This is a genomic window from uncultured Planococcus sp. (genome assembly GCF_947501725.1).
GTDB classification, from domain to species: domain Bacteria; phylum Bacillota; class Bacilli; order Bacillales_A; family Planococcaceae; genus Planococcus; species Planococcus donghaensis_C.
This window is the reverse complement of sequence record NZ_CANMXD010000006.1, coordinates 113,695-223,865: the sequence shown is the minus strand read 5'-3', so window position 1 is coordinate 223,865 and position 110,171 is coordinate 113,695. Positions and strand designations below refer to the sequence as shown.

General features: G+C 45.8%; 126 protein-coding genes, 3 tRNA genes, 1 riboswitch and 1 other annotated feature (1 of these 131 running past the window's edge). Of the genes, 104 read left to right on the top strand and 25 right to left on the bottom strand.

Annotated elements, in window-relative coordinates:
- The first annotated feature begins 87 nt into the window (after positions 1-87).
- From Q0785_RS11355 to Q0785_RS11345, 3 genes are all read left to right on the top strand, one after another.
- A tRNA-Gln gene (locus Q0785_RS11355) sits at positions 88-162 on the top strand.
- A gap of 12 nt (positions 163-174) precedes the next feature.
- Positions 175-247, top strand: a tRNA-Lys gene (locus Q0785_RS11350).
- Positions 248-276: 29 nt separating this feature from the next.
- A tRNA-Ala gene (locus tag Q0785_RS11345) sits at positions 277-349 on the top strand.
- Positions 350-419: 70 nt separating this feature from the next.
- Here the strand turns inward: Q0785_RS11345 and Q0785_RS11340 are convergent.
- Complete coding sequence (locus Q0785_RS11340; RefSeq protein ID WP_298829799.1) at positions 420-1,499, bottom strand: citrate synthase/methylcitrate synthase; 1,080 nt, start codon at positions 1,497-1,499, stop codon at positions 420-422.
- A 105-nt stretch (positions 1,500-1,604) separates the two neighbouring features.
- Between Q0785_RS11340 and Q0785_RS11335 the strand changes: the two genes are divergently transcribed.
- The 19 genes from Q0785_RS11335 (at position 1,605) to Q0785_RS11245 (ending at position 20,859) form a co-directional block, all read left to right on the top strand.
- Positions 1,605-2,486, top strand: coding sequence for a LysR family transcriptional regulator (locus Q0785_RS11335; RefSeq protein WP_298829797.1), 882 nt, complete (start codon positions 1,605-1,607; stop codon positions 2,484-2,486).
- A gap of 14 nt (positions 2,487-2,500) precedes the next feature.
- A complete protein-coding gene (locus tag Q0785_RS11330; RefSeq protein WP_298829795.1) occupies positions 2,501-3,064 on the top strand; it encodes a GNAT family protein in 564 nt (187 codons plus the stop codon).
- A 70-nt stretch (positions 3,065-3,134) separates the two neighbouring features.
- Positions 3,135-4,043, top strand: coding sequence for an arginase (gene rocF, locus Q0785_RS11325; RefSeq protein WP_298829794.1), 909 nt, complete (start codon positions 3,135-3,137; stop codon positions 4,041-4,043).
- Between the two features lie 229 nt (positions 4,044-4,272).
- On the top strand, positions 4,273-4,836 hold the full coding sequence (sigW, locus tag Q0785_RS11320) for an RNA polymerase sigma factor SigW (RefSeq protein ID WP_215101094.1): 564 nt from the start codon (positions 4,273-4,275) through the stop codon (positions 4,834-4,836).
- A 12-nt stretch (positions 4,837-4,848) separates the two neighbouring features.
- Positions 4,849-5,484, top strand: a complete 636-nt coding sequence (locus tag Q0785_RS11315; RefSeq protein ID WP_298829790.1) for an anti-sigma factor — start codon at positions 4,849-4,851, stop codon at positions 5,482-5,484.
- 102 nt (positions 5,485-5,586) lie between these two features.
- Positions 5,587-6,423, top strand: a complete 837-nt coding sequence (gene cdaA, locus Q0785_RS11310; RefSeq protein WP_298829788.1) for a diadenylate cyclase CdaA — start codon at positions 5,587-5,589, stop codon at positions 6,421-6,423.
- Positions 6,416-7,411, top strand: coding sequence for a CdaR family protein (locus tag Q0785_RS11305; RefSeq protein WP_298829786.1), 996 nt, complete (start codon positions 6,416-6,418; stop codon positions 7,409-7,411). The genes cdaA and Q0785_RS11305 overlap by 8 nt, the downstream gene beginning before the upstream one ends.
- A 76-nt stretch (positions 7,412-7,487) precedes the next feature.
- On the top strand, positions 7,488-8,837 hold the full coding sequence (glmM, locus tag Q0785_RS11300) for a phosphoglucosamine mutase (RefSeq protein WP_298829784.1): 1,350 nt from the start codon (positions 7,488-7,490) through the stop codon (positions 8,835-8,837).
- A 534-nt stretch (positions 8,838-9,371) separates the two neighbouring features.
- Positions 9,372-11,174, top strand: a complete 1,803-nt coding sequence (gene glmS, locus Q0785_RS11295; RefSeq protein ID WP_298829782.1) for a glutamine--fructose-6-phosphate transaminase (isomerizing) — start codon at positions 9,372-9,374, stop codon at positions 11,172-11,174.
- 294 nt (positions 11,175-11,468) lie between these two features.
- Entirely contained in the window at positions 11,469-12,287 is an 819-nt protein-coding gene (locus tag Q0785_RS11290; RefSeq protein ID WP_298829780.1) for an STAS domain-containing protein, read from the top strand.
- A gap of 402 nt (positions 12,288-12,689) precedes the next feature.
- Positions 12,690-14,108 (top strand): cytosine permease, encoded by a 1,419-nt coding sequence (locus Q0785_RS11285; protein ID WP_298829778.1) that lies wholly within the window; start codon positions 12,690-12,692, stop codon positions 14,106-14,108.
- Between the two features lie 73 nt (positions 14,109-14,181).
- Positions 14,182-14,658: an SRPBCC domain-containing protein gene (locus tag Q0785_RS11280; RefSeq protein ID WP_298829777.1), complete on the top strand. Its 477-nt coding sequence runs from the start codon at positions 14,182-14,184 to the stop codon at positions 14,656-14,658.
- Between the two features lie 446 nt (positions 14,659-15,104).
- A complete protein-coding gene (locus tag Q0785_RS11275; RefSeq protein WP_298829775.1) occupies positions 15,105-16,256 on the top strand; it encodes an HD domain-containing phosphohydrolase in 1,152 nt (383 codons plus the stop codon).
- Entirely contained in the window at positions 16,253-16,597 is a 345-nt protein-coding gene (locus Q0785_RS11270) for a DUF3307 domain-containing protein (RefSeq protein WP_298829773.1), read from the top strand. The genes Q0785_RS11275 and Q0785_RS11270 overlap by 4 nt, the downstream gene beginning before the upstream one ends.
- 11 nt (positions 16,598-16,608) lie before the next feature.
- Positions 16,609-18,432, top strand: a complete 1,824-nt coding sequence (locus Q0785_RS11265) for an adenylate/guanylate cyclase domain-containing protein (RefSeq protein ID WP_298829771.1) — start codon at positions 16,609-16,611, stop codon at positions 18,430-18,432.
- 106 nt (positions 18,433-18,538) lie between these two features.
- Positions 18,539-18,994: a flagellar assembly protein FliW gene (fliW, locus tag Q0785_RS11260; RefSeq protein ID WP_298829769.1), complete on the top strand. Its 456-nt coding sequence runs from the start codon at positions 18,539-18,541 to the stop codon at positions 18,992-18,994.
- Between the two features lie 3 nt (positions 18,995-18,997).
- On the top strand, positions 18,998-19,222 hold the full coding sequence (gene csrA, locus Q0785_RS11255) for a carbon storage regulator CsrA (protein ID WP_146558802.1): 225 nt from the start codon (positions 18,998-19,000) through the stop codon (positions 19,220-19,222).
- A gap of 174 nt (positions 19,223-19,396) precedes the next feature.
- Positions 19,397-20,254: a flagellin gene (locus Q0785_RS11250; protein WP_298829766.1), complete on the top strand. Its 858-nt coding sequence runs from the start codon at positions 19,397-19,399 to the stop codon at positions 20,252-20,254.
- 428 nt (positions 20,255-20,682) lie between these two features.
- Entirely contained in the window at positions 20,683-20,859 is a 177-nt protein-coding gene (locus Q0785_RS11245; protein WP_298829764.1) for a YjfB family protein, read from the top strand.
- A gap of 35 nt (positions 20,860-20,894) precedes the next feature.
- Here Q0785_RS11245 and Q0785_RS11240 read toward each other — a convergent pair whose 3' ends face one another.
- Positions 20,895-21,635, bottom strand: coding sequence for a DNA endonuclease (locus Q0785_RS11240; RefSeq protein ID WP_298829813.1), 741 nt, complete (start codon positions 21,633-21,635; stop codon positions 20,895-20,897).
- A 151-nt stretch (positions 21,636-21,786) separates the two neighbouring features.
- On the opposite strand from Q0785_RS11240, the gene Q0785_RS11235 reads away from it, so the two are divergent.
- The 13 genes from Q0785_RS11235 (at position 21,787) to flgL (ending at position 30,914) form a co-directional block, all read left to right on the top strand.
- Positions 21,787-22,527, top strand: coding sequence for a glucosaminidase domain-containing protein (locus Q0785_RS11235; RefSeq protein WP_298829762.1), 741 nt, complete (start codon positions 21,787-21,789; stop codon positions 22,525-22,527).
- A gap of 127 nt (positions 22,528-22,654) precedes the next feature.
- Entirely contained in the window at positions 22,655-22,999 is a 345-nt protein-coding gene (gene flaG / locus Q0785_RS11230) for a flagellar protein FlaG (protein ID WP_298829811.1), read from the top strand.
- Between the two features lie 45 nt (positions 23,000-23,044).
- Positions 23,045-24,496, top strand: coding sequence for a flagellar filament capping protein FliD (gene fliD, locus Q0785_RS11225; RefSeq protein ID WP_298829760.1), 1,452 nt, complete (start codon positions 23,045-23,047; stop codon positions 24,494-24,496).
- On the top strand, positions 24,496-24,882 hold the full coding sequence (locus Q0785_RS11220) for a flagellar protein FliT (RefSeq protein WP_298829755.1): 387 nt from the start codon (positions 24,496-24,498) through the stop codon (positions 24,880-24,882). Before fliD ends, Q0785_RS11220 begins: the two co-directional genes overlap by 1 nt.
- A 21-nt stretch (positions 24,883-24,903) precedes the next feature.
- Complete coding sequence (gene fliS / locus Q0785_RS11215) at positions 24,904-25,281, top strand: flagellar export chaperone FliS (protein ID WP_298829753.1); 378 nt, start codon at positions 24,904-24,906, stop codon at positions 25,279-25,281.
- A gap of 118 nt (positions 25,282-25,399) precedes the next feature.
- Positions 25,400-26,209, top strand: coding sequence for a flagellar motor stator protein MotA (gene motA / locus Q0785_RS11210; protein ID WP_146558789.1), 810 nt, complete (start codon positions 25,400-25,402; stop codon positions 26,207-26,209).
- Entirely contained in the window at positions 26,199-26,966 is a 768-nt protein-coding gene (gene motB / locus Q0785_RS11205) for a flagellar motor protein MotB (protein ID WP_298829750.1), read from the top strand. The genes motA and motB overlap by 11 nt, the downstream gene beginning before the upstream one ends.
- A gap of 14 nt (positions 26,967-26,980) precedes the next feature.
- Positions 26,981-27,403: a flagellar basal body-associated FliL family protein gene (locus Q0785_RS11200; RefSeq protein WP_298829748.1), complete on the top strand. Its 423-nt coding sequence runs from the start codon at positions 26,981-26,983 to the stop codon at positions 27,401-27,403.
- Between the two features lie 70 nt (positions 27,404-27,473).
- Complete coding sequence (locus tag Q0785_RS11195; protein WP_298829747.1) at positions 27,474-27,902, top strand: TIGR03826 family flagellar region protein; 429 nt, start codon at positions 27,474-27,476, stop codon at positions 27,900-27,902.
- Between the two features lie 22 nt (positions 27,903-27,924).
- Positions 27,925-28,194 carry a flagellar biosynthesis anti-sigma factor FlgM gene (flgM, locus tag Q0785_RS11190; RefSeq protein ID WP_298829744.1) on the top strand — a complete coding sequence of 90 codons (270 nt, stop codon included), beginning with the start codon at positions 27,925-27,927 and terminating at the stop codon, positions 28,192-28,194.
- A 30-nt stretch (positions 28,195-28,224) separates the two neighbouring features.
- A complete protein-coding gene (locus Q0785_RS11185) occupies positions 28,225-28,710 on the top strand; it encodes a flagellar protein FlgN (protein WP_298829742.1) in 486 nt (161 codons plus the stop codon).
- A 25-nt stretch (positions 28,711-28,735) separates the two neighbouring features.
- Positions 28,736-30,004: a flagellar hook-associated protein FlgK gene (gene flgK, locus Q0785_RS11180; RefSeq protein WP_298829740.1), complete on the top strand. Its 1,269-nt coding sequence runs from the start codon at positions 28,736-28,738 to the stop codon at positions 30,002-30,004.
- A gap of 28 nt (positions 30,005-30,032) precedes the next feature.
- Positions 30,033-30,914, top strand: a complete 882-nt coding sequence (gene flgL, locus Q0785_RS11175) for a flagellar hook-associated protein FlgL (RefSeq protein ID WP_298829738.1) — start codon at positions 30,033-30,035, stop codon at positions 30,912-30,914.
- Between the two features lie 53 nt (positions 30,915-30,967).
- On the opposite strand, the gene Q0785_RS11170 is transcribed toward flgL, so the two are convergent.
- Complete coding sequence (locus tag Q0785_RS11170) at positions 30,968-31,810, bottom strand: flagellar hook-basal body protein (RefSeq protein WP_298829736.1); 843 nt, start codon at positions 31,808-31,810, stop codon at positions 30,968-30,970.
- A gap of 17 nt (positions 31,811-31,827) precedes the next feature.
- Complete coding sequence (locus Q0785_RS11165) at positions 31,828-32,664, bottom strand: flagellar hook-basal body protein (RefSeq protein WP_298829733.1); 837 nt, start codon at positions 32,662-32,664, stop codon at positions 31,828-31,830.
- A gap of 222 nt (positions 32,665-32,886) precedes the next feature.
- A riboswitch (cyclic di-GMP riboswitch) is annotated at positions 32,887-32,973 on the top strand.
- 79 nt (positions 32,974-33,052) lie between these two features.
- On the opposite strand from Q0785_RS11165, the gene flgB reads away from it, so the two are divergent.
- The 30 genes from flgB to Q0785_RS11015 all read left to right on the top strand — a co-directional run bounded on the left by flgB (position 33,053) and on the right by Q0785_RS11015 (position 57,017).
- The gene (gene flgB, locus Q0785_RS11160; protein WP_298829731.1) at positions 33,053-33,454 is read left to right on the top strand and encodes a flagellar basal body rod protein FlgB; all 402 of its coding nucleotides are present in this window, start codon (positions 33,053-33,055) and stop codon (positions 33,452-33,454) included.
- Between the two features lie 5 nt (positions 33,455-33,459).
- A complete protein-coding gene (gene flgC, locus Q0785_RS11155) occupies positions 33,460-33,915 on the top strand; it encodes a flagellar basal body rod protein FlgC (protein ID WP_298829729.1) in 456 nt (151 codons plus the stop codon).
- A 25-nt stretch (positions 33,916-33,940) separates the two neighbouring features.
- Positions 33,941-34,237 (top strand): flagellar hook-basal body complex protein FliE, encoded by a 297-nt coding sequence (fliE, locus tag Q0785_RS11150; RefSeq protein WP_298829727.1) that lies wholly within the window; start codon positions 33,941-33,943, stop codon positions 34,235-34,237.
- 25 nt (positions 34,238-34,262) lie between these two features.
- The gene (fliF, locus tag Q0785_RS11145; protein WP_298829725.1) at positions 34,263-35,900 is read left to right on the top strand and encodes a flagellar basal-body MS-ring/collar protein FliF; all 1,638 of its coding nucleotides are present in this window, start codon (positions 34,263-34,265) and stop codon (positions 35,898-35,900) included.
- 11 nt (positions 35,901-35,911) lie between these two features.
- Positions 35,912-36,925 carry a flagellar motor switch protein FliG gene (gene fliG, locus Q0785_RS11140; protein ID WP_298829723.1) on the top strand — a complete coding sequence of 338 codons (1,014 nt, stop codon included), beginning with the start codon at positions 35,912-35,914 and terminating at the stop codon, positions 36,923-36,925.
- Positions 36,918-37,724: a FliH/SctL family protein gene (locus Q0785_RS11135; protein ID WP_298829721.1), complete on the top strand. Its 807-nt coding sequence runs from the start codon at positions 36,918-36,920 to the stop codon at positions 37,722-37,724. The genes fliG and Q0785_RS11135 overlap by 8 nt, the downstream gene beginning before the upstream one ends.
- Complete coding sequence (fliI, locus tag Q0785_RS11130) at positions 37,705-39,021, top strand: flagellar protein export ATPase FliI (RefSeq protein ID WP_298829719.1); 1,317 nt, start codon at positions 37,705-37,707, stop codon at positions 39,019-39,021. The genes Q0785_RS11135 and fliI overlap by 20 nt, the downstream gene beginning before the upstream one ends.
- Positions 39,008-39,493, top strand: a complete 486-nt coding sequence (gene fliJ, locus Q0785_RS11125; protein ID WP_298829717.1) for a flagellar export protein FliJ — start codon at positions 39,008-39,010, stop codon at positions 39,491-39,493. Before fliI ends, fliJ begins: the two co-directional genes overlap by 14 nt.
- 4 nt (positions 39,494-39,497) lie before the next feature.
- Complete coding sequence (locus Q0785_RS11120; RefSeq protein WP_298829715.1) at positions 39,498-40,874, top strand: flagellar hook-length control protein FliK; 1,377 nt, start codon at positions 39,498-39,500, stop codon at positions 40,872-40,874.
- A 16-nt stretch (positions 40,875-40,890) separates the two neighbouring features.
- On the top strand, positions 40,891-41,346 hold the full coding sequence (locus Q0785_RS11115; protein WP_298829713.1) for a flagellar hook capping FlgD N-terminal domain-containing protein: 456 nt from the start codon (positions 40,891-40,893) through the stop codon (positions 41,344-41,346).
- Positions 41,347-41,388: 42 nt separating this feature from the next.
- Complete coding sequence (locus Q0785_RS11110; protein WP_298829711.1) at positions 41,389-42,165, top strand: flagellar hook-basal body complex protein; 777 nt, start codon at positions 41,389-41,391, stop codon at positions 42,163-42,165.
- Between the two features lie 48 nt (positions 42,166-42,213).
- On the top strand, positions 42,214-42,429 hold the full coding sequence (locus Q0785_RS11105) for a flagellar FlbD family protein (RefSeq protein WP_298829709.1): 216 nt from the start codon (positions 42,214-42,216) through the stop codon (positions 42,427-42,429).
- A gap of 13 nt (positions 42,430-42,442) precedes the next feature.
- Entirely contained in the window at positions 42,443-43,426 is a 984-nt protein-coding gene (gene fliM, locus Q0785_RS11100; RefSeq protein WP_298829707.1) for a flagellar motor switch protein FliM, read from the top strand.
- On the top strand, positions 43,416-44,507 hold the full coding sequence (gene fliY / locus Q0785_RS11095) for a flagellar motor switch phosphatase FliY (protein ID WP_298829705.1): 1,092 nt from the start codon (positions 43,416-43,418) through the stop codon (positions 44,505-44,507). The genes fliM and fliY overlap by 11 nt, the downstream gene beginning before the upstream one ends.
- A gap of 26 nt (positions 44,508-44,533) precedes the next feature.
- Positions 44,534-45,181 (top strand): flagellar biosynthetic protein FliO, encoded by a 648-nt coding sequence (locus Q0785_RS11090; protein WP_298829704.1) that lies wholly within the window; start codon positions 44,534-44,536, stop codon positions 45,179-45,181.
- A complete protein-coding gene (fliP, locus tag Q0785_RS11085) occupies positions 45,178-45,867 on the top strand; it encodes a flagellar type III secretion system pore protein FliP (RefSeq protein WP_298829702.1) in 690 nt (229 codons plus the stop codon). The genes Q0785_RS11090 and fliP overlap by 4 nt, the downstream gene beginning before the upstream one ends.
- A 16-nt stretch (positions 45,868-45,883) precedes the next feature.
- Complete coding sequence (gene fliQ / locus Q0785_RS11080; RefSeq protein ID WP_142827577.1) at positions 45,884-46,153, top strand: flagellar biosynthesis protein FliQ; 270 nt, start codon at positions 45,884-45,886, stop codon at positions 46,151-46,153.
- Positions 46,154-46,159: 6 nt separating this feature from the next.
- Positions 46,160-46,939 (top strand): flagellar biosynthetic protein FliR, encoded by a 780-nt coding sequence (fliR, locus tag Q0785_RS11075; protein ID WP_298829697.1) that lies wholly within the window; start codon positions 46,160-46,162, stop codon positions 46,937-46,939.
- Positions 46,940-48,028 (top strand): flagellar biosynthesis protein FlhB, encoded by a 1,089-nt coding sequence (flhB, locus tag Q0785_RS11070; protein WP_298829695.1) that lies wholly within the window; start codon positions 46,940-46,942, stop codon positions 48,026-48,028. It abuts the gene before it with no gap.
- A gap of 22 nt (positions 48,029-48,050) precedes the next feature.
- Entirely contained in the window at positions 48,051-50,090 is a 2,040-nt protein-coding gene (gene flhA / locus Q0785_RS11065) for a flagellar biosynthesis protein FlhA (protein ID WP_298829693.1), read from the top strand.
- Positions 50,087-51,196 carry a flagellar biosynthesis protein FlhF gene (gene flhF / locus Q0785_RS11060; RefSeq protein ID WP_298829690.1) on the top strand — a complete coding sequence of 370 codons (1,110 nt, stop codon included), beginning with the start codon at positions 50,087-50,089 and terminating at the stop codon, positions 51,194-51,196. Before flhA ends, flhF begins: the two co-directional genes overlap by 4 nt.
- Positions 51,189-52,058, top strand: a complete 870-nt coding sequence (locus Q0785_RS11055; protein ID WP_298829688.1) for a MinD/ParA family protein — start codon at positions 51,189-51,191, stop codon at positions 52,056-52,058. Before flhF ends, Q0785_RS11055 begins: the two co-directional genes overlap by 8 nt.
- A gap of 36 nt (positions 52,059-52,094) precedes the next feature.
- Positions 52,095-52,853, top strand: a complete 759-nt coding sequence (locus Q0785_RS11050) for a FliA/WhiG family RNA polymerase sigma factor (RefSeq protein ID WP_298829686.1) — start codon at positions 52,095-52,097, stop codon at positions 52,851-52,853.
- 30 nt (positions 52,854-52,883) lie between these two features.
- Positions 52,884-53,315: a hypothetical protein gene (locus tag Q0785_RS11045; RefSeq protein WP_298829684.1), complete on the top strand. Its 432-nt coding sequence runs from the start codon at positions 52,884-52,886 to the stop codon at positions 53,313-53,315.
- Positions 53,316-53,753 (top strand): YaaR family protein, encoded by a 438-nt coding sequence (locus tag Q0785_RS11040; protein WP_298829682.1) that lies wholly within the window; start codon positions 53,316-53,318, stop codon positions 53,751-53,753.
- A gap of 30 nt (positions 53,754-53,783) precedes the next feature.
- Complete coding sequence (locus Q0785_RS11035; RefSeq protein ID WP_298829680.1) at positions 53,784-54,140, top strand: PilZ domain-containing protein; 357 nt, start codon at positions 53,784-53,786, stop codon at positions 54,138-54,140.
- A gap of 148 nt (positions 54,141-54,288) precedes the next feature.
- Positions 54,289-55,062, top strand: a complete 774-nt coding sequence (locus Q0785_RS11030) for a hypothetical protein (RefSeq protein ID WP_298829678.1) — start codon at positions 54,289-54,291, stop codon at positions 55,060-55,062.
- A gap of 18 nt (positions 55,063-55,080) precedes the next feature.
- A complete protein-coding gene (locus tag Q0785_RS11025; protein ID WP_298829676.1) occupies positions 55,081-55,770 on the top strand; it encodes an HAD family hydrolase in 690 nt (229 codons plus the stop codon).
- 52 nt (positions 55,771-55,822) lie between these two features.
- A complete protein-coding gene (locus Q0785_RS11020) occupies positions 55,823-56,287 on the top strand; it encodes a hypothetical protein (protein WP_298829674.1) in 465 nt (154 codons plus the stop codon).
- Between the two features lie 100 nt (positions 56,288-56,387).
- Complete coding sequence (locus Q0785_RS11015; protein ID WP_298829672.1) at positions 56,388-57,017, top strand: NUDIX domain-containing protein; 630 nt, start codon at positions 56,388-56,390, stop codon at positions 57,015-57,017.
- Positions 57,018-57,114: 97 nt separating this feature from the next.
- Here the strand turns inward: Q0785_RS11015 and Q0785_RS11010 are convergent, their stop codons facing one another.
- On the bottom strand, positions 57,115-57,486 hold the full coding sequence (locus Q0785_RS11010) for a DUF3899 domain-containing protein (RefSeq protein ID WP_298829670.1): 372 nt from the start codon (positions 57,484-57,486) through the stop codon (positions 57,115-57,117).
- A 135-nt stretch (positions 57,487-57,621) separates the two neighbouring features.
- Here Q0785_RS11010 and Q0785_RS11005 point away from each other — a divergent pair, with 135 nt between their 5' ends.
- The 4 genes from Q0785_RS11005 to Q0785_RS10990 all read left to right on the top strand — a co-directional run bounded on the left by Q0785_RS11005 (position 57,622) and on the right by Q0785_RS10990 (position 62,679).
- Positions 57,622-59,265, top strand: a complete 1,644-nt coding sequence (locus tag Q0785_RS11005) for a peptide ABC transporter substrate-binding protein (RefSeq protein ID WP_298829668.1) — start codon at positions 57,622-57,624, stop codon at positions 59,263-59,265.
- Between the two features lie 393 nt (positions 59,266-59,658).
- Positions 59,659-60,588 (top strand): ABC transporter permease, encoded by a 930-nt coding sequence (locus tag Q0785_RS11000; RefSeq protein ID WP_298829666.1) that lies wholly within the window; start codon positions 59,659-59,661, stop codon positions 60,586-60,588.
- Positions 60,585-61,643, top strand: coding sequence for an oligopeptide ABC transporter permease (gene opp3C / locus Q0785_RS10995; protein ID WP_298829665.1), 1,059 nt, complete (start codon positions 60,585-60,587; stop codon positions 61,641-61,643). The genes Q0785_RS11000 and opp3C overlap by 4 nt, the downstream gene beginning before the upstream one ends.
- 13 nt (positions 61,644-61,656) lie before the next feature.
- Positions 61,657-62,679 carry an ABC transporter ATP-binding protein gene (locus Q0785_RS10990; RefSeq protein ID WP_298829664.1) on the top strand — a complete coding sequence of 341 codons (1,023 nt, stop codon included), beginning with the start codon at positions 61,657-61,659 and terminating at the stop codon, positions 62,677-62,679.
- A gap of 91 nt (positions 62,680-62,770) precedes the next feature.
- Here Q0785_RS10990 and Q0785_RS10985 read toward each other — a convergent pair whose 3' ends face one another.
- The 4 genes from Q0785_RS10985 to Q0785_RS10970 form a co-directional block, all read right to left on the bottom strand.
- A complete protein-coding gene (locus Q0785_RS10985) occupies positions 62,771-63,541 on the bottom strand; it encodes a 5-oxoprolinase subunit PxpA (RefSeq protein ID WP_298829662.1) in 771 nt (256 codons plus the stop codon).
- Entirely contained in the window at positions 63,538-64,518 is a 981-nt protein-coding gene (locus Q0785_RS10980; protein ID WP_298829660.1) for a biotin-dependent carboxyltransferase family protein, read from the bottom strand. Before Q0785_RS10980 ends, Q0785_RS10985 begins: the two co-directional genes overlap by 4 nt.
- Entirely contained in the window at positions 64,502-65,200 is a 699-nt protein-coding gene (pxpB, locus tag Q0785_RS10975) for a 5-oxoprolinase subunit PxpB (RefSeq protein ID WP_298829658.1), read from the bottom strand. The genes Q0785_RS10980 and pxpB overlap by 17 nt, the downstream gene beginning before the upstream one ends.
- Positions 65,201-65,388: 188 nt before the next feature.
- Complete coding sequence (locus Q0785_RS10970; protein WP_298829655.1) at positions 65,389-66,237, bottom strand: transporter substrate-binding domain-containing protein; 849 nt, start codon at positions 66,235-66,237, stop codon at positions 65,389-65,391.
- 181 nt (positions 66,238-66,418) lie between these two features.
- On the opposite strand from Q0785_RS10970, the gene Q0785_RS10965 reads away from it, so the two are divergent.
- Genes Q0785_RS10965 through Q0785_RS10955 form a run of 3 tightly spaced genes read left to right on the top strand, consistent with a single transcriptional unit; the run spans position 66,419 to position 69,576 of the window.
- Positions 66,419-67,042, top strand: a complete 624-nt coding sequence (locus Q0785_RS10965; RefSeq protein ID WP_298829653.1) for a TetR/AcrR family transcriptional regulator — start codon at positions 66,419-66,421, stop codon at positions 67,040-67,042.
- A gap of 12 nt (positions 67,043-67,054) precedes the next feature.
- Positions 67,055-67,972 (top strand): ABC transporter ATP-binding protein, encoded by a 918-nt coding sequence (locus tag Q0785_RS10960; protein WP_298829650.1) that lies wholly within the window; start codon positions 67,055-67,057, stop codon positions 67,970-67,972.
- Positions 67,972-69,576: an ABC transporter permease gene (locus Q0785_RS10955; RefSeq protein ID WP_298829648.1), complete on the top strand. Its 1,605-nt coding sequence runs from the start codon at positions 67,972-67,974 to the stop codon at positions 69,574-69,576. The genes Q0785_RS10960 and Q0785_RS10955 overlap by 1 nt, the downstream gene beginning before the upstream one ends.
- A 61-nt stretch (positions 69,577-69,637) precedes the next feature.
- Here Q0785_RS10955 and Q0785_RS10950 read toward each other — a convergent pair whose 3' ends face one another.
- A complete protein-coding gene (locus tag Q0785_RS10950) occupies positions 69,638-70,330 on the bottom strand; it encodes an LrgB family protein (RefSeq protein ID WP_298829646.1) in 693 nt (230 codons plus the stop codon).
- Positions 70,331-70,332: 2 nt separating this feature from the next.
- Positions 70,333-70,707 carry a CidA/LrgA family holin-like protein gene (locus tag Q0785_RS10945; RefSeq protein WP_298829644.1) on the bottom strand — a complete coding sequence of 125 codons (375 nt, stop codon included), beginning with the start codon at positions 70,705-70,707 and terminating at the stop codon, positions 70,333-70,335.
- 258 nt (positions 70,708-70,965) lie between these two features.
- On the opposite strand from Q0785_RS10945, the gene Q0785_RS10940 reads away from it, so the two are divergent.
- The 3 genes from Q0785_RS10940 (at position 70,966) to brnQ (ending at position 74,327) form a co-directional block, all read left to right on the top strand.
- Positions 70,966-71,880, top strand: a complete 915-nt coding sequence (locus tag Q0785_RS10940; protein WP_298829642.1) for a DUF2971 domain-containing protein — start codon at positions 70,966-70,968, stop codon at positions 71,878-71,880.
- A gap of 20 nt (positions 71,881-71,900) precedes the next feature.
- Positions 71,901-72,680: a glucose 1-dehydrogenase gene (locus Q0785_RS10935; protein WP_298829640.1), complete on the top strand. Its 780-nt coding sequence runs from the start codon at positions 71,901-71,903 to the stop codon at positions 72,678-72,680.
- A 276-nt stretch (positions 72,681-72,956) separates the two neighbouring features.
- Positions 72,957-74,327 carry a branched-chain amino acid transport system II carrier protein gene (brnQ, locus tag Q0785_RS10930; RefSeq protein ID WP_298829638.1) on the top strand — a complete coding sequence of 457 codons (1,371 nt, stop codon included), beginning with the start codon at positions 72,957-72,959 and terminating at the stop codon, positions 74,325-74,327.
- Between the two features lie 106 nt (positions 74,328-74,433).
- On the opposite strand, the gene Q0785_RS10925 is transcribed toward brnQ, so the two are convergent.
- On the bottom strand, positions 74,434-75,087 hold the full coding sequence (locus Q0785_RS10925; protein ID WP_223642553.1) for a GntR family transcriptional regulator: 654 nt from the start codon (positions 75,085-75,087) through the stop codon (positions 74,434-74,436).
- A gap of 241 nt (positions 75,088-75,328) precedes the next feature.
- On the opposite strand from Q0785_RS10925, the gene Q0785_RS10920 reads away from it, so the two are divergent.
- A complete protein-coding gene (locus Q0785_RS10920; RefSeq protein ID WP_298829635.1) occupies positions 75,329-75,685 on the top strand; it encodes an STAS/SEC14 domain-containing protein in 357 nt (118 codons plus the stop codon).
- Between the two features lie 33 nt (positions 75,686-75,718).
- Positions 75,719-76,075: an STAS/SEC14 domain-containing protein gene (locus tag Q0785_RS10915; RefSeq protein WP_298829633.1), complete on the top strand. Its 357-nt coding sequence runs from the start codon at positions 75,719-75,721 to the stop codon at positions 76,073-76,075.
- A 275-nt stretch (positions 76,076-76,350) separates the two neighbouring features.
- Here Q0785_RS10915 and Q0785_RS10910 read toward each other — a convergent pair whose 3' ends face one another.
- Positions 76,351-76,551 carry a hypothetical protein gene (locus tag Q0785_RS10910; protein ID WP_298829631.1) on the bottom strand — a complete coding sequence of 67 codons (201 nt, stop codon included), beginning with the start codon at positions 76,549-76,551 and terminating at the stop codon, positions 76,351-76,353.
- Between the two features lie 118 nt (positions 76,552-76,669).
- Here Q0785_RS10910 and Q0785_RS10905 point away from each other — a divergent pair, with 118 nt between their 5' ends.
- The 7 genes from Q0785_RS10905 (at position 76,670) to Q0785_RS10875 (ending at position 84,372) form a co-directional block, all read left to right on the top strand.
- A complete protein-coding gene (locus Q0785_RS10905) occupies positions 76,670-77,863 on the top strand; it encodes a class I SAM-dependent rRNA methyltransferase (RefSeq protein WP_298829629.1) in 1,194 nt (397 codons plus the stop codon).
- A 133-nt stretch (positions 77,864-77,996) separates the two neighbouring features.
- Positions 77,997-78,308, top strand: a complete 312-nt coding sequence (locus Q0785_RS10900; protein WP_223642567.1) for a DUF3817 domain-containing protein — start codon at positions 77,997-77,999, stop codon at positions 78,306-78,308.
- A 120-nt stretch (positions 78,309-78,428) separates the two neighbouring features.
- Positions 78,429-79,646: an MFS transporter gene (locus tag Q0785_RS10895; protein WP_298829627.1), complete on the top strand. Its 1,218-nt coding sequence runs from the start codon at positions 78,429-78,431 to the stop codon at positions 79,644-79,646.
- Positions 79,647-79,696: 50 nt separating this feature from the next.
- Positions 79,697-80,257, top strand: coding sequence for a GNAT family protein (locus Q0785_RS10890; protein WP_298829625.1), 561 nt, complete (start codon positions 79,697-79,699; stop codon positions 80,255-80,257).
- A 28-nt stretch (positions 80,258-80,285) separates the two neighbouring features.
- The gene (locus tag Q0785_RS10885) at positions 80,286-82,031 is read left to right on the top strand and encodes an ABC transporter ATP-binding protein (protein ID WP_298829623.1); all 1,746 of its coding nucleotides are present in this window, start codon (positions 80,286-80,288) and stop codon (positions 82,029-82,031) included.
- Between the two features lie 62 nt (positions 82,032-82,093).
- Positions 82,094-82,855 (top strand): MerR family transcriptional regulator, encoded by a 762-nt coding sequence (locus tag Q0785_RS10880; protein WP_298829621.1) that lies wholly within the window; start codon positions 82,094-82,096, stop codon positions 82,853-82,855.
- Positions 82,856-83,532: 677 nt separating this feature from the next.
- Positions 83,533-84,372, top strand: a complete 840-nt coding sequence (locus tag Q0785_RS10875) for an endonuclease/exonuclease/phosphatase family protein (RefSeq protein ID WP_298829619.1) — start codon at positions 83,533-83,535, stop codon at positions 84,370-84,372.
- A gap of 44 nt (positions 84,373-84,416) precedes the next feature.
- Here the strand turns inward: Q0785_RS10875 and Q0785_RS10870 are convergent, their stop codons facing one another.
- Positions 84,417-85,070 (bottom strand): queuosine precursor transporter, encoded by a 654-nt coding sequence (locus Q0785_RS10870; RefSeq protein ID WP_298829618.1) that lies wholly within the window; start codon positions 85,068-85,070, stop codon positions 84,417-84,419.
- Positions 85,071-85,082: 12 nt separating this feature from the next.
- Positions 85,083-85,577 (bottom strand): preQ(1) synthase, encoded by a 495-nt coding sequence (gene queF, locus Q0785_RS10865; RefSeq protein WP_298829616.1) that lies wholly within the window; start codon positions 85,575-85,577, stop codon positions 85,083-85,085.
- 250 nt (positions 85,578-85,827) lie between these two features.
- Between queF and Q0785_RS10860 the strand changes: the two genes are divergently transcribed.
- The 5 genes from Q0785_RS10860 (at position 85,828) to Q0785_RS10840 (ending at position 89,333) form a co-directional block, all read left to right on the top strand.
- Entirely contained in the window at positions 85,828-86,736 is a 909-nt protein-coding gene (locus Q0785_RS10860; RefSeq protein WP_298829614.1) for a cation diffusion facilitator family transporter, read from the top strand.
- Between the two features lie 151 nt (positions 86,737-86,887).
- The gene (locus Q0785_RS10855) at positions 86,888-87,823 is read left to right on the top strand and encodes an aminoglycoside phosphotransferase family protein (RefSeq protein WP_298829612.1); all 936 of its coding nucleotides are present in this window, start codon (positions 86,888-86,890) and stop codon (positions 87,821-87,823) included.
- A gap of 84 nt (positions 87,824-87,907) precedes the next feature.
- A complete protein-coding gene (locus Q0785_RS10850) occupies positions 87,908-88,435 on the top strand; it encodes a TraR/DksA C4-type zinc finger protein (protein ID WP_298829611.1) in 528 nt (175 codons plus the stop codon).
- Between the two features lie 80 nt (positions 88,436-88,515).
- Positions 88,516-88,878 (top strand): DUF4440 domain-containing protein, encoded by a 363-nt coding sequence (locus Q0785_RS10845; RefSeq protein ID WP_298829609.1) that lies wholly within the window; start codon positions 88,516-88,518, stop codon positions 88,876-88,878.
- Positions 88,879-88,934: 56 nt separating this feature from the next.
- Positions 88,935-89,333, top strand: coding sequence for a thiol-disulfide oxidoreductase DCC family protein (locus Q0785_RS10840; RefSeq protein WP_146558663.1), 399 nt, complete (start codon positions 88,935-88,937; stop codon positions 89,331-89,333).
- Between the two features lie 283 nt (positions 89,334-89,616).
- Here the strand turns inward: Q0785_RS10840 and Q0785_RS10835 are convergent, their stop codons facing one another.
- Entirely contained in the window at positions 89,617-90,807 is a 1,191-nt protein-coding gene (locus Q0785_RS10835; protein WP_298829606.1) for a DUF3238 domain-containing protein, read from the bottom strand.
- Between the two features lie 311 nt (positions 90,808-91,118).
- On the opposite strand from Q0785_RS10835, the gene Q0785_RS10830 reads away from it, so the two are divergent.
- Positions 91,119-91,988: an STAS domain-containing protein gene (locus Q0785_RS10830; protein ID WP_298829604.1), complete on the top strand. Its 870-nt coding sequence runs from the start codon at positions 91,119-91,121 to the stop codon at positions 91,986-91,988.
- Between the two features lie 68 nt (positions 91,989-92,056).
- On the opposite strand, the gene Q0785_RS10825 is transcribed toward Q0785_RS10830, so the two are convergent.
- Complete coding sequence (locus Q0785_RS10825) at positions 92,057-92,557, bottom strand: metallophosphoesterase (RefSeq protein WP_298829602.1); 501 nt, start codon at positions 92,555-92,557, stop codon at positions 92,057-92,059.
- 139 nt (positions 92,558-92,696) lie between these two features.
- Between Q0785_RS10825 and Q0785_RS10820 the strand changes: the two genes are divergently transcribed.
- The 5 genes from Q0785_RS10820 to Q0785_RS10800 all read left to right on the top strand — a co-directional run bounded on the left by Q0785_RS10820 (position 92,697) and on the right by Q0785_RS10800 (position 95,380).
- Positions 92,697-92,981, top strand: coding sequence for a hypothetical protein (locus tag Q0785_RS10820; protein ID WP_298829600.1), 285 nt, complete (start codon positions 92,697-92,699; stop codon positions 92,979-92,981).
- 80 nt (positions 92,982-93,061) lie between these two features.
- Positions 93,062-93,598 (top strand): dihydrofolate reductase family protein, encoded by a 537-nt coding sequence (locus Q0785_RS10815; protein ID WP_298829598.1) that lies wholly within the window; start codon positions 93,062-93,064, stop codon positions 93,596-93,598.
- A gap of 270 nt (positions 93,599-93,868) precedes the next feature.
- Positions 93,869-94,492, top strand: coding sequence for a cell wall hydrolase (locus Q0785_RS10810; protein WP_223642636.1), 624 nt, complete (start codon positions 93,869-93,871; stop codon positions 94,490-94,492).
- Positions 94,493-94,593: 101 nt separating this feature from the next.
- The gene (locus Q0785_RS10805) at positions 94,594-94,941 is read left to right on the top strand and encodes an ASCH domain-containing protein (RefSeq protein WP_223642638.1); all 348 of its coding nucleotides are present in this window, start codon (positions 94,594-94,596) and stop codon (positions 94,939-94,941) included.
- Positions 94,942-94,948: 7 nt separating this feature from the next.
- Positions 94,949-95,380 (top strand): hypothetical protein, encoded by a 432-nt coding sequence (locus Q0785_RS10800; RefSeq protein WP_223642640.1) that lies wholly within the window; start codon positions 94,949-94,951, stop codon positions 95,378-95,380.
- 47 nt (positions 95,381-95,427) lie between these two features.
- Here Q0785_RS10800 and Q0785_RS10795 read toward each other — a convergent pair whose 3' ends face one another.
- The 3 genes from Q0785_RS10795 to Q0785_RS10785 all read right to left on the bottom strand — a co-directional run bounded on the left by Q0785_RS10795 (position 95,428) and on the right by Q0785_RS10785 (position 98,664).
- Positions 95,428-96,237 carry a carbohydrate ABC transporter permease gene (locus Q0785_RS10795; RefSeq protein ID WP_298829588.1) on the bottom strand — a complete coding sequence of 270 codons (810 nt, stop codon included), beginning with the start codon at positions 96,235-96,237 and terminating at the stop codon, positions 95,428-95,430.
- Positions 96,238-96,524: 287 nt separating this feature from the next.
- A complete protein-coding gene (locus Q0785_RS10790; RefSeq protein WP_298829586.1) occupies positions 96,525-97,400 on the bottom strand; it encodes a sugar ABC transporter permease in 876 nt (291 codons plus the stop codon).
- A 4-nt stretch (positions 97,401-97,404) separates the two neighbouring features.
- Entirely contained in the window at positions 97,405-98,664 is a 1,260-nt protein-coding gene (locus Q0785_RS10785) for an extracellular solute-binding protein (RefSeq protein ID WP_298829584.1), read from the bottom strand.
- 214 nt (positions 98,665-98,878) lie between these two features.
- Positions 98,879-99,091, top strand: a binding site (T-box leader).
- 213 nt (positions 99,092-99,304) lie between these two features.
- Here Q0785_RS10785 and trpE point away from each other — a divergent pair.
- Both trpE and Q0785_RS10775 read left to right on the top strand, forming a co-directional pair.
- A complete protein-coding gene (trpE, locus tag Q0785_RS10780; protein ID WP_298829583.1) occupies positions 99,305-100,657 on the top strand; it encodes an anthranilate synthase component I in 1,353 nt (450 codons plus the stop codon).
- Positions 100,654-101,247 carry an aminodeoxychorismate/anthranilate synthase component II gene (locus Q0785_RS10775; protein ID WP_298829581.1) on the top strand — a complete coding sequence of 198 codons (594 nt, stop codon included), beginning with the start codon at positions 100,654-100,656 and terminating at the stop codon, positions 101,245-101,247. The genes trpE and Q0785_RS10775 overlap by 4 nt, the downstream gene beginning before the upstream one ends.
- An 83-nt stretch (positions 101,248-101,330) precedes the next feature.
- On the opposite strand, the gene Q0785_RS10770 is transcribed toward Q0785_RS10775, so the two are convergent.
- On the bottom strand, positions 101,331-102,185 hold the full coding sequence (locus Q0785_RS10770; protein ID WP_298829579.1) for an arginine deiminase family protein: 855 nt from the start codon (positions 102,183-102,185) through the stop codon (positions 101,331-101,333).
- 147 nt (positions 102,186-102,332) lie between these two features.
- Between Q0785_RS10770 and Q0785_RS10765 the strand changes: the two genes are divergently transcribed.
- Positions 102,333-102,782 (top strand): GNAT family N-acetyltransferase, encoded by a 450-nt coding sequence (locus Q0785_RS10765; RefSeq protein WP_298829577.1) that lies wholly within the window; start codon positions 102,333-102,335, stop codon positions 102,780-102,782.
- Between the two features lie 411 nt (positions 102,783-103,193).
- Here Q0785_RS10765 and Q0785_RS10760 read toward each other — a convergent pair whose 3' ends face one another.
- Together Q0785_RS10760 and Q0785_RS10755 are read right to left on the bottom strand one after the other, a co-directional pair.
- Complete coding sequence (locus Q0785_RS10760) at positions 103,194-103,580, bottom strand: nucleotide excision repair endonuclease (protein ID WP_223642714.1); 387 nt, start codon at positions 103,578-103,580, stop codon at positions 103,194-103,196.
- A gap of 87 nt (positions 103,581-103,667) precedes the next feature.
- Positions 103,668-104,315 carry an SDR family oxidoreductase gene (locus Q0785_RS10755; protein ID WP_298829575.1) on the bottom strand — a complete coding sequence of 216 codons (648 nt, stop codon included), beginning with the start codon at positions 104,313-104,315 and terminating at the stop codon, positions 103,668-103,670.
- A 132-nt stretch (positions 104,316-104,447) separates the two neighbouring features.
- On the opposite strand from Q0785_RS10755, the gene Q0785_RS10750 reads away from it, so the two are divergent.
- Positions 104,448-104,729 carry a DUF6509 family protein gene (locus tag Q0785_RS10750; RefSeq protein WP_223642665.1) on the top strand — a complete coding sequence of 94 codons (282 nt, stop codon included), beginning with the start codon at positions 104,448-104,450 and terminating at the stop codon, positions 104,727-104,729.
- 39 nt (positions 104,730-104,768) lie between these two features.
- On the opposite strand, the gene Q0785_RS10745 is transcribed toward Q0785_RS10750, so the two are convergent.
- Positions 104,769-105,503, bottom strand: a complete 735-nt coding sequence (locus Q0785_RS10745; RefSeq protein WP_298829573.1) for a SurA N-terminal domain-containing protein — start codon at positions 105,501-105,503, stop codon at positions 104,769-104,771.
- 320 nt (positions 105,504-105,823) lie between these two features.
- Between Q0785_RS10745 and hisC the strand changes: the two genes are divergently transcribed.
- Positions 105,824-106,933: a histidinol-phosphate transaminase gene (gene hisC, locus Q0785_RS10740; RefSeq protein WP_298829571.1), complete on the top strand. Its 1,110-nt coding sequence runs from the start codon at positions 105,824-105,826 to the stop codon at positions 106,931-106,933.
- Positions 106,934-107,121: 188 nt separating this feature from the next.
- On the top strand, positions 107,122-108,030 hold the full coding sequence (locus Q0785_RS10735) for an NAD(P)/FAD-dependent oxidoreductase (protein ID WP_298829569.1): 909 nt from the start codon (positions 107,122-107,124) through the stop codon (positions 108,028-108,030).
- A 5-nt stretch (positions 108,031-108,035) separates the two neighbouring features.
- Here Q0785_RS10735 and Q0785_RS10730 read toward each other — a convergent pair whose 3' ends face one another.
- Entirely contained in the window at positions 108,036-108,755 is a 720-nt protein-coding gene (locus Q0785_RS10730; RefSeq protein WP_298829567.1) for a TIGR02206 family membrane protein, read from the bottom strand.
- Between the two features lie 170 nt (positions 108,756-108,925).
- On the opposite strand from Q0785_RS10730, the gene Q0785_RS10725 reads away from it, so the two are divergent.
- The 3 genes from Q0785_RS10725 to Q0785_RS10715 form a co-directional block, all read left to right on the top strand.
- A complete protein-coding gene (locus Q0785_RS10725; protein ID WP_223642682.1) occupies positions 108,926-109,225 on the top strand; it encodes a hypothetical protein in 300 nt (99 codons plus the stop codon).
- 90 nt (positions 109,226-109,315) lie between these two features.
- A complete protein-coding gene (locus Q0785_RS10720) occupies positions 109,316-109,684 on the top strand; it encodes a nuclear transport factor 2 family protein (RefSeq protein ID WP_298829563.1) in 369 nt (122 codons plus the stop codon).
- A 210-nt stretch (positions 109,685-109,894) separates the two neighbouring features.
- Positions 109,895-110,171, top strand: partial view of a substrate-binding domain-containing protein gene (locus Q0785_RS10715; protein WP_298829561.1) — the 5' portion only. The gene runs 728 nt beyond the window's last position; 277 of the gene's 1,005 nt are visible here — the first part of the coding sequence; the start codon lies at positions 109,895-109,897; the stop codon falls past the right edge of the window.

Here is a 110,171-nt window from a genome sequence, read left to right as displayed (position 1 = left end):
GAAGTGGCTAAACGCGGCGGACTGTAAATCCGCTCCTTCGGGTTCGGCAGTTCGAATCTGCCCCCCACCACCAGTTTCTTATAGCTATGGGGTATAGCCAAGCGGTAAGGCAACGGGTTTTGATCCCGTCATGCCCTGGTTCGAATCCAGGTACCCCAGCCATTTTTTTACTATGAGCCATTAGCTCAGCTGGTAGAGCATCTGACTTTTAATCAGAGGGTCGAAGGTTCGAATCCTTCATGGCTCATTTTCAAATTCCTTGCGCCTGTTCAGCGCGGGGCCTTAGCTCAGCTGGGAGAGCGCGTCGCTGGCAGTGACGAGGTCAGGGGTTCGAGCCCCCTAGGCTCCATTGTTCCATGTGTATTTGTACTATCCATGTGTAAAAAAGCCGTATCCATTAACTTGGATACGGCTTTTTTTTAGTTTCCGATGTATTCGGACTGTGGCCGGAAAATCACGTTGTTTTCTTGTTGTTCCAGTGAATGCGCGGTCCAGCCGACAATGCGCGCCACGCTGAATGTCGGTGTAAACAGCCCTGTCGGCATGGCAATCGACCGCATGATGGCTGCGGCATAAAATTCTACATTGGTATACAGAGCACGCCCCGGCTTGCGCTCGTTCAGCAGCTCGATGATGCGGGTCTCGGCAGCCGCCGCCAAGTCGAGCCATGGATCTTTCCCCTGCAACTCCAGACATTTTTTGCGGAGAACAATCGACCGGGGATCTTCTGTCCGGTAGACCCGGTGGCCGAATCCCATGATCTTTTCGCCGCGGTCCAGCTTTTCTGAAATCACGGCATCGATGTGGTCTTCGGTCTTCATTTCATCGAGCAGGTCGATGACACCGGATGGAGCGCCTCCGTGAAGGGGACCTTTCATAGCACCGAGAGCAGAGGTGATGGCTGATACGAGATCGGATTCCGTAGAGATGGTGACGCGTGCTGCAAAGGTCGAAGCGTTCATGCCGTGCTCCATGGTCAGCTTCAAATAGGTCTCGAGTGCTTCCGTTTGTGCGCCGGTCGGTTCCTGGCCGTTGATCATCCATAAGTAGTTCGCAGTGTGCCCCAAATCACTTCGGGGTGCAATCGGCTCCTGACCGTTTTGAATGCGGTAAAATGAAGCGGTCATCACCGGCAGGGCAGCTGTCAGTGCAATGGCTTGTTCTGCGGAAGAGAGAGATTGGAATTCGCTATGCGAATAAGCAGATACCAATGTCCGAACGGCGTCCATCAAAGAGGTTTCTTTTGGCAGCAGCTGTGCAATGTCAGCAATATGCGCCGGAAGTTTACGGTGGGCAGCCAATTGTTGCTGAAGCTGTTTCAACTGCTCAGCATCGGGCCACTTGCCGTGCCAGAGAAAATAAGCTGTTTCTTCGAATGATCTGCCTTCTATAACGCTTTCCACCAAATGTCCCCGGTAACGCAGTTCTCCCCGCTCCCCATCTACAGAAGCAATGGCTGTTTGGACGGCTACTACACCTTTCAATCCTTGCTGAAACATGTGGAATTCCTCCTTTTTCTTTTAGTTTACTCTTCGGATTTGATAAAAAAAATTAAAGATATATAATTGAGACAATTAAGAATAGTAATCGAGATGGGGGATGTCATGGAAGTCCAGTGGTTAAGAACCTTCGTGGACGCTGCAGAAACCTTGAATTTCAGAATGAGCTCGGAACGCCTGATGATGTCACAACCTAGTGTCACCGTCCATATCCGCTTATTGGAGGAAAGCTTAGGCCTCTCCTTATTCAAACGCAGCCATAACCGGGTGTCATTGACCGAGGAAGGGCGTTATTTTAAGGAGAAAGCAGAAAAGGTGCTTGAACAGCTGGATGACAGTGTGGAAGAGCTGCATTCATTCGCCCAGGGCTACCGCAAAAAATGGACCTTAGCGATTTCTCCTTTAATGGCAGAAACGATCTTGCCTTATATTTTGAAAGCATTCATAGGGGAGCATCCGGAAGTGGAGCTGGTGATCCGGGTGGAAGAATCCGAACAGATCGAAGCTTTGGTTGATTCGGAGCAGGTATCAGCCGGAATCTCTGCCTTGCCGCCGAGTAGGCGCGGCATTGCACAGCTTGTGGTCTACGACGATCCACTGCTGTTCATCCTTCCAAGAGATGCCTATGATGATGAGACGGGGCCTGCGGTTTCAGTGGAAAGGACCTTACGGACATCTGTATTGTTTACGCACCATCACCCCGTTTTTTGGGAAGAGCTGTTGGGGCAGCTGCGTCTGTATGTGCCTGGTATCCGGACGATGAAAGTGACGCAGGCGTATATTGCCAAACGGTTTATCCAGGAAGGTTTAGGTGCTTCTTTTTTGCCCAAATCGATGGTCCGTCGGGAGCTGGTCGAAGGGCGCTTGATGGAAGCGCATTTCGACTTGTTTCCTCTACCCGTCGTCTCCACTTATTTTTTGACGAAACACATGGGAGCGCTTGAGCAGGATTTCTTGCAGCGCATCCAATCGGTATATTTTACTTAAAAGGAGAGATCGGGATGATTATTGAATCGGATGGTGTTCGTTTACGTTTATTGAAGAGGGATGATTTTGAAGCGTTATGGGCTTTGTATACACCGAAGATCTTTGAGCATATGCTCAATAAAGTCGAGGTTTTCGAAGATATGGTGGCGTGGCTGGAAGCGGGTCTGAACCAATCGAATGTCCTTATTTTTGCGGTGGAAAACCCGGGAACGGGTGATATTCTGGGGACGACACGCATATATGCAATTGATGAGGCCAATAAAAGCTGTGAAATCGGCGCCACTTTTTATGCGCAGTCCGCTCAGCGAACGCATGTCAATACGGCAGTCAAGCGTGCATTGCTGAGTTATTGCTTTGAAGAGCGCGGCATGATCCGGGTCCAATTCAAAACAGATGCCGAAAATGTCCCTTCACAAAAGGCCATTGAACGTATTGGGGCTGTAAAAGAAGGCGTCCTGCGCAATGAACGCATCCGCTCGACGGGCAAGTCAAGAGACGCCGTGGTTTATTCTATTATTGATCGGGACTGGCCGAAAGTGAAAAAAGATCTCGCAAAAAAAGTGAATAAATATACCTGATTTTGTACGGTTGAGCCAAAGAGACCTTAGCGGTTACAATGAGTCTATCTTGCTAAGGGGGTATAAAATAATGAATAAATTAAATATATCTATTATCGGAGTTCCAATGGACCATGGGCAAAATCGCCGTGGCGTCGACATGGGACCAAGCGCGATCCGTTATGCGGGTGTCGTGGACCGCATTGAAAACCTGGGCCATACTGTTTCGGATGAAGGGGATATCCAAATCGGCAAAGCAGACGGCAGCGTCGATACATCAACGAACTTGCGTAATTTGAAAGCGATTACGGAAGCGACGGAAGCACTTGGCGACAAAGTGTTTGAAGTGGCAGAATCCGGCAATTTCCCATTGGTGCTCGGCGGAGACCACAGCATTGCCATCGGTACTCTTTCCGGAATTTCCGAACGCCATGAAAACCTGGGCGTCATCTGGTATGATGCGCATGCGGATATGAATACCAGTGATACGTCGCCATCCGGCAATATCCACGGCATGCCGCTTGCAGCGAGCTTTGGGCTCGGCCATGAAAAACTGACGAACATCCGCGGCTACTCACCAAAAGTGAAGCCTGAAAATATCGTCATCATCGGCGCGCGTTCCGTTGACCCTGGTGAACGCCAGTTGATCAAAGAACGCGGCATCCGTGTCTACAGCATGCACGAAATCGATAAAATGGGCATGAATGCGGTCATCGAAGATGCGATCCATTATTTAAAAGAGGAACGCAAAACGGATGCTGTCCATTTGTCATTGGACCTTGACGGCATCGATCCAATCTACACACCGGGCGTCGGCACACCGGTTCCGGGCGGCATCAGCTACCGGGAAAGCCACTTGGCGATGGAAATGCTGTTTGATGCAAACATCGTCACTTCCGCTGAGTTTGTGGAAGTCAATCCGATCCTGGATGAAAAAAATCGGACAGCTGATGTAGCTGTTGCGTTAATCGGTTCGCTGTTCGGCGAAAAATTATTATAATCAAAAACAGGCACAAATTTTTTCAAGCTGTAGACACTCGATCCGTTCGAGCTGTCTGCAGTTTTTTTATGCTGCAAACAGGAAACTTTTTCATTTTAAAAACGTTACAAAATTAGTTGGATTTATTTGGGTATTGTCTGATACGATAGAATAAGAAAAAATAAATGAAACTTTTCATGTTAAGGGACGTATATAAAGTACAGCCGCATAGGCGGAGGGAAATGAGATCATGGATGCGTTAGTCAATAAACGAATAGCTAAAGTATTAAAAGGCGATCAGAACGCATTCGCCGAAATCGTGGAGCTTTACCAGCACCAGCTGTATCAGATCTGCTACCGGATGCTTGGCAACAAGCAGGAAGCGGAAGATATTGCTCAGGAAGCTTTTATGCGGGCTTATGTCAACATCCACACGTTTGACCAGAAGCGGAAATTTTCGACCTGGCTGTACCGCATCGCCACAAATCTGTGCATCGACCGGATCCGCAAGAAAAAGCCGGATTACCACCTGGATGCAGAAGTGCGCGGAACGGAAGGCTTGAACATGTATTCGAAAATCGCCAATGATGATGAGCTTCCGGAAGAAGAGTTAATGCGGATGGAAGTGCAGGAGCGGGTACAGTACGAGATTAGCCGCTTGCCAGATAAGTACCGTGCCGCTATTGTATTAAAGTATATTGAAGAATTGCCGCTGGCGGAAATCAGTGAAATTTTGGATTTGCCGTTGGGTACGGTGAAGACGCGTATACATCGTGGGCGAGAAGCTCTTCGCAAGCAATTGAGCAATTTGTAGGAGGCGAGCATTATGAATGCGTGTCCGGAAAATGTGCTTCATCTAATGGATGATTACCTTGATGGAGATATCAATCCAACTGATGAACAGCAATTGAGAGACCACCTGGAGAGCTGCAGCGATTGCAGAAAGCAGTACCAGGAATTAAGCAGAACCATTGCATTTGTCCAAAGTGCATCACATATAAAAGCGCCATCCGATTTTGTCCAGAAGACAATGGGAAGGCTGCCGAAAGAAAGACAGCGTGCAGGCGTCCAGCGTTGGTTCAAAAGACATCCGATGCTGGCAGCTGCAGCGCTGTTCTGCGTGATGATGAGCGCAGCATTATTTACAAACTTCAATGACGACCAGCAGTTTGCGTTCACTAAACAGCCGAATCTGGTGGTCGAGGGACAGACGGTCATCGTCCCTGAAGGACAGACCGTAGTTGGTGACCTGACGGTGCGCAACGGTGATTTGCGCGTCGAGGGCGAGCTTCAAGGAGACGTGACGATCGTCAATGGCCAATACATGGCATCGAGTGGCGTCATCACCGGTGAGATCGAGGAAATCGACAAAGCTTTCGAATGGCTGTGGTATACCATCAAAAACGGTTTTAAAGATGCAGCCGCTATTTTTGATGGAGATGACAGCCAAATAGAAGAGTAAACCCATCCTCTCCTAAAGGATGGGTTTTTTCTATGAAGGCAAGCCCAATTCACTTATGATATACTGAATGCATATGCAGATGTAGAAAAGCGAGGGTTGCAGATGCCTTTTTTGGAGAATTTAACAGACCAAACACCACTCGACCTTCTAGGGAATATTATTGATATTTTATTAGTTTGGTTCGTTATCTATAAATTGATCACCGTCATCAAAGGAACGAAGGCCGTTCAATTGCTGAAAGGGATCTTTGTCATTATTATTGCACGCCTCGTGACACAGGCACTCAACCTGGAAACGCTCGGCTGGATCATGCAGCAGGTACTCGAATGGGGCTTCCTGGCCATCATCATCATTTTCCAGCCGGAGCTGCGCCGTGCGCTCGAACAACTGGGCCGCGGCAAGCTGTTCTCCAGCAGTACGCTGAACGAAGAGTCTGAGCGTAACCGCTTGATCGAAGCGATGTCCAAATCCGTCAGCTATATGGCGAAACGGCGAATCGGGGCATTGATATCGATCGAACGTGAAACGGGTTTGAGCGAGTATATTGAAACTGGCATTCCGATGAACTCGGACATTACCTCTGAGTTGATCATCAATTTGTTCATCCCGAATACACCGTTGCATGACGGAGCGGTGATTGTACAAAAAAACCGGATTGCCGCAGCGGCCTGCTATTTGCCGCTCTCAGAAAGTCCGTTCATTTCGAAAGAGCTGGGAACGCGTCACCGTGCCGCTCTCGGCATCAGCGAAGTGACCGATGCGATTACGATTGTCGTATCGGAAGAGACAGGCGCCATCAGCCTGACGGCAAATGGCGATTTGCACCGCAATTTGTCACTTGAAGACTTCGAAGTGAAGCTGCGCCGGATCTGGTTCGGAGCAGAACAGCAGGAAGTCGCTCTTTCCTGGTGGAATTGGAGGGGGAAAAAGAATGGATAAGATGATGGACAATCGCTGGTTTTTACGAAGCACGGCGCTGCTGTTAGCCTTCCTTTTATTCTTTTCGGTGCAGGCGGAAGATAACTCCACGGGGACGACGGACAATAGCCGGACCTCGGAAGTGATTGAAGATGTGGAACTTGAGGTATACCATGATAATAGCCTGATGGTCAGCGGTGTACCGAAAACAGCTGATCTGCATCTCAATGGTCCTGTCAGTATTGTACAGACAGCGCGCCAATTGGAAGACTTTACGTTGTTTGTGGATTTGCGCAATTTGCCGATGGGGGAGCATCAAGTCCCAATCCAAACCGAAAATCTCTCTGAACAATTAAATATCCGAGTCGACCCCGCGTTTGTCAATGTAGTGATTGAAGAGCGGGTGTCACAGGAATTCCGCATCGATCCGGAAATAAATGAACGGATGCTGGCAGAAGGCTTTGTTTTGGAAAGTGTGGCTGTCAATCCGGAAACAGTTACTGTGACCGGTCCGAAAAGCATGATTGACGCCATCAGCTTTGTTAAAGCGACGGTCTCGGGCGAACAGGGAGTGAAGGAATCCTTTACGACTGGTGCACGTGTCCGCGTATTGGCAGAAGATCTGACGAAACTCGAAAATGCGGAAATCGAACCGCAGGAAGTCGAAGTGGATGTCAATGTCGTCGAATACAGTAAATTAGTGCCGGTAAGGCTTGAGCCGATAGGCGAAGCCCGTCCAGGCATCACCATCAATGACTGGGGCACGGCCACGGAAGAAGTCCGGATTTTCGGTCCGAAAACGGTGGTGGATGAAATCACTGAATATGTCATTGAAGTGGAAGCGTCAAGCGTCACGGCTGAAGATGATACCGTGGAAGTGGAGCTGGAAATTCCTTCTGGAGCTTCCGGCGTTTCACCGGGCCAAGTCTCGGTGGAAGCGGAAACGGTGATCGATGAGGCGGCGCTGATTCCAGAAGATCCTGAATCAACGGACGATACAACGCCATAAGGGCTTTGAAGAAGATAAAAAGCGGAAGCTTAATTAAAACAATCAGAAGCAAATGATTGAAGGAGCGAAAAGTAGAATGGGAAAATATTTTGGAACAGATGGAGTACGGGGAGTCGCCAACAGCGAATTGACACCTGAACTGGCCTTTAAATTAGGGCGTATTGGCGGATATATCTTAACGAAAAGTGCAAAAGACAAACCGAAAGTGCTGATTGGCCGCGATACTCGGATTTCAGGTGAAATGCTGGAAGGCGCATTGGCTGCCGGACTGCTTTCTGTAGGAGCGGAAGTTATGCGCCTCGGCGTCATCAGTACACCAGGCGTCTCTTATTTGACGCGTGTCATGAGCGCAGAAGCAGGTGTCATGATTTCTGCTTCCCATAATCCTGTGGAAGACAACGGCATCAAATTCTTCGGTTCTGACGGCTTTAAATTGTCGGATGCCCAGGAAGCGGAAATTGAAGCTTTGCTTGACAGCGAAGAAGATCTATTGCCGCGCCCGACTGGCGGCGATCTTGGCAGCATCACCGATTATTTCGAAGGCGGCCAGAAATACCTTCAGTACTTGAAACAGACAGTCGATGAGGAGTTCGACGGCGTCCATGTAGCGCTTGATTGTGCACATGGTGCGACTTCTACGCTGGCTACGCATGTATTTGCGGACCTGGATGCAGATATCACCTCAATGGGAGCTTCACCGAACGGCTTGAACATCAATGCTGGAGTAGGCTCTACACACCCTGAGAAATTAGCGGAGCTGGTTCTTGCCAAAGGCGCCGATATCGGACTTGCATTCGATGGCGATGGCGATCGCTTGATTGCCGTGGATGAAAAAGGCCAGATCGTCGATGGCGATCAGATCATGTATATTTGTGCCAAACACCTGCATTCAGAAGGACGCTTGAAGAAAGATACCGTAGTTTCGACTGTCATGAGCAACATGGGCTTCTATAAAGCATTGGAAAGCCATGGCATGAAGAGCAACAAAACGGCTGTCGGCGACCGCTATGTAGTGGAAGAAATGAAGAAAAATGATTATAACCTGGGCGGCGAGCAATCTGGCCATATTATTTTCCTGGATTACAACACAACGGGTGACGGCTTATTGACGGGCTTGCAGCTGGTCAATATCATGAAGATCACCGGCAAGAAATTGTCTGAGCTGGCTTCTGAAATGACCATCTTCCCGCAAAAACTTGTGAATATTCGTGTGACGGACAAGCATGCCGTGACGGACAACGCCAAAGTGGCAGCTGTCATTGGAGACGTCGAGACTGAGATGAACGGCAACGGCCGCGTGCTTGTGCGTCCATCCGGTACGGAGCCATTGGTACGTGTCATGGTGGAAGCAGCTTCTGCGGAAGACTGTGAAAACTATGTAGAACGCATTGCGGAAGTTGTCCGCAGCGAAATGGGATTGAGCTAATCGAACAATATAATTTGAAGACCGTAAGCATTCTTGCTTACGGTCTTTTTATAGTGAATCTTATATCTGATCTTCCGCCAAACGACTGAAGCGTCCTCTAGAAATGGATTCTTTGTTCTTTATGTATATGAGATGAAGTATAAAAAGTAAAAGGAAAAAGAACCAGTTAACGGAAAAAAATGATGATATAGACCTAAGTAACTATATGCTTTAATTGACGGGATTGTGTGGAGACTGTATGATGATAGAGTCGGTTTACGACCGCAGAAAAAGGGGGATAGAAGTTAGTGCGAGGAAAACAATTATAGCGCCTGTACTGAAGAAATCGGACGGACCAGTCATCTTCAGTAGACGAGGAGAAGGAGTATCGAGATTTCGGCGGATCCCTTCCGGCCGTGAAGCCCGGTCGTTATGTCCACTCTTAAAACAGTCGAGTGATCGATTGGACAACAAGATGGATGGGCTCAAGCAGAAGTGTTTGGAGAACTAGACAAACACTCATTTTGATTTTCAGAAAAACGGAGGAATTAGACTATGTGTGGAATTGTTGGGTATATTGGAGAAAATGATTCAAAGGAAATTTTGTTGAAAGGCTTGGAGCGCTTGGAATACCGCGGTTATGATTCAGCAGGAATTGCTGTACGCAACGGCAAAGGCGTAACGGTCTTTAAAGAAAAAGGACGCATTGCGGATTTGCGCGGCGTTGTGGAAGAAGAAGTGATGGGTACGACGGGAATCGGGCATACACGTTGGGCAACTCATGGTAAGCCGAACCGCATCAACGCTCACCCGCACCAGAATACATCTGACCGCTTCACAATCGTCCATAACGGCGTGATCGAAAACTATCACCACATCCAACGCGATTATTTAGCAGGAGTGTTGATGGAATCGGATACGGATACGGAAATCATCGTTCAATTGATCGGTAAATTCGTAGAAGAAGGCCAGACGACACAGGAAGCATTCAGCAAAGCTCTTACCTTACTGAAGGGTTCATATGCGATTGCGCTATTGGACGCGGAAGAAGAGCAGACAATTTTCGTAGCGAAAAACAAAAGCCCATTGCTTGTAGGACTTGGCGAAGATTTTAATGTTGTAGCATCTGATGCAATGGCTATGCTTCAATTGACGGACCAGTTTGTTGAATTGATGGATAAGGAAATCGTCATCGTCCGCAAAGACAGCGTGGAGATTTTGACGTTGGACGGCGAGGCGGTAAGCCGCTTGCCATTCACTGCAGAAATCGACATGAGCGATATTGAAAAAGGGACTTACCCTCACTATATGCTGAAGGAAATTGACGAGCAGCCGGCGGTTGTCCGTAAAATCGTTCAAGCGTACCAAAACGAAAATGATAAATTGACCATTAAACCTGAAATTTTGGAAGCCATGCAAGCTGCTGACCGCATCCACATCATTGCGGCAGGTACAAGCTACCACGCAGGATTGATCGGCAAGGAATACATCGAGAAATTAGCGGGCATTCCGGTTGAAGTGCATGTTTCAAGTGAATTTGGCTACAACATGCCGTTGCTTTCTGAAAAACCATTGTTCATCTTTATCTCTCAATCAGGGGAAACAGCGGACAGCCGTCAAGTATTGGTGAAGATCAAAGAGATGGGCCACGCTTCATTGACCATCACGAACGTTGCTGGATCTACCTTGTCGCGTGAGTCTGACCATACGTTACTATTGTATGCAGGTCCTGAAATCGCGGTTGCTTCAACGAAAGCCTATACAGCGCAATTGGCTGTATTGTCTATCCTCGGTGCAGTGACAGCGGAAGCGCGCGGCATCGATATCGGTTTTGACTTGGTTCAGGAACTTGGAATCGTCGCTAACGCCATCCAGGCACAGGTTGATTCGAAAGAAGAAATGGAACAGATTGCTGCAGACTACCTGTCTACAACACGCAATTGCTTCTTTATCGGCCGCGTCATGGATTATTTCGTTGGACTTGAAGGTTCATTGAAATTGAAAGAGATTTCATACATCCAGGCAGAAGGCTTTGCTGGAGGCGAACTGAAGCACGGCACGATTGCTTTGATCGAAGAAGGCACACCGGTCATCGCACTTGCGACACAAGAAGCGGTCAACTTGAATATCCGCGGCAACGTTAAGGAAGTGGCGGCACGCGGCGCACACACATGCATCATTTCCATGGAAGGCTTGCAGGAAGAAGGCGACAGCCTGGTGCTTCCGAAAGTCAACGAACTGCTGTCACCGCTTGTATCGGTCATCCCGATGCAGTTGATCAGCTATTACGCAGCGCTTCACCGCGACTGTGACGTGGATAAGCCGCGTAACCTTGCGAAATCTGTAACAGTGGAATAATAGTGTCAGCTTCACCCCTTTGGATGTAAGATCCGAAGGGGTGTTTTGTTTTTACAGAATAAAAGAAAAGAGCATAGCATATGAGCAGAGAATGATAATAGGTGTGTACTTAGCTTTCCAGGTTCTACCTTCAGATAAGTTCTTTCGAGATAACTAATATAGAAAAAACTGAAATTCTAAGATTATTGAACAATAATTTTTTGAAGAATGGTCAAAGAATAACCGTGGATTTTCCATTTTCTCCTGTGCCAAATGGTATACTTAATGCAACAAAAGAAAAAAGGTGTGAACTGAATGTCTTCGTTTAAGGACTTTTCCCAATACATAAGTGAGAATGCTGAATCGTTGTCAGTGGAAGTGGTTGAATCAGTTGTGCAGGAGATGAATCTGGAAATTCCCGACTGGGAAAAAGAGCAGGCTGCAAGCATGTACGTTGAGCTTCTCGGGTTTTTCGGACAGTCTCTTCCAGAAGGGGAGCGCATTGAAGTTCCGGATTCACTGATTGAGTGGAGCAAAAAGAATGCCGAAATGCAGGTAGCTTCGGGCGGCAAGATTTCAGAGATCGTCGTTCGTTATCCACCGACGCGCCAGGTGTTCTCGGAGATTTTTACACGGCTCAGCCTGGATTTCGGATTGACGGTCGTGGAAAGTGCCAAAGCGACCAGAGGCATTGATGCGATACTGGATGTCAGTTTAAATGAAACTTTCTATGCGTTTGAGCGGTTGTCGGAAAGATACCAGGCGGAAAAGCAGGTGGAGCTGCTCAATTTGTCGGCACCGATCGTGCCAGTGCTCAACGACGTTGTGGTGCTGCCGCTTATCGGTGTAATTGACAGCTACCGGATTGCCCACATCAACACTAATGTCATTCCGAGAATTGCGGAGATGAACGTCAATCACGTCATCACTGATTTTTCAGGCGTCTTGACCATCGATGCCCATATCGCGCAGTCGATCCAGCAGATCGGCGGCACCCTCCAATTGATGGGCATTCACGTGGTCATCGCCGGATTGCGCCCGGACCTTGTCCAAACCATCGTCCACAGTGGAATTGATATGCTGGATACGGATTCCTATGCAACAGTGAAACAAGCGCTGGAAAGCGTCAGATAAGGAAAGAAGCCATTACGAGCCTTCTGCAGGTTGTCCTGCGGAGGCTTTTTTGATGCGCGCGACAATCGAAATCGATGTTCCGAGCGGGGCTTAAGTTCTAAGAACAGAAACCAGTAAATGGGTGCAAGCCGAGGCTAAGGAACGACTCTGAGGCGGCGCGCAACTATGGAGTCGAATGCTATGCTAAAATAAGAAAGCACGGAATTTATTCGTTTCAGCTCTAAGCCTGGACGGAGAAAGTCCGCTATTTTTTTGTCTTTTGTGAATGAAGTTTAAGCTTTCCTCCTCTTCCAACCTCAGCACGACTCACTCATAGCCACCCACGCAAGCGAACGGGAATAGGCCAAGCCTACCTGCATTCCCAAAGGACAATGAAAACTGAATAGGAAAGGAATTGATAAGATGAGATCTGAGATTACTGCAGATCAAGAGGTAGTCAAAAAGAAACAAAGCCATGGAGACGAAACAACAGGCGACTACACGTTTGACCGTGTTCCACGGGAAGAACGCAAAATGGGTTGGCTGAGCATCACCAATATCACCTTCGGCATCGCGACCGCCATCTTCTATTTCCAGATGGGGAGCGTCATGGCCCTGCAATTCGGAGCCGCCAATGCCATCATTTCCGCCATCTACGCGATCATCGTCGCTGGCATCCTCGGAACCATCATCGTTTACCTATCGGCCAAATCCGGTATGAACGTCAATTTATTATCCCGCGGAGGATTCGGTTACATCGGAGCCTCACTCACTTCCTTAATCTACGCATCGAACTTTATCATGTATTGTGCATTTGAAGGCATGATCCTGGTCGCTGCAGTCCATGCTTATTTCCCCGCCGTCCCCGTATGGCTCTTAATTGTCGGATTCGGTTCAGTGGTCATCCCGTTAAACTGGTTCGGCATCAAACAATTGGATAAATTACAAAAATGGTCCCTGCCGGTTTTTGCGATTTTCCTGGTTGCGGCAATTGTTGTCGCTTTCAATACCACATCGAAATTTGATGGCAGTTTCTGGACCTATATGCCCGAAGGCGTCCAGATCGGCGGAACCGCCTTGCTGTTGTGCATCGGTATGCAGCACGGTATCATGGGACTGACTGCGTTGATCGCTTCCGATTACGCGCGTTTCCTGAAACCGAAAGACTTGAAAATCGGCTCGATCGCCATCGGATTTATTCCACAGATTTTCTGTTTTGGCGTTATGGGCGGACTCGGCATCTGGTTCGGCGTCACACTCGGCGAATCCAATCCGGGCGTCTACATCGTCGTCCTGCTTGGGCTTGGCGGTGTGCTGTTTACGATGCTGACGCAAATCCGCATCAACATCACCAATATCTACAGCAGCTCCCTGTCCTTGTCGAGCTTTTTTGAGAATATGTTCGGCTTTTCCCCGGGACGCCGTTTCTGGGTAGTGGTCTCAGGTGTCGTTGCCATCATCTTAATGCTCGGCGGCATCGTCGAACATTTGGATGTCGCGATGACCTTTCAAGGTGTTGCCCTGATGAGCTGGGCATCGATTCTCGTGACGGACGCTTTGGTCGTCAAAAAATGGCTGAAGATCGGCCCCGGCTATTACGAATCCAGGCAGCGAAACTTGTATAAATGGAACCCGGTCGGCGTTGTGGCATTGACCGCACCGACTGCACTCGGAACCATCGCAGCACTCGGCTATATGGGCACATTCCTGCAAAGTACCGCCGCGTTCTTCGCATTGATCTTGGCTTCAATCTTGACTGTCGTTCTGGCAGTGGCCACAAAAGGCCGTTATTACGCCAAAAGAAAAGCTTTCGATATCCCGAAAGAAGATTATATTGCCTGAGAAAAAGTTCTGCGTTACACTGGTGGCAATAAAGTTTACGGCTATCTAATCCAATTCGGAAAGGATGATCTAGATGACGACTTCTACAGTAACCTTATCGATGGCGCGCCGTTTCAATGCCAGCGACAAAGTAGTGTACGAAGCCTGGACCAACCCGGATTTGATGAAGAAATGGCTCTTCACGACTGAATCCACCAACCAGGTAACGAATAATTCCTTACGCGCAGGCGGCAGCTGGGAAATCGTCGACCGCCGGGAAGGCACGGATTACCGCGCAATCGGCGAATACCTCGAATTGAAGCCGCCGCATAAACTGATGTTCAGCTTCAAGATGCCGCAGTTCAACGACTTGGAGGACCGCATCACGGTATGGATTTCGATGGTACAAAACAGCTGTGAAATGGCATTTGTCCAAGAAATTACTGTGCTGCATGAAGAAGACTGGACAGAAGAGGATGTCAAAAAGACCGGCGAAGACTACAGCCGTCAAAGCCGGGAAGGCTGGAGCTTGATGTTCGAGAATTTAAAGCAATTGGTTGAAGCAGAATAACTGGAAAAACCGCAATCTCCCGTAAATTGAGGAGATTGCGGTTTTTTGTGCTGAAAATAAAAAATATGGGTAATATTGCATAATCGTTTGTTAAAGGATATGATCGACAAGAAACAATAAAATTATATAAATTAAACTAAAGATTTATCATTCCTATACCGCTTCGGCACTATGGACAACAAAAAGTTGCGCCATCCGTGTATGCCGACTGGAGCCGCGCCTTCGCTGAGAGAGTGCTCTGGAGATATGGAGCAAAACAGCGCAGACGCCCAGGGGGCCAAGCGAAGTGCTGAGATCCACTCGGGCGACGAGCCCGAGTTAGCTCAGCGCGAGCCCCCAGGCAAGCAAGCTGTTTTGCGGAATATCGGTTATTAAAAATTATTAGTTCAACTTATATAGCGTAAAAATAAATCATTTTTATTAATAAAAGCTATCGGAGGAAATCCATGACGCAACTTAAGGATTTGGAGTTCAAAGTTCAAGAGCTGGTGACCTTGCTGGAAGCCTCAAAGCAATTGAATTCTAATTTAGAAATGGAAGAGGTCCTTGAAAGCATTCTGCTGCAGATGGTGCAGGTCGTGGGTGCGGAAGCGGGGACCTTGTGGGTGCTGAACAAGGAACAGCAAAAGATCAAGGCGTCAGCGGCGTACGGGCCTTCTGCGTCCGATATCCTCAACATCGAGCTGGAGCTGGGCGAAGGCATCGTCGGCAAAGTGATCGGAACAGGAGAAGCCGAGCTGATCGAGAATGTAGCCGTCAATCCTGACTGGGCCCATCGCGTGGACCATTCCAGCGGTTTTGTGACCAAGTCGATGATCACCGTTCCTTTGGCGGTCAAAGGCAAAGTGCTGGGGGCGTTGCAGCTACTCAATAAAAAAGACATCGCCTTTTTCTCCGAACAGGACATCAGCCTGGCAGTCGCGCTCGCCAATCAATCCGCACTGGCGCTCCACAACAGCCAGATGTACGACGAACTGCAGCGCATGCTGCTGAGCATGATCCGTACGCTGGCGAAGGTGCTGGATGCGCGTGACCCCTATACAGCGGGCCATTCGGAGCGGGTAGCGAAATATTCGTTATGGACTGCCCAAAAGCTCGGATTCGATGCACAGGCCTGTGAAGAATTGTACAAAGCGGCTTTATTGCATGACATCGGGAAGATCGGCATAACGGATGATATCCTCAGAAAACCTGGACGGCTGACGGAGGAGGAATTTGCAGCCATCAAGCAGCATACGGTCATCGGGGCAGACATCCTGTCCAATATGGAACCGAAAGACGCCATGGAGCGCGCGATTGAAACCGCATTGTCCCATCACGAGCGGCTCGACGGCACCGGTTATCCGCATGGCTTGGCCGGAGAAGACATCCCGTTGTTTGCGCGGATCGTTGGAGTGGCGGATGCGTTTGACGCCATGACCACTGCGCGTTCCTACAGCAAAGGGCTGTCGTTCCGTTTAGGGGCAGAAGAGCTGCTTCGCTGCCGTGATATTTTATTTGATCGCCAGGTAGTGGACGCATTCGCGGAAATTTTGGAGGGCTGCGATTATCGATTAGAGCAATACGAAGAGCAACAGGGAAGAGGCTACCGGCTATGAGCCAATTTGATGCATTATTGATCGGCCACCTGATCGGCGATTTTCTGCTGCAGACCGGATGGATGGCTAAATACAAAGCGACTAAATGGCTGCCGCTATTGACGCATGTCTCTATTTATACAGCCGTCATCGCGGTGTTCGGCACCCTCTCAGGGGGACTTTCCCTCACTGCACTGGCCATTGTTTTTTTCGGCCATATCATTCTGGACCGAAGAGGTTTTGTGCTGTTTTGGGTCCAGCGGGTCCAGACGGCTAAAGGCCCCGAGAAGGTCTGGCTGTCCATTGTGGCAGACCAGATTTTCCATCTCATTTTGCTTGCCATTGCCATCGTGATTTCCTAGGAGTGAACAACATGAAGCCCAAAACCTATGTGCTTGAAAAAGAATATGCCCTAGACCGTAAAACCGCCTGGCAGCTGCTTGCAGACAATAACCGCATGAACCTCTATATCGGCTTGTTTCCTGTAAGCTTCAGTCCGGCGAAGCAAGACGGAGCGGAAGTGTTTTACCGGGAAGCCCATGCCAAAGTGCTGGGACTCGTACCCATCTCTTGGCAGGAATTTCCGTTCCAGTGGCAGGAGAACGACAGTTATACGGTCGAACGCCGCTACCTGACTGGTCCACTCAAGCATTACACCTTAAAAGTCGAGCTGTTCGATAATGAAGAAGGTGGAACGCGGGTCAAGCTGACAGCGGATTTTGTGCCGCTCAATCCATTGGGCTACGGTGCCATTTGGGCAACCGGTCTGCCGGCCGTCAAAAAGATCATGCGTTATTTGGATGATTATTTAGAATCCGGGGCAACGATTGCTTTTGAAGCTCCGCAAAAACCGGTAACGGCTAAAGTCAATCTGTCGGAGCTCGACCGGCTATCGGGCTTGCTTGCCAAATCCCCGGTTAATGGAGGCTATGTGGAAAAGCTGCATCGATATCTGGCTGACAAAGGCGACCACGATGTCGCTCAAATCGAGCCGGTGCAGGTGGCGAAGCTATGGAACGCAGATCTGGATGACACCTTGCGCGTGTTGCTGTACGCCACAAAAGCGGGCTTACTGAACCTCAGCTGGAATGTCATCTGCCCGAACTGCCGGGTCTCGAAAGTCGAGCACAGCTCGCTGTCGCAACTCGAACAGCAGTTTCATTGCGACCTGTGCGGCGTCAATTACGACGCCAATTTCGATCAATATGTCGAGCTGAACTTCTCGGTCCATCCCGCAGTGCGCCAAGCTTATGCCGAAGTGTATTGCATCGGGGGACCGATGATCACGCCGCATGTCAAAGCGCAGCAGGTCATCGAAAAAGGAAAGACCGCGCGCTTTGCAATTCCCGAGGGCGAAGATCCGCTGCGCTTGCGGGTGCTGCAAGCGAATGATCGAGTAATAGTAGACAATAACGCTGAAGTAGGTTCGCTGGATTATTCCGATCGGGGCTGGTCGCAGGAATCGGTATCGGGTTCAGGTGAAGTGTTCATCAAAAACTCTAGTTCTATGGATATCGTCGTCGCTTTGGAGCATTCCGACTGGAACAAACAGGCCGTAACCGCCGCCAAAGTAACGGCGATGCAGGAGTTCAGGGACCTATTTTCTTCTGAAGTGCTGTCGCCCGGCCAGAAAATAGGCATCGATCACGTGACAATTTTGTTTACCGACTTAAAAGGCTCCACGTTGCTGTATGAAACGATCGGCGACTCGAGTGCTTATGGGCAGGTGCGCAATCATTTCGAATTCCTGACCGGACACATCACCCGGAATTCCGGCAGCGTCGTGAAAACCATCGGCGACGCCGTCATGGCAGTCTTCCATAAACCGGAGGACGGGTTGAAGGCGGCCTTGGCCATCCAGAAAAACCTGAAAGCGTTCAATGACACCGCGAATGAAGACCTGGTGTTGCGGCTTGGCTTGTACAGCGGAGCGGCCATCGCCGTCAATTCCAACGACCGCCTTGATTATTTCGGTCGAACCGTCAATATCGCTGCGCGTATCCAGGGTCAGGGTAAAGGCAATGACGTCATCATCAGCCGCGAAGTATTGGCGCAGCCGATGTCAGCGGCAGTGCTGGCGAGGGCTGACGTAGAGCTGGAAGAGTTTTCTGCTGTCTTGAAAGGGATCGACGGCGCTGTGGAATTGGTGCGGATTCGGTTAAGAGAAGAGTTAGAGATTGAAGAGCAGGCGAGTTGAATGGCTTCCAGTAGATGGAGTTAATTAAAAATTGATTGTTAATAAATGCCTGTTGAGATATGTTTATCTTAAGAGGCATTTTTTTGTTACGGAAAGGGAGTTGGGCATGAAAGTTCAAACAGAGCAATTCGGTGAAGTAGAACTGGCAGAAGAACGTGTCATTACGTTTGATAAAGGAATTCCAGGGTTTGACGAATATAAGAAATATGTATTGATTCCAGCGGACGCAGAAGGCGAATCGCCATTCTTTTTCCTGCAGTCGGTGGAAGCGGTGGAAGTCAGCTTCTTCCTGGTCGATCCGTTTACGTTTTTCAAGGACTACGACATCAAGCTGGAAGAGCAGATGGTGGAGCGGCTGCAGCTGGAAGATCCGGCAGATGCTATTGTGTTGACGACTGTTTCTGTGAAAGGCGACATCAGCGGAGCGACGACGAATTTAAAAGCTCCGCTGGTCATCAACAATAAGAAACAAACCGGCATGCAAATTGTGTTGAACAATAAAGACTACCAGATCAAGCAGGTTTTATTTCAGAGCGGCGACACCGCTGCAAGGCAGGTGTAAGAGATGTTAGTACTGGGACGTAAAAAAGGCGAAACAATCATTATCAACGACGACATTGAAATCACGGTTACCTCCATAGAAGGCGACATGGTGCGACTCGGCATCAACGCACCGAAGCAAGTGACCATCCACCGGAAAGAAGTGTACCTGGAGATTCAGGAAGAGAACAAGCAGGCGACTTCGAACGTCATTAACTTGAGTGATTTTTTGAGTATGAAGAAGAAATAGAGTGGAAGCCTGTAGATTTTGCAGGCTTTTTACATGGATCCAAAATAAAAAAGAAAAACTTTCAAAAAACGCTAAACATTTATTAAACCCCTCCGATATAACTACTGTAAGGCAGTTCAAAAGGATTTGGGCGCTTGCAAAAAACAAAAAAACATTACACGGAGGTAATACACAATGATTATCAACCACAATATCGCAGCACTTAACACTCACCGCCAAATGGGCTCTGCTCAAAGCGCACAAATGAACAGCATGGAAAAGCTTTCTTCTGGACTTCGCATCAACAGCGCGAAAGACGATGCAGCTGGACTTTCGATCTCTGAAAAAATGCGCGGACAGATTCGCGGGTTGGAACAAGGTTCTCGAAATGCTCAAGATGGTATTTCTTTAATTCAAACAGCAGAAGGCGCATTGAATGAAACGCAAGATATTCTTCAGCGCATGCGTGAATTAGCTGTACAAGCTTCAAACGACACGAATACAACAGAAGATCGTGAAGCAATTCAGAATGAAGCAGATCAGTTGGCGAAGGATGTTAACCGTATTGCTAAAGATACTCAGTTTAACGGTCAAGATTTGTTGACTGGCGTAGGCGGGCCGAACGGAGATGGTTCATTTACATTCCAGGTTGGAGCGAATGAAAGCCAACAAATTACGGTTAACTTTGCTGACATGACAGGTTTAACTGGGCTAGCAATCGCTACAACTGACGATGAAGCAACTGAGGCTATTGATATTTCTTCAACTTCTGGAGTAGCAACGGCAGCAATTACAACTATTAACGATGCCATAAAAGCAGTTTCAGCAGAACGTTCTAACTTAGGAGCTAATCAAAACCGTTTGGAATACGCGACAAATAACTTAAATACATCAGCAGAAAACCTTACAGCTGCGGAATCACGAGTTCGTGATGTCGACATGGCGAAAGAAATGATGGAACAAACAAAGAACTCAATTCTTGCACAAGCATCACAAGCGATGCTGGCTCAATCCAATCAAATGACTCAATCAGTATTACAACTGTTGAGATAATTGATTCTAGGGCGTCTAACCGGGTAACGGGTTAGAGTATAACTGGGTGAATTGCTGGAACTTCCTAAAGCCCCATCAACCACAACGTAACTGGAAACGGTCGGCGTGATGGTTTGAAAATGATGAGGATGAACCAATGGATAATCAGCAGCCAAGCTCCTGTGAGGAAACTCTGGGGAAGGTTCAACGACTAGGATAGACCGTCTAAGGCGAAAGCTATGGCGATGAAATCCGTAGGGTGGCAAGCGCCATTCGAAGTGCCCAGCCCCTCAAGTAGAGGGTGAAGATATAGTCTATTCTATGATCGAAAGACATAGCGGCAAAGCAAGCCAACCAAGCACCACAGCAAGTACTACAATTGCTGCGTTAATTTTAAGAATTCAAAGGAGCCTGATTTTAGGCTCCTTTTTTTATAAGGAGGCAATCCAATGGATATCGCTGCGTTATCGATGGCAATGAGCCAAATGAATGTCCGGACTGAAGCGAATGTATCGATTATGAAAAAGACGATAGATCAGGCGGAGACGAATGGTCAGGATGTTGTGAAGATGCTGGAGCGGTCTGTTCAGCCTCATGTTGGTAACTCGATTGATTTTAGAGCTTAATAAGAAAAAGATCTCATATTTTTGAGATCTTTTTTTCATCCGATTATTATAGAAGAACTATTACTTTGTCGAAGCTCAGCCCATTTGTAGACGATAGACCAATAAGTTCGATTCAATTGAACTGCAATCTCTTTATCGGTTTTGCCTTCTTTTTTCACTTTGCATAGCAGTTTACATTCTTCATCAGTGTAGTTTTTTCTCCGATCAGACGAACTCGCAATTACTTCGTATCCTGGGTGAGATTCTTTATATCTTTTAATTTCTTTAAGAAAACGAAAATCCCAGTCTGTTTTGTGATACATAGAGGGACAGTCTCTGGATGCCTCGCCAACTATTTTTAAAAACTTCATTGTTTCACTGACTTTTGTCGTTTTTAATATACAGCCAAAGCCATCAGGTCTCTTACTAGTGTTAAACTCAACTCCAAAATGAGTGCTGATGTGCAATTTCAATTTACGTAGATCTTTAAGGGACAGAGACTGCAAGTATAGATAAATGTGGGGTGTTAAGTAAATGGTTTTCTTTAAGTCGCTTTTACTGACAGATATGGATAAGGAGCCGTCATCTAGATATAACGTTGTTAGAAACATGGGAGATTTACTTAGTTTTAGTATTTCTAAGGAAATAATTTTATCTCCGCTGGAATTGTAAAAGTGATCGAACATTTGTGTTAACAAAGGAAGCGATGGAGATAGCAGTAAAGAATTTGTTTGATTAAAATAGAAAGTAGAAGGCAATAGATTTAATTTCCAAATTCGATAATCTAATTGTTGAATACTGAAATGTTCAATGGTGTCTAATTTATATTAAAATCTTCTGACTTTAATTTAAGAACAAATTTTTCCTCCCACAATTATCCTATTCTTTTTTCATTCATAATCTTGTACACTAAACAAGATTAACTCAAGCAAAGGGTGTGAGAACCGATTGAACAGTCCGATATCTTCTAATCTTTTTCTATATAATACGATCGCCACGATGGCAAAGTCGATGCCTGCTTTAAGCCAGACCGACAGCGGCAGCAATTCCATCGGCAGTTCGACAAGCCCGAGCACGTTTTTTGCGATGCTGATGAACGCTATGATGGAAAGTATGGAACAAACAGATGTCGGGAAGGCTCCGCAAACCGGCGTTCAGGCAGCATTGCCGTCTTTGACTACGCCGCTCACGGCACCATTAACCAATTCCTATAACCCGACCCTGACAATTCCGCCGCTCAACACACAAGAAGTTCCAACCGCAGCAACAGATAAGAGCGACTTGAAGTTTCGGCCGACGCAATTTATCAAGCTGGATAACACGTTGGAAGGCAAGTTGAGTGGAACAGCCGCTCACTTTATCAATGCTGGAAAAAAATACGACCTTGATCCGAATTTATTGTCAGCTATCGCCATTCATGAAACTGGCAATGGCTCATCGCGCGCGGTCAATGACAAAAACAACGTTGCCGGCATGATGGGCAAGAACGGCCTGCGGAGCTATGCTTCTGTGGAAGACAGCATTTTTGACATGGCTCGTAACTTGCGCCAGAACTATTTGAATCAAGGCAAAGACACCATTGCGAAAATCGGAGCGAAATACGCGCCGGTAGGAGCCGCTAATGATCCGACAGGGTTAAATAACCATTGGACACAGGGCGTCAGCAATTATTATTCTAAGCTCACATGAAATAAGACAAGTCTTTCATAGACCTGTCTTATTTTTTTTGATTTATTGCTAAAAAAACCGCATATTCTGCCGATAACTAATATAGAGAGCCTTTTAAACAAACTGGAAGATTAGGAGAGTGGCAATCATGGAAGTAGTAAATCAGTCAATTCCTCATTTTCCAAAAATTAACGAACCGAATCCAGTAGCTTCCAAGGAAACGCCAGTTCCTGAAGAAAATAAATTTTTGGATATTAATAAATCCATTACGAAAGAAATGATCAGCGACAAAGTAGAGGACATGAATAAGTTTTTAGAACCGAGCTCGACAAATGTGAAATTCCAACTGCATGAAAAGTTGGAGGTCTATTATGTTCAGGTGATCGATTCAAAAACAGATGAGGTCCTGCGGGAAATTCCCAATAAAAAATTCTTAGATATGTATGCATCGCTGGCCGAGCTGGCGGGCCTGATTGTGGATGAAAAATTATAAGAACGGAGTGAACAGAATATGCGCGTAGGCGGATTAGCATCAGGCATGGATACAGAATCAATCGTCAAAGACATGATGAAGATTCAAAAAATGCCTTTAGATAAATTAATGCAGCAAAAAACCTTTACAGAATGGCAACAGGAAGCGTTCCGGGATACCAACTTGGCCATGAAGAACCTACAGACAAGCGCCAGTAACTTGCGCCTGCAGTCATCATTCAACTCCTACGGTGCCACGTCACCGGCTCCAAACAGTTTTACGGTTGCGACGACAGCTAATGCAATGAGCGGTTCTTATAAAGTGCAGGTTACGAGTGTCGCAAGTGGAGCGAAGTTGAATTCGACACTCGGAATTACAAATACGGCAGGCACTGCTGCAAAATCGACTGACCAAATTGGTGTCGCCGGAAAAATTAATGTAAGTGGTGTAAGTATTGATGTCGCAAGCACTGATACGTTTGCAGATATAGCAAAAAATTTACAGGATAAAACAGCAGCTTCAGTCCCGGCTTTGCGTGCGAGCTTTGACAATACAACATCCCGTTTTTTCATAGCCACTAAAAATATGGGAGCTGATCAGGCTTTTACAATGGAGTTTAAGAATGTAGACGGAACAGCAACAAGTCCTGCATTGGCTAACAAAATTATTAATAACGGCAGTGATACAGCAGCGGGCATCGGAGCAGCGGATGGCGAAATCATGTTTGATAATATCAAAGTCGAAAGGTTAAAAACCAACCAGACAACCGTCAACGGGGTGACAATCAATCTCTTGCAGGCAGGTTCAGAGGCAACAATCAATGTTCAATCCAATCCTGAAAAACCATTAGCGATGATCAAGGACTTCGTTGATAAGTACAACGAAACCATCGAAACCCTGCAAAAGCAGCTGGTCGAAAAGCGCTATCCGGATTTCCAGCCTTTGTCTGATGAACAGAAAAAGGACATGACAGAGAACGAAATCGAATTATGGGAAGACAAAGCAAGGAGCGGCTTACTGCGCAACGATCCAGTATTGAAATCCGCCATGAAGGATCTGCGAAATGCCTTTATGGACAGTGTAGGAAGTATTGCAGACGGCAATATCAAACACTTATCCCAAATTGGCATCAATACAGGAAACTATACAGAAGGCGGTAAACTGTTCATTGATGAAGCAAAACTAAGCGCAGCACTAACCGACAAACCGGATGAAGTGATGGCGCTGTTCACGACCCGGGATGCAGCAGGGAACGGAGTTGGGGCAAGAGTCTACGACACCTTAAACAACGTCGTCAAAAATCTCAGCGAAAAAGCTGGAAGCTCTTCAAGCTCAGTCGACAATAGCACGCTTTCCAAAAAAATCAAGCAGATGAACGATGAGATCAGCCGCTGGCAGGATCGCCTGACGCGCGTCGAAGACCGCTATTGGAAGCAGTTCACAGCAATGGAGAAAGCGTTAAGCCAGATGAACTCGCAAAGCGCTTGGATGCAGCAGAACATGTTTGGTGGCGCTTAATGAGCTCAAAAACAATTATGTATGCATTTCTAGAACAGACACAGGAACTTTATAAAAAAGCAAAGCACATCAATTCACGAATGGAAGCGAATGATGAAGGCACCGTTGAAGCACTTGAGAGTATATTTTATCGGCGCCAACAAGCTATTAACCAATTGGAAACTTTTATGAAACAAAAAAACTTCCAGTGGACAGCCGAAGAGCAGTCCATCATTGAGCAAGTAAAGGAAATCGATCAACAGCTTCATCTCTTGCTCAACGACTTGCACCACTCCTTTTTTGCACAGATCAATCGCATCGCTCAAACAAAAGAAATATCAAAAAAATACAGCAACGCTTATCAAACCGTATCCACTGAAGGTTCATTCATAGATAAACGGAATTAAGATCGAGGGGGAAAACAACACGTGGCAACAATTAATCCTTACCAGGCCTACCAGCAGAATTCAGTAATGACAGCATCTCCACAAGAACTGACTTTGATGCTCTACAACGGCAGCCTGAAATTTATGAAAATGGCAAAACGTGCGATGGCAGATAAACATTTTGAAGAAAAGAACACTAACATCATCAAAGCACAAAACATTGTTCAAGAACTCCGCATTACGCTGGACTTGAATATTGAAATGTCAGCTGCTTTAGCTCAGATGTATGAATACATGTACAGCCGCCTGCTGGACGCTAATATGAAAAACGATCCAGAAGCACTCGAAGAAGTGGAGACGCTGATGAAAGATATGCGCAACACTTGGAAAGAAGCAATGGCATTAGCTAAAAATAATTAATTTGATCCTATAAGCTGAGTGAAGCAAGAATAAAAGTATTTTTTGGCTAATCTCCTGCGAAAGCTATGCTCTAAACGAGGTGTAGCAAGTATGTATAAAGATGAAATGAGGTATGAACGTGGATAAGACATCATGGGTGGGCATAATACTTGGATTTGCCGTCTTGATCGGTGGAATGATCTTAAAAGGATCCAGTCCAATCGCTTTATATAACCCGGCAGCATTAGTCATTATCTTTGCCGGTACGATTGCCTGTATTCTCGTCGCGTTTCCGATGGAAGAAGTTAAACAGATTCCGAGTTTATTTAAAGTCATCTTCAGCGAATCAAAAATGGCTACTGTCAAAGAAATGATTCCCATGTTTACAGGATGGGCGATGCTGGCGAGAAAAGAAGGCTTATTGTCTTTGGAAGAAAAAGCAGACGAAGTAGAAGATCCGTTTTTACAGCGTGGATTGAAAATGGTCGTTGACGGCCAGTCTCAAGAATACATCCGTGAAATGATGGAAGAAGAGATTGCGGCGATGGAAGACCGTCATGAACTGGGTGCAAAGATCTTTGCGCAAGCAGGCACTTATGCGCCAACATTAGGAGTTCTTGGTGCCGTTATCGGATTGGTTGCGGCACTCGGACACTTGGATGATGTGGCATTGCTTGGAAAATCGATTTCCGCGGCCTTTATCGCGACCTTGTTCGGGATTTTCTCGGGCTATGTACTGTGGCATCCTTTTGCTAACAAGCTCAAACGGAAATCCGAAAAAGAAGCGAAAATGAAAATGATCATGCTGGAAGGGATATTAGCCGTACAAAGCGGTCTGCCAGTCCGTACAGTGGAAGAAAAGCTGCTGACGTATTTACCGGTAAAAGATCGCGTCCTTGAAGCAGAAACAAGAGGAAAAGACAAAGAAGGTGTTCGTGTTGAAGCGTAAAAAAAAACACGAAGAACATGTAGATGAAGCCTGGCTATTGCCGTATGCGGATATTTTAACATTGCTGCTTGCCTTATTTATCGTCCTTTTTGCGGCAAGTGAAGTAGATTCTCAAAAATTCCAAGCGATTTCCAGTTCTTTTAATAGTGAGCTGCAAGGCGGGACTGGTGTTCTGGAAAAGGAAGCGCCGACTGAAAGTATGGAAGTAACGCCTCCAATTGAAGAGTTGAAGACCGATGATTCAACAACTGAAGGCCAAGAAGAAATGTCATGGGCAGAAGATCAGAAAGAACTGAAAGAATTCAAAGCGAAAATTGATGGGTATATTGACGAAAAAGGGTTGTCTCCAAGACTTCAAACAAAGCTTACTTCAAAAGGACTGATGCTGACGATAACGGAAGGTGTTCTTTTTCAATCAGGTCAGGCCGAAATTTTTGAAGATTCCAGAACAGTGGCAAAAGAAATTTCAAATTTATTGATTACCGATACACCGCGGATGATTTATATAGAGGGGCATACTGATAATGTTCCAACAGGCACCCGGGAATTCCCAACTAATTGGGAGTTGAGCTCAGCGAGAGCCATCACTTTTATGAAAATTCTTCTTGAAAATGAAAAGTTGGATCCGCGTAAATTTAGTGCCACCGGCTATAGTGAGTATCAGCCAATTGCTTCAAACGATACCGAAACGGGAAGAGCGGAAAACCGCCGGGTGGAAGTATTGATCTCTCCTTATCAAAAAGAAATCATAGATTAAGAGGTGTATGCAGCATGGGAAAATTTAAAAATGTTTTTATTATCATCATTTTAGCGTCAGTTATTGGGGTGGGTGCTGCTTTCTTCTTTTCGCAGAAGACCTCAAGCTCCGAAGAAAAAGCCTTAACTGCAGAGGAATTAGTGGAATTGAGCATCGACACGGATATCATCACCACGAATCTTGCATCTGCCAGCAATTTCGCTGTTGTTCAATTCAATATTGCTTTGGACAATGAAAAAGCAAAAGAAGAAACAGAAAAACGCACTTCCGAGGTTCGTGCGGCCATAATATCAACAATTGCAGGTTTTACGAAAGAAGATCTTGTCAGCAAGGATGGAATAGCAGCGCTTGAAGAGCAGCTCACGACAAAGTTGAATGAAATGCTAGAAAAAGGGAACGTAGAACGTGTGCTGGTAACAGAATTTAAAGTGCAGTAATTTTCGATTTTGCTAAACATTTGGCTGAAACTGCCGATATAAATATTATAGAAGAGATAAGGTGAAGTGAATGCAGGCAAGCCGGTTAGAAAATTGCAGTATTTGCGGCAGGCTATTCAATAAAAGCTATTCAGATTACTGCCTGGATTGCTACAAGGATATCGAGCAGCAATTTAAACTCGTAGCAGAGTTTTTGAAAGCCGAAGAGAACCGCGGGGCGACGATTGCTGAAGTCAGTGAAGCCGTTGAGGTTTCGAAAAAGCGGATTAAAGAATTTATTCGCGATGGGCGTCTGTATGCAGCAGATTATCCGAATCTGGGTTACCCGTGTTCACAGTGTGGTAAGGTAATAAAAAGAGAGAGTTTATGTACCGAATGTGCCAATAAATTTTCAACAGAGCTCAACAAATCACTTCAAGCAGATCAGTTTAGAGAGCAAATGGCTAGGAACCCTGTAAGCGTTTCTGCAAACGCACAATATTGGAAGCTAAGAAAATAAAAAAAGTTAGGGCGGTGAAGGAATGAATATCGACAAAACAAACGGTTCTTCCTTTATACAAGCTTATCAAAAGCTGCAGGTTACTCCCGCAGCGAAGGCGAGACCGATACAAAAAGAAGACGAACTGCAAATTTCAAATCAGGCAAAAGCCATGTTTGAAAAAAATGGAACAGCGGATATCGAAAGACAGGAAAAGATAAAGCTTTTGAAAGCCCAGGTCGCAGCGGGTGAATACCAAGTCGACGTTGATAAGGTAGCTGATAAAGTCCATCAATTCTGGTTTGATAAGTAGAATGAAGCTCTTAAAAGAGGAGGGTGTCGGATGCTGGATTTAGTCGTCACGACGCTGGACGAATTGATCAGTCTGCAGAAACAGTTGATTCGCTATGCTGAACGGAAACAAACTGTGTTAATTGAACGTAAAGTGGATGAACTAACTGAGTTGGTGAAAGAAGAGTCCAAGCTTATTAAACAATTGGGCGAACTGGAGGACGAGCGCCAGCAGTTAATGGCAGATGTCCTCAATGAACATCCTGGCCTGACGTTCAGTGAATTTACTGAACAGATTTCAGATGAAAAAGTAAAAAAAGAGCTTCACTCCCAATTGAAAACTTTACAAATGCTTTTGACTGAGTTGCAGGCAAAAAACAAGGTTAATGAAAAAATCCTTGAAGACTCGATGAGCTTTGTTCAACATATGATTACCCAAGTAACGAAGTCGAAGCAACAGCATTTTAATTATCAGTCACCAGTCGGACAGCAAAAAGCGCAGACAAATAATCAGGGCTTTTTCGATACAAGAGCTTAAGAACTTTTAGAAAGCAGGGGAAATAATGGTCTCATCTTTTCACGGTCTAGAGTTAGGGAAGCGTGGGTTATCCGTTGGGCAGGCAAGCATTGCTACAACTGGACAAAACATCGCCAATGTCAATACAAAAGGCTATTCGCGGCAACAAGTAAACGCCAGTGCGTCAGCATCTGTTGATATTTGGACGAATAGCGGAGCAAACTCCGGACAGTTGGGAACGGGTGTCAACCTTGACTCGATTACACGTGTAAGAGATCAATTCCTTGATCAGCAGCATCGCGATCAATCAGGAACCTTAAGTCAGTGGGAAGCAAAACAGGCGACTTTGGATCGGCTTGAGACGGTAATTAACGAACCTAGCGATACGGGCTTAAACTCAGCCATGGATCAGTTATGGAATGCTTGGCAGGACCTTGGAAATGAACCTACAAGTTTATCAGCACAGGCCGTCGTTAAAGAGCGTGCTCAAGCTTTTGTAGAAGTTGCTCAATCGATGAATGCTTCAATGGAAAATTTAAAAAGCGATTTGGTTCAACAATCGCAGTCGACAGTCGCAGAAGCCAATGCTTACTTGAAGCAAATAGCCGATTTAAATAGCAGTATTGTCCGCAGTGGCAGCCAAGCAAACGATTTGCGCGACAAACGCGATGCTGCGGTTGAAGAACTGTCGAAGCTGATGTCAGTCAAAGTCGAAGAAAAAGCAGATGGCTCTTACAGCATCAAGTTAAAGTCGACAGATGCAGCATTGGTTACAGGAACCCAAGTAAATGAAATTGATTACAAAGTCGGCACTGGAGAAAATGAAATATACGGAGGCAAGCTTGCCGGTCTCAGCCAGTCGCTGCAAATCGCTGATAAATACCATCAGGAAATGAATGCAGTTGTTGAAAGTTTTGTTTCGGCAAACGGCATGTCGGCGGCAGGCGGTAAGGATGGCCAATTATTTACAGGTAATACAGCTGAATTTGATATTTCAACTGTTAAAGTTAACTACAGTATGGAAAATCCGAAGATTCCTGCAACAATGGAAAGCGGCTCACAGTCAGCTAAAACTGATTTTCGTTCATTAGTCAGCAAACTGGGCGCTGAAAGTCAAGCTGCTGTAAACTCCGTTGTTAATCACGAAACAACTTTATTGGCAACAGAAAATCGAAGACAGTCCGTGACTGGTGTTTCACTGGATGAAGAAATGGCAAACCTCATCAAATACCAGCATTCTTATAATGCGGCAGCTCGCTTAGTATCGATGACGGATCAAATGTTAGATACCATCATAAACCGGATGGGCGTCTGATAACTGAAGGAACGTGGAGGGAAGCAGAATGAGAGTCACACACCAAATGCTCAATCAAAATTCAGTACGAAATATGCATCAAAACTTGAGCCGTTTTGAAAAAGTCAATAATCAGGTTTCGACTGGCAAACTGCTTCACCGGCCATCGGACGATCCGAATGGTGTCAGTAAATCGATGAGCTTGAAAAGTTCATTAGCTGCCAATCAGCAATTTGAACGAAATGCTGGCGAAGCGAAATTATGGATGGAAGAAACCGATCAAAATATTAATGCGATGGTCAATGTTATGCAGCGTGTGAGGGAACTGGGCGTTCAAAGTAATACCGACACTTTGTCCGATTCAGACAGAAAAGCGATTGCAGCAGAAGTTGAACAATTGACCGAACAAGTGAGAGAATTCGCTAATACAAAAGTAAATGGAGACTTTTTGTTCAACGGAAAAAATACTGACCAAGCACCGTATCCGAAATCCGATTCTTATCTAACGACAACTTTTGAAGTGGCTGCAAAAACGATTGTTATTGGCGATAACGTCACTATAGAAGCGAGCGTCACGCCAGATAAATTATTTGGGAATGCTAATGACGAAACAAACTTGTTTCAGACTTTGAATGAAATGGTGAATAGCTTGAAATCTGATGAAAAAGTGGACTTGGATAAGATCGATGGTGGAATTGAACGGCTTCTGACGGTAACAGCCGAAAATGGGGGTCGCCAAAATCGTTTGGAAGCGGTGGAGAATCGCTTGTTGGACAGCAACTTGGAGCTCAAATCCATGCTGTCAACATTGCAGGATACCGACTATGCTGAAGCCATCATCAAGTTAACAAGCGAAGAAAGCGTCTACCAAGCAAGCCTCGCTGCATCATCAAAAATAATCCAGCCGAGTTTAATGGACTTTTTAAGATAAAGGAATTAAATTGCGAAAGAGCAGACGCCCGCGGGGCATCTGCTCTTTTTTCGTTATCCTTTTATTGTATTGACCAAGCCCATCATATCATCAGCATAGGAAATGGCTCTTCCTTGTGATTGAAACAATCGCTGGGTGGAAATTAATTCAGTCATTTCATCGGTAAGGTCAACATTGGAGGCTTCCAAAGCGCCTTGCTTAATAGAGATGGAACCGTCATTTTGCTGCGATAAATCAATCAGCTGCAAATTGCCGTTGACGAGTTGTTCTGCTTCGGTACCCGTCAGGCTGAAACGGTTACCGCCAATTTTTTCGAGAGAATTGGGCCGGTTTATTTGTGCGATGCCCAATTGGATTTCAACTGGTTGTTTATTGGGATCTTTAAAGGAGATTTCCAAAGCCCCATTTCCATTTAACTGGATGGAATCATAATCAGCATCAAAAGTGATCGGCTGATTATTGGCTCCAAGAACGGCATCTCCGTTCGCAGTAACAAGGCTTACTTGATTTGAATTCAAGATTGGTTGTACCTGAAAAGAGCCTTCTTTTGTATAAAAGGTATTGTCTTCTGATGCAACACGGAAATATGCGGAATCGCCCTGGATCACAAAATCGAGCGGGCGATCTGTTTGTCGAATAGAGCCTTGCTCATTACGGGTTGCAGTTTGGGAAAGAATTGCACCGGCACCGATGCGCAATCCATAAGGTGTAGTTCGTCCAACTTCGTTTTGCTGACCAACTTGCTTTTCAATGGATTGTACAAGTGCATCAGAAAAACTCGCTTCTTGGCGTTTATAGCCATTGGTATTTACATTGGCAATGTTATTGCCGATCAAGTCAATCTTTTTTTGCAGTTCAGCCATGGTATTGCTTGCTGTATTCATTTGGATACTCACTGAAAACCAATTCCTCCTTATACGCGACCGATTTCATTGACGGCTTTTTCCATACTGCGATCATAGGCTTGTATCACTTTTTGGTTCGATTCAAAACCTCGGTAAGTCGTCATCATGTCTGTCATCGTCTGGGTCAAGTCAACATTCGATTGTTCGATAAATCCTTGTTTTACAAAGCTCTCCGTATTATTCAGCAAAGCAACATTATCAAAGAATTGTGGAGTGCCTTCCGGATCTCCGGCCCATTGCAAAAGGTTCTGTCCTTCTTTTACAAATTGGTCCGGATTTTCAGTATGGCCAATCCATAGACGGCCGGCTTGTGTGCCATCCGCTAACATAATTTGTCCATTATCCTGTACTGTGAAGTCAGTTGAACCAACTTGAATCGGTTGCTGATTTGCATCCAAGACTGCGAATCCATCGCTGGTTGTCAATGTCCCTTCGGCATTCACGGCGAAGGTTCCGTTTTTCGTGTAGCGCACTTCATCATTATCTGCAGCTACTGCAAAAACCATAGTTCCTTTTTTCTGGGTTTCCGGATTTGCAGGCAATAATTCATCCATCAGCACCAAATCCGTCAAATTACCGGTTTCTTTTAAAGGTCCTTGCAAAAAAGAAGGAATTCCTTCCTGAGCATATACACCCGTGGTCAAAGTCCCAATATTTTGGGGGACTATTGTACCTTTTTTACCAGCTTCAATTGCTTTAATCAACTGATCGGGAAAAGCGCGCATGACTGTTTGATCTTCTTTGAAACCGGGAGTACTGGCATTTGATAGGTTATTGGTTAAGACCTGTTGCATCCTATTATTGGCCATCATTCCTGATGTAGCAGTATATAATCCACGAAACATATGAGTTCTTCCTCTCAAAAACTATTTCATTATTTCTCGCGTAGCATAACATTTAAAATGGAATATAAATAGAGACTTTTAGATTAATATGGAAAATTTAACATTAAAAAAACATTTAAAAGAAAAATATACAAAATTATATAAACATGATACTATCACGTTGTTATTAATTTTTGAAAATAGTACGAAATGACGAGTTTGAAAATAAAATAGATTAAATCATTGTGATAATGGCAAACTTATTCGAAAGATAAAGACGCAAAGCCACGGGCCTAACTACACAGTGTATATGGCAGCCGGGTTACCAAAAATGGTAGATTTATAAAAATCCACCTTTTTTTAAGGTGGATTTTTATTAAAATAAAATGTAAAAAAAAGGAGTTTATCAATGAGTATATTCCCTAAATCCCTTGAAACGATGGAACAAGCGCTGTCGGCGTCAACTTTAAGGCAACGAGTGCATTCAGCAAATATCGCCAATGTGGACACGGCTAATTACAAAAGTAAAAAAGTCGATTTTCAAGCGGCTTTAGATACGGCAATGAATCAGCAAAGCCTTTCGAGTTATAAAACAAACGAGCAACACCTGTCGTTCAGCAATGAACGATCAATGACAAAAACGGAAGTTTTGACAAACAACTCCACTAAATACAATAACAACGGCAATAATGTGGACATGGATGTTGAAATGGCTGAACTAGCAAAAAACCAGTTGTGGTACAACGCTGTCACTGAACGAGTAAATGGGAAACTCAATAGTCTAAGCTCTGTTATTAATGGAGGGAGATAAAAAAGATGAGTTTGTTTAACGGATTTAATATCAGTTCTTCCGGACTGACAGCCAACCGACTGCGCATGGACGTCGTATCTGCCAATATTGCAAACGCCAATACCAACCGCGCCGAATTGGTGGACGGCGAATGGATGCCGTACCGCCGGAAAACGGTAGAACTGTCACAAAGCGGTGCATCACCTTTTGCCAATCAGCTTCAGTCAGTGATCAATAAAGGAAATACAACTGTTTCTGGTGTTAAAGTCTCGGAAATCAGAGAAGACGAGACACCATTCACGATGGCTTATGATCCAGAACATCCGGATGCTGGAGAAGATGGCTATGTCCGTTCATCCAATGTCGATCCATTGAAAGAAATGGTGGACTTGATGTCCGCAACCCGCTCCTATGAAGCCAACGTCACAGCGTTGAATGCTTCAAAAAGCATGTTTATGAAAGCTTTAGAGATTGGAAAATAACTCATTAAATCATTAAGGAGGCACCATGGAAAAAATAAGCCAGATTCAGACGCCTTTTATCCAAAATCAATTGTTCGATAAAATGAAACCCGAAAACAAAGTAGAAGGGTTTGGGGAAATATTCAAAGATGCGTTAAAAGAAGTGAGCAAAGCACAAAACGAATCGGATAAAATGACCAATCAATTGGTGACAGGAGAAGTACAGGATATACATGAAGTCATGATCGCTTCGCAAAAAGCCAGCTTGTCGCTGCAGATGACGATGCAGGTCCGCAATAAGGTTGTCGAGGCTTATCAAGAAGTGATGAGAATGCAAGTATGATGAGAACCGGCGGGATGATGACTAGATGAAAGAGAAGTTTTCGACATATAAAACGAAGTTGCGTGAGTCATGGACCAGTTTTTCTCCTGTAACAAAATGGTCTGTAATCGGCTCATTTATTATCACTTTGCTGGTCTTGATTGTCTTTGTTTTTCTCAGCAGCCGCTCCGATTTTTCGGTGCTGTATTCAAATTTGACCGCAGCGGAAGCGGGGGAAATCAAGACCGCGATTGAAGAACAGGCTATTCCGGTGGAAGTATCGGCCGACGGCAAGACGATCAGTGTGCCGCAAGAGCATTTGGCCAATTTGAAGGTCAGTTTGGCTGCGGAAGGCATACCGAAAAACGGCAATGTGAACTATGGCATATTCAGTGAAAACATGGGTCTCGGAATGACCGATCGCCATTTTGATGTGGTGGAGCGGGATGCCATGCAAAATGAACTGGCGTATTTAATTCAACAGATTGATGGTGTGACGGAAGCGAATGTCATGATTACGCTGCCGAAGGAAAATGTTTGGATTACCGACGAAGAGCAGACTTCAACAGCTTCCATCGTTGTTACAGGCGATTCGACATTCCAATTGGATCAGAAACAAATAAATGGATTGTATCATTTGATCAGCAAATCGGTACCGAGTTTACCAGCTGAGCAGATTGTCATCATGGATCAGAATGGCCAGGTGTTTGAAGTACAGGATGCCAACCAGGCAGATACCAATCTGTCGGTTTACCAACAGCATCGTGAAATTCAAAAAGGCATCGAACAGGATATTCAGCGGGAGCTGCAGCAAATGCTCGGCTTGCTTCTCGGTCAGGACAAAGTGGTTGTCTCTGTTATGACGAACATCGATTTCACGAAAGAAAAGCGGGAAGAACAGTTGGTTGAACCTATCGATATCGAGAACAATGAAGGCTTGGATATCAGTGTGGAACGGATCGTTGAAACGTATTCAAGTGAAGGCACAGTGATAGAAGATGCGGCTGGAACCGGTGAAACAGAAGTTGCTAATTATCCTGGTGTGGATGGTGCCGGCAACAGTGAATCCGAACGGACCGAAGAACGGATCAACAGTGAAGTCAACCGGATCAACCGCCAAATTGAAATGAGTCCATATGTAATCGATGATATTACGATCAATGTCGGTGTGGAACCACCAGTTCCGGAAAACCCGGCGAGTTTAACGCAGGAAAACGTTACGGACATAAGCAATCTATTGAAGAATGCGGTGAGTACTTCATTGAGCATGAATGAATTTGCTGCAACTGAGGCGGAACTGGAAGATAAAATCTCTGTCTTTGCAACTGAATTCCAGGGGCGTCCGGCAGTTGAAGACGAAGAGCCGGAAGCAACGTTCCTGGCAGGGATTCCGAATAATCTTCTTCTTGTAATCGGTGCAGCAATTGTACTCCTTATCATCATTATTGTGGCAGTCCTATTGCTTCGCAGAAAGAAAAAAGAAGAAATCTTTGAAGAGGAATATGATTTTGGAGGGTTTGAACAGGCATTGGCCAAGTCGAATCAAGTAGAACTTGAAGAAGAAATCGATTTATCTGTATTTAATTCGAAATCAAATCCAAAGCAAAAGACAATTGAAAAACTTGCTAAAGGAAGACCTGAAGATTTTGCTAAATTGCTTCGATCATGGATGGCAGATGAATAGGGGAGTAATAGATGGTTAAAACGACAAAGGAATTAACAGGCGTACAAAAAGTGGCGGTTTTACTGGTAGGGCTTGGACCAGACGTTTCGGTGGATTTGTTTAAACAATTAACAGAAGCTGAAATTGATTTATTGACGATGGAGATTGCGAACGTCCGTCAATTACCAAACAGTCAGACAGACGCTATTATCAATGAATTTTATGACATGATGTTAGGCCAGGATTATTTGAATGAGGGTGGACTGGGCTATGCTCGAAGTATTTTGGAAAAAGCTCTCGGAAAAGAAAAAGCCATGGAAACCATTGGACGATTATCAAACCGCTTGCAAGTGAAACCTTTTCATTTCGCGAGAAAAGCAGATCCAAACCAGATATTGAATATTTTGCAGCATGAGCATGCGCAAACTATTGCGTTGGTTCTATCCTATTTAGATGCTAAGCAATCTTCCGAAATTCTATCCCAGCTTCCTGGTGAAAAACAAGCAGAGGTTGCGCGCAGAATTGCACTTATGGAAAGCACGTCCCCTGAAGTTATCTTTCAGATAGAACAGATTTTGGAGCGGAAGCTTTCGGCTTCCGGAACTCAGGATTACACGGCAACCGGCGGAGTTGAGTCGATTGTCCGTGTACTGAATAAGATTGACCTTGGAACAGAGAGAGCAATCCTTTCAGCGCTGGAAAAAGAGAATCCGGATTTGGTCGCGGAAATCAAGAAACGTCTATTCGTCTTTGAAGATATTATTAATTTGGACTCGCGATCTATACAACGAGTTATTCGTGATGTTAACGATACGAATTTAACTTTTGCATTGAAAGTGGCAAGTGATGAAGTGAAAGACGCAATATATGCAAATATGTCAACGCGTCGTGCAGATCTCATCCGTGATGAAATTGATGTAATGGGACCAGTGAAACTGAAAGATGTAGAAAATGCCCAAACAAGTATCGTTTCGCTAATGAGAAGTCTCGAAGAAAAAGGTGAAATCGCAGTTTCTCGTGGCAAAGGGGATGAGTTGATTGTCTAATATTATCCGCAATCACTCCCAGTCAACTTCTTTAATCAGTGAAAAAAAAATAATCGGCACAAAAAAAATTGAAACAAAAAAATTAGATTTTATTGAAAGAACAGTTGATTCGCAACAGCAAAGAAGAAGTTTGCGGCAAGACATTGAACATTTACATGCTGAAGCAAAGTTATTGAAGGATCAATTGGAGATAGAGAAACAAGAAGCGCAGCAAACCATTGAACAGTGGTGGTTGGAAAAGCGGGAAGAAGCAGAGCTAGAAGCAAAAAGACTGGCCGAAGAATCAGCTGTACAGGGGTTTCAAGCGGGATATGATAAAGGACTTACAACAATAGAAGAACAATTTCAACAAAAACGCCAAGAGATGAATACGTTAATCGAAACAGCATACTCAGAAAAAGCTCAAATAATTCAACAATCGGAACCGTTCTTGTTATCACTAAGTGTAAAGATTGCTGAAAAAGTAATTAAACAAGAATTAAAACAAAATGAAGAACAGTTGTTGAATATCATTAAGCAGGCACTTCGGCAAGTTGAAGAAGCAGAAGATGTCATGTTGCAAGTAGCTCTCGAAGATTACCCGCTAGTTCTGCCTTTTATGGAAGAGTTGAGAACCTATGTTAAAGCAGACTCCGAATTAAAGTTGATTCCAGCGGCTAGTTTGACAATGGGTGGATGCCTGATTCAAACAGCAAGTGGCTCATATGATGCAACTGTGGATAGCCAATTAGAAGAAATCAGAAGACAAATGCTCGCTTATTGTGAGGAGAAAATAAACGATGAACCTATGGGAAGATGAATATGTGTCTTTGCTGGATGAGATGGAACCAGTAAAAAAGCATGGAAAAGTGGTTCAAGTCATTGGACTGACTATCGAGTCCAGAGGGCCTAATGCTAAAATCGGTGAATTGTGTCTGTTGTACCCAAAGCGTAATGAACCGCCAATTGAAGCAGAAGTGGTGGGATTCAAGGAAAATCGAATTATGCTAATGCCATTGCAGGATCTTTCGCAGGTCGGTCCTGGATGTCTCGTTGTTGCAACCGGTGGACCGCTTCAAATTAAAGTTGGTCCTACTATTTTAGGTAAAGTGCTTGATGGAACTGGGATGCCTCTTGATGAGAGCTTACTGCCGCGCGGACTGAAAAAGTATTCAACCAATAATGCACCACCCAATCCATTGAAGCGTCCCCGAATCGATAAACCACTAGAAGTGGGCGTCCGAGCGATTGACGGTTTGCTGACTGTGGGACAAGGACAGCGCGTTGGCGTGTTCGCCGGAAGCGGCGTCGGAAAAAGTACATTGATGGGCATGATTGCACGCAATACAGAAGCTGATATCAATGTCATTGCATTGGTTGGTGAACGTGGCCGTGAAGTACGTGATTTCATTGAACGGGACCTCGGTCCTGAAGGATTGAAAAAATCAGTAGTTGTGGCTGCGACTTCTGATCAAACACCGATGCAACGCATCAAGGCGGCGTTGACTGCAACAGCGATTGCTGAATATTTTCGTGACCAAGGAAAGAACGTCATGCTGATGATGGATTCGGTTACCCGGTTTGCCATGGCGCAGCGGGAAGTTGGACTGGCAGTGGGTGAACCGCCTACAAGTAAAGGTTACACGCCGAGCGTTTTCGCCTTGCTGCCAAAGCTTTTGGAGCGTTCAGGCACTTCAAGTAAAGGATCCATTACAGCTTTTTATACCGTGTTAGTGGACGGTGATGACATGAACGAGCCGATTGCTGACGCGGTGCGCGGAATTTTGGATGGCCATATCGTATTGGACCGCAAAATTGCCCAAAAAGGCCAATTCCCGGCGATTAATGTCATGGCCAGCGTTAGCCGTGTCATGCACGAAGTCGTCTCAGCAGAACACCAACAGGCGGCGCGTGAATTCAAGCGTTTGCTTGCAGCTTATGAAACTTCAGAAGACCTTATTAATATCGGTGCCTACAAGAGCGGTGCCAATAAAGAAATTGACGATTCGATTCGATCGCATCCGCTAATTAAGGAATACCTGCAGCAGGATGTATATGAAAAAGCCAAACTGGAACAAAGTATAGAACGGTTATCAGCACAATTTGGAGGCGTTTAAACTGACACAATTTAATTTTAGATTTCAAAAGATATTGGATTTAAAAGAAAATGAAAAGGGCTTTGCGCAGATCCAAGTGGCCGAAGCCATTAAGCAACATGAAGTAGGCCATCAGCGAAACAGAGCTATCCAAAACAAAATCACTGATGTGGAGCAACTGAAAAACGCCAAGCAGCAAAGCGGTGTCAATATTTCAGAACTGAGAATGTTGGAGGAGTACATCCACCAGCTTCAAGACCAGTCGCTTTCTTCTAAGCGAGAACTTGAACACTTGCAGAAAAATGTTTCGGCATCTCAAGGAGTACTTCAAAAGAAAGCCCAGGAAGAAAAAACTTGGGAAAACTTGAAACAGCAGAAACTGACTAGCTTTAAGGAAGAAACCAAAGCTGCCGAACAAAGCTTTTTTGATGAAATGGCGAGCACACGGTTTTACCGCTTAACTAAAGCCAGTAACTTAGCGGAAGGCATTTAAGCAGATGGAAGCATTGAAATTATCATTACCAAAAGCAATCGGTTTCCCGGCAAGCACAGCTGTTGCTTTACCTGTTGAAGATCAAGGCGTATTTGCTTCATTGCTGGATTCATTAAACATGGAGATGGAGCTTCCAAGTGAAGAACAAGCACCCGCAGAAGAGTTGCTGGCAAGCTTGGAAACTCTATTAAACTTTTTGCAGGAGTTGCCTGTTGAAGAACAAACGACGGAACAACAAGAGCTTCAATACGCTATCTTTCAATTGCAGAAACTTCAAACTGGAAGTGCAGGAACTGGTTTTTCGGAGCCGAACCTGACAGGTGAAATTGAAGAAAATGAAACTGCGGCCGGGGACAAACTGTTTGTACTGCTCGACAACATCCAACAAAAGCTGAAGATACTCTCCGACAAATTTACTACAGAATTCGCAGGTCCTTCAGTTTTTGAGGGGGCTGAAGAAAAAAAGAATAGCACTAATTTAATCAATCTGCCTCAAATTTCTAAACAGCTGGATGAACTAATTAATATGCTTGAAAAAGAGCAGCACGCGGCTTTGACGGTTCAGCAGAAAAAAACGACTGGCCAAGAGTTGCCGTTTTTACCGCAACTAGAAGGAGTAAAGCCTGTAAAAGATAGCCCGAGATTTATGCATGAAGCGCTGAAACCGATCAATGAACTTCAAAGAGTCTCTGTTGAAACCCAAGGAAGTCAGCAAAAAGCCGAGGCGGTAGAAGTTCTATCTGCTGTCAAACCTCAAAATACAGAAGAACTTCAGACTAACAAAGCGCCTGAAACTAAAGTGCTCGAAACCAAAGCTCCTCAAGAAACACCGGTGCATGTACCTGCAACTACGGTACCTGAGGCTGCTAAATCCATGAGCAACCCTGTTCGGACAGAAACCAACCCGCAGCCTGCACCAGTTGTTCGACTATCGAATCTGATGGAAGATTTGGGCGGGATGCTGAAAAGCTCAATGCGTTTGGTAGACAGCCCCGAAGGCATGAAGATGCGCGTTAACATTTTTCCTGAGCATCTTGGCCATCTGGAAATCCTGTTGACTTCGACCAACGGAAAACTGGCTGCTCAAATTATGGCGAGTACACCGATGGCGAAAGAGGCACTTGAACTTCAACTAAATCAACTGAGAATTTCATTGGTTCAGCAGGGAGTAGCAGTAGAGAAAATCGAAGTGCTGCAACAGGAACCTCAGTCGCCATTCGGGCAGGCAGGCAACCAAGCCGAACAGCGCTTTTCTCAGCAGCAACAGCGCAATGGCACAACGGCACGCAATAAAAACAGTTATTTACAGCTGGAAGAAGAGAGAACAGCCGAACGGCAGCCTTCGGTGGGCCAGTTGATGAAAGTGGATTATACAGTATAAAAGAAAGGGTGATTGGATGAATATCTCGACAGCGAGTACCGGATCGGCTGCTACGTTAACACCGGCGGCCAAGACGGAAGCGACAAATGCATTAGGACAAGACGCTTTCTTGAAAATCCTGGTGACTCAAATGAAGCATCAAGATCCAATGGAGCCGTTGAAAGACACCGAATTTATTGGCCAGATGGCACAGTTTACGAGCTTGGAGCAATTGACCAACTTAAACAAAACGATGACGCAATTTGTCAGCAATCAGGGAACTTCTTCGTTAGCGGATTATGCGCATTTAATCGGCACTTCGATTAAATGGGAATCAGAAACGGGTTCAGGAGAGGGCATTGTCAAAGCCTTGTCGAGCAAGAACAGTGAATTGATGGCCGAAATTGAAGGTACGGATGTAAAAGTTCCAATTGAATCGATTCAACGGGTTGAAAAACAAACAGCAGGCACAAGTGGACAAGAAATCGTCTGACCTAGCGTGGTCAAAAGAGGATTCTTGAAAGGGGAAAATTAAATGTTACGTTCAATGTATTCAGGTGTATCAGGTATGAAAAACTTTCAAACAAAATTAGATGTTATCGGGAACAATATCTCTAATGTTAATACGATCGGCTATAAGAAAAGTACAATCAACTTTCAGGATTTGCTTAGCCAAAACATGTCGAACAGCGGGGCTAATCCAATGCAAGTCGGTCTGGGATCGGCTTCAGCTTCAATCAATGTAAATCATAACGCAGGTTCTGCCATGACGACGGGAGTCGGAACAGATTTGGCAATTATGGGTGACGGATTTTTTGTAGTCCAGGATCCAGAAGCTGCTGCTGGAGGACAATACTTAACTCGTTCTGGTAATTTTACAGTCACTGCGGCTGGAGACTTAGTTACAGCTCAAGGCTACAATGTGTTAAACAGTGCTGGACAATCAATCAACGTAGCAGGATATGATTCTTTCAGCATCAATCGTTCGGGTGAAGTGATTGGCAGACAAGCTGATGGAACAGAAACTACTATTGGCTCTGTGGGTATTTCAACTCCGCCTAATCCAGAAGGGCTTCGGAAAGTTGGAGGATCGTTATACGAAATGACCGGAGCTGCAGGTGGTGCTCTTGCTATAGGCACAGCGACTGCTGGCAATACTGAAATTAGTTCGGGGATGTTGGAAATGTCAAATGTGGATCTTACCGAAGAGTTTACGGAAATGATTATTGCACAGCGTGGATTCCAAGCCAATTCTCGTACAATCACCACTTCTGATGAAGTTTTGCAAGAAGTTATTAACTTGAAACGATAAAGGAGGGACGGTTAAGGTACAGGAGTTTTCCTGACCTTGATATTCTAAATGATTAATTTGACTAGATTAAATCAATCCTCAATCACTTTGAATGCTATATACATTGAAAGACTGGAAGCAATTCCAGATACCGTAGTAACGCTGACTTCGGGCAAAAAAGTACATGTTTTGGAATCCATAGACGAAGTGACTGGAAAAGTGACTGATTATTATCGAGAAATTAACATTTTGCCTCGTTTACAAGAACCAAACTTGATGGAATGAGGAGAGAAAAGCCGTGACAGAGGGTTTATCCGATAAAAATATCGAGAAGCTGCTTTCGACGTTAGATACAGAGAAACTAGCTCCAAAAACAAAAGACCGAAATGTTCGAACTTATGATTTCAAAAAAGCCTTACGCTTTTCACAAGATCAAACACGTACCTTGACTCGTATTCATGAAAACTTTGCACGCCTGTTAACTTCTTACTTTTCGATTCAATTGCGAGCATTTGTACAAATTTCTGTTTCAGCTGTTGAACAGATTTCATACGAAGAGTTTATTCAGAATGTGCAGCAAAAATCAATTTTAGGTGTATTTGAAGCAGCGCCGCTTCAAGGCAGTATGGCTATGGAATTTTCTCCAAATGTCGCAAATGTGATGTTCGACCGATTGCTTGGAGGACAAGGTAAAGTGCTGCTGAAGAGCAGTGATTTGACGGAAATTGAAGTAAGTATTATTGAAAGAGTTTTTATAAAAGCGTTAGAAAACTTTCAGGAAGTTTGGGCTTCAGTCATTGAATTGTCTCCTGAGTTAAAAGAAATAGAAATAAACCCGCAATTTTTAACAATTTCTCCTCCAAATGAAACAGTGATTTTAGTTTCTTTACACACAAAAATCGGTGATGTGGAAGGCATTATTAATATTTGCCTCCCCCACGTGGTACTAGAACAAGTATTGCCTAAGTTGTCTGCCCGCCATTGGCTTGCGAATCAGAAAAAAGAAATTGAGAATCACGAATTAGAAGCCTTAGAGAAAAAATTGCAAAGTACGAAGTTAGAGATTAAAGCTATTTTAGGCAGATCAAAAATTGATATCGGTGACTTCTTGAAACTTAAAGAAGGCGATGTCATTCGATTGAACGAATCCTATGATTCTTCGGTTACAGTTCTCGTCGATGGAAAACAAAAGTTTTTTGCGCAACCCGGGGTTTCTAAAGGCCGATTAGCAATTCAAGTAACAGACGTTTTTGCAGAAGGAGACGTATTCGATGACAACTGATAAATTATCTCCAGATGAAGTTAAGGGATTGTTAGGTCAACAAACTAAAAGTACGAAATTGAAAAACCAAAGTTCATTGTCTAAACCGGAAATTGAAGTTTTAAGAGAGTTATTAACCGTATCACTTGGCGGCTCTGCTACTGTCTTATCTCCTATTTTTGGGGAAGGAGTAACCGTTTCGGCTCCAATGCTGTCAGTGATCGAAAGGGATCATTTATTGTCAGATACAGTGGCTCCATTTTTTATTGTCCTGGGTGAATATGCAGGCGGAATCAAAGGCATTCAAATTCTGTCGATCAATAAAGAAGAAGTTTCAGCTGCAGCAGAATTAATCGATTCGAGCAGCAATGAAGATGCAGATAAACAGTTTCATGTTATACAAGACTTTATCCAAGAAATGTTCAACTCAGTTTCAAGTTCCTTATCAAATGTGCTGGAATGTGAAATTGTTCATTCGTTATCGGGAATGGATACAGTTGAACGTCATGAAGATTTTCGAGTGGGGAATTTTACGAATGAAGAGTGGTTTGTAGAAGCCGTCTTTGAAATTAAGATTGGGAACCTCCATAAATTGAACCTTCACTTATGCATCCCGATTCGATTAGCAAAACAGATGGTCGGAATTTTGACAGATTCCTTTGAAGAGGAAGAGGAAGAAGCAGCAGAGGAGATTCAAGTAATGCCCTATCAAACAGATAAAAACTCAACAGAATCAGAATCAATAACACAAAAAAACCATGTGACTGATCAAGCCGCATCACCTCAAATTCAGAATGTCCAATTTTCCAGTTTTGATGAACCAGAGTCTACTGATTCCGAACCGAATAACTTGAACATGCTGTTGGATATTCCGCTTCAAGTAACCGTAGAATTGGGGCGTACAAAACGCATGGTCAAAGAAATACTGGAAATCTCCCAAGGGTCCATCATTGAACTGGATAAATTGGCTGGCGAACCCGTCGATATCCTGATCAATAACAAGCTGATCGCAGTGGGGGAAGTAGTGGTCATCGATGAGAATTTCGGCGTCCGTGTAACGGATGTACTGAGCACTGCCGAGCGTATTTCGAAACTGCGTTAATGCCAGATATAAGGAGTCTACCAAGATTGAACAAAACAAAATTTCTATATATACCTCTAATCATGGCGGCTCTTCTTTTCACTGCACTGCTGTCCGCGCCATCTGTTCAGGCAAGCCCGAATGTCGTTGAATGGCTGAACAATGAAGAACCGGCAGAAGAAACGCCGGCAGATCCTGTCGTCGCAGCTCCAGTAGAAGAAAAAAGCCTGGCTGGCATCATCGTTCAACTAGTGCTTTATACGCTATTGATCGTGGCGATGATCTACGGCCTGATTAAATTCCTGGCAGCCCGTCAGAAAAACCTTCAACCCAACCAGGCAGTTAAGCTGATGGGCGGAACGCCGCTTGGCAACAACAAGTCGCTGCAGCTCGTGAAAGTTGGCGGCCAGATGTACCTGATCGGTGTCGGCGATGAAGTAACACTGATCAAAGAGTTTTCGGATGCAGCGGAAATCAGCGGCATCGAAAAAGACTTTGAACAGCAGCAGCCGGCACTTTCCAAAAATCTGTTGGACTTTACGAAAAAGAAAATCGGCAGTTTTTCGAAAAGCCCACAAAAAAAAGGCTTTGATCAGATTTTCAAACAAAGCCTGAACAAACAAAAAGCCAAACAGCAAGCGATTGAAAATGAGCTTGGGCAAGAACAAAGAGACCAGGAAGGGCGTCCGCTATGATTCCGGAAATTTTATCATCCATCAATATTCCGGGCATTGATTTCGGCGGCGAATCGCCTGAAGATGTCTCGACGACCCTGCAATTATTCTTCCTATTGACGGTCCTGTCACTGGCTCCGGGAATCCTGATCATGATGACCAGTTTTACACGCATCATCATCGTCCTGTCGTTTGTGCGGACCGGGCTTGGCACACAGTCGATGCCGCCGAACCAGGTATTGGTCGGACTGGCATTGTTCCTGACATTCTTCATCATGTCGCCGATTGCGATGGAGATGAACGAAACGGCTTTGCAGCCTTACCTGGACGGTGAGCTGGAACAGCAGGAAGCACTCGATACGGCCATCGTTCCATTAAAAGAATTTATGGCACAGAATACACGGGAGAAGGATTTGGCCTTGTTCTTCAAATACGCGGAGCTCGAAAAGCCCGACAGCATTGAAGAAATTCCGTTGACTTCACTGATTCCGGCATTTGCCATCAGTGAGCTGAAAACCGCTTTCCAAATCGGCTTTGTCATTTTCATTCCTTTCCTGATCATCGATATGGTCGTAGCCAGCACGTTGATGGCGATGGGGATGATGATGCTGCCGCCGGTCATGATCTCACTGCCGTTCAAAATTTTGCTGTTCGTCCTGGTGGATGGCTGGTACTTAATAATCGAATCGCTGCTTGTCAGCTTTTGACGAAGGGAAGAAAACGATGACTCCAGATATGGTGATCAAACTAGCAGAACAATCGATTTTTACCATTATCCTCATATCCGCTCCGATGCTGCTGATTGCATTAGCTGTCGGATTATTGGTCAGTGTCTTCCAGGCGATGACTCAAATCCAGGAACAGACCTTGGCGTTCATCCCGAAAATACTGGCAGTCTTCATCTCGCTGGTGGTCTTTGGACCGTGGATGCTGACTTTGCTGCTGGATTATACGCGAGACCTGTTTCAGCAGCTGCCAAGAATCATCGGGTAAGCGGGCATGGAAACGATTTTTGACATACTGCCTTATTTTCTGCTGATGCTCATCCGCTTAACCAGTTTTTTTCTGATCGCTCCGATTTTTTCGATGCGGGGCGTTCCGGCGCAATTTAAAATCGGCATCGCCGCTTTTCTGGCGTTTGTCGCCGTTTCGACTTTGCCGATGGGCGACACGATCCCATTGGACTCTTCCTATCTATTATTGATCATCAAAGAGCTCGGAACCGGTTTGGCACTCGGCTTTACAGCGGCGCTCTTATTATACGCAGTTCAGATCGCCGGCGCCTTCATCGACTTTCAGATGGGTTTTTCCATGGCCAATGTACTGGATCCGCAGACAGGGGCGCAGGTGCCGATCATCGGCCATTTCAAGTACATGATGGCGCTATTGTTCCTGTTGACAGCCAACGGCCACCATTTGATGCTGGACGGCGTCATGCAGAGTCTCCGCGTGTTTCCGGTGGAGCGCCTGGCGATTTCGGTGAAAGCCGAAGACATCGCCCAATTTATGACCGGCCTGTTTACGGAGATGTTCCTGATTGCGCTGCAGATCGCGCTGCCGATTGTGGGCGCTTTGTTCCTGGTGGATATTGCACTTGGCATTCTGGCGAAAACAGTGCCGCAGCTGAACATTTTTGCGGTCGGTCTGCCATTGAAGATTTTTGTCGGCTTTATCATGCTTTTTCTGACCATGCCCGTGTTCTTCTACATCCTGCAGATTCTCTTCGAGAAAATCCTGGTGAGCATGGCTCAGTTGATCAGTTTATTAGGAGGAACGTAAGTGGTGAAAAGGTATCCGTTGGACCTGCAATTTTTTGCCGGTGAGAAAACCGAAAAAGCGACACCGCAAAAACGCGAAGAATCCAAGCGGAAGGGACAGGTAGCCAAAAGCCCTGAAGTTGCTGCGGCGATGATTATCCTTGGCGGCATCCTGCTGCTGAATTCATTGGGCGGCTGGATGCTGGACCGGATTTTGGCCATTTACCGGATCCATTTCACCGAATATATTTCCTGGGAAATAACGCCGGCGACTATCCGTACTTTGTTTGAACAGATGGCCATGAATGCATTCTTGCTGATGCTCCCGATCATGCTGATTGGCGTGGTCTTCGGCTTTCTCGGAAACTTCATCCAGGTAGGTGCCATCTTTTCAACAGATCCCATCATGGCGAAGTTGGAACGGATGGATCCGATCAAAGGGGCGAAGCGGATCTTCTCTGCCCGCGCCTTGGTTGAATTAGGAAAATCCCTGCTGAAGATTGCCATTATCGGAGGCGCTGCCTTTGGTGTGCTGTGGCTCGGCAAGGACGAACTTTTTTCTTTATCACAAAAAAGCATCAGCCATTCCTTATCTTTTATCGGCTCGTTAGTGTTTCAGATGGGTTTGGTTGCTGGGCTCATCTTATTGTGTTTATCCATTCTCGATTATATCTACCAGAAATACGAATTTGAAAAAGGTATACGGATGTCCAAACAGGACATCAAAGATGAATATAAAAAAGCGGAAGGCGATCCGCTGATCAAATCAAAAATAAAAGACAAGCAACGGCAAATGAGCATGAATCGGATGATTCAGGATCTGCCGGGCGCGGATGTGCTGATCACCAATCCGACGCATTATGCAATCGCCATCAAGTACGATGCCGAAACGATGGCGGCTCCGGTCATCATCGCAATGGGCAAAGATCATCTCGCCTTAAAGATCAAAGAAAAAGCAAAAGAACTTGGAATTGTGACGATGGAAAATAAGCCTCTTGCACGTGCGCTGTATGCCCAAGTTGAAATAGGGGATACCGTTCCGGAAGAATTATTTCTGGCCGTGGCAGAGGTATTAGCATATATTTACCGACTAAAAGGAAAAATCCGATGAACGGGAAAGAGGAGGGAACCGCGTGAAATTCAGAGATTATGCCATCATGGTAGCCGTCATAATGATTGTTGTGATGATGGTCATCCCTCTTCCGCCGCTCTTATTAGATGTACTGATCATGGTCAATATCAGTCTTGCCCTAACGATCCTGTTAGTGGCGATGAATACAAAAGAACCATTGCAATTTTCTATTTTTCCTACTTTATTATTACTGACGACATTATTTCGTTTAGGACTTAACGTCTCGACAACGCGTTCGATCCTCACCAACCAGACCGGTGGACAGGTTATCGAAACATTCGGTTCGTTCGTAGTCGGCGGCAGTGCCATCATCGGGATCTTGGTGTTCCTGATCCTGGTCATCATCCAGTTCCTGGTCATTACGAAAGGATCGGAGCGGGTAGCGGAAGTTGCTGCACGATTTACACTCGATTCGATGCCCGGCAAGCAGATGAGCATCGACGCCGACCTCGGCGCCGGAATGATCTCGGATCAGGAAGCGAAAAGCCGACGTGAAAAAGTCAGCTCGGAAGCGGATTTCTATGGTGCCATGGATGGTGCCAGCAAATTCGTCAAAGGAGACGCGATTGCCGGCATCATCATCACCATCATCAATATCATCGGCGGCTTGCTGATCGGCGTGATGGTCCACGGATTGCCATTCGGAGAAGCGGCTCAGCTGTTCACCCTGCTGTCGATCGGAGACGGGCTGGTTTCCCAAATTCCAGCGCTGTTGATTTCCACCGCTATGGGTATTGTGGTAACGCGTGCGGTATCCGACGGTAATTTAGGGTCGGATATCACCAAGCAGCTATTCGCGTATCCGAAGATGCTGTATATCGTTGCAGCTACGTTAGTGATGTTCGCCGTGTTCACACCGATCAGCCCGATGCTGGTCGTGCCGATTGCCGGGGTCATCGCTTATGGTGCTTTCCAGATGCAGAAAACCTTAAATTCAGAAGAAAAGCAGGATGTTGAAATCAGCAAGGACGTAAAAGAGCTGGAAGGGATGAAAAGCCCGGAAAGCGTCATCGACCTGTTGCATGTCGATGCCATCGAGTTTGAATTCGGTTACGGCCTGATTCCGATTGCCGATAAAAACCAGGGCGGCGATCTGTTGGACCGCGTCATCATGATTCGCAGGCAATGTGCGATGGAGCTTGGCATCGTGGTGCCGGTCATCCGGATCCGCGACAATATCCAGCTGCAGCCGAACGAATACGTCATCAAGATCAAAGGCAACCGGGTGGCCTCAGGAGACATCATGCTCGACCATTACCTGGCCATGAGCCCGGGTGTCGACGATGAAGCCGTGGAAGGCATCGAAACGGTCGAACCCGCTTTCGGGATGCCTGCGTTGTGGGTCAATGAAGACATGAAAGAAGAAGCTGAAATGGCAGGCTATGCCATTGTCGATCCACCGTCTGTCGTTTCGACTCATCTGACGGAAGTCATCAAGCGCCATGCCCATGAACTGATCGGCCGACAGGAAGTCAAGTCGCTGATCGAGAACGTGCGGGAAACTGCACCTGCAGTTGTGGAGGAATTGGTACCGCAGCTGATGACCATCGGCGAAGTGCAAAAAGTATTGATGAAGCTCCTGAAAGAAAAAGTATCGATCCGCAACTTACTGGTCATTTTGGAAACCTTGGCCGATTATTCCTCGCAGACAAAAGATACGGACCTGTTGACGGAATATGTTCGCCAGTCTTTATCACGTCAGATTACGCTGCAATACGCAACGCAAAGAGAGCCGCTTCAGGTCATTACGGCAGGAGCGAGCCTAGAGAAAAAGTTCGCCGACTCGGTACACCGGACGGAGCAGGGCAATTTCCTGTCCATCGATCCGGAATCCTCCCAGACGATTTTCCAGAAAATCACGGAACAGGCAGCACAGCTTCAGCAAACCGGCGTACAGCCGATTCTGCTGACATCTCCCGCCATCCGTATTTACATGAGGCAGTTCGTGGAGCGTTTTGCGCCAGACTTGCCGGTGCTGTCCTATAACGAACTGGAACCGGAAATTGAAATTCAAAGTGTTGGAGTGGTTAATATCTCATGAGGCTGAAAACATATATAGTGGGAACGATGACCGAAGCGATTCCGATGATCAAGCAGGATTTGGGCGCAGATGCCTTGATCCTGAATACGAAAAAAATAAAGACCGGCGGATTTTTAGGGTTCTTCCAAAAAGAAAAATTGGAAGTTACAGCCGCTATCGACCCTGTCGCGGCACCAAAACTGCAACAGGCAGAAGCACCAAAGGCACAGCCGATTGCAAAGCCAAACAGAAACACCGATTCCTCAACTGAACTGATTTCCGAATTAAAGAATATCAAGCAGTTCATGATGCAGCAGGTAAAAGCAGCAGATCTTCCAGAAGCCTTTCAATTGCTGAAAGAACGATTGGCTGCACAGGAAGTCGCACCGGATGTGCAGACAGATTTGCTGGCAAAACTGATGGTGAAGGACGAATTGAACACTGACCCAACGTTAGAGAATGTATGGCGGCTGGCACGTGAAGAATTGATTTCCATATTCGAGCAAAATCAGCCGCAGCCAGTGGTGAAGAATCCGGAAGTCATCTGCTTTATCGGTCCGACGGGCGTGGGCAAGACGACAACCATCGCCAAGATTGCGGCGGATTATATGCTGACGAAAGATAAAAAAGTGGGGTTGATCACGGCAGACACGTTCCGTATTGCTGCCGTCGAACAATTGAAGACCTATGGCAGCATCCTGAATATTCCCGTCCGGGTGGTCGAAACCTCGGAAGATCTGACGGTCGCCATCAAGGACTTCCATGACTGCGACATCATTTTGATGGATACAGCAGGACGGAATTATCAGCAGACCCAGTATATCGATGAGTTGACCCGCTTATTGCCTGAAGGCAGCAAAGTCCAGATTCACCTGGTGCTGAGCCTGACTGCCAAATATGAAGACATGAAAAAGATCATCGAAAACTTCCAGTCCATCGCGATGGACGAGCTGTTGTTGACCAAAAAGGATGAAACAAGTTCTTCTGGGGCAATTGTCAATTTGATCCGTCATTACGGTATTCCGATTCGCCACATCGCCAACGGCCAAAACGTACCGGATGATATATTGGCGTTCACGCCTGAATTGGCATCGGATTTCATTTTGGGGGAAGACCATCATGCTTGATCAGGCAAATCAGCTTCGTGAAAAGATGATGGGCAAGAAATCCGAAAAACCTGAACGGAAACCTGTTAAAAAGACTCGGGTTCTGGCGGTTACCAGTGGCAAAGGCGGAGTCGGGAAATCTAATTTCGCCTTGAATTTCGGATTGAGTCTGATTGAACAAAATAAAAAAGTATTGATTTTCGATGTTGACCTGGGCTTTGCCAATATCGATGTGCTGCTTGGCCGGACGCCTCGGGAAACGATCGCCACAATGATTGAAAAAGATCTATCTGCACAGGACATCATCGAAGAAGGACCGAATGGGCTACTGTTCATTTCAGGCGGCAACGGCTTTAATGATCTGTTCCAAATGGATGATTTTAAACTGCAGAAGTTTTTCCGTGAGCTGAGTACGCTTCAGGGCCAAGTAGATTACATCATCTTGGATACTGGAGCAGGCCTATCTTACGAAAATCTTCGCTTTATCTTGGCTGCTGATGACGTCATTCTCGTAACGACACCTGAACCGACTTCAATCACGGATGCTTACTCTGTCGTCAAGATGGTCCATGGCAAAGATCCGAATGTCCATATGAAGCTGGTGGTCAATCAATGCATCAGCACAAAGGAAGGCCTGCGGACAGCTGATAACTTCAAGCAGGCAGCTGAGCAATTTTTGGGTAAAGAGATTGGCGCTTTGGGCTATATTCCAAGCGATTCCCATCTTCCAGATGCAGTAAAGCGGCAAAAGCCCCTCTTGCTGGCTTATCCGAACAGCGAAGCGGCAGAGGCAATCCGACGGACGGCCAATGAGTTTCTCCAGTTGCGGGTGCCGTATAAATTAGGGCTTAAAGGGTTTATCATGAAAATCCTTTTTAAATAAGAGCGGTGTTTCCGCTTGGAAATGGTGGTGGAAATCATGCTGAATCATAAATTATCCAAAGAAGAACTTAGCTGCTGGAGCGATTGGCAACAACATCGGGACCCGGAAGCTGGCGAATATCTGGTTGAACAGTATCTTCCTTTGGTGGATTACGTGATTCAACGGTTCATGATCAGTCTGCCCAAAACTGTGGAAAAAGACGATGTGCGCAGCTACGCTTATGAAGGGCTTCTTGATGCCTTGAGCAAGTTCAATATCGAGCGGGATTTGAAATTCGAAACCTATGCTTCCTGGCGTATCAAAGGCGCCATTATTGACGGGTTGCGGCACAGCGACTGGCTTCCACGCTCAGTCAGGGATAAGGTGAAGAAAATTGAGAAAGCCTATCTTCTGCTCGAGCAGGAAAATAATTCCGCGGTATCTGACGAGCAGGTCAGCTCGTACCTGGGCATCACCAAAGCAGAACTCAATAAAACTGTTTCTGAAGCCGCCTTATCGACGATGATTTCGATGGACGATGAGCATTTTGAAGAACGGGGAACGCTTGGGAACTATTATACGGATTCTCCTGAACGCCACCTTTCAGAACAGATGACCAAAGAATCACTGGTGCGGGCAATTGACCGTCTACCGGAAAAAGAGAAAATCACTGTTTCTTTATGTTATTTCGAAGAAATGAAATTAACGGAAATCGCAGAAATCCTCAACGTCAGTGTATCCAGAGTGTCGCAGCTCCACTCAAAAGCGATGCTTCGACTGCATGCTTCAATTTTAGCTGTTCATGATAATTATTAAGCTAGAAAAAAGAAATAGAAGGCCAGGGTGATGACCATGGAGTGGCTATTGATTGTGATCAGTATCGGCCTATTGCTGCTGAATGTGGTAATGATGCTGACAGCCTCAAAAAAGAAAATGGATGAAGATCCAGCTGGAGTTCATGAAAGTATGGTGGAGTTCGTGGCACAGCTTGAAAAAGAAAATGATGAACTTTACGATAAATTAACCACCTATATAAAAAGCAGGGAAGCACAGTTGGCAGAACGAATTGAACGCTTGGAAAAAAATCCTGCTGCTGAAACTGAAGCGGTGTCAGAAAAAGCTTCTGAGAATCAGGAAAAGATACTTCAGCTTTCAAGGCAAGGATTTTCTTCCAAACAAATCGCCAAAGTTCTCCAAACCGATTACGGCAAAGTGGAACTCGTCGTCAACATGAAAAACAAGCGGCACGGGAATTTTAAAGAAGACGAGGTGCTGTAAGTGCGCATTGACAGTCAAAGTACGATTCAAAACGAGAGAGCATCGGTGCAGGCAACTGGAAACAAGGCCAGTGAACTTTTTTCGAATGCCATGAAAAAATCCCAGTCCAAACTTCATAATGATTCCCTCAACCAGTTAATGGGGCGGGTGGATGCACAGGGACAGAAATTGGCCAACCAACGGACGCTTGAAAATCTGTTGAACTACAAACAGGCGGTTAAGCAATTTGTCGGAGAATCTGTCCGCCATGGTCTGCATTTATCGGACAAGCAGAGCCAAATGCCGGGTGGGGGAATGAAATCCCACCAGATCATCAAAGTGATTGATAAAAAATTGATTGAAATTCAAGACCAGTTATTGAATAATGAAGAAGATAGAATTGGTACTTTAGATCTAGTGGGAGAAATCAAAGGTTTACTTATCAATTTGTATATGTAAAATCGACTTCATCGCAATAGGAGGGTAGAAATGGACAATAATCGCCGTGAATTTTTCCGTTTATGGTTCGATGACTCAATAGAAGGGCAAGTTTCTGTTAATGGAGGAGAACTTGTACCTGTAAAGATTTATAATGTAAGTGCAGGTGGGCTTGGATTTTATTCCACAATCAGCAGTGCATTAAACGAAGTGATTACCTGTCACTTTAAAATTTTAGAGGGTTCTTTTGTATTAGCGGGTTCAATTGTCCGTAAAATTCCTCGGAAAGAAAAGGACACGATAGAATACGGCGTTGAATTTTCTGTGGATCAAGGCACTTCTTCAGAGTTATTCAAGCAATTGAACTATTACCAAATCCGTCAGCGTAAGGGTTTGCTGGCTGAGTAATTCTAAAAGCATATAGGCAAACGGCAGGCCTTGGGGTCTGTTTTTTTGTCTGTGCAAATCGAATCAGCGAAGTTGTTCTTTTAACAGCAGGAATTTCTATGGAAAAAAGAGAAGTAATAGCCATACGAGAAAAGAGAAGGTGGAGAACATGCAGGCACCGACAGAAATTCTTTCCGTTTGGCGGCAGTTTGATGGCTTTCCGATGGAGACTTTAACCAAAGCCTGGTACTACCAGCGGTCGGGCGAACAGAAACAGCGCAGTGTAGAGTTGATGGAACAGCATCGCTCACAATATGGCATCACCGGTAATTGTTTTGATTTGGCGATCTGGCTGTTGGAGGCTTTTGATCGGGCGGGCGTGAAAGCCTATCCGGCAGGCAGTGGACTGGGGACAGAACAGGCGCATGCAGCCATCGTGGCAGAAGACCGGGATGGCCGCAGATTTCTTTGCGATTTAGGGGACCAGTGGATTCAGCCAATCCTGGTGGATGTAGACAGGCCGGAATTCAACGGCGACAAGTTGTCAGGATTTTTTCCGGGGGCAGAAGTGCAGGTAAAGGCGGCTGATAAAGGGATTGAAGTTATTTATTTCCGGCCGAGCGGCAAGCAGTCCAATCAGGTCTACACTATAGAGCCGGTTGAGCGGAAAGAATTCCTGGCGGCAGCCGAGTATTCCCAGCACCATATCCATCCGGAACCGTTGGTCGAGGTTCGGCTGCAGGAAAAAGGCGAGACGGTCCACTGGGAGTTCGACAATTGGAAAAGTTTTTTAAGCACGGGCACCGGCCTGTATCCTGACGATCAGATTGAGACTTTGGAGGAATGGGTAGAAAGAATACATGGTAAAACGCATTATGATAAGGAATTTCTTACAGAAACTTTAGGGTTTTACCGGCGGCTGAATTTGGGCAGCAGTGAATGAAGGGATAGGGGAGTTGGCATGATCAGAGCCGTTATTTTTGATTTGGATGGGACCTTATTGGATCGGGACCGTTCGCTCGAAGCGTTTATAAACGAACAGCACAGCCGCTTAGCTGAACATCTGCAGCATATACCGAGGGATCAGTTCGCCAAGCGCTTTATCGAATTGGATGCCAAAGGCTATGTCTGGAAAGACCGTGTCTATCAGCAATTAATCGAGGAGTTTGAGATTAAGGGGATTGATTGGCAAAATCTGCTGGAAGATTACGTCGCAAATTTCCGCGCTCATTGCATTCCGTTTCCAAATTTACTCTCCATGCTGGAAGACCTGGCCGGGAAATCGATCCGATTAGGAATGATCACCAATGGCAGAGGGCAATTTCAGCTCGACAATATCCTGGCCTTGGGGATTAAAGGTTATTTCGAAGAAATTTTGATCTCGGAATGGGCCGGGATGTCCAAACCCGATCCGGCTATTTTCCAAAAAGCGTTAGCTACTTTGGGTGTTTCTCCGGATGAGGCTGTCTATATCGGAGATCATCCTCAAAATGATATACAGGCAGCACAGGCAATTGGCATGAAAGCCATTTGGAAAAAAGATCCCCATTGGAGCTGCATGGGTGCAGATGGTGAAATTGATGATTTAAATGAAATCGGCAGATTGGTTGAGCACTTTAATACTGAAGAATTAAAAGCACGTCTCCAGTGAAAAAGTTGTATGATAAAAAGTGACAGGAAGAAAAGGGCAGGTGAAGTACAGCATGGAACTTAAAACGCAATTACAGTTTGAACTGACCGAATTTGCAGCCGGCCGGGAAACGGAGCGCGTACCGGCAATCGGGAACTATGAGTACTGGCTCCTGCTGATGGAGTACTTTCTGGCTAAATCCGATCTCTTTGAAATCCATTGTTTTGATGAAGAAGCAGCGATAATTGAAGAACTCAATTCAAATTTGCCTGGCTTGTTCGAGGTCGATAAAAAGCAGGGGATGACCATTTTTTCCGGTCTTCTGACATTGGAAAACGCAGAATACCTTATGACCCGCCATGTCAGCGCGGAGAAAAAGCTGAAGTGGTTTTCAGTCTTCCTGAGCAGAGGCGAGCAGCACATTTTTTCGTCGGAGCATTGGGGAACTGAATTTTTCGTTCCGGATGTCACAGAAGAAGATCTGCTGTTCATCAAACATGTTGCACCGGATGATACTCATTTCAACCAGTACACGTAAATGGGCTTGGTGGAAAATAGGAAATCCAGTAGCACGAACAAGAACCGGTCATCTATTTGACCGTTTTTTTGCTATGCTAAAGGAAAAAAGGGGCATGAGAATGGAAACAGAAAAAATACGTGTGTACGATGAAGAAGGAAATCCAAAAGGAATAGCTACCCGGCAGGATGTGCACAAAAAAGGCTATTGGCACGACACCTTTCATTGTTGGTTAGCAGGCCGCCAAGGTGATCGAGATGTCGTTTATCTCCAGTTGCGCAGCGAAACTAAAAAAGACTTCCCGGGACTTTTCGACATTACGGCAGCCGGCCATCTATTGGCGGAGGAGACGGTTGAAGATGGCGTCCGGGAAGTACGGGAAGAGCTTGGAGTGCCAGTCGAATTTGATGACTTGTGTTCCCTTGGTATGGTCAAGGATCAACTTGCCTTGCCGAGGTTTACGGATAATGAGCGCTGCCATTGCTTCTTATACAAAGAGTTGGAAAACATTGACCTTAGGTTTGAGTTGCAGCTGGAAGAAGTGTCGGGTGTAGCGAAATTGGACTTCAGGGAATTCGCGGCATTATTTATGAGGGAAAAAGAAAGTGTGGAGATCGAAGGCTTTGAAGTAGCACCGGATGGCGGAAAAAGAACTTTTGTAAGGGAAATCAGCTTGCAGGATATGGTGCCGCATAGTGCGGGTTATTTGGAGAAAATCATTGAGTCCATTGCTCAGGAATTAAACAGGTGATTTTTTTGCTTAATCAGGTTAATTTTTGAATGGCTTAAGTTTATTACAGTAAAACGGCAATGCCCTTCCCGGACATTGCCGTTTTTTATGATTCTTTCTAATTCAAATAATACAAAGCGGAGGAAACCAGCAGACTGCTTAGGCAAAAGAGCAGTCCGATTTGTAGAAAAGAGGTTCGGTTCGGGAATTCCTTTCGGTAATCCGCTGACTCAAAAGAACGTTTTTCACTTTCCCGGATCAGTTGGTCTTTTTTATTTACTTTTGCAAAAAAGTTTCGGGTGCTTTTCAAGAAAGCTGTAAAAAATTGGCCCTCAATTAATACCATGATGAAATAGATCATGACCAGCAAAAGCCCGACCAAAAATAACGCATCAAACCAGGTTAGGATTGTCCACTGTCTATATAGGAAGAAAGGCAAAACGAGTGAGCTGCCCAGTGCTGCTAAAAATAAAAATCCTTTGAAATTCATGCATGTCGATCCTTTCTTTACATAAATAAAGATTACCATGTAATTTATATATTTGAAAATTTAAACATCTTGTTGCCATTTTTTGCAATAACAATTATGATTAAAAAGAATAATCAAAAAACTGGGGGTAGGAAAATGGGGAGAAAGAGAAAAACACAGATTTTCATGATCATGATTGCATTCGTTCTATTCTTATCGGGTTGTAACTTCAATTCTTCCGAAAGTTCGAATGAAGAGAACGCAGCAGCAGAAGGGGAAGCTGGGCAAGTATTGAACATCTCGACTACAGCAGACATTCCTACTTTAGATTCGACAAAAGCACATGACGGCATTGCGTTTACGGTGCTGAATAATGTCAATGAAGGACTTTACCGCCAAGATGAAAATCATGAACCGATTGAAGCATTAGTAACGGAACATACAGAAAACGAGGACCAAAGTGTACATACTTTCACATTGCGCGACTCGAACTGGAGCAATGGGGATCCGGTTACAGCACAGGATTTCGAATATGCCTGGAAACGCGTCATGAAAGACGCAAGCCCTTATAATTTCATGTTCGTAACAGCAGGGATCAAAAATGCTGAAGCGATCATGAACGAAGAAATGGATGCAGAAGAATTGGGCGTTAAAGCAATTGATGAGAAGACATTGGAAGTTACCTTAGAGGCAGCAAATCCATTATTCCAGTCATTGATGACATTCCCGACTTTCCTGCCTCAAAACCAGAAGTTTGTTGAAGAGCAAGGGGACCAATACGCATTGGAAGCGGAAAACATCCTGTTCAACGGACCATTTACATTGGTTGATTGGACACATGAGCAAGGTTGGAAGTACGAAAAGAACGAAGATTACTGGGATGCAGATACAGTTCAGCTTGATGCAGTGAATGCCTATGTCGTCAAAGACCCGGCAGCTGGTGTCAACTTGTACGAAACAAACAAAGTGGATCGCATTGTCTTAAGTTCAGAGGCCGTTGACCAGAACAAAGACGACGAAAACTTTGACACAATCCTGGAACCGGAAATCATTTTTCTTCGCTTCAACCATAACCATCCGGTACTGGGCAATAAAAACATTCGCCAGGCAGTCAATATGGCGATCGATAAAGAAAGTTTAACAGATGTTATTTTGAAGAACGGTTCTACAGCATTAAACGGTGTGGTTCCGGAAGGGTTCTTTAAATCTCCGTCAGGCGAAGATTTCCGTGACTTGAACGGGGACTTTAACACAGGCACGGTTGAAGAAGCTCAAGCACTTTGGGAAAAGGGCTTGGAAGAAACCGGCGCAACAGAAGTCACAGTCTCCATCAACATCGCGGATTCTGAAGACCATAAAAAAGTGGCTGAGTACATCCAGGCACAATTGGAAGACAATCTTCCAGGATTCAAATTGGATATCAAAGCAGTTCCTTTCGCACAGCGTCTGGAAATCGAAAAAGCAGTCGAGTACGACTTGTCCCTTTCTTCATGGGGACCGGATTACAGCGACCCGATGACGTATTTGGATATGTGGCTGGAAGGCGGATCCGCTAACCGCATGGATTATTCAAATGCCAAGTTGGAAGAACTGGTATCAGCAGCAAGAACGGAAACGGATCTTGAAGCCCGCTACCAAATGCTGTTGGACATTGAGAAAATCCTGTTGGAAGAAGATGCAGCAATCGTGCCGCTTTACCAGGAAGGCGCAGCTGTCTTGATGAGAAGCAAAATCAAAAATCTATTGGTGCATCCAACTGGGGCTTCATTCTCTTACAAATGGGTGACGATCGAAGAATAAAGACAGGTTTACAGCTTATAGATACGAGGGTGTAGCCGATTGACGGGCGCCCTCGTATTTTTTGATGGCTTGCGCATTTCGGGTTGTCGGGGCTTAACAGACGCTTGCGCTTTTCTTCCTTGTCCAGGCTTCAGCGCCCAGCTCTTTGGGTCATAAGCCAACCCGTTGTCCAGTTGCAGTGCCTAGCTCTTCGGGATGTAAGCCAATCTGGCTGTGCGGCTGAAAACACGCCGCTTCGCCAGATCGTCTTACACCTTTCAGAGCTGAACAGGCACTTTCACTTTTCGTGTTGTGCGGCTGAAAACATGCCACTTCGCTGATTCGTCTTATGCCCGGCAGAGCTACACGGGCGCTTGCGCTTTTCTTATTACCCTACAGAACTGAGGTGTTCGTATGAAACGTTATTTATTGCAGAGGATCGGCTTTATGCTCATTACGCTTTTCATCATTGTGACAGCGACATTTTTCCTGATGCAGCTGCTGCCGGGTACGCCATTCACCAATCCGGAGAAATTGACCGATAGCCAGCTGGCTATTTTGAACGCTAAATATGGACTGGATCAGCCGGTCGCCATCCAATACATCCAGTACATCGGCAACCTGATACAAGGCGACTTGGGTTATTCGTTCCAGCATGAAGGACGGACGGTCACCAGCATGATCAGTGACCGGATCGGCCCATCCGCCTTTATCGGCTTGCAGGCTTTAGTTATCGGGGCCATTATCGGGTTGGTTTTAGGAATCGTTTCAGCCTTAAAGCACAATTCCATCCTAGACTATGGCTCGGTGACATTAGCTGTTCTGGGAATGTCGATTCCTTCTTTCGTTTTCGCGGCATTACTGCAATATTACGTAGGCGTTAAATTGGAATGGCTGCCTGTCGCTTTATGGGAAGGCTATTCCAGTACGCTATTGCCTTCCATCGCTTTGTCGGTGACAGTGACGGCTACAGTCGCCCGGTTTATCCGCAGTGAAATGCTCGAAGTGATCGGACAAGATTACATCATTACCGCGAGAGCGAAGGGCTTGAAAGAAAATCAGGTCATTGTGAAGCACGTCATCCGCAATGCGTTGATTCCGGTGGTTACGATGCTCGGGCCGCTTGCTGTGTCGATTATGACGGGAACCTTGGTCATCGAAAAGATATTCGCAGTACCAGGACTTGGTGAACAATTCACCTTGTCGATTCTGGTATTGGATTACAGTGTAATCATGGGAATCACCATTTTCTATAGCGCTTTGTTCATTTTTGTGGTCTTTGTGGTAGACATTATCTACAGCTTCCTGGATCCACGCATCAATTATAAGGGGGAATCAGCATGACGAAGAACACACCACACCTTCCCCCACATCAGGATTTGCAGGCACAAAATCAATATGCCTACGATGAAATTCCGTCAGACTTATTTGTGAAGGCGCCGCTGGATCAGCGAAAAAGCGAAGAAATCGGGACGCCATCGGTATCCTTCTGGAAAGAAGCTTTTCAGCGTCTCATCAAAAATAAAGGGGCCATGATTTCGCTCGTTCTTCTCATTTTCTTGATTGTGCTGGCGTTGATTGGACCGAGCATGAATGAGTTTTCCTACCGCGAACAAAATCTGGTGCATTCCAATATGCCGCCGAAAGTCCAAGGCTTGGAATGGCTGGGGTTCAATGGCCAAAATTCCCAGGGAGTGGATGAGTACGCTGAGCGGGATGTCCAGATCAATTACTGGTTCGGAACAGATGAATTCGGCCGCGATCTTTGGACACGGGTATGGAAAGGGACGCAAATTTCCTTGTTCATCGCTTTAGTGGCGGCCTTTCTCGATTTGGTAATCGGCGTCATCTATGGCGGCATCTCTTCATTTTATGGAGGGCGCATCGACAATGTCATGCAGCGGATCATCGAAATCCTGATGGGGATTCCGAACTTGATTGTCATCATCCTCTTCATCCTAGTCCTGGAGCCGGGCATTACCTCTATTATTCTTGCGATGGTCATCACCGGCTGGGTCGGCATGGCACGTGTGGTTCGCGGTCAGGTGCTGCAGCTGAAGGGCCAGGAATTTGTACTGGCGTCACGGACGCTTGGTGCCTCGAATCCACGGCTGATTTCAAAACATCTTCTGCCGAATGTCATGGGTCCGATCATCGTAACAGTCATGTTCACGATTCCAACCGCTATTTTCTTTGAAGCGTTCCTGAGCTTTATCGGCCTCGGGCTGCAGGCGCCTTTGGCATCGCTTGGTGTATTGATTGAAGACGGCTACAAATCAATGCGGTATTTCCCGTATAAATTGATTTTCCCTGCCTTGGTCATCAGCATCATCATGATTTCTTTCAACTTGCTTGGCGACGGTCTGCGTGATGCGTTAGATCCGAAAATGAGAAAATAGGGGAGGGTTCACCATGAGCAATACTATTCTGACAGTCGATAACCTGCATGTGGCATTTAAAACCCAAACCGGTAAACTGACAGCTGTGCGGGGCGTAAACTTTGAATTGAAAAAAGGGGAAACGCTGGCGATTGTCGGCGAATCCGGTTCGGGCAAGTCAGTCACCGCAAAATCCATCATGCAACTGTTGCCGGCAGCCACTACCGAAGTGACCAAAGGCGACATTGTCTATAACGGCAAAAGTTTGTTGAAGATGTCCAAACGGCAAATCACCGATTTGCGTGGCTCTGAAATTTCGATGGTTTTTCAAGATCCGATGACTTCGCTGAATCCGACGATGAAAGTCGGCAAACAGATCATGGAAGGCGTTCAACGCCATGAGCAGCTGACAAAAACGCAGGCGCGTGAGCGGGCGCTGGAAATGCTCAAGCTGGTCGGAATTCCGCAAGCGGAAAGCCGGCTCGACAACTACCCGCATCAATTTTCAGGTGGTATGAGGCAGCGCGTCGTCATCGCATTGGCGCTTGCCTGCAATCCGAAAGTGCTGATTGCGGACGAACCGACAACTGCACTTGATGTCACCATCCAGGCGCAGATTCTGGATTTGATGAAGGATCTGCAAAAGAAAACGGAAACTGCCATCATTTTGATTACCCATGATTTGGGCGTGGTCGCCAATATGGCCGATCGGGTCGCTGTCATGTACGGGGGCAAAATTGTGGAGCAGGGAACGCTGGATGAAATCTTTTACAATCCGCAGCATCCCTATACATTGGGGCTGCTGCAATCCATGCCGAAGCTCAATGAAGACCGCTCGCAGCCGCTTATGCCGATCGCCGGCTCGCCGCCCAATCTGGCAACGCTTGGAGAAGGCTGTGCATTTGCTGCACGTTGTCCACATACGATGGCGGTATGCCACACCTATACACCGCGCGATACAGTGAACGAAACAGGCCATTCAGTAGCTTGTTGGCTGCAGGACGATCGAGTATCGGCATCACGTGAGCTTGTAGAGTCGGGCAGTTCTTCTTCATAAAATAGACAGTCAAAAACCAGTAAGGCCAATTCGGGCTTTACTGGTTTTTTGCTGCGGGCAAGACGCTTAACAAAGCCTGATATTTACGGGATTAAACGAATTCGCCTACTTTTGCGATGTCGATCCCAGCCTCTTTCAAGGACTTTGAAATCCGGATGGCAAAATCCAGTGCGTGGATACCGTCACCGTGAATGCAGATGGTATCCGCCTGTAGCTCAGTATCGGTCTGTTCAACGGTCGCCACTTTGTTTTCCTTGACCATCCGGATGACTTGATTGATGGCAATCTGGGAATCGGTGATCAAGGCGTTGCTTTGGGTCCGTGGTGTCAACGACCCATCCCTTTGATAAGTTCGGTCGGAAAACACTTCATTGGCCGTCCGCAGTCCTATTTTCTCTCCGGCTTTGATGATTTCACTGCCGGACAATCCGAACAGCACCAGCTCCGGATCGATTTTGTAGACAGCTTCCGCAATGGCTTCCGACAGGGCGGCATCTTTAACCGCCATATTGTATAAGGCGCCATGCGCTTTGACATGCTGCAGCTGTCCGCCTTCGGCTTTGACAAAGCCCGACAAGGCACCAATCTGATACACGGTCAAGTCGTAGGCTTCCTGAGGCGACAAGGCAATGTTCCGGCGGCCAAAGCCAACCAGGTCCTGCAAACCGGGATGGGCACCGATCCCGACGTTCTTGTCGAGAGCCAGTTGAACCGTTTTTCGCATCGTCGACGGATCGCCGGCGTGGAAGCCGCAGGCGATATTCGCTGATGTTATGTAATCGAGTATTTCTTCATCATTGCCCATCCGGTAGGCTCCGAAACTTTCTCCCATATCGCAATTCAAATCCACTTTATTGATCATGTCCATTCCTCCCATTTTAATTGGATGGCGGCTTTCAATTCCCGGATTGATTGTTCCTGCTCAACCAATCGCTGTTGGGCATCGGCCAGGGAAATCTCCCTGAATCGCAGTTGCTGGCCAGGCTTTAATTGGCTGATGAGCGGCAAATCGACAGAAGCGGCCTGTCCGATTTTTGGATAGCCTCCTGTCGTTTGGCGGTCTGCCAGCAATACAATCGGATTGCCGTCTGCTGGTACTTGGATAGAGCCGAAAGCCACCGCTTCCGAAATCAGTTCCGCAGGGGTTTCGAGTGCTAGGCGAGGACCTTCCAACCGGTAGCCCATGCGGTCTGAGTTGGAAGAAACTGCAAAAGCTTCATTGAAAATCCGCTTTTTGCTGTCTGCATCGAATAAATCGAATTGCCGTCCCGACATCATGCGAATCACCGGTTCATCAAAATAACGGACAGGGGGCACGAGCCAATCAAACTCGTTTTCGGTGTTCTGTTGTAATGCTTTTTGCTGCTGCGGTATCATTTGGCCAACTGCAAGCAAGTCTCCTTTTTCCAGCGCGCGCCCTTGAAAACCACCAATTCCAGCACGCAGATAGGTGGATCTGCTGCCCATCATTAGCGGAACATCGATGCCGCCGGCTATTGCCAAGTAACAGCGGGCGCCTATTCGTGGCTCACCAAACGTCAGGGTGCTGCCTTTGGCTACGGTGAGCATCCTCCACATCTTTATGGCCACTCCATCTACTTTAGGATCCAAGTCTCCGCCGCATAAAGCGATGATGGCATCTTCGGCGAATTCGATCACCGGCCCCACCAAGGTGATTTCAAGCGTGGCAGCCTGTTCCTCATTGCCGACCAATAGATTGGCCAGCCGGTGTGCAATAGGATCCATAGCGCCGCTGGCAATAACGCCATATTTCTGGAAGCCGGTCCGACCCAGATCCTGTACAGTGGTCTGCATGCCGCTTTTACGGATTTTCAGCATCTGGATTTTCCTCCCATGAATGATAGTCTTCTTCTGAGATTTCCCGAAAAATAACTTTGTCTCCTGCCCGAAGCAGGCTGGGGATTTCGTTTTCAGGCCGGAACAGGCGAAGCGGCGTTCTCCCGATCAATTGCCAGCCGCCCGGCGTTTCAATCGGATAGACGCCGGTCTGCATGCCCGCAATGCCTACTGTCCGTTCGGGAATGCGGAGACGCGGCGAATCGCGCCTTGGTGCTGAAATTCGCTCGGACATTCCTCTGAGAAAAGGAAAACCGGGGGCGAAACCGATCATGTTGACCGAATAAGTGCCTGCGGTATGGATGTCGATGACTTCGCGTCGAGTCAGCCCATTGTGCTGCGCCACGAAGTCCAGATCAGGGCCGAAATCACCGCCATAACAGACGGGGATTTCAACGGTTCTGGACTCGACAGCCAGATCATCGCCGAGATGTGTCAATAGTTCCGCCAGTTCCATTCGGACATCCTCGTATAGAGCCACGCCAGGATTAAAGAAGACTGTAACGGTCACGAATGCAGGAATAAATTCAATCATCCATTCCGGCTGTCGGCTTTCCAGCAGAGCCGATACTTTTCTGACCAGCTGTCCTGTCTGTTCATTGATGTCATTGCCGAGTTCAATGACAATTGCCTGATCACCGAGCGGTGAAAAAGAAGGGTCCATCTACTCATCTCCATTTACAGACTATTCTTGCTTATTCCATTCAGTATAAAGCTTTTGGGAGAACAGGGAAAGAAGGGGAAGGTGCAGCTTTCCTGTCGATTGAAAGTATCTCCAATTAATTGGAAGATTCATAGCCACCCAGCAAAAGAAAAAGAAGCCGCTCCATCAAGAGCCGCTTCTTTCATCAATTATTCTTCAATATCAACTTGTTCTGTCACGTCAGCGCCGTTAAAGAACTCTGCTGAAATTTCGGCGATCGTGCCATCTTCCAGCATTTCTTCGATTACGCGATTAACGTTCTCAGCAAGTTCTTCATTGCTCTCATTCATGACTACGCCAACCTCGGATGGGCTGTACTTCAAATCCGGATGGATAGTGATCTCCAGTTCCGGAAATGCAGCAATCGCTAATGTCTGCAGGTAATAATCGTTCAAGATGACATCCGTTCGGCCGATGGCAACATCACGCAAATAGGTTTCATTGGTGGCATTGTCGTAGACCACTTCTTCAGCGCCATATTCACGTGCGGTCTCCATATAGACGGAAGTCGAAGCACCAGCGGCTTTTTTGCCTTCCAGGTCCTCCAGTGTCTCGATGCCGGACAAGTCATCTGAACGGACGATTGCCGTGCCGTAAGAATATTTGAACGGTGTAGAGAAGATGAAGTTATCCTGGCGGTCTTCCGTAATTTCAATATCGTTGGCCGCAATGTCCACTTGGCCAGTTTGGACGGACGTCAGCATTTCATCAAATCCAAGCTCCGTGAATTCGACTTCCAATTCAAGGCGCTCCCCGATTGCGCGAACCACTTCAACTTCGAAGCCGGTCAATTCGTCCGATCCTTCTTCGCGGTAGGAGGTAGGGTACAAGGTACCTGATGTCGCGACAGTCAGACTCCCTTCTTTCTGGATTTCATCCCAGGCGGTTGTTGTTTCTTCAGAAGTTGTATCGTCGTTGTTTCCACAGGCGCCCACGAGCAATAAAGTCATCAGACCGGCAACTGCTGCAGCATTTTTACGGGAAAATAATGTTTTCAATGAGTCTTCCTCCTCTAATATGATTGCACCTAAAAGATAGCATTCTATGAGAGCGGGAGCAACGGTTTAATTTGCAAATTAAGAAATCAGATTTTTTAGACAAATGTGTTGACCCGTGTGGTCGAAAGGTGTATTCTGTAGTCGACCACATTGGTCTAAATTTTAGAAAGAGGGCATGGATATGGAGAAATTCGAGAACCTCGATCCTCAAAAGCAGCAGAAAATCCTTGAATCGGCATTGATGGAATTTGCTGAAAATGGTTATGTGAAAGCTTCGACCAATCGCATCGTCAAACAGGCGGGTATTGGGAAAGGGATGCTGTTCTACTACTTTAAAAATAAAAAAGACTTATATGAATACCTCATTGAATACAGTTTGAATTTCATCATCGACGAGTACTTGAGCTTAGTGGATATCAATGAAACCGATTTTATCAAGCGGCTGAAAGGAGCGGCTCAAATAAAAATGAAAGCGCAGCTGGAAAACGAGCAGGTCTTCAACTTTATGGGGACCTTCATGCTGACGAAAGATCTGGATCTGCCTCCACATCTGCAGAAGCGCTATGAACAATTGCAACAGCAGGGATATGCATTGCTGTACGAAGGCATCGATAAAAAGCTTTTTAGAAAAGACGTGGACGTGGACAAGGCGTTCAATTTAATCCGTTGGGGAGTTGATGGCTATCAGCGGGATCTCCTGCAAAGGCTACAGGGGAAAAAGATGACCGAACTGGATTTCGAACCGTACTGGGATGAATTTTATGAATACCTCGATATTTTGAAGAAAAGTTTCTATACGAATTGAGGAGGGTTAGCCATGACAGTTTTGAGAACGATCGATCTGACGAAGAAGTTTGGGGATTTTGCGGCTTTGGACGGAGTGAACATTGAAGTGGGTGAAGGGGAGATCTACGGCTTCATCGGACCGAACGGAGCAGGAAAGTCAACGACGCTGCGTGTTCTTCTCGGTATTTTGAAAGCTACTGACGGCCGTGCTGAAATTTTCGGAAAGGATTCCTGGAAAGACGCCGTGGAAATCCACAAACGAGTGGCTTATGTGCCGGGGGATATCAATCTATGGCCAAACCTTACAGGAGGAGAAGTCATTGATCTGTTCGTTAAATTGCGTGGGGGTAATAATTTGGACCGGCGGCAGGAATTGATCCAGAAATTCGATTTGGATCCGACAAAGAAATGCCGTACCTATTCCAAAGGGAATCGACAGAAAGTGGCTTTAATTGCAGCATTCTCGTCCGATGTGGATCTGTATGTCCTGGACGAGCCGACTTCTGGACTCGATCCCCTTATGGAACGGGTTTTCCAGGAATATGCGACGGAAGCGAAAAAACAAGGGAAAAGTATTTTGTTATCCAGCCACATCTTGTCGGAAGTTGAAAAGCTCTGTGACAAAGTGGCGATTATCCGCGAAGGGAAAATCATTGAAACTGGCACGCTGAAAGAACTTCGGCATTTGACGGGAACGATTCTGCTGGTCGAAACCAAAGAGCCGATTGCCGGTCTGGAAGAACTCAAAGGAGTCAGTGGCATCCAGCAGAAAGGTTCGGCCCTGTCCTTTCAGGTCGAAACAAGCGAAGTGGATCATGTCATCCGCTATATCAGCCGCTTTGGCGTGAGCCGCATCGAAAGCTCGCCGCCAACTCTGGAAGAGCTGTTCATGCGCCATTATGAGGGAACCGGCAAAGCGGTGGAATCAGGAGCAGGAGGCGAATCGTAATGACCAGACATCTTTTTGATGGCACCGGAACGCTGATTCGTTTTGTCTTGCGTCGCGACCGTCTGCGCCTGCCCATCTGGCTGGTGTCATTTGCAGCTGTTTCCGCAATCATCACTTTAGCTTTTGTTGGACTGTATCAGAACCAAGAAGAGCGGCAGGCGATGGCTGAAACGATGCGAAATCCAGCCATGACTGCAATGGTGGGGCCAGGTTATGGGCTCGATAATTATACGGTCGGAGCCATGACAGCCCACGAGATGCTGTTGATGACTGCAGTGGTGGTCGGCTTGATGAGCATTTTGCTGGTGACCCGCCATACGCGGACAGACGAAGAAGATGGGCGCATTGAAATGGTCCGTTCTTTGCCTGTAGGGCGCTTGTCGAATCTCCTGTCGATTTTGCTGGTATTGACTGGCGCCAATATTGTTCTGGCGCTGTTAACTGCTTTTTCCTTAACCGCTTTAGGCATTGACAGTGTGGATCTGGAGGGGTCGCTTGTGTACGGTGCTGCTTTGGGGGCCACCGGAATGGTCTTTGCCGGCATTGCGGCTGTCTGTGCACAGCTGTCGCCAAATGCCAGAACTGCGCTTGGCCTGTCAATCACCGTTTTGCTGCTGGCCTATATGATCCGGGCTATCGGGGACGTGACAAACGAAACCTTGTCCTGGTTTTCACCGCTTGGCTGGATTTTGCGGTCTGAAGCTTATGTGAATAATTATTGGTGGCCGATTTTGTTGACGGTGGCGGGAGCAGTGCTGTTGATGGCATTGGCTTTGTATCTCAATTCCATTCGCGATCTCGGCTCTGGTTTTCTGCCTTCACGGGCTGGAAAGGCAAATGCCTCCAGGTCACTGTTAAGCCCATTCGGACTTGTCTTCCGGCTACAGCGGACCGGACTGATCGCCTGGGCAGTGGGATTGCTGCTGATCGGTGCTTCGTATGGTTCGGTTCTTGGAGACCTGGAGTTGTTTTTTGAAGACATTGACCTGATGCAGCAAATGATTGTTCAAGCAGAAGGATTTTCACTGACAGAACAATTTATTCCGGTGCTGATGGCTGTCATGGCTATTTTAGGGACCATTCCTGTGTTGTTGGCTGTTCTTAAACTGAAGACTGAGGAAAAAAGCGATCGGCTTGAACATGTCGTAAGCCGATCGGTTTCCAGAAACCACGTCATGGGCAGTTACCTTGTGATGTCTATTTCGACCGGATTCATCATGCTGTCTTTAGCGGCGCTTGGCCTTGGATTGGTGGGGAATGCCATGATGGATGAGCAGCTGTCGCTGGGCATGTACTATGGCTCCGCAATGGCTTACTTGCCTGCGATGCTTGCCATGATCGGCTTGGCGGTGGTGCTTCTTGGCTGGGCTCCGAATCTGGCCAGTGCCATGTGGCTGTATCTGGCTTTCTCATTTTTCGTCATTTACTTGGGCGGCCTGTTCCAGTTTCCGGAATGGGTAGGGAAATTGACGCCTTTCGGCTATGTGTCTGAAATACCGATTGAAGAAATGAATTATCTCAACGCGCTCATGCTGACAGTAGTGGCAATAATTCTGACAGTAATTGGCTTCGTTGGATTCAATCGCCGGGATATTGGAAGATGATAGGTTTGAACACGATGAAAAGAGCCCGCTTTCCAGTTTGGAAAGAGGGCTCTTTTAGGTTTTACAAAAGCAGCAGCCAAGCAGCTACCGGGCCTAATAAAGCGCCGAATACTGCACTCAAGGTCATCGCAACCGAGCTCATCGAGGCTTCCTGTTGGCCATATTCAAATGCTTTTGCAGTTCCCATGCCATGTGCCGAAGTACCAAGGCCGATGCCGCGGCCGATCGCCGAGTCAATATGCAGCCAGTCCAGCAGGGCGGGCCCGACGATATAGCCAGTGAATCCCGCCACCATAACGAAAACCGCAGCTAGTGAAGGGATACCGCCAAGGTTGCCGGCAACCTGCATGGCGACTGGAGTCGTCAGTGACTTCGGCAATACTGTCAGAATCAGCTCTTCTGAAAAGCGGAACAGCTGAGTAAACAGGATTCCGCTTGCCATCCCAACAACTACGCCTGTCGCAATACCTGAAACAATGGGCAGCAGGTTAGTGAAAAGCAAATTCCTTTGTTTATAGAGCGGTACGGCCAAGGCGACAACTGCAGGGCCGAGGAGTGTGCCGATCCAGCTTCCGCCCATCATATATGTATCGTAAGGAATGTTTCCCACTACTAAAATGACGGCGATGATCGCTGTAGAAGCAAGTACCGGATTCAGTAAGGTCTTTCTGTATTTTAGATACAAGGAGTTGGTCAGCAAGTAAATCGCAACGGTCAGAACTGCGAAAAAAGCGGCCAGCAGATTGAATTCCATAATCAGGATCGCTCCTTTCGTTCGGGACTTGCTTTCGCGGCATATTGGCTGACCCACCCCGCAGCCGCCATTGTGAGAAATGTGCTGATTATCACGATCGGAATCAGCAGCATGCCTTTCCCTGAAAACAACTCCCCGTATTCAACAACGCCAACGGTAGCCGGGATAAAGTAAAGGGAAAGGAATGCCAGCAGGAAATGCGCTCCGGAATCGATCCATTGGAGTGGATAGATTTTCAGCATAAGTGCAGCAAACAACAAAAGGAAACCGATGATGCTTCCTGGCAACGGAATATTGAAAAAGTCCTGTACTGCTTCTCCGATCAAATAAAAGCCGGTGATGGCGAGAAGCTGAAGAATGATGCTAATGATTTTCAAAGGGAACGCCACCTTCCGATTAGTTATGAGATGAAAGTCTAAATGTTTCCATAATTAGTTATTTTACAGCATTTCATTCGAAAAGCGAGAACGGATTCCAGTCCGCTTCCGCTTCTCGTTGAATGACAGAAAAATTCCAGCCATCCCTTTTTGATTTTTGGCAAGGGGGTATAGAGTAGGAAAAAGCTTGAATCAGCAGCGGAGGTGCAAAAGGATGGAAGCCTACTGGATTCTAGTGGTGAAGAGGGGCGCAGCTCTATGAAAAGTGAGGGAAATTTAGCGAAACAATTGGAGCAGCATGCGGTAAATGGCTTTAATACTCGGATAAAAAAAGTCCAGGGAACTGAAAATAGCTTATATCATAATACAAGCTTGAACAGTTTGATGGGCATGATCGAGACCAACCGTTTATGGATGAGCAAAGGGACTTTTCTGAACGACTCCAGTGAACTGATCTATTTTTCAGGTATTCTAAAAAATGTGCTGGCAAAGGTGGAAGTTCCGGACCAAGGAGCTTTATGGGCGCTGTTCGTCGGACAATTGCATCTGACCTTAGATGATTTTATGAAGAAAATTGCAGGAAGCGGTTTTGATGTCTATATCTTTTCAATGTCACAAACAGAAGATTCGCTGGCTCTTTGGTATAACTATGCAAAAGGAGATGGCTATAATATCGGATTCTCGGCGGACGAGCTTCTGGGGAAGATCAATCAACACCAGCTGTATACCGGGGCGCTGCACGGACTTGTTGTCTATAGCAGGCAAGAACAGGAAACCATCTTACGGGAACTGCTGTTGAAAAGCTTTGAGCTTGTCAGTGATTATCAAGCGGAACAAGTGACAGCAGTCTTGGCGGATCATTTCTTTTCAATGATCGCCTCATGCGCAATCTTTTTTAAGGATGCCACCTTTAAAAGTGAAGAGGAGTACCGAATTGCCATCATCGACAGGAAAGAAGTTGGAGAACAAGTGAAATTTCGGGCCCGGAACGGCGTGATCATTCCTTATATAGAAGTGGAGTTTAAAGAGAAGCTGCCGATCAGCCATATAACAATAGGCCCCAAGAACAATATCGATATCGCCAAAAGTGGAATTGAACATTACGTAAGGAGCAAAGGCTATGATTTGGAGCGGATTTCAGTCAGTAAATCCGTTGCGGCTCTTAGGTATTAAAGACAAAAGGGAGTGGTGGTATGTATCCGGAATTGGCAGGCAAGACAGCGATTGTGACAGGTTCTTCAAAAGGGATCGGCAAAGGCATCGCCGAGCGTTTCGGCAAAGAGAAGATGAATGTCGTAGTGAATTATCTGACAGATTCTGAAGGTGCACAAGAAGCGGCTGCAGCAATAGAAGCGCAGGGTGGAAAAGCGGCAACGGTACTAGCGGACGTTTCGACAGAAGAAGGTGTTAAAAAGCTGATTCAAACGGCACTCGATCATTTTGGTTCCGTGGATGTATTGGTGAACAATGCGGGATTCAGTGAACCAGCTCCTTCCGACGAACTGACATTGGAAAATTGGCAGCGTGTGCTGGATGTCAATTTGACAGGTGCATTTATTGCCAGCAGGGAAGCATTGAGCTGGATGAAGGCCAATAAAGTAAAAGGCAGCATCATCAATATTTCGAGTGTCCATCAAATCATTCCGAAAGTGGAGAATGTTCACTACGGTGTCACAAAAGGCGGCTTGAAAATGCTGACAGAAACTTTGGCGCTGGAATATGCAGAACTGGGTATACGGATTAATGGCATTGCGCCTGGAACCATTACTACTCCTGGCAACCCGACAGACAAACAGGACGCGGAAGAAAAGGAAAAGACGCTGCAGAAAATCCCGATGAAAAAAGTAGGGAAGCCTGAATATATTGCTGCAGCCGCTGCCTGGCTGGCTTCTGAAGAAGCCGCTTATGTCACCGGAACCACATTATTTGTAGACGGCGGTATGACCTTATATCCGTCTCAATTATCCAAATAATCATTGTACACCGCACAGGAAGAATCGCTCCTGTGTGTTTTTTTATGCAATGGCAAGCATATATACTATATTGAAAAAACGACGTTAAAATTCCGATTCCCGAAATAGACAGAATTTAAGAAAACTTTGAATTATAAAGCTTGCTTTTTAAACGATTTGTTGTATTATTACTTTATGCAATATATCGCATACATTTTTTAAAACGAAAATGTATTATTTCAAGATTATGGATAAGACGATTCAAGCCACCGGCTTTAAATTTAGGAGGAAATGGAAATGGATAGTAAGTTGTCATTTAAATCGTATGCAATAGTAGGGATGATGTTGTTTGCATTGTTCTTTGGAGCAGGAAACTTAATTTTCCCCGCTCAGCTAGGGCAATACGCAGGAACGAATGTCTGGATAGCGATATTCGGATTCCTGATTACCGGTGTCGGTTTGCCTTTGCTTGGAATATTGGCAATCGGTTATTCGAAAAGCAACGACTTGCAGGATTTATCGAGCCGCGTACATCCGGTATATGGACTGATCTTTACAGCCATGCTGTATTTGACAATCGGACCCTTCTTCGCATTGCCAAGAACAGGCGCAGTTTCATATGAAGTGGGGATTGCACCATTTGTTGGAGAAGGGAATGCCGTAATCGGCCTTCTTGTATTCTCTCTTATCTTCTTTGCCGTGTCTTTGGTTGTCTCACTGAACCCATCAAAAATGGTGGACAGTATCGGCAAGGTTCTTTCACCGGCAATTCTTCTTACGTTGGGAGCTTTATTGGTTACAGCTTTTGTAAATCCGATGGGCCAGAAGGAAGCGCCGCAGCCGGCTTACGCAAGCGATGCGTTCTTCACCGGCTTCACGGAAGGTTATAACACGATGGATGCACTCGCTTCATTGGTTTTCGGAATTATTGTCATTTCAGCTGTCCGCAAACTGGGTGTGACTTCACCTAAAGGCGTCTTGACTGCTACATTGAAAAGTGGAGTGGTGGCAGCGGCGATTTTAGCAATCGTCTATACGGGGATTGCTTTACTGGGATCGACAAGTACAGGGACTTTGGGTCTTTTGGATACAGGCGGACCTGTTTTAAGTGGAGCTTCTAATCATTACTTTGGAACTTTCGGTGCCACTTTATTGGCGGTCATCATCATCTTGGCTTGTTTAACAACTGCAATCGGCTTAACAGTCGCCAATGCTGAATTTTTCCATAAACTGACGCCGAAAATCAGTTACAAGACTTATGTGGTCATTTTCTCTGTCTTTTCGCTGGTTGTCACCAATGCCGGCCTTTCGAATATCATTACGTATTCGATTCCTGTCCTGATGTTCCTTTACCCATTGGCGATCGTGCTGATCATTTTGGCTTTCTTGTCGCCATTGTTCAGACACGCTCAGTTGGTTTACGTATCGACAATCGTAGTTACGTTCTTCATCAGCATCATCGACGGATTGAAGACCTTGACTTCTTCGCTGGGTGTCGCTAATCCGACTTGGCTGCAGGCAATTGTCGATTTTTATACAGCTTCCTTGCCGCTCTACAACAACGGTCTTGGATGGCTCTTGCCTGCATTGATCGTCATTGCAATTACGACTGTCATTGCCCGCAGCAAGAAACATGTGAAGGTCCAAACGGCTCAACACAACGCTTAATCATCGGCAACAATGGCTGGTCCGGAAAACCGGATCAGCTGCAAAATAAAAAGCTGTATCAAAAGCCCCCTCGCTTTTGATACAGCTTTTTCAATTGTTTAAACACTTATACAGCCGTAAGCTCTTCTATGGTGCGTACCCAATTGGATTTCATGATCTGTGACACTTTTTCCGGATCTCTTTCCTTCAGCGTTTGAATGATCTGGACATGCTCGTCGTAGGAGCTTTTGGTCAACATCAGTGAATGATGGAAAAATTGTCTTCTGACATGGGATTGAAGGCTGCCGAGCATTGAATGGATATAAGAATTATTTGCAGCATCAACGATGATCTGATGGAACTCCTGATCAATTTTTAAAGCTGAAAAACCGTCCTGGCTATCAATCGCTTTGATGAACCGCTCATTGGTTTCATGCATTAATTGGAACGTCTGATCATCGAGATTGGGAATGGCCAGCTCGGCTGCAAGTGCCTGCAGAACAGCAAGAGGCGGCAGAAGATTCTTAAGGTCATCTTTTTTTATATTCGTGACACGAGTGGCTTTGCCAGGAAACATCTCGACAAATCCTTGAACTTCCAATAATTGAAGTGCTTCACGGATAGGGGTTCTGCTTAAGCTTAAAGCTTGCGCCAGTTCCGTATCGATTAACTTTTCTTCTGGCTGCAGAGTGCCGTCAATAATCCATTGCTGCAATTGAAGATAAGCGCTTTCTTTTGCTGAGACACGAACAGGTTTCGAATGATCGACTGGAATAGGCATTGAAAGCTCTCCTTTTTTACTGCTTTTTTTATAAAGCTCCGAGGAACCACGATTGAAAAGTTCCCGCTAAGTGTGAGGATGTTGTTTGTCCCATTATACACCAATTCAGACTACCAATGAAATATTTTATGCAATATATCAGTGAATAGCATCGATATGTCTATGGGCTGCCGTTTGCTGGCTGCCAAATAGGGAATAGGAAAAGTAACATCAGACCTATAATGGATGAGGAGGAATAGAAATGCTGTCATTTATTCCGAGTCAGGATTCACAGACCCTCGCTTTTGAAGTGAGTGGGACGGTGACAAAAGAAGACCTGCAAAAGCTGGAGCAATCGATTGAAGAGAACTTTTCAAAAGATCAGCCGTTTAATGCCTATGCCATCATGCGGGAAGTGAAGATGCCGACAGCCAAAGCACTTATGGAAGAGGCCAAAATCGATATGAAGCGTTGGAGCCAATACAATAAGTTAGCTGTCGTCAGTGAAAAGAACTGGCTTGAAACGATGACCACTATCAGTGATTTTCTCCCGGGCATCAAAGCCAAACATTTCAGTATGGATGAAATGGAGCAGGCCTGGAGCTGGATTAAAGAATGAGCAGTCTAGACAACGAACCGGAGGAGGGGACATATGCTATCATTTGTGCCGAGTAAAGACACAGAAACCATTGCGATTGAATTCGAAGGAACAGCAACGCGTGAAGATGCCTTGAAGATTGATAAGATTATTCAGGAGAAGTTTGAAGACAAAGGTAAGTTCAATATTTATGCAGTGATCAATGGCGTTGAAGACACTGTTTTTACGGGTCTTGGAGAAAGCATGCAGGTGAATATGGACGCATGGAACCAATTCCATAAATTCGCCGTCATCAGCTCCACTCACTTGAAGGAGCAGTTGGCGGAAATGGAAAGCCTGCTGCCGAAACTTGAAGTCAAGCATTTCCAAATGGATGAAATGAATGAAGCCTGGGAATGGATCCAGGAGTAGGAAAAGCGCAAGCGCCCTGCAGCAGATGCTAACCTAAAAACGCGACTTCCTATCGCACCGGTTAGCTGACCCGCATCCTGCGGGCCCTCGACGGGCATAAGACGCGCTGGCGAAGCGGCGTTTTTTCAGCCGCCCAGCCAGAGTGGCTTATGACCCTAGAAGCTGGGCGTTGGAGCCTGGACACTAAATGGAAAAGCTGAAAAGTTTATTTCGTAAGCATTGAAAAAGCGTTTCGCAGATCGCATGCGAAGCGCTTTTTTTTGCAGATAAAGGATTTATTCCTCCACTTTAATCAAATCCGCTTTGACGATATGAAAAATGCTCAGGACAATCGTTTTTCCTTCCATATCCTTGACAGGGAACAGACTTACCGCGACACCGGAGAAATGGTCTTCCAAAGGCCCTTCAATACGAATATTCTCCAGGTATTCTCCGGTCGTCAAGAGAATGTTGTAGACATGGAACTTCTGCTTCATGGCGATTCCTCCTATGGGCAGTCTTGGAAAATTCACATGGCCAGGGTGGGAATAAGGACAGCTATCGTATACACTAATTATAAAGCATAATGGTGTTTTACAGATAGGATGAGAAATGATGAAATCGGAAATTTCAATTAAAATAACAGATAAATTCAAGGCGGAATATGCCAAGGGCTACCCGTTGATCACCAAAGAGGCATTGGACAATCCGGAGGTTCTGCAAACTGAAGGCAGCATCCTGAAGCTGACAGACAAGCAGGGACGGTTCCTCGCGAAAGGCTATTATGGCCAGCAAAATAAAGGCTTTGGCTGGATTTTGACGCGCGATGAACAGGAAGCCATCGATCAGGCTTTTATTGAGCGCAAGCTGGCAACAGCTATTGCCAATAGAAAATCGTTTTTCAGCAATCCGGAAACGACGGCGTTCCGCGTCTTTAACGGGGAAGGCGATGGTTTCGGAGGATTGATCATCGACTATTACGACGGCTTCTATCTGCTCAGCTGGTACAGTGAAGGGATGTATACTTTTAAAGACCAGGTGATTGCGGCGCTTCAGAATGTTGCTGAATGCAAAGGCGTCTACCAGAAAAAGCGCTTTGATACAAAAGGGCAGTATATTGAAGAAGACGATTTCGTTACAGGCGAGCGCGGTGAATTCCCATTGATCGTCAAAGAAAACGGTGTGAATTTTGCTGTTTACTTGAACGACGGGGCAATGACGGGGATCTTCCTGGATCAGCGGGATGTCCGTAATGCCATTAAACAGAAGTATGCCAAAGGCAAAACCGTACTCAATACCTTCTCGTATACAGGTGCTTTTTCAGTAGCGGCAGCACTTGGTGGAGCGGTGAAGACGACGAGTGTCGATCTGGCGAAAAGAAGCTCCAGTAAGACGATCGAGCAATTCAGCGTCAATGGCATCGATTTCGAGACCCAGGATATCCTGGTCATGGACGTCTTCAATTATTTTAAATACGCCAAGCGGAAAGAATTGAAGTTCGACGTGGTCATTTTGGATCCGCCAAGTTTTGCGCGTTCGAAAAAATATACTTTCAGCACTTCCAAGGACTATACAAATCTGATGAAAGAAGCGATTGCCATTACGGAAAAAAATGGCGTCATTATCGCTTCGACCAACAGTGCCTCTTTTGGAATGAAAAAGTTTAAAGGGTTTATCGATAAAGCCTTTAAAGATCTTGGCAGAAAATACAACATTGTTGAGGAATTCACGTTGCCGAGCGATTTTCGCGTACAAAAGGAATTTAAAGAAGGCGATTACCTGAAAGTTCTTTTCGTAAAATTGGGCTGAGGAGTAAATGTTGGATCGGCGTTTGTGACGAAAAATTGCAGAGGGAGCCAAATGCTGCTTCATTTCTTCCGCAAATCCCTGTACAGCAATCTGCTGTGATTCTATAATGGAAGCAGATTGTGAGGGATAGTGGATGTTTAAGAATGCATTGGGAACATTTCGTTTCATGGGCTTGCTTGAAGGTGGTTCGTTATTGATCCTGCTTTTTGTTGCAATGCCGTTAAAATACTTTGTTGGATTTCCGGAGGCGGTCAGCGTGATCGGACCGATTCACGGAGCACTGTTCACTGTCTATATCTTAGTGACTGTCTACATGACATTCATCTTCAGATGGCCGTTCCGTTTCTCCATCGGAGCCGTTGCTTCGGCCTTCCTGCCATTCGGAAATTTCGTGTTAGATAAACGGCTTGAAAATTGGCAGCAGCTGAAAACTTCTGCTGCATAAATAATGCGCCAGACACCTGCAGGATTCTCTGCAGGTGTTTTTATTTGGGGTTAACGAAAGGTGACGAACTCCTCTATAATGGAACTATTGTAATTTACAGATTTGGATGGGGGTAGCATCATGGCGAAAGCGATAAGTTCTTCTTCTTTAGCCGGAAATCCAGTTTATCCGGTAATGTTTGCGATTGGCGGCTGCCATTTGCTGAATGATTCTTTACAGGCAGTGATTCCGGCCATGTTCCCGATACTTGAAGCGGATCTCGGATTAACGTTCACTCAGTTGGGCTTGATCGCTTTTGTGCTGAATATCGTAGCATCTTTGCTGCAGCCGGTTGTGGGATTCATCAGTGATAAAAAGCCGATGCCTTATGCACTTCCGCTCGGCATGACAAGCTCATTTTTCGGCATTGCAGGATTGGCGTTTGCCCCTGAATATTGGATGATTCTCGTTTCGGTCATATTCCTGGGTCTGGGTTCTGCTGTTTTCCATCCGGAAGGCTCACGTGTCTCCTATATGGCGGCTGGGTCCAAGCGAGGCTTATCCCAGTCGATTTACCAGGTAGGGGGGAACTCCGGCCAGGCGCTTGCTCCACTGATCAGTGCTTTCATCCTCGTGCCGCTCGGCCAGATAGGCGCTGCTTTGTTCCTGTTTGTCGCTGCGCTCGGTATTTTTATCCTGACGAAAATCTCCATCTGGTACAAGCAGCAGCTGGAGCAGGAAAAGCTTCAGAAAGTGAAGAAAGTATTATTGTCTTCTCTGCCGGAAATGACGAAAAAACAAGTGGGTATCGCATTGGCTCTCCTGATGATCATTATTTTTGCCCGTTCTTTCTACGTCACCAATATGACGAGCTTTTATATTTTTCATCTGATTGAATCTTATGGTCTGACGATTCAGCAAGGACAACTGTATGTGTTCCTGTTTCTTGGCGTGGGAGCGGCCGGTACCTTCTTTGGAGGGCCAATGGCGGATAAAATTGGCCGGAAGAACGTTATTCTTCTTTCCATCATCGTCCCGATTCCGCTTGCCGCTTTATTGCCGTACCTGCCGCTTTACGCTGTGTTGATTTTCCTGGCATTAATCGGATTTTTCATTATGCTGAGTTTTTCCGTCACGGTCGTCTATGCCCAGGAACTCGTGCCAAGCAAAATCGGCACGATGGCTGGATTGACCGTTGGCCTGGCTTTTGGTATGGGAGCTATCGGCGCTGTCGTCATCGGTATTTTAATGGATGCCATCGGTGTCTACGAAACGATGGTGGTTGTATCCTTCCTGCCGATTATCGGCTTGGTCGGCCTGTGGCTGCCGCGTGACCGGAAAATAGTCGCCGCTCCTTAAAGGGGAATATGGCCGTTGGAATGAGTTAAACGAGTAAAGGAGAATGCTGGATGACAAATAATTTGCCGGAAGTGCCGACAGAAATAAGAACGGAGCGTTTGCTGCTGCGAATGCCGATGCCTGGAGATGGAAAGGCAGTGAATGCAGCGATTCAAGCTTCACTCGGCGACCTGAAGCCATGGCTCGGATTTGCGCAGGAGGAGCCGTCTCCAGAGGAAACGGAAATCAATCAACTGGAGTCGCATTTGAATTTCCTGAAACGGGAAACCCTTCGTTATCTGGTTTTTGATAAAGAGACAGGAAACTTTATCGGCTCTACTGGCTTCCATGCCATTGAATGGGATGTGCCGAAGATGGAAATCGGGTATTGGCTGGATTCGAGAGCGACCGGAAAAGGATACATGGCAGAGGCTGTTTCGGCATTGACCGATCTGGCTTTCACCACACTGAAATGCAATCGCCTTGAAATTCAATGCGATGCTGAAAACCTAAAAAGCCGCGCCATTCCTGAGAAGCTCGGCTATGTACTGGAAGGGACGCTGAAGAATGACGAGCGCTCTGTGGACGGGAAGCGCTTGACCGATACATGCATTTACGCAAAATTCGCTTGATGCGACTCAAAGAACAGGGGCTTTTATTATGAAGAAGCAAGACAAAGACAAAGATGCAGGTCTGAAGCCGTTCATTTCGCTGTTATTGACGCTGAAGATTCCGAAGCTCGCACTTGCAGTGGGGTTGCTTGCCAGTTTAATTACGACGCTCGTCGGCCTGGTGGTCCCGTTGTTGACGAAAAACCTGGTCGATGGTTTTTCACTCGACTCGCTCAGTGTTCCGTTGATTGCTGGAATCGGCGCTGCTTTTATCGTGCAGGCCATCATCAATGGGGTTTCGATCTACTTGCTGAGCATGGTGGGACAGCGGGTAGTCGCGGGCTTGCGGGAACGGATGTGGGCTCAGTTGATCCGGCTGCGTGTCAGCTATTTCGATCAGCATTCCAGCGGTGAAACCGTGAGCCGGGTTGTCAATGATACAGGCATTGTCCGAAATCTGATTACGGACCATTTTCCTTCCTTTGTCACGGGCATCATTTCCATTATCGGCGCAGTGATCATTTTGGTCATTCTGGACTGGAAGATGACACTGGTCATGATGCTGGCGGTGCCGCTGACGATTGCGGTGATGATCCCGTTAGGACGCCAAATGGCCAAGATTTCCCGGAATCTCCAGGACGAAACCGCGCATTTTACGGGCCATGTCCAACAGACCTTAGGGGAAATCCGTCTGATGAAATCCTCGACAGCTGAAGATACGGAAGAAACCAAAGGAGTACAAGGCATCCATAAATTGTTTGCGCTGGGCATGAAAGAGGCGAAAATCTATGCTTTGATTGCTCCACTGATGTACTTGGTGGTCATGGTCGTCATCGTGTCGATCATCGGCTATGGCGGGATCCGCGTGGCGAATGGGGAAATGTCCACAGGATCGCTGGTCGCTTTTCTATTGTATCTATTCCAGATCATTGTGCCGATGGCGACTTTTGCCCGATTTTTTACAGAGCTTCAAAAAGCCAAAGGCGCAACAGAACGCATCATCGGCATTTTGGAACTGCCTTTGGAAGAACAGCGACAGAAGCCGGACATGGATATTGCCGGTAAGGTGCTGAGAGTAAGGGGATTGAGCTTCGCTTATGAAAAAGGGGAGCAAGTCCTTGAAGATGTAAGTTTTGAAGCGCAGCCTGGCGAAATGATTGCATTTGCTGGACCGAGTGGTGGCGGAAAAACAACGGTATTCGGCCTGATTGAGCGATTTTATGAGCCGTCATTCGGTGAGATCTCGATTGGGTATATCCCGATCAATGAAATTTCAATCGCTTCCTGGCGTGATCAGATCGGTTATGTCTCACAGGAAAGTGCCATGATGGGCGGCACCATTCGCGCAAACTTGACGTATGGCTTGCCTGATCCGGAAACAATTTCAACCGAAGAGCTTTGGCGCGTGGCGCGTATGGCTTATGCGGAAGATTTTATCCGCGGCTTCGCCGATGGGTTGGATACGGAAGTAGGAGAACGCGGCGTTAAATTGTCAGGTGGCCAGCGTCAGCGTATTGCGATTGCCAGGGCTTTTCTGCGCGATCCGAAAATCCTGATGATGGACGAAGCGACTGCAAGCTTGGACAGCCAATCAGAAGGCATTGTTCAGCAGGCGTTAAGCCGCTTGATGGAAGGGCGGACCACTTTGGTGATCGCCCATCGATTGTCGACGATTGTGGATGCGGATAAAATCGTCTTTATTGAAAAAGGGCGTGTGACTGGAATTGGCACACACCGGGAACTGACAGCTTCCCACTCCCTTTACCGTGAGTTTGCTGAACAGCAATTAACTTGACTAGATCGCTTGACCTTGACGCAACGTCAAGGTGTATGGTGTGTTTATCAGGAGGTGGAGATATGGAATACACCGTGCAAAAACTAGGGAACCTGGCTGGAATCAGTACAAGGACATTGCGTTATTATGATGAGATCGGGCTCTTGAAGCCGGCAAGAAAGAGCTCGTCGGGGTATCGGATCTATGGCCAGCAGGAAGTGGACAAGCTGCAGCAAATTCTTTTCTACCGCGAACTTGGACTGGATTTGGAACAAATAAAGAACATCGTCAATAGTCCCGGTTTCAACGGCTCCCAAGCTTTAGAAGAGCACCGGGAAAAACTTCTCGCCAAACGACTGCAATTGGACCTCTTGATAAATAATGTGGAAAAAACCATTTCCGCAGCAGAAGGGAAGAGCATCATGGCTGATAAAGAGAAATTCCAAGGCTTTAAGCAACAGTTGGTGGAGGATAACGAAAAGCAATATGGCGACGAAATTCGCGGCAAATACGGCGATGACCTGGTCGACCGATCCAACGCCAAAATGCTGAACATGAGCGAAGAGAAATACCAAGAGTTTATACACATGGAGCAGCAGGTGCTGGACCAGTTGGCAGAGGCCCTCAGAACAGGCGACCCATCGAGCGAAGCGGCGCAGCAGACGGCTGATCTGCATCGCCGGTGGCTGGGCTTTACGTGGCCGACCTATAGTAAGGATACACACATGGGACTTGCAGAGATGTATGTGGCAGATGAACGCTTTGCCGCATACTATGACAAAGTAAAGCCGGGAGCTGCACAATTCCTGCGGGATGCGATTGAAGTCTATACGGCACAGGAATAACAGAGGGAAGTTTTAACTGCGGACAACTCCGAAAACGGGTTGTCCGTTTTTTATGTCCAGATATATGGTGGGTGAAGGTGCCGGCTTTCAATTTCAATGAACGTGCATAAATTTTTTTGAACGTGCATAAAATTTCTTAAGCGTGCACAAGTTCTGCTGGACGTGCGTAAATCCCAATAAGCGTGCGTAAATTTTCCGGAACGTGCATAAAGCTTAAATCAGCCACAGAAATAGACTGTTGGTTGAATCAAAGATGGACTTATTGCTGCAAGAAGTCTTGTTTTAAGCTCATCCGCCTCCGCTTTTCGCGTTGTCCAGCTCCATCGGCCAACTCCTCGGGATGTAAGCCACTCTGGCTGTACGGCTGAAAACATGCCGCTTCGCCAGAGCGTCTTACACCTTTCGGAGCTGAACGGCCGCCTCCGCTTTTCGCGTTGTCCAGTTGCAAGTGCCTAGCTCTTCGGGTCATAAGCCAACCCGGCTGTGCGGCAAAGAACGCCACTTCGCCGGTCTGCCTTATGCCCGTCAGAGCTGAACAGGCACTTTCACTTTTCGCGTTTACAAATCCATAACAATCATTTACATCCTTGTTATGGCAATTTTTTTTCATCTTGGTATACTGAAACCAATTAAAGCAGCTGCCAACGATTCGTTTTATTCGAAAAGGAGAGGTTTGCATGCACGGGAAGAAAAAGAAGGCGCCGATTGTAAAAGTCATGTCGTTCAATATTGCTCATGGTCTCGGGATGGATGGAATAGTTGATTTGGAGAAGACAGCTGAAGTCGTGGAGGATTCATGTGCCACAATTATCGCCTTGCAGGAGGTTGACCGTTATTTTTCCGCCCGCAGTTCATTTGTTGACCAGGTGGAATGGCTGAGCCAAAGACTGGGCATGTATGCGGCTTATGGCGCCAATATGAATTTCGTGCCTGAGGATTCAGAGCGGCCAAATCGGCAGTACGGCAATGTGGTGCTAAGTAAATACCCGATCAAGTACGTAGAGAATCATTTGTTGACCCAGGTCTATTGCCCTTTCGGCAATAACGAGCAACGAGGGATTTTGGAAACCGTCATTGAAGTGGATGGCAATTACTTAAGCGTCTTCAATACGCATTTGGCGTTGAAGGATAGCGAACTCGCCGTCAGCATCGATGAAATTCTGGAGATTACGGGGAAAAGCCGTTTCCCGCGCATCATTGCAGGTGATTTCAATGCTTCTTCTTCAAATATTCACATGCAAAAACTGACAAGCCATTTTGAAGATGCATTCCTGAAAATGAAAAAAGGAGATGCCTATACGTATCCTTCTCCTTATGTGAATAACGAAACGGAAGAAGTTTTTTGGCCGGCGACCCGCATTGATTATATTTTTTCTGACAGTGAGGTGGAAGTCGTTCAGACAGCAGTTATTGAAACATCGGTTTCCGATCATTTGCCGATTGTCGCGGACATGGTACTTGCTGATGTTAAAGTGGGCAGTAAAGAGCGCGTACAGAAAGCACGCGCAAAAGTTTAAGCAATTGCTCTCATAATTTATTGTAACTATAAAAACCGGAAGCTCTATTGGAGAGCTTCCGGTTTTTGGTGTCCGAAAATCTGTTTGCCGGATTGCATTTCACGTCTGCATATTTTGACCAATAAATAAACCAGTGGTGTATCCGCAGCAGCGACCAGTAATTTAAACAGATATTGGGTAAAAATCATCCCGAGTAATGCGCTGGCGGGCATGGTTCCGTAAAAAGCAATGGTGATGAAAATGCTGGTATCGACCAATTGGCTGGTCATTGTAGAAGCATTATTGCGTACCCACAGCTTGGAGTTGCCATGGCGCTGTTTCAGCTTGTGGAAGATGCTGACGTCCAGATTCTGGCTGATGAAATAAGAGACAAGGCTGGCCAAAGTCACCCGGAAGCCTGCGGAAAAAATCGTTTCAAAAGATTGCTGATCTGCAAAGAATGGTGCAGACGGCAGATGGATAGCAAAGAAAATGAACGCCAATGCGCAAAGCTGTGTGACAAATCCTGCTGTAACGGTTTGTCGCGCAGCTTCTTTGCCGTATACTTCCGCAATTGTATCTGTAATGGGAAAGGTAAAGACATAGACGATGACAGCCGCCGGCAAAACAGCCCATTCACCGATGCTGAACAACTTGACTGCTAAAATATTCGATAGGATCAATAGGCCGACAAAGGCGCCGTTCAAGTAAAGTAACATTTGTTCGGCTCCTTAGCGATTGGTGATCGTTTCCGGATTCATGTCGTGGTTCATCATCCGGTACGATGCCATTTCTTCGTATTTTGTGCCTGGTTTGCCGTAATTTGTATAAGGGTCGATAGACAGTCCGCCGCGCGGCGTGAATTTCCCCCATACTTCGATATAACGCGGGTCCATCAACTTGATCAAATCATTCATAATGATATTGACTACATCTTCATGGAAGTCTCCATGATTTCGGAAACTGAACAGATAAAGTTTCAACGATTTGCTTTCCACCAGTTTCTTGTCTGGAATAAAGCTCAAGTAAATGGTTGCGAAGTCAGGCTGTCCTGTCTGCGGACAAAGCGATGTGAATTCAGGGCAATTGAATTTCACAAAATAGTCCCGGCTGTGCAGATTGTCGATCGGCTCCAAAATCTCCGGATCGTATTCAAATTTATACTTGGTGTTCTGATTGCCGAGCAATGATAAATGATCGAGTGTATCTTCGTTTCTTCCTGCCATGAAAAACGGCCTCCTTTAGATGTCCGGCTTGAAAGAGGGCTATAAAAAACGGACAAAAGAAAAAGCCAAATCGCATGTGGATTTGGCTGAGTTTCGACAATCCATAGTTTTTTATAGAGGGTGAAATGCTATGAACCTCTCCCGTTGCCGGGTTATTTACTTTTCCTCATCTATCGTATAAGACTTGCTATTCGTTGTCAATCGGCCAATTTTGGTAAAATAACAGCAAGAAGATGGAGGCGATTGCGGTATGGGACATCATCATGAACATAATCATTTTGAAGCGGCAAGGGCCGGCAATAAAAAAGCATTGGTTCTGGCGCTCGCCATAACCGCCGGCATCATGGTGCTGGAATTTTTCGGCGGCCTATTTACGAATAGCCTTGCCTTGATTGCGGACAGCGGCCATATGTTATCGGATACCGTTTCACTTGCACTCAGCCTATCAGCGATCTGGTTTGCTGGAAAAGCAGCTTCTGCGAAAAAAACCTATGGCTATTTCCGCTTTGAAATCATAACCGCCTTCATCAATGGCGCGACTTTATTTGTCATTGCGGGCTTTATTGTTTATGAAGCTATTGAACGCTTTTATGAACCGCCGGAAGTACAAGGTGGCTGGATGCTGATGATTGCGGCAATCGGTCTCGCAGCTAATGGATTAAGTGCGTGGGTGCTGAACCGCAACGCAGATGTCCAGGGCAACTTGAATATGAAAAGTGCCTATATGCATGTTATTGGGGATGCGCTTGGTTCAGTCGGCGCTATAGTGGCTGGTCTGTTAATTCTCTTATTTGACTGGACGCTGGCGGATCCCATCATTTCCGTATTGGTTGCTTTGCTGATTTTGCGGAGTGCCTGGGGGATTCTCAGAAATAGCCTCCATATATTGATGGAAGGCACGCCCCATACAATCGATGCACCAGAAGTGAAGAAACGGCTTCTTGGAATTGAAGGGGTATTGGATGTCCACGATCTTCACATTTGGACCATTACGTCCGGACTCGACCTGTTTACCTGCCATATCGATGTGACAGTCGAAGCAGATGAGCAAATAGTTCTTCAGGATGCGTTAAAGCTGGTTCATGACTATTGTGGAATCGAACATGCGACCATTCAGATTGAAAAACCGGAAACTGTGCACCACTCACTGGAAGTGTAACTTCGTGTACTCCAAGGCAACTGGATTTCGGCTATTCTATAGAAGAACAGCCAGTATTTTTATCAGCAGTTAAACACGTTACTAAATTATAGAATCCTTATTTGTTCATGGTACACTAAAGCTAAAAGATAGGCAGAAAGGAGTGTCCAGGATGGCAGGAAATGAACAGCCCAGCTTGCAGGCGCAGTCAGTGAAATGGATAAAAAAACAGCTTGGAGAAACGGCAGAAATAACAAGCGTTAAGCCGTTGAAAGGCGGGACTTCCTCTACTTTGTTTGAATTGGCTGTTCAAGAGAATGGAAATGTACTCTCGTACGTTCTCCGATTTTTCCATAAAGCTGATTGGTTGGAAAAAGAACCTGATCTGGCAAAACATGAAGCAGATAGCCTTCAGTTCGCTGAACAAGCCGGCTTCCCTGTTCCTCACTTAATTGCTTATGATGAAACAGGAGAGGAGAGCGGGATGCCTGCCGTATTGATGACGAAAGTGCCGGGCTCTGTGGTACTTCAGCCAGCAAATGATGAAAAGTGGCTGGAAGGCTTGGCAGCAGCTTTGGCTGAATTGCATCAAACACAGGCAGAAGGCTTTCCTTACGAATACTTTTCCTACAATAATGCGTTTTTATTGGAAAAACCCAAATGGTCGAAAAGACAGAACGATTGGATGCGTGCTTTTTACATTGTAGCCGGCAGCCGTCCCGCAGCTGAGGAATGTTTCATTCATCGTGATTTCCATCCAGCTAATGTGTTGTGGGAAAATGGGAAAATCAGTGCCATAGTGGACTGGGTGAATGCTTGTCGGGGGCCTGCAGGAATTGATGTCGGACATTGCCGGGTCAATTTGGCCCAGATGTACGGAATTTCTGTAGCCAATGATTTTTTGGCAGCTTATCAGCGCCATGCCGGCAGTCTATTCACATATGATCCTTACTGGGATCTGGTTTCGCTGACGGATATATTGGATGGTTCACCTGTAGTGTATCCGGGATGGGAAGCTTTTGGCATGAAAGGCTTGTCTGATGAGTTGATGCGTCACCGTTTGGATGATTATTTATTGAGTTTGCTGGACCGTTTTGACGATTTTTGAGCAGTGCACTACGATACTTTCAGGTTTGATTTCCCCGATAAAGGCAATATATAGGATAAGTGAGTTTTTTGAGGAGGAAATTGGATGAAAGATCAACAACTGAAGCAATTGAAAAAGCAATTGGAAGAACAAGTGGAATCTCTGGAAGAGCGTGTGGAGAATACAGAAGAGTTCGAGACTACCGAGCTTTCAAATTATGATAACCATCCTGCTGACAATGCCACCGATTTATACGACCAGGAGCGTGGCATGGCGTTGACACAGTTTAAAGAAGAAGAACTGCAGGAAGCGAAAGCGGCTTTAGCAGCAATCGAAGCCGGCACATACGGCAAGTGCTCAGTTTGTGGAAAAGATATTCCGTTTGAGCGGCTGGAAGCGTTGCCGACTGCATTGACTTGCATCGATCATGCGGATCAAGTACCTGATCTGGAAAGCCGGCCGCCAGAAGAAGATGTGCTCCAAGCTTCCACAGCCCAGCCGGTCGAGAAGGAAGACAGTGCCATTCGTGATTACCAGGACAGCTTTGAAGACGTCGAAGATTTCGGGTCATCTGATACGCCTCAAGATCAGCCAAATGAAGATCCAGAGGATTTCTTTAAAGATGATAAATGATATGGCCCCCTGCCGTTAGGCAAGGGGTTATTTATATACTGAGTTCATTTCCCGGGAAATAATAGGTGAGGAGAATAGGAATGGATAAATTGACAGAAGAGATTTATGAGTTGGAATGCAGTCACTTAAAGCCCGAGTTTCGCGTTTCAACAGAAAAGCTGGGCGAAGTACTGGACGATGAGTTTTACGAATTCGGCAGTTCGGGCGGCATCATCAAACGCTCGCATTATAATGGGAATCATCCGTTGAATCCGGATTCCATGGAAATAAAATCTTTTATCATGCACGAATTGGGTCCAGAGGCGGTCCTGACGACCTATCAAGTCCATAATCACAAGACCGGAAAATTAACGAATCGAAGTTCAATTTGGAAAAAAAGACAACATGGCTGGAAATTATTTTTTCACCAAGGGACAGTTTCAACCGGTAAGGTGTTTCAATAAAGGCAAAAGAGGATATTTAGATAACAGAACTATTTTTGGCAAAGGAGGAAACCGATATGGAACATGCCATTGTGTTATTTGATGGAGATTGTAATTTTTGCGATTCAAGCGTTCAATTCATTATAAATCATGATCCGGCCGGCTATTATCAATTTGCTTCGCTGCAAAGTGAAGTCGGACAGGAACTTTCAAAAAAATATAAGGTGCCTGAGGATGTCGACAGTGTGGTATTGATAAAAGATGGACAGGCATATGTGAAATCTGAAGGCGCTTTGATGATTTCAAATCATTTAACCGGTCTTTGGAAGCTGGCCTATTACCTGAAACCATTCCCTCGCGCGATCCGTGACGGAGCGTATGATATAGTGGCCAAAAACCGTTACAAGGTATTTGGCAAGCTGGACAGCTGCATGCTGCCACCGCCTCATATCCGTAAACGTTTTTTAGATAAGTAAGAGAAAAAAAGCGAAAGCGCCCGTGTAGCTCTGCCGGGCATAAGACGGACCAGCGAAGTGGCGCTCTTTGCCACGGCGCTGAGTTGGCTTATGACCCAAAGAGCTGGGTGCTGGAGTCTGGATAAAAATAAAAGCGAAAGCGCCCGGTTGACTTATGCCTCAAAGAGCTGAGCGCTGGAATAGATGAAGAGCTATAAGTTATTCTTTCTCAAACCATTAAAAAAGCCCGAATCGGATTTTCTTCGATTTGGGCTTTTTTGATGGTTAAGTGAATCAAGTGAAATTAATAGAAATTAGAAATCCGCCAATACTGGCTGGCAATCGGTCCTGCCATATAGGCCAGTCCTTCACTTTCTGTCTGGTGAATTTCCATCCACTCACCGTCATCGAGCTTTAAGTAAACTTCATGGTTTGGTGATTGATCATGTATTCCGATGATGTCATAGCTGCCGTCCCGGTAAAAGGCAGCGGATACTGCGTAATCGATATTGGGGGAAGTCGTGATCGGGTTTCCGACGCTGTGCTTTAATGTAATGGAAACTTTATGGCCAGTCTCTTCAATCTTTTCCAATTCGATTCCTTCAGAAGAAGCGACATCCGCTTTGCTGAATTTTTTTCGCCAATTGTATCCGATGGTGGGACCGACATCCTTATCGTAATCGAATGACGACTCTTCTTCTTTCAAGTCGACAGTGAAGCTCACTTGCGTACGGTAATGCAGTGAGTCCGGCTCGAACTCCCGGCCGTCACCTTGGAAATAAGGGAAAGGCGATAAGAGATTCGGATTTTTTAATATCAGCTCAGGCAAGAAGGTGTTGTAGCGGAAGTGCCAGACTGGATAGATTTTTGGTTTTTCCTCATCAGACAACAATGAATCCAAAGGAGCGATTTTTTTAGTCAGCCAAAACTCTTCCATAGCCGCTTTCTCCTTTGACGAATTCCAGTTCAACGTGCCAAAAACTTTGGCTAGGGTGAATTTTTCTTCACTGAAACGCTCTTCAGATTTTGCTACAGGGCGTTTGCCGCGAATCCAATAGGTGAATTCCTCATTCATGGGCACTTGGCGGTCAGTGTATTGGTTTCTTTCGACAGTTTCAATAAATTTTCCGTTGCGGTAAATATCAAATTGGGTGATACCTTCAATTTCTCCCCATGCTAAAGAAATTCGGCCTTTAGAAACGATGGCTGTCAACACAATTTCTTCCAAGCGGTTAATGCTGTCTTTTTTTCGGTTTTCCGTTCCCGTATGCAGCTTGATCTTATCTATCCAATTACCTGAAGTATCCAGCCGTTCAAGAGTATAGGTATACAGTTCGCCTTTTTTTAATCCTTCATCTTTAAACAGATTTTGAGTGCCGGTATAAACAATCTGCTCATCTCTTTTTATCCGGCAGACATCTTCTGTATCAGTCCATCTAAAATAAATCATTGTTTCGGATTGTTCCAAGACCAGAATATCCATTTCGTTTGCCATTTCCCCACCTCCACATGCTATTGTTATGCATATACCCTTTTTAACAAAAGAATGAACCCATTATTGAAAGAGCGAAATATTTGTTACACAAATTAAATGTAGATTTAAGTGTTTTAACTGTATAATTAAGGTAGTAATGTAGGCATATTCGGTTTTTATTTATTTTCAAAGCGGATAACGTACAGCATGCAGACCCTTTTTTCTTTCATGGGTATGGTATCTTTACATAATGATTGTTTACTCATCGATTTGAATCTTATCAAGAAAATATAAAGAACAAAAGATTGGACAAAAGGGATGGGGGAATGGCTATGGATACTATTCAGAAGGCAAGAGCTTTCAGCAACTTTGATGAGGCAGCGGCTTATATTCTGCAGCTGCTGAGCAAGCAAATTGGGATCAATTCCTTATTTATCGCCAGAAATGATGGGACAACAAACCACATTATTAAAGTTCGCAACTCAGAAAAAGAATTGGTCGAAGAAGGCAGTTCCATGCCTCTTCCTCACTCCTTTTGCAGCTTGAGCATCAACCATGGTCCGAAAGCATTGGTTATTGAGAACATCTCTAAAAACGAGATGACCCGTTCTATGGGCATTTCAGCGGATTATGGACAAGGCACCTTTGTCGGAGTTCCGGTTTATTATAACGATGGCACTGTCTACGGCACTATTTGCGGATTGGATGATCAATACTATAAGCTTTCTGAAGATCAGCTCTACACATTTGAAATGATGTCGACGTTATTGACTTATGTGCTGGAACTGGAGAAAGCCAATCATCAGATCCAAACATTGACTGCTCCGATTGTTCCCGTCACTAAAGGGGTGGCCATCGTTCCGGTAATCGGGGAAATTACGGCACCGCGTGCACAGGTCATCATCGAGCACGTACTGGAACAATGCGGCAAAGAGCCGATGGAGTATTTGATCATTGATGTTTCAGGGGTTTTGCAGATCAACACTGTCGTTGGGGAATACTTGCTGAAGCTCGTGAATATCCTTAAAATAATTGGCGTAACACCGGTCATCACAGGAATTCAGCCTTTTATGGCGTTGAAGGTTCCTCATTTTGCGGCTGCACTGAAAGGTGTATTGATTGAAGCCAATTTGGAATCGGCATTAAAGCAGCTGGGCTTTGTATTAATAAAAGACTGCAAAGAAAAATCAGACTCCCTGTGAAGGGAGTCTGATTTTTTATTGGATAAGATTAGTAGTCCAACTTATTGTGGCTTTACCCTTCGGGGCGACTAGCTTTCCTTATCAAAAAAGACATGCTTGAGTTCCCAGGAATCGCCGATTTCGAGTAAACCGAAGGAATACTGTTCCTGCCTGCGCTTGTCGGTTGGGGAGCCGGGATTGAACAGGATGACCCCCTCGACTTCCCGCATAACCGGGGTATGGGAATGCCCGAATACGATGATATCGACATCATCATTACTGAAGCTGTCAAAAGCCTGCTTCTCAGTAGGTTTTCGGTCACTGTCGCCATGGACCACACCGATTGTTAAATCTCCGAACGTGAGAATCTTTTTCCGGCCAAACTTTTCGAGGATATCCCATGGATCGACATTGCCGGTGACGCCATCAATTTCTGCATATGCCGCCAGTTCATGGTAAACATCCATCGTCTGCCAATCGCCGGCATGGATGATGAAGTCAGCTTCCTGACATGCATCCACTAGCTGTTGGGGCAATTTCTTGGCGCGGAATGGAATATGTGTATCTGAAACAATAACAATCTTCTTCATCTGAACGCCTCCAGTCGAATTCTTTCTTTCACTTTACCAAATAAACCTTCTGACGTCGAAAGCCAACTGTCAGGATTACATTTCCAATAAACAGGGAAGTAAAGGGTATAGGACGACGAAGATAATCGGAGGGATATTCATGAAAAAGAATACTACCAAAAAATTTGTTTATACAGGAGCCGCAATGGCGGGCAGCCTTCTTTTGTTGACTGCCTATAAAAAGAACCAAGCCAAAAAGGTCTGGGTTTATGAAGATAATGATATGAGAAACAGTGTAACGGTCGATCGGGAAGAAAGCGTCAATGCTGATATGGATGAAGCGGAAATCGGGTTGACCCAATTGGATTCTGCTTATCGCTCTGAATGGCAGGCAAATGGCTTTCCTCAAACCCATAAAGCAATGAAAGAACTGGAAAGCAAATAAAAACAAGGTCTCAGTTTTGATGCTGGGGCCATTTTTTTTCTGATCGCTTTATTGAAAAAATCGTTAAGGAGGAAGTCGGTATGGGGAATGAAAGGAAAATTGTTTGTTACATCGCCGCTAGCCTGGACGGATATATCGCAACTGAAGACGATTCCCTCGAATGGCTTTTCAAGACAGCAGGGGAAGAAGAAGGAGGCGCCGGATACGACGAATTCATGGAGAACATCGATACAGTGGTTATGGGACGCAGAACCTATGATTGGGTAATGGAAGCTGAAAAAGGAAAGTTCCCTTATCAAGACATGGAAAGTTATGTCTTTACTTCTTCTTCCGCAGAAGAGAACCCTTATGTGAATTTCACGAATCAGGACATCTCCAGTTTCGTGAAAGATCTCAGAGAGAAACCTGGAAAGGATATTTGGGTGATTGGAGGGAGCAAGCTGCTTCATAGTTTTTTGAAAGAAGATTTGATTGATGAATGGATCATTTCGCTCGCTCCTGTCCTTATCGGAAAAGGAATACCATTGTTCCAAGAGCAGGAAGTTAAGCGCCGCTTGAAGCTTAAGTCGGTAAAATCATATGGGCAATTTGCACAGCTGCATTACGGAAGATTATAGGGAAAGACAAAAGGCGGTCGAGGATTTCTCGGCCGTCTTTTGCTTTGCTTCAATCAGGACATTCAGCCACTTTTTATAATAATAAGAGAAAGTACCTAATTTTTAGAAATAAAAAACCCTTATTTTTTGTATAAAGACAATAAACTATTACTTTTGGTCATTTTATCGACAGAATTTGAGTAGTTACGAGGGATTGAATTCTTATAATTCCAATTATATACTATTAATAAGAATCATTTGTAGATTCTTGGAATAGAAGGGAGAGAAAGCATGAAGAAATTAAAAGTATTGGTGTTCGCTTTATTTACAGTTCTATTCTTAGGTTTTTCTCAAACCTCCGCAGAAGCACATTCTCCAGATTTGCATGAAGGGGTGGCTGGACAGGATGTTTCAGAACTTCAAGCAACCTTGAAAAAACTGGGCTACTTCCAGACGGCACCTACAGGTTATTATGGATCTATCACTAAAAATGCAGTCATTCAGTTCCAGCGTGATTTCAATGTTCCGGCTACTGGTTTTACAGGTCCGTTGACACGAGCGAAACTTTCGGATGTTGATATGATGGCACGTGTCGTACACGGAGAAGCACGTGGAGAAAACCATACAGGTCAAGTAGCGGTAGCAGCTGTTATCCTGAATCGTATCGATTCCTCCCTATTTCCAAACAGTACATACAATGTCATTTTTCAGCGTAACGCGTTTACTGCTGTAAATGACGGGCAGTACAAATTCAAGCCGAACGCTTCAGCTTATCAGGCTGTGAAAGCAGCTGTGAAGGGCTCAGATCCATCACTTGGTGCAACGTATTATTACAATCCAAGCGGCGTGACGGATACGTGGATCTTCTCGCGTACAACCATCACGAAAATCGGCAAACATATATTTGCAAAATGATTTTAAGCATCGCCCTGAAAAAACAGGGCGATTTTTTATGGAATGAAACAGAGTGCTGAAAAGAGTTATACTGAGAAGGAATAAAGAGAGGTGGAGTAGAAATGTCAGAAAATAATGCGCAGCAAATGCCGCCGAAAACCTGCAGTGTCGAAAAACTGGTGACCAATAAGCAGGACGTAGAAAAAGTTTTGGCTGGCACGAAGTCGGCAACTCGAAGAAATGGACGCTATGCAGACATAGGGGAAATCATGGTACTCAAAGACAAGAAATTTGTGGTGGATCAGGTATATCAGCAAACACTTGGTGAATTAACAGATGAAAACATCACTCGGGAAGGTTACGCGTCTGTAGAAGATTATAAACAATCGATCTTGTCGTTTCATCCAGGTATGCCCTGGTTGCCTGAGATGACTGTTTGGGTCCATGAATTCCACTTGGCAACAGAGTAAGTAAACAATGTATATATTTATTCTATACGCCCATATTTTAAGCGCTGTGTTATCCATCGGTCCTTTTTTTGTGCTGCTTCCTTTAATCAAACGAATGGAAACGGCAGCCGGCATTCTATTGGACTCGCATATCACGACGTTCAGATCGGCGACACGTCTTGTAAAACATGCAGGGCACGTGCTGGTAACGACAGGCATCCTGTTGATTTGGCAGGGACCGTGGGAATGGGGCACTTCTTGGATAGTTTGTACGCTGGCCGTGATGGTCGCTTCTGTCTTTTTCTTAGCGCGTGCATTTACACCGACTCTCCGCCAATTTGGGGAAGAAGGAGCCGACCAATTGAGGTTGGTTAAGAAGTTAAACCGTTCTTTATGGATTTATATTTTATTATTATTGCTCATGCTATGGTTCATGGTCGATAAACCGATGTTTTGGTGATGAAAAAGGACGACACCCCTCTGTAATGAGCGGTGTCGTCCTTTTGCTTATCCTTTGACAGCGCCTGCTGTCATACCGGCAACAAAATAGCGCTGCAGGAAAATATAGGCGATGACCATTGGCGCTGAGGCAATGATGACGCCTGTAAAGAGCATTGGGTAGTTCGTTGAATATTCACCCTGGAACTCCAGCAAAGCGAGAGGCAGGGTCTTGTAGGCATTATCCGTAATGAACAGCAAAGGATACAGCAAATCATTCCAATGCATCACAAACAGGAAAATGGCTGTAGCTGATAGAGAAGGAAGCGACAGCGGAATAGCCACTTTGGTGTAAATCTTCCAATTGCCTGCCCCGTCTATTGTAGAAGCTTCAAACAATTCTTTCGGCAAGGTCTTCATGAAGCCGGTTAGAATAAAAACAGCAATCGGCATGGTTGTAGAGATGTTGACGAGAATGAGCCCCACTAAGCTATTGGTCAGGTTGAGATCGAGCATCAGCGAATAGAGGGGAATCATGCTGACTTGCGCCGGCACCATCATGCCGAGTGTGAACAGGATGAATAAGGAATTGCCGACCCAATTGTTGAGACGGGTGATGCCATAGGCAATCAACGAAGCAAAGAACAATGTCAACGACACGGAAAACAAAGTGACGATTGTGCTGTTTACAAAGTAGCCAGCCATCGTCTGCTCCTGGAAAATCGCCGCGTAGTTCTCAAATTGAAGACCGGCTTCCGGAAAACCGAGCGGATTTCTGAACGTTTCCTGAATGGTTTTCATGGAAGTCAACACCACAATCAACAACGGAACCAAAATCAACAGTGCATAGATGATAAGGGAAAATCTGCGGAAGAACAAGCTGTTGTCCTCCTTTCCTTAGGCTTGAGAAATTAAAAATTCTTGGGTTTATTTCTTGTTCAGCTCTTCGGGGTCATAAGCCCGCCCAGCTATGTGGCTGAAAACATGCCACTTCGCTGGTCTGTCTTATGCCCGTCAGAGCTACACGGGCGCTTCCGCTTTTCTAGTGATCCAGACTCCGGCAGCCAGCCCCTCGAGTCGCTTCAGCTTTACCAAGAATGGCAAAGAACGCCATTCCCGGTAAAGCTTCCAGCGCTTGTCGCGGCTAGATGGCTGCCTTCGCTTTTCTAGTAAGAAATTCTATCAGAACGCAAAGCTTTGAATTGCAGGAATGTAATAATCGCGATAATGATCATGAAAATAACGGAAATGGCGCTGGCATAGCCGAATTGGTAGCTTCTGAAAGCGATATCGAAGATATAAGTAGCCACAATCTCCGTTGAATTATTCGGTCCGCCGCCTGTCATCGCAAAGACCAGATCGAATGCTTTGAACGATTGGATCGTGGTATACGCAACGACAATCGTAGCGGAAGGTGCCAGCAGTGGCCAAGTTACACTGCGGAAGGTCTGCCACTTGTTGGCCCCTTCTATTTTTGCTACTTCATAGAGTTCGTCCGGAATGGCCTGCAAGCCTGCAACGAATATGATGAGCATTTGTCCGGCATGGAACCAAATTTGGGTAACAGCTAAAGAATAGATGGCAATATCTGCGTTGCCGAGCCAGTTTTGCGTCAGGAATTCAAGTCCGACCAGCTCCAATACCTGATTCAGGATACCAAGTGACGGATCGTAGATAAATGACCAAATAAAGGCTACGGATACAGATGACAGGATGGTCGGGAAAAAATAAAGCGCGCGCAAAAAAATTGTAGTCTTTGTGTTTTTTAAGACAATCATCGCAAAAGCAAGGGCGACGAGTGTTTGGAAGACAACAACGACAAGCATAAATTTCAGGTTATTGCCGATCGTCTTACGGAAAATTGTGTCCCCGGTAAAGGCACGTTCGTAATTGGCGATTCCCACAAACTGAAAACTTGAGCTGAGGCCGTCCCAATCTGTAAACGAATAAAACAGGGCGCTGATTGTCGGGTAAACAAAGAAAATCGCATACAATAGCAGCCCTGGCAGAAAGAATAAGTAGATGGATTTAGAAACTCTCATCCCGTTATTCCCTGTTTTCTTCTACGAGCTGCTGGGCTTCTTCAGCAGCTGTCATCGGATCTGCTCCACCCAACACGTTTTCGATGGAGCTAAGGACTGCAGCCTCGATTTGAGCATTCGTAATTAGGAAACGCGGCTGGAACCGGGTTTTTCTTTCATCGATCCAATAAGCTGTATTCTGCAATACTTCTGATTCATATTCAACATCATTGACCGTTAGATGCTGACCAGTTTCATTAGCGTATTGGGAAGCGATTTCAGGCTGGCTCAGAAACGTGATGAATTCTTTTGCCTGCTCTTTTTTCTCGGACTGGCTATTGACTGCCAGCATGAAGGTGGCTGTATTGATGCCTTCATAGACAGCTTCGCTTTCTTCAACAGTGATCGGAGCCATTAAATCCAGCTGAAGATCAGGATTCAGATCCAGCAAAGCAGACATATGGTATGATCCTGTCGCCAGCATAGCGGCTTCTTCATTGGCCACCATCGCCATTGCGGAATCTTGGGTAGTCCCCAGAGCATCGGCCTGGATATAGCCTTGTTGCTCAAGCAATTGGAAATCTTCCAGCGTCTTGACCCACCATTCGTTGGTCAGGGATTCTTCGCCATTCTGAAGTTTTTCGAATACGTCTTCATCCGGCGCATTGTTCATCATCATACTGTTCATGAATTGGTTGGGGCCGATGTCTGCTCCGGGAAAAGCGATCGGCGTAATACCATTCTCAAGGAGTGTGTCTGCCATGTCCTGGAATTCACTCCAACTCTTCGGCACTTCCAGTCCAAGCTCTTCGAACATGCCCTTATTATAGACAGGCATATTGAAGACCAGCTGATAAGGAAGCGCAAGCTGAGTTCCGTCTTTCTGTCCGACGCTAATGAGTTCCTGATCAAAATTGGAAACGAAATCCTCACCGCTCAAATCTTCGAACAAACCGGCGCTGGCGATGGCTTCAAATTGTGCGCCAGGGAAGGATGTAAAGACGTCGCCCGTCGACCCGTCCTGCAGCAGACGTTGTCCGGTAGCCTGGTATTGCTCAGATGGATAGATGGTCATTTCCACGGAAATGTCAGGATTTTCATCTTCAAACTGGGCAATGATATCATCCAGTACTGCTTTGTCTTCGCCTCTCCAATGGATAAAGCTGATCTGGGTGCTGTCTTCTGCACCTTCATTGCCTGTATCGCTTGGGCTGTCACCTGCGCATCCGGCAAGCAGTAAACTTGAAGCCAAAACTCCTGATGATAAATATGCAAACTTTTTCATCCTCTGTCTCCTCCCTCTATTTAAAAAATTGAAATGCTTACTTTATTTATACCCCAATCTTTCTCTTAAATACAGAATTATCTAAATAAGCCATGTTATCAGTTGACAAATGGGCGGAAATTGAATAAGATTGGCACAACCTTTTTTGTACGGATTGCGGTTGAAGGGGTCGGAAGCGACACCGCCGAATTCCAGTTGAGCAGAGTATAGCAGAGCTAAATCGATGAATAAGAAGAGTAGCGCAGATCAACCTCTCAAAGAGAGCCAGTGGCAGGTGGAAACTGGTGGGGTATCTGAGTGAATGGGCTTATGAGTGGTTCTTTGAACAAGCAGTAGAAGAATCCGTTTTTCCCTACGTTATCGGGGTTCAAGTGAAAGCTGTTTTAGCTTTAACACGAGGTGGTACCGCGGTCAATCCGTCCTCTGCAAGGAACAATTCTGTTCCTGCAGGGGGCTTTTTTGTTTTCAAATAAGGTAAAAGCACTAAAAAGTATAAGCTGGATAATTTCATCTGCATGTAGTATCCAGCTTTGGCGATTAGACTCTTGAAAACACCAAACCATGCCGCTTCGCCGGTCTGTTTTGTGCCTGTCGAGTCTGGCTGATCGCTTCCGCTTTTAAGAATAGGAGATGAGCCGAGATGAGCAAGGAAATGAAAATGAGAAAAATTGATGGAGATTCTTTGACGCCGATTGCGGTGTTTAACCGATTGACTGGAGAACGCAAATGCCTGCTCGAAAGTTCTTTAAAGACCAGTGTGACAGGCCGCTATTCCTTTATTGGAGCGGATCCCTCAACGGGCTATATAGGCCACAGCCAACAATTACGGGAAATTAATTTTCGGACAGGCGCCGAAAGAACACATGAAGGCAAACCGTTGGAGCTGATTAAAAAACTGATGCCCCGTTATGAAGCGGAAGTGGAAGGACTGCCTTTTACAGGCGGTGCGCTTGGATATATCGGTTACGACGCGATTCAAGCCTATGAACCGATCAAGGCGCCGAAGGAAGACACCCTCCAGATGCCTGATATCCACCTCCAGGTTTATGAAACCATCGTGGTTTTCGACCATGTAAAAAATGATGTGACGATTTTATCGTTTGAAGACAAGCTGGATGACATTGAACAGCAATTGTCGGTGCCGGAAAACCCGGCTGGAGCAGGAGATCAGGAATCACTGCAGTTCGTTTCCAAAACCACTGATGCTTTTTTCCGTAAACAGGTGGAGCAGGCAAAAGATCATATCCGCAAAGGGGACGTCTTCCAATTGGTGCTGTCGCAGCGTTTGTCTGCCAGTTATAAAGGGGATGCTTTCGCATTGTACCGAAAATTACGCAAGCAAAATCCGTCTCCTTATCAATTCTTCATCGATTTTGACGGCTATGCCATTGTAGGTGCTTCACCGGAGAGCCTGTTGACGATTCGGGACAGCCATATGGTGACCAATCCGATTGCTGGAACACGCAAGCGCGGCAGAACCGTTGCCGAAGACAATCAGTTGGCCGAAGAATTGGCGGGTGATGAGAAGGAGCAGGCGGAACATAAGATGCTGGTCGACCTCAGCCGCAACGATGTGGGGCGCGTAGCGCAAATTGGTACAGTGGAAGTGCCGAAGTATATGGTCATCGAAAAATACCAGCACGTTATGCACCTGGTTTCGGAAGTGACTGGTGAGCTTGACGGGAAAATGCATCCGCTCGATGCATTGGTGTCCTGCTTGCCTGCTGGAACTGTCTCAGGAGCTCCCAAAGTGCGGGCCATGCAATTGATACAGGAATTTGAAGAAGAGCGCAGAGGCGTCTATGGAGGAGCTATCGGGTACTTGGGATTCAATGGTAATTTGGATGTCGCATTGGCCATCCGCACTTTTGTGGTCAAAGATGGCATGGTTCATGTCCAGGCGGGCGCCGGTATTGTCTTCGATTCGGATCCACAGGCGGAATACGAAGAAACGCTGCATAAAGCGCGTTCACTAACGGAGGTGTTCGGATGATTCTCTTAATCGATCATTACGATTCGTTTACCTATAATATTTACCAGGCCATCGCTGCGATGGACGTTGAAGTTGAAGTGGTCCGTTACGGTGTTTTGACACTTGATGAAATTAAAGCGAAAAATCCTCAGGCGATCATCCTTTCGCCAGGACCCGGCCATCCCTTGGAATTGCCTGAATCGATCGAGCTGATTCAGGAGCTTTATCAATCCATTCCGATTCTGGGCATTTGTCTGGGACAGCAGTTGATTGGAGCGGCGTTCGGCGGAAAAGTAGTTCAAGCTCCTTTTATCCGCCATGGCAAGGTCTCACAAGTTTCGCATGATCAGCAAGGCTTGTTCCAAAACATGCCGATGCCATTGCCGGTCATGCGGTACCATTCCCTAGTATTGGAACCGGAGACTTTGGCTGATTGTCTGGAAGTCCAATCCCGGGCACTAGATGATGACACGATTATGGCCGTAAAGCATCGGCATTATCCCGTTTACGGAATCCAATTCCATCCTGAGTCCATCGGCACTCCAGATGGCGTGGAATTGATGAAGGAATTCATTGTGCAGGTACAGCAGGAAAAAGCCAGCATCCGATAGACAGAAAAAAATCCCAAGCCATACCGGCTTGGGATTTTTTAGGTTGTTGAAAGATTTCCGTACTTTTATTTCGCTTCTGGCGGCTATTCACGGATCAATGGCATCGTGCAGCAGCGGAAAGCTCCACCTGATTTGATGATTTCGGAATAATCGACTTCAATCACATGGAATCCGCGAGACGTCAATTGCTTATTGACCTGCCGGTTCTGTGGTTGGCTGAAGACTTTCCGGTCGCCGATGGACAGTACATTGGTGCCGAGCGCAAACTGCTCTTTTTCGTTGACGCGGATTAAGGTATAGCGTTCTGCGAGCATCTTGACCGTCTCCATATCGAGCGCTTCAGGGAAGATGAGGGCTTCCGTGGGCGACAGGATATTGAAAACACAATCCAGGTGCAGGTATTTCTCGTTAAATGAAACAGGGATGACTTCGAAATCCGGCAACTCCAGCTGCAGATCACGGATGGCTTTTTTGGAAGTCCGGCTGCTGACTCCGACAAAGACGGTATCGCGGTCGATGATGACATCGCCGCCTTCTATGCGGTGGCCGGCCAATTCCTTAACGTTCACATCATGTGCCTCCATCCATTTTTGGAGTTCCTGTTCCTCTCCCTGCCGGATTTCAGAAGCCATTTCGCTGATGAAGACTGTGTCTCCGATAGTGAATCCGATATCGCGTGTAAAAACCTGTTCAGGATAATTTTCAGAGGGCTCGATCAAATCGGTTTGAACACCTTGCTCTATCAAAGCCTGGACGAATTCATTGTGCTGGTGAAGTGCTTTGTCCACATCGATATTTTCATCTTTGTATCTTTTCTGGACATCGTTGATGACATCTTTTATTTCCATATAACGTGGTGGGCAAAGCAGGACGCGCCGGAGTGGATCGTATTCGCTTTGGCAACGGGCAGATGGGCTTTCTTTGATATATGACGACATATGGCTTCCTCCAAAAAACATAGTTATTAATTGTATATTCCTTTTAGATGGAAACTTAAAACATTCCAGCAGAAGAAGATGCACAAAATATCCAAAGAGTGAGAAAATGGAGAAAGACTATAAAATCAATTGAAAAAGGGGATTCCAATGAAAATCATTCAACAGGAAGTGGCGGAGGACCGTGACTTTATCCGAAAAAAAGTCATTGAACACAATAATGCGAGTTTACCGGGGGAAAAAACATCACCATTCGAACAAATGAGCTTTATCGTCCGTAATGATGAAGGAGAAATCACAGGAGGATTGACGGCTACCGGTTTTTGGCGGCATCTTCACATTGATTTCCTCTGGGTGGACCCGTCAGCCAGAGGCCAACGGATTGCCGCAAAGCTGATGGCTCAAGCGGAAGCTTATGCACGCAGCAAAGGTCACCGACTGATGATTGTCGATACGTTGAGCTTTCAAGCTCCTGAGTTTTACAAAAAGCAGGGCTTCTCGGAATTCGGCAGAGTCAATGATTTCCCGGAAGGCCATAGCCATCATTACTTCGAAAAAAGGTTGACGGATCCAGCTGAAAACCGAAATAGAGAACAATAGAAAAGGACCTTGGTCAAAAAAATCAGCAGCAGTTGGGAATTTAGGAAGGTTACTGGACTCTCTTCTCCGTCAATCGCTTCAACACACTAATAGCGGGTACGAAGATGTCCCAGCTAGACAGTTTTAAAGACCGCCACTACCTCATTGTGGACGTATTTTAGCTCGCGGACTGTATTTCATTCGTTTGGACCGTATTTTTCGTATTTGGACTGTATTTCACCCAACTTGGATCGTAAGCTCTATTAATGGCATAAAACAAATCTTCTTATCAAATAAAATCCAAAAAAGTCCCTGGACCACAAGCTGCTTTTCGGGAAAACCGCATACAAAGCAAAAACCGCTGGAGAAAAATCAATGATTTTTCTCCAGCGGTTTTATTTCCAAGGCTTATGGGACAGCCTTTTTTTATTGTTATTGCTCTTGGTAGAAAACTTTATCTACATTGTATTTAGCTTTTTGCGTATTGATCAAATACGTTTCGTAGATATCGCGCTCCATTGGATCTTCCACAATGGAAATGGTGATGCGGTATACTTCTTCGCGGTGATTCTTCAAAGGTGATACCGAATCTTCGAAATGCTTTTTCACACGTTGGCGAAGTTTGCGGGCTTTGCCGACAAACAACAATTCTCCACTATGATTAAAAAACTGGATGATGCCGCCTTTATCACGTGGAATTTCGTGCAGATCGATAAAGCCGTATAGTGGTTTGATGACGGCTTCGTCACCTGTAATTTCCTGTTTGCGTTGTGTAATCGTCACGTCCGCTTTTGGTGGTTGGATATTAATCATGCTTATCACGTCCTCAAATTATCGTATTGCCTATTTTAACATAAAAAAGAGCGGAAATCCATCCGCTCTTTTTTACTCTTTGTTATGGTCCTTCTATAAGGTCTTCAATTGTTCGCTTGCCGGCTGATCCCCTTGCAGCACTTCAAATACTTTGTTGTAGGTATTGCTGCGGTCGAGTACATCAACCAGGACATGTGCGACGTCCGCTCTTGGAATGGATCTTCCTTCCATAGAAGAGAAACCTTCGAGCGACACTTCAATCTTCTCGGACTTGTCTTCGTCTGAAAGTGCACCGGGACGGACAATCGTATAATCCAAATTGGTTGCCTGCAGCAATTCGTCTGCTGTCCGCTTGGCGACAAGATAGGGCTTCATCGCCTCACCGCCGGCATCAGGATCATTCGATCCCATCGATCCTAATTGGACAAAGCGTTTGACGCCTTTATCCTGTGCATATTGAGCCGCTTTGACAGAGCCCCATAAATCGATGGTCAAGGTCTTGTCAGCTCCTGTCGATGGGCCGGAACCTGCTGCGAAAATAACAGCATCAACCCCTTCAAAAGCATCACTGAAGTCTTTTTCCAGATCAGCAAGCACTACCTTGGACGCGCCAAGTTCCTTCAACTTATCTATTTGTTCCTCTTTACGGACCATAGCGGTCGCTTCGTGTTTTGATTCGGCTAATTCTTTGACAACATTGCGGCCGACTTGACCGTTTGCTCCAATAACTAATACGTTCATTCGATTTCCACTCCTTTAATTGTCTTCACTTCCCTTATCTTCCCTTTTGTGAATGCATTAAACGTTTTATTTCGCCGTGCAACTGTCCAAAAAGGCACAGACAAGCTAGAATAGAAGAACGGAGGTGTTACAATGCAAATTACAGATTACGTGTTTCACAAAATCAACGACCCTACAGGCATCATGGTGGGCGATCGTTACGAATTCTTGTTGAATGTCGAAGTTGACGAAGATGATGAACTATATACCGATGGTGGCCTGGAACTGCGCGTCATTATTGCTGCAGAAGAAACTGGTGCCCGCATAGCGCATTATAATTTTATCGATAAGCAGACAAGAGGCGCACTTGAGTTTGGACTTGAAGAAGAGGAAGAAGAAGAAATCCTCGCTTACTGTTCAGAAAAACTGGCATAACAAAAAACATCCTGCTCACTTTGAGCAGGATGTTTTTTGTTATAGTTTAATATCGATTTCCGCGTCTTCTTTCAGTTCTTCGATGCGGGCAAATACCGCTTCCTGAGTTTTTTGCTCTTCCAGTGACTTCCGTATAGTCGGTTCCATTTCTTCAAAGGCAGGTGCTTCCTCTTCAGAACTCTCGACAAAGCCATCATAAGCTTCTTTCACTTCTTCGTCCGTTACTTCGCCAGTTTCTATTTCTTCTGCAATATATTGTTCATAGATCAACTGTTCACGAAGCTGGTTTTCCATATCATCCAGTGTAAAGCCGGTTTCCTTCAATGCTTTGTCCATTGCTTCTTCCGTCTCAAACTGGCCTTTCAACTCTTCCAAACGTTCTTCGACTGCTGATTCATCAGCTTCATAGCCTTTTTCTTCAGCATCCTGCATAATGACCTTATTTCCGATCAATACAGACATAGCCTGCTCTTTCACAAGTTCGTTCGTTTCATCCGATGTCGTGTGCCCTTGTGCAGCTAATGTGGTTTCCAATTGGCGTGCTACGCTATTATAGACATTCCCTAAAATTTCATCTCCATTTACTACGACGACAACCTCTTCTTGATCCGGCAATTCCATAGAAGATTCTGCAGGAGCAGTATCTGCTGTCGCTTCTTCCGTAGTTTCAGGTTCTGTGTTTTCTTCAGGTGCAGTTTCTTCATTATCAGAGCACGCGCCCAAGGTCAGCAATAAAAGAAAAGGGGCGAATGCGAACTTCATTTTCTTGATCATGTTAAAACTCCTCTTTCAATCTGTCTCTTAAAAGTAAACCATATTTTATTATCCGATACAAATAGTTGGTTAGATGTGTTTAAATAATGTCGCAATTCTGTATAATGAAAGAAGCGGAACTTGTTTTCCACTCAGCTCCCGCTGCAACCCGCAATCGTTACTTTGTACATAAGCTCTACAGTCTTGGAATGAATCAAAAAAGTTCATGACAAGCCAGTCCATCTGGTTAGTTTGTTCGATTGAACTATATGAGCTAGATGGTATAATTATAAGAATATATTAATAATGATACAACACTTACATCTTTTGGAGGAATCCCTATGACGAGTTCAAACCATATTCAAGCACGTAAAACCCTTGATAAAATTCAGCCTTATTCGCCTGGAAAGCCGATTTGGGAAGTACAGAAGGAATTGGGATTGGACCGTGTCATCAAATTGGCGTCCAACGAAAATCCACTTGGCCCATCACCTAAAGCAGTAGCTGCCATCCAACAGGGACTGGCGGAATTGAACCGTTATCCCGATGCAGATGCCAGCGCATTGAAAAAAGCCATTGCCGCGGAATTCAATGTAAGCCCGCAGCAGGTCATTCCGACAAACGGCGCTGACGAGCTGATCACGCTGATTTCTGAAGCTTTCCTTGAAGAAGGGGACGAAGTGATCGTTCCTTCGCCATCGTTCAGTGAATATGATTTTGGTGCACATATCATGGGTGCCACAGTAGTACCGGTCAAATTCATCGAAGGCTTTGAGTTTGATGTGGACGCCATGATCGCGGCTGTGACGGACAAAACCAAGATCATTTATATTTGTACACCGAACAACCCGACAGGCACCTATATGTCCAAGCCGGATCTGGATAAATTAGTGGAAGCGATTGATGGGGTATTAGTAGTTATCGACGCTGCCTATAGCCATTTCGCAGATGCCGCTGATTACACCCATGGCATCGAATACATCAATGCCGGCTACCCGGTACTGACCTTGCAGACCTTCTCGAAGATCTACGGCATTGCCGGAGTGCGGGTCGGATTCGGCATTGCTTCCGAGCCGATCATCCAGTCGATCCTAAAAGTGAAAGAACCGTTCAACGTCAATACATTAGCGCAGATTGCTGCAACGGCTGCCATTGAAGATACCGAACACGTGAAGACTTCTCAAGAAGCCAATAAAGCCGGCCGGGAACAATTGTACAAGGCTTTTGAGGAGCTGGGATTAGCGTATATCGAAAGCATGGCCAACTTCGTATTGGTGCAGATCGGTGAAGACGGTGAAAAGCTGTACAAGGAATTAATGGCGAAAGGTGTCATTGTCCGCTACGGAAAAATCTGGGGCTTGCCTGATTACGTACGGGTTTCTGTTGGAACGCCGGAAGAAAATCAATTCTTCATCGATACATTAAAGTCATTGTTAGTGAAACAAGCTTAAAAGAGAGGCTCCTGAAACTGGGAGCCTCTTTTTTTTTATTATTGTGATACTCACAGTAAGCCAAACTGCTTCCCATCATTTTATAAGCAAAGATTGTCGGGACAACACAAATATAAATGAAACGTTTGTTTAGTAAAGGGAAAAAACGGGAATTTTCGGGGAAATGACATTAATGAAGGATGGATGCTATGATTTATGATTGCGCAATAATAGGGGGCGGACCTGCGGGACTCAATGCTGCATTGGTGCTAGGCAGATCCAGAAGGAATACATTGCTTTTTGACGACGACAACGGACGCAATTTAGTGACGAGGGAATCGCATGGCTTCATTACACGGGATGGTATTGAACCGGAAGAACTCAAACGCCTGGGCCGTGAAGATATCGCAAAATACGGTTGCGTGGAGATTAAAGAGCAGCGGATCACCAGTGTCAACCGGATTTCTAAAACCCATTATGAATTGGTGACAGAAGATGGAGATGTATTCCACAGCATTAAAATCATCATCGCGGCAGGCCTGAAAGAAGAGCAGCCGAACATTCCCGATATTGAGAGGTTTTATGGCACCAGTTTGTTCAGTTGCCCATACTGTGATGGTTGGGAATTGCGTGATCAGGCGCTGGCAGTGATTGCGGACAAACAGGTATTCGAACTGGCGAAGAAAATTTATACATGGAGCCATGACTTGATTGTCTTTACAAACGGGGAAGGCCGTTTGGAAGAAGAGGACAAGCAAAAACTGCTTCGGAAAGGCATAAATGTGGTAGAGGATCCCATTGGCGGCCTGGAAGGCGAGAACGGACAGTTACGCAGCGTCAGGCTTGAAGATGGCACATTAATCGATCGGACAGGCGGCTTTGTAACCCCTTTATGGAGCCACGCGACTCCATTTGCCAAGCAACTTGGCTGCAAGCAAAACGAACATGGCGGGATTTTGACGGATGATTACGGACGGACGAATGTCTGGAACGTCTATGCAGCGGGCGATGCTTCATTGATTGTACCTTCCCAGCTGGTCATTGCAGCCGGTGAAGGCAGTGCGGCAGCCATTGGCGTCAATGGAGATTTGATCAATGAGTACTTCGATACGGAGTAGCCGGATCAAGAATTTTTTATGAATTTTCGAAACAGCAGGTATTGGACAAAAAACAAAGCCAGAGTTGTCAGGCACAGGTTAAAGTAATACCACAACCCATCGCCGAAGAAATCAAGTGGGGAGGCAGTATTCGGGCGCTGCATCAAATAAAGGTAATTGGAATCTGTCAGTGGGTTGACGAAAAAACCGATGACGGCGGCATAAGCAAGCAGCAAGGCGTACACTGAAAAAACTGAACGCATGGTCAGGGCTTGCGGACGGCATAAGGCCAAAAATAGGCAGGCCCAGGAAATTGCCGTGTGATGGACAAAGAATTTCCAGAAGCGGAAATGCTGATAATCATAGGGCAGTTCAGGGGTTATCAAGGCAAGAAAGGCCGGAAGTATGCCGATATAAAAAGAAAGTTGGATCCAGAATGGCCGCATGGTCAACAAGCCGATCATGGCAGTAATAGAGGCCACTCCGCATAGGTGCAGCGGCATCTGCCCGTTAAAGCTCCAGACGTCATTCGTGATGGCCCAATAATGATAAGAGAACTCCGAAGTGAAAAGGATAGTCAGCAACGGCCATCGCAGCCATTGATAAAGATCTTTGCTTTCCCTCAACCGCCCCTTTATTGAGATAAGGGCAATAATCCCGGCCACAGCAATCGCGAGTGCCAGCAAGTGGCTTGGAGAAAAAGGGTTGAAAGAATAAGTGGATGTCGCAGCAAACCAGTTTTCCATAACAGCCCTCCTGATCGAGAAGTTATTTTGTGTGTAGTTTATCATTTATTCAGTCAACTGGTCTATTTACTTGAAGACGGCTATTTTACCCTGACATAAACGTATGCTTTGCGTACAACCCTCTCTATACGATAAACTTCTAGAAAAGGATCCGTAGGAGGAATGCCCGCGTGGACCAACTGAATTTATTGTCGTCCATCACTTACATCGACACGGAGCGTTCCATCGAGGCTGGTGAAATGAAAATCGTTGAAACTGAATGTAATATTCAGTTATACGAAGATACATTGGTGACTTCTGCGACGAAGTTCCATGTAGCGAATGTCTGGGATATCTCCTATAAATCATTTTCTTCTGAAGCCAGCTTATTGTATCTTCATACACATCGCGGAGTATTGACTTATAAAGTCTATACAGATCCCGATAAATTCGTGGAGACGTTTAAAAAACTGAAAAACGAGAATTACTAAAGAAGATAGGTTTTTTTCCTATCTTCTTTTTTCAATCTTATAGAGCTGCAGTAAAAGCAGGGCTACGTCTGGAGGAAAGGAGATAAGAAAATGGAGGACAATATCAAAATTGCGGATCAGTGGACAAAGAAAGTAAACGAGCGGGATATCAAAGGCGTTTTGGAAGTGTCAGATCCCCATATTGAATTGGTAGGCCCAAGGGGGATGGCAGAAGGCCATGATATCCTGGAGCGATGGATCAAAGAGTCAGGCATCAAACTGGAAACGCATGGCTACTACGCCAAAGGCGACGAAGTGATCTGCGTCCAACAAGCTACATGGGAAAACCAAAACGGCCACGTAACGATTTACACTTTCATGGAAATCAAAAACGGGAAAGTCCACCGCTTGGGCAGGTATGATACCCTGGATGATGCTTTAGGGCAGTGCCAGTTAAATGAAGAAGATAAAGTTGAATAAGAAAGGGGGCGGGGAAAATTTTCTCGTCCCTTTTTGGAAGTGCCTTTCATTTATTAGGCAGAGGCTGATTGTCTCCCGAAAGTATAAGACTTTCGAAGTGTTTTGAGAGGTAAACCAAATTTTCTGAAAAAAAGTATTGATTTTAAAAAATCTTTCAATTATACTTTCCTAAAATGACTTACTAAACCGGTTTAGTGCAAGGAGAAAAAAATGAAGAAAATCACAATGCAAGATGTAGCATCGAAAGCGGGAGTTTCCAAAAGCACTGTTTCCCAGTATATAAATAATCGTTTTGAATTTATGGGAGCATCGACAAAACTGAGAGTAGAAGCAGCTATCAAAGAATTGGGCTATATTCCAAACCAGGTAGCCAAAAGTCTGAAACAGAAAAAGACTGGAACAATCGGAGTGATCGTAGCAAATATTCTGCACGCATTTTCTACAGAGATTATTCGGGCGATTGAAGACGAGTGTGAAAGAAACGGCT

What these genes read in the sequence shown, in the direction of transcription:
- Q0785_RS11340 (WP_298829799.1), bottom strand. Translation starts at nt 1,499, where the DNA reads ATGTTTCAGCAAGGATTGAAAGGTGTAGTAGCCGTCCAAACAGCCATT.
- Q0785_RS11335 (WP_298829797.1), top strand. Translation starts at nt 1,605, where the DNA reads ATGGAAGTCCAGTGGTTAAGAACCTTCGTGGACGCTGCAGAAACCTTG.
- Q0785_RS11330 (WP_298829795.1), top strand. Translation starts at nt 2,501, where the DNA reads ATGATTATTGAATCGGATGGTGTTCGTTTACGTTTATTGAAGAGGGAT.
- rocF (WP_298829794.1), top strand. Translation starts at nt 3,135, where the DNA reads ATGAATAAATTAAATATATCTATTATCGGAGTTCCAATGGACCATGGG.
- sigW (WP_215101094.1), top strand. Translation starts at nt 4,273, where the DNA reads ATGGATGCGTTAGTCAATAAACGAATAGCTAAAGTATTAAAAGGCGAT.
- Q0785_RS11315 (WP_298829790.1), top strand. Translation starts at nt 4,849, where the DNA reads ATGAATGCGTGTCCGGAAAATGTGCTTCATCTAATGGATGATTACCTT.
- cdaA (WP_298829788.1), top strand. Translation starts at nt 5,587, where the DNA reads ATGCCTTTTTTGGAGAATTTAACAGACCAAACACCACTCGACCTTCTA.
- Q0785_RS11305 (WP_298829786.1), top strand. Translation starts at nt 6,416, where the DNA reads ATGGATAAGATGATGGACAATCGCTGGTTTTTACGAAGCACGGCGCTG.
- glmM (WP_298829784.1), top strand. Translation starts at nt 7,488, where the DNA reads ATGGGAAAATATTTTGGAACAGATGGAGTACGGGGAGTCGCCAACAGC.
- glmS (WP_298829782.1), top strand. Translation starts at nt 9,372, where the DNA reads ATGTGTGGAATTGTTGGGTATATTGGAGAAAATGATTCAAAGGAAATT.
- Q0785_RS11290 (WP_298829780.1), top strand. Translation starts at nt 11,469, where the DNA reads ATGTCTTCGTTTAAGGACTTTTCCCAATACATAAGTGAGAATGCTGAA.
- Q0785_RS11285 (WP_298829778.1), top strand. Translation starts at nt 12,690, where the DNA reads ATGAGATCTGAGATTACTGCAGATCAAGAGGTAGTCAAAAAGAAACAA.
- Q0785_RS11280 (WP_298829777.1), top strand. Translation starts at nt 14,182, where the DNA reads ATGACGACTTCTACAGTAACCTTATCGATGGCGCGCCGTTTCAATGCC.
- Q0785_RS11275 (WP_298829775.1), top strand. Translation starts at nt 15,105, where the DNA reads ATGACGCAACTTAAGGATTTGGAGTTCAAAGTTCAAGAGCTGGTGACC.
- Q0785_RS11270 (WP_298829773.1), top strand. Translation starts at nt 16,253, where the DNA reads ATGAGCCAATTTGATGCATTATTGATCGGCCACCTGATCGGCGATTTT.
- Q0785_RS11265 (WP_298829771.1), top strand. Translation starts at nt 16,609, where the DNA reads ATGAAGCCCAAAACCTATGTGCTTGAAAAAGAATATGCCCTAGACCGT.
- fliW (WP_298829769.1), top strand. Translation starts at nt 18,539, where the DNA reads ATGAAAGTTCAAACAGAGCAATTCGGTGAAGTAGAACTGGCAGAAGAA.
- csrA (WP_146558802.1), top strand. Translation starts at nt 18,998, where the DNA reads ATGTTAGTACTGGGACGTAAAAAAGGCGAAACAATCATTATCAACGAC.
- Q0785_RS11250 (WP_298829766.1), top strand. Translation starts at nt 19,397, where the DNA reads ATGATTATCAACCACAATATCGCAGCACTTAACACTCACCGCCAAATG.
- Q0785_RS11245 (WP_298829764.1), top strand. Translation starts at nt 20,683, where the DNA reads ATGGATATCGCTGCGTTATCGATGGCAATGAGCCAAATGAATGTCCGG.
- flaG (WP_298829811.1), top strand. Translation starts at nt 22,655, where the DNA reads ATGGAAGTAGTAAATCAGTCAATTCCTCATTTTCCAAAAATTAACGAA.
- fliD (WP_298829760.1), top strand. Translation starts at nt 23,045, where the DNA reads ATGGATACAGAATCAATCGTCAAAGACATGATGAAGATTCAAAAAATG.
- Q0785_RS11220 (WP_298829755.1), top strand. Translation starts at nt 24,496, where the DNA reads ATGAGCTCAAAAACAATTATGTATGCATTTCTAGAACAGACACAGGAA.
- Q0785_RS11200 (WP_298829748.1), top strand. Translation starts at nt 26,981, where the DNA reads ATGGGAAAATTTAAAAATGTTTTTATTATCATCATTTTAGCGTCAGTT.
- Q0785_RS11195 (WP_298829747.1), top strand. Translation starts at nt 27,474, where the DNA reads ATGCAGGCAAGCCGGTTAGAAAATTGCAGTATTTGCGGCAGGCTATTC.
- flgM (WP_298829744.1), top strand. Translation starts at nt 27,925, where the DNA reads ATGAATATCGACAAAACAAACGGTTCTTCCTTTATACAAGCTTATCAA.
- Q0785_RS11185 (WP_298829742.1), top strand. Translation starts at nt 28,225, where the DNA reads ATGCTGGATTTAGTCGTCACGACGCTGGACGAATTGATCAGTCTGCAG.
- flgK (WP_298829740.1), top strand. Translation starts at nt 28,736, where the DNA reads ATGGTCTCATCTTTTCACGGTCTAGAGTTAGGGAAGCGTGGGTTATCC.
- flgL (WP_298829738.1), top strand. Translation starts at nt 30,033, where the DNA reads ATGAGAGTCACACACCAAATGCTCAATCAAAATTCAGTACGAAATATG.
- Q0785_RS11165 (WP_298829733.1), bottom strand. Translation starts at nt 32,664, where the DNA reads ATGTTTCGTGGATTATATACTGCTACATCAGGAATGATGGCCAATAAT.
- flgB (WP_298829731.1), top strand. Translation starts at nt 33,053, where the DNA reads ATGAGTATATTCCCTAAATCCCTTGAAACGATGGAACAAGCGCTGTCG.
- flgC (WP_298829729.1), top strand. Translation starts at nt 33,460, where the DNA reads ATGAGTTTGTTTAACGGATTTAATATCAGTTCTTCCGGACTGACAGCC.
- fliE (WP_298829727.1), top strand. Translation starts at nt 33,941, where the DNA reads ATGGAAAAAATAAGCCAGATTCAGACGCCTTTTATCCAAAATCAATTG.
- fliF (WP_298829725.1), top strand. Translation starts at nt 34,263, where the DNA reads ATGAAAGAGAAGTTTTCGACATATAAAACGAAGTTGCGTGAGTCATGG.
- fliG (WP_298829723.1), top strand. Translation starts at nt 35,912, where the DNA reads ATGGTTAAAACGACAAAGGAATTAACAGGCGTACAAAAAGTGGCGGTT.
- fliI (WP_298829719.1), top strand. Translation starts at nt 37,705, where the DNA reads ATGAACCTATGGGAAGATGAATATGTGTCTTTGCTGGATGAGATGGAA.
- Q0785_RS11120 (WP_298829715.1), top strand. Translation starts at nt 39,498, where the DNA reads ATGGAAGCATTGAAATTATCATTACCAAAAGCAATCGGTTTCCCGGCA.
- Q0785_RS11115 (WP_298829713.1), top strand. Translation starts at nt 40,891, where the DNA reads ATGAATATCTCGACAGCGAGTACCGGATCGGCTGCTACGTTAACACCG.
- Q0785_RS11110 (WP_298829711.1), top strand. Translation starts at nt 41,389, where the DNA reads ATGTTACGTTCAATGTATTCAGGTGTATCAGGTATGAAAAACTTTCAA.
- Q0785_RS11105 (WP_298829709.1), top strand. Translation starts at nt 42,214, where the DNA reads ATGATTAATTTGACTAGATTAAATCAATCCTCAATCACTTTGAATGCT.
- fliY (WP_298829705.1), top strand. Translation starts at nt 43,416, where the DNA reads ATGACAACTGATAAATTATCTCCAGATGAAGTTAAGGGATTGTTAGGT.
- fliP (WP_298829702.1), top strand. Translation starts at nt 45,178, where the DNA reads ATGATTCCGGAAATTTTATCATCCATCAATATTCCGGGCATTGATTTC.
- fliQ (WP_142827577.1), top strand. Translation starts at nt 45,884, where the DNA reads ATGACTCCAGATATGGTGATCAAACTAGCAGAACAATCGATTTTTACC.
- fliR (WP_298829697.1), top strand. Translation starts at nt 46,160, where the DNA reads ATGGAAACGATTTTTGACATACTGCCTTATTTTCTGCTGATGCTCATC.
- flhF (WP_298829690.1), top strand. Translation starts at nt 50,087, where the DNA reads ATGAGGCTGAAAACATATATAGTGGGAACGATGACCGAAGCGATTCCG.
- Q0785_RS11055 (WP_298829688.1), top strand. Translation starts at nt 51,189, where the DNA reads ATGCTTGATCAGGCAAATCAGCTTCGTGAAAAGATGATGGGCAAGAAA.
- Q0785_RS11050 (WP_298829686.1), top strand. Translation starts at nt 52,095, where the DNA reads ATGCTGAATCATAAATTATCCAAAGAAGAACTTAGCTGCTGGAGCGAT.
- Q0785_RS11045 (WP_298829684.1), top strand. Translation starts at nt 52,884, where the DNA reads ATGACCATGGAGTGGCTATTGATTGTGATCAGTATCGGCCTATTGCTG.
- Q0785_RS11035 (WP_298829680.1), top strand. Translation starts at nt 53,784, where the DNA reads ATGGACAATAATCGCCGTGAATTTTTCCGTTTATGGTTCGATGACTCA.
- Q0785_RS11030 (WP_298829678.1), top strand. Translation starts at nt 54,289, where the DNA reads ATGCAGGCACCGACAGAAATTCTTTCCGTTTGGCGGCAGTTTGATGGC.
- Q0785_RS11025 (WP_298829676.1), top strand. Translation starts at nt 55,081, where the DNA reads ATGATCAGAGCCGTTATTTTTGATTTGGATGGGACCTTATTGGATCGG.
- Q0785_RS11020 (WP_298829674.1), top strand. Translation starts at nt 55,823, where the DNA reads ATGGAACTTAAAACGCAATTACAGTTTGAACTGACCGAATTTGCAGCC.
- Q0785_RS11015 (WP_298829672.1), top strand. Translation starts at nt 56,388, where the DNA reads ATGGAAACAGAAAAAATACGTGTGTACGATGAAGAAGGAAATCCAAAA.
- Q0785_RS11010 (WP_298829670.1), bottom strand. Translation starts at nt 57,486, where the DNA reads ATGAATTTCAAAGGATTTTTATTTTTAGCAGCACTGGGCAGCTCACTC.
- Q0785_RS11005 (WP_298829668.1), top strand. Translation starts at nt 57,622, where the DNA reads ATGGGGAGAAAGAGAAAAACACAGATTTTCATGATCATGATTGCATTC.
- Q0785_RS11000 (WP_298829666.1), top strand. Translation starts at nt 59,659, where the DNA reads ATGAAACGTTATTTATTGCAGAGGATCGGCTTTATGCTCATTACGCTT.
- opp3C (WP_298829665.1), top strand. Translation starts at nt 60,585, where the DNA reads ATGACGAAGAACACACCACACCTTCCCCCACATCAGGATTTGCAGGCA.
- Q0785_RS10990 (WP_298829664.1), top strand. Translation starts at nt 61,657, where the DNA reads ATGAGCAATACTATTCTGACAGTCGATAACCTGCATGTGGCATTTAAA.
- Q0785_RS10985 (WP_298829662.1), bottom strand. Translation starts at nt 63,541, where the DNA reads ATGATCAATAAAGTGGATTTGAATTGCGATATGGGAGAAAGTTTCGGA.
- Q0785_RS10980 (WP_298829660.1), bottom strand. Translation starts at nt 64,518, where the DNA reads ATGCTGAAAATCCGTAAAAGCGGCATGCAGACCACTGTACAGGATCTG.
- pxpB (WP_298829658.1), bottom strand. Translation starts at nt 65,200, where the DNA reads ATGGACCCTTCTTTTTCACCGCTCGGTGATCAGGCAATTGTCATTGAA.
- Q0785_RS10965 (WP_298829653.1), top strand. Translation starts at nt 66,419, where the DNA reads ATGGAGAAATTCGAGAACCTCGATCCTCAAAAGCAGCAGAAAATCCTT.
- Q0785_RS10960 (WP_298829650.1), top strand. Translation starts at nt 67,055, where the DNA reads ATGACAGTTTTGAGAACGATCGATCTGACGAAGAAGTTTGGGGATTTT.
- Q0785_RS10955 (WP_298829648.1), top strand. Translation starts at nt 67,972, where the DNA reads ATGACCAGACATCTTTTTGATGGCACCGGAACGCTGATTCGTTTTGTC.
- Q0785_RS10950 (WP_298829646.1), bottom strand. Translation starts at nt 70,330, where the DNA reads ATGGAATTCAATCTGCTGGCCGCTTTTTTCGCAGTTCTGACCGTTGCG.
- Q0785_RS10940 (WP_298829642.1), top strand. Translation starts at nt 70,966, where the DNA reads ATGAAAAGTGAGGGAAATTTAGCGAAACAATTGGAGCAGCATGCGGTA.
- Q0785_RS10935 (WP_298829640.1), top strand. Translation starts at nt 71,901, where the DNA reads ATGTATCCGGAATTGGCAGGCAAGACAGCGATTGTGACAGGTTCTTCA.
- brnQ (WP_298829638.1), top strand. Translation starts at nt 72,957, where the DNA reads ATGGATAGTAAGTTGTCATTTAAATCGTATGCAATAGTAGGGATGATG.
- Q0785_RS10925 (WP_223642553.1), bottom strand. Translation starts at nt 75,087, where the DNA reads ATGCCTATTCCAGTCGATCATTCGAAACCTGTTCGTGTCTCAGCAAAA.
- Q0785_RS10920 (WP_298829635.1), top strand. Translation starts at nt 75,329, where the DNA reads ATGCTGTCATTTATTCCGAGTCAGGATTCACAGACCCTCGCTTTTGAA.
- Q0785_RS10915 (WP_298829633.1), top strand. Translation starts at nt 75,719, where the DNA reads ATGCTATCATTTGTGCCGAGTAAAGACACAGAAACCATTGCGATTGAA.
- Q0785_RS10910 (WP_298829631.1), bottom strand. Translation starts at nt 76,551, where the DNA reads ATGAAGCAGAAGTTCCATGTCTACAACATTCTCTTGACGACCGGAGAA.
- Q0785_RS10905 (WP_298829629.1), top strand. Translation starts at nt 76,670, where the DNA reads ATGAAATCGGAAATTTCAATTAAAATAACAGATAAATTCAAGGCGGAA.
- Q0785_RS10900 (WP_223642567.1), top strand. Translation starts at nt 77,997, where the DNA reads ATGTTTAAGAATGCATTGGGAACATTTCGTTTCATGGGCTTGCTTGAA.
- Q0785_RS10895 (WP_298829627.1), top strand. Translation starts at nt 78,429, where the DNA reads ATGGCGAAAGCGATAAGTTCTTCTTCTTTAGCCGGAAATCCAGTTTAT.
- Q0785_RS10890 (WP_298829625.1), top strand. Translation starts at nt 79,697, where the DNA reads ATGACAAATAATTTGCCGGAAGTGCCGACAGAAATAAGAACGGAGCGT.
- Q0785_RS10885 (WP_298829623.1), top strand. Translation starts at nt 80,286, where the DNA reads ATGAAGAAGCAAGACAAAGACAAAGATGCAGGTCTGAAGCCGTTCATT.
- Q0785_RS10880 (WP_298829621.1), top strand. Translation starts at nt 82,094, where the DNA reads ATGGAATACACCGTGCAAAAACTAGGGAACCTGGCTGGAATCAGTACA.
- Q0785_RS10875 (WP_298829619.1), top strand. Translation starts at nt 83,533, where the DNA reads ATGCACGGGAAGAAAAAGAAGGCGCCGATTGTAAAAGTCATGTCGTTC.
- Q0785_RS10870 (WP_298829618.1), bottom strand. Translation starts at nt 85,070, where the DNA reads ATGTTACTTTACTTGAACGGCGCCTTTGTCGGCCTATTGATCCTATCG.
- queF (WP_298829616.1), bottom strand. Translation starts at nt 85,577, where the DNA reads ATGGCAGGAAGAAACGAAGATACACTCGATCATTTATCATTGCTCGGC.
- Q0785_RS10860 (WP_298829614.1), top strand. Translation starts at nt 85,828, where the DNA reads ATGGGACATCATCATGAACATAATCATTTTGAAGCGGCAAGGGCCGGC.
- Q0785_RS10855 (WP_298829612.1), top strand. Translation starts at nt 86,888, where the DNA reads ATGGCAGGAAATGAACAGCCCAGCTTGCAGGCGCAGTCAGTGAAATGG.
- Q0785_RS10850 (WP_298829611.1), top strand. Translation starts at nt 87,908, where the DNA reads ATGAAAGATCAACAACTGAAGCAATTGAAAAAGCAATTGGAAGAACAA.
- Q0785_RS10845 (WP_298829609.1), top strand. Translation starts at nt 88,516, where the DNA reads ATGGATAAATTGACAGAAGAGATTTATGAGTTGGAATGCAGTCACTTA.
- Q0785_RS10840 (WP_146558663.1), top strand. Translation starts at nt 88,935, where the DNA reads ATGGAACATGCCATTGTGTTATTTGATGGAGATTGTAATTTTTGCGAT.
- Q0785_RS10835 (WP_298829606.1), bottom strand. Translation starts at nt 90,807, where the DNA reads ATGGCAAACGAAATGGATATTCTGGTCTTGGAACAATCCGAAACAATG.
- Q0785_RS10830 (WP_298829604.1), top strand. Translation starts at nt 91,119, where the DNA reads ATGGATACTATTCAGAAGGCAAGAGCTTTCAGCAACTTTGATGAGGCA.
- Q0785_RS10825 (WP_298829602.1), bottom strand. Translation starts at nt 92,557, where the DNA reads ATGAAGAAGATTGTTATTGTTTCAGATACACATATTCCATTCCGCGCC.
- Q0785_RS10820 (WP_298829600.1), top strand. Translation starts at nt 92,697, where the DNA reads ATGAAAAAGAATACTACCAAAAAATTTGTTTATACAGGAGCCGCAATG.
- Q0785_RS10815 (WP_298829598.1), top strand. Translation starts at nt 93,062, where the DNA reads ATGGGGAATGAAAGGAAAATTGTTTGTTACATCGCCGCTAGCCTGGAC.
- Q0785_RS10810 (WP_223642636.1), top strand. Translation starts at nt 93,869, where the DNA reads ATGAAGAAATTAAAAGTATTGGTGTTCGCTTTATTTACAGTTCTATTC.
- Q0785_RS10805 (WP_223642638.1), top strand. Translation starts at nt 94,594, where the DNA reads ATGTCAGAAAATAATGCGCAGCAAATGCCGCCGAAAACCTGCAGTGTC.
- Q0785_RS10800 (WP_223642640.1), top strand. Translation starts at nt 94,949, where the DNA reads ATGTATATATTTATTCTATACGCCCATATTTTAAGCGCTGTGTTATCC.
- Q0785_RS10790 (WP_298829586.1), bottom strand. Translation starts at nt 97,400, where the DNA reads ATGAGAGTTTCTAAATCCATCTACTTATTCTTTCTGCCAGGGCTGCTA.
- Q0785_RS10785 (WP_298829584.1), bottom strand. Translation starts at nt 98,664, where the DNA reads ATGAAAAAGTTTGCATATTTATCATCAGGAGTTTTGGCTTCAAGTTTA.
- trpE (WP_298829583.1), top strand. Translation starts at nt 99,305, where the DNA reads ATGAGCAAGGAAATGAAAATGAGAAAAATTGATGGAGATTCTTTGACG.
- Q0785_RS10775 (WP_298829581.1), top strand. Translation starts at nt 100,654, where the DNA reads ATGATTCTCTTAATCGATCATTACGATTCGTTTACCTATAATATTTAC.
- Q0785_RS10770 (WP_298829579.1), bottom strand. Translation starts at nt 102,185, where the DNA reads ATGTCGTCATATATCAAAGAAAGCCCATCTGCCCGTTGCCAAAGCGAA.
- Q0785_RS10765 (WP_298829577.1), top strand. Translation starts at nt 102,333, where the DNA reads ATGAAAATCATTCAACAGGAAGTGGCGGAGGACCGTGACTTTATCCGA.
- Q0785_RS10755 (WP_298829575.1), bottom strand. Translation starts at nt 104,315, where the DNA reads ATGAACGTATTAGTTATTGGAGCAAACGGTCAAGTCGGCCGCAATGTT.
- Q0785_RS10750 (WP_223642665.1), top strand. Translation starts at nt 104,448, where the DNA reads ATGCAAATTACAGATTACGTGTTTCACAAAATCAACGACCCTACAGGC.
- Q0785_RS10745 (WP_298829573.1), bottom strand. Translation starts at nt 105,503, where the DNA reads ATGATCAAGAAAATGAAGTTCGCATTCGCCCCTTTTCTTTTATTGCTG.
- hisC (WP_298829571.1), top strand. Translation starts at nt 105,824, where the DNA reads ATGACGAGTTCAAACCATATTCAAGCACGTAAAACCCTTGATAAAATT.
- Q0785_RS10735 (WP_298829569.1), top strand. Translation starts at nt 107,122, where the DNA reads ATGATTTATGATTGCGCAATAATAGGGGGCGGACCTGCGGGACTCAAT.
- Q0785_RS10730 (WP_298829567.1), bottom strand. Translation starts at nt 108,755, where the DNA reads ATGGAAAACTGGTTTGCTGCGACATCCACTTATTCTTTCAACCCTTTT.
- Q0785_RS10720 (WP_298829563.1), top strand. Translation starts at nt 109,316, where the DNA reads ATGGAGGACAATATCAAAATTGCGGATCAGTGGACAAAGAAAGTAAAC.